The sequence below is a fragment of the Mucilaginibacter sp. Mucisp73 genome (genome assembly GCF_059491465.1).
In genome coordinates this window covers 3,114,259-3,229,601 of sequence record NZ_CP168507.1, presented here as the reverse complement: position 1 = coordinate 3,229,601, position 115,343 = coordinate 3,114,259, and the positions used below count along the sequence as shown (strand labels likewise).

98 protein-coding genes (2 of these 98 only partly in view) are annotated in these 115,343 nt (G+C 42.5%); 58 read left to right on the top strand and 40 right to left on the bottom strand.

The genetic code is table 11. The features are described from left to right. Nucleotides 1-1,015 carry the 3' portion of an arylsulfatase gene (locus tag ACEN82_RS13490; protein WP_413317494.1) on the top strand. It extends 593 nt beyond the left edge of the window, so 1,015 of the gene's 1,608 nt are visible here — the last part of the coding sequence; its start codon lies beyond the left edge, outside the window; the stop codon is at nucleotides 1,013-1,015. A gap of 109 nt (nucleotides 1,016-1,124) precedes the next feature. On the opposite strand, the gene ACEN82_RS13485 is transcribed toward ACEN82_RS13490, so the two are convergent. The 8 genes from ACEN82_RS13485 to ACEN82_RS13450 form a co-directional block, all read right to left on the bottom strand. Continuing rightward, nucleotides 1,125-1,463: a hypothetical protein gene (locus ACEN82_RS13485; protein ID WP_413317492.1), complete on the bottom strand. Its 339-nt coding sequence runs from the start codon at nucleotides 1,461-1,463 to the stop codon at nucleotides 1,125-1,127. Nucleotides 1,464-1,649: 186 nt separating this feature from the next. Then, complete coding sequence (locus ACEN82_RS13480) at nucleotides 1,650-3,578, bottom strand: PAS domain-containing sensor histidine kinase (protein ID WP_413317490.1); 1,929 nt, start codon at nucleotides 3,576-3,578, stop codon at nucleotides 1,650-1,652. A gap of 119 nt (nucleotides 3,579-3,697) precedes the next feature. Next, nucleotides 3,698-3,949 carry a hypothetical protein gene (locus ACEN82_RS13475; RefSeq protein WP_413317488.1) on the bottom strand — a complete coding sequence of 84 codons (252 nt, stop codon included), beginning with the start codon at nucleotides 3,947-3,949 and terminating at the stop codon, nucleotides 3,698-3,700. Nucleotides 3,950-4,062: 113 nt separating this feature from the next. Next, nucleotides 4,063-4,917, bottom strand: coding sequence for an SDR family oxidoreductase (locus ACEN82_RS13470; protein ID WP_354482402.1), 855 nt, complete (start codon nucleotides 4,915-4,917; stop codon nucleotides 4,063-4,065). Nucleotides 4,918-5,212: 295 nt separating this feature from the next. Further along, a complete protein-coding gene (locus tag ACEN82_RS13465; RefSeq protein ID WP_413317486.1) occupies nucleotides 5,213-6,163 on the bottom strand; it encodes a manganese catalase family protein in 951 nt (316 codons plus the stop codon). A 122-nt stretch (nucleotides 6,164-6,285) separates the two neighbouring features. Next, a complete protein-coding gene (locus ACEN82_RS13460; protein WP_413317484.1) occupies nucleotides 6,286-7,968 on the bottom strand; it encodes a glycoside hydrolase family 26 protein in 1,683 nt (560 codons plus the stop codon). Nucleotides 7,969-7,974: 6 nt separating this feature from the next. Further along, on the bottom strand, nucleotides 7,975-10,959 hold the full coding sequence (locus ACEN82_RS13455; protein WP_413317482.1) for a glycosyltransferase family 2 protein: 2,985 nt from the start codon (nucleotides 10,957-10,959) through the stop codon (nucleotides 7,975-7,977). After that, nucleotides 10,956-12,218: a glycoside hydrolase family 2 TIM barrel-domain containing protein gene (locus ACEN82_RS13450; RefSeq protein WP_495644136.1), complete on the bottom strand. Its 1,263-nt coding sequence runs from the start codon at nucleotides 12,216-12,218 to the stop codon at nucleotides 10,956-10,958. Before ACEN82_RS13450 ends, ACEN82_RS13455 begins: the two co-directional genes overlap by 4 nt. 441 nt (nucleotides 12,219-12,659) lie before the next feature. Between ACEN82_RS13450 and ACEN82_RS13445 the strand changes: the two genes are divergently transcribed. Then, on the top strand, nucleotides 12,660-14,105 hold the full coding sequence (locus ACEN82_RS13445) for a phytoene desaturase family protein (RefSeq protein WP_413317478.1): 1,446 nt from the start codon (nucleotides 12,660-12,662) through the stop codon (nucleotides 14,103-14,105). Between the two features lie 87 nt (nucleotides 14,106-14,192). On the opposite strand, the gene ACEN82_RS13440 is transcribed toward ACEN82_RS13445, so the two are convergent. Continuing rightward, nucleotides 14,193-14,777 carry an RNA polymerase sigma factor gene (locus tag ACEN82_RS13440; RefSeq protein WP_413317476.1) on the bottom strand — a complete coding sequence of 195 codons (585 nt, stop codon included), beginning with the start codon at nucleotides 14,775-14,777 and terminating at the stop codon, nucleotides 14,193-14,195. Between the two features lie 139 nt (nucleotides 14,778-14,916). Here ACEN82_RS13440 and ACEN82_RS13435 point away from each other — a divergent pair, with 139 nt between their 5' ends. The 3 genes from ACEN82_RS13435 (at nucleotide 14,917) to ACEN82_RS13425 (ending at nucleotide 21,178) form a co-directional block, all read left to right on the top strand. Further along, on the top strand, nucleotides 14,917-16,086 hold the full coding sequence (locus ACEN82_RS13435; protein ID WP_413317474.1) for a FecR family protein: 1,170 nt from the start codon (nucleotides 14,917-14,919) through the stop codon (nucleotides 16,084-16,086). 139 nt (nucleotides 16,087-16,225) lie between these two features. Beyond that, complete coding sequence (locus tag ACEN82_RS13430; protein ID WP_413317472.1) at nucleotides 16,226-19,648, top strand: TonB-dependent receptor; 3,423 nt, start codon at nucleotides 16,226-16,228, stop codon at nucleotides 19,646-19,648. Nucleotides 19,649-19,657: 9 nt separating this feature from the next. Then, nucleotides 19,658-21,178 (top strand): RagB/SusD family nutrient uptake outer membrane protein, encoded by a 1,521-nt coding sequence (locus tag ACEN82_RS13425; RefSeq protein WP_413317470.1) that lies wholly within the window; start codon nucleotides 19,658-19,660, stop codon nucleotides 21,176-21,178. A gap of 225 nt (nucleotides 21,179-21,403) precedes the next feature. Here the strand turns inward: ACEN82_RS13425 and ACEN82_RS13420 are convergent, their stop codons facing one another. Beyond that, nucleotides 21,404-21,856 carry a pyridoxamine 5'-phosphate oxidase family protein gene (locus tag ACEN82_RS13420; protein ID WP_413317468.1) on the bottom strand — a complete coding sequence of 151 codons (453 nt, stop codon included), beginning with the start codon at nucleotides 21,854-21,856 and terminating at the stop codon, nucleotides 21,404-21,406. 395 nt (nucleotides 21,857-22,251) lie between these two features. On the opposite strand from ACEN82_RS13420, the gene hemA reads away from it, so the two are divergent. Together hemA and ACEN82_RS13410 are read left to right on the top strand one after the other, a co-directional pair. Beyond that, nucleotides 22,252-23,523 (top strand): glutamyl-tRNA reductase, encoded by a 1,272-nt coding sequence (hemA, locus tag ACEN82_RS13415; protein ID WP_413317466.1) that lies wholly within the window; start codon nucleotides 22,252-22,254, stop codon nucleotides 23,521-23,523. 233 nt (nucleotides 23,524-23,756) lie between these two features. Further along, complete coding sequence (locus tag ACEN82_RS13410; RefSeq protein ID WP_413317464.1) at nucleotides 23,757-24,449, top strand: hemerythrin domain-containing protein; 693 nt, start codon at nucleotides 23,757-23,759, stop codon at nucleotides 24,447-24,449. Between the two features lie 14 nt (nucleotides 24,450-24,463). Here the strand turns inward: ACEN82_RS13410 and ACEN82_RS13405 are convergent, their stop codons facing one another. The 4 genes from ACEN82_RS13405 to ACEN82_RS13390 all read right to left on the bottom strand — a co-directional run bounded on the left by ACEN82_RS13405 (nucleotide 24,464) and on the right by ACEN82_RS13390 (nucleotide 29,833). After that, the gene (locus ACEN82_RS13405; protein WP_413317462.1) at nucleotides 24,464-26,527 is read right to left on the bottom strand and encodes a copper-translocating P-type ATPase; all 2,064 of its coding nucleotides are present in this window, start codon (nucleotides 26,525-26,527) and stop codon (nucleotides 24,464-24,466) included. 38 nt (nucleotides 26,528-26,565) lie between these two features. Further along, nucleotides 26,566-28,758 (bottom strand): multicopper oxidase domain-containing protein, encoded by a 2,193-nt coding sequence (locus ACEN82_RS13400; protein ID WP_413317460.1) that lies wholly within the window; start codon nucleotides 28,756-28,758, stop codon nucleotides 26,566-26,568. 44 nt (nucleotides 28,759-28,802) lie between these two features. Next, nucleotides 28,803-29,306 carry a DUF3347 domain-containing protein gene (locus tag ACEN82_RS13395; RefSeq protein ID WP_413317459.1) on the bottom strand — a complete coding sequence of 168 codons (504 nt, stop codon included), beginning with the start codon at nucleotides 29,304-29,306 and terminating at the stop codon, nucleotides 28,803-28,805. Between the two features lie 128 nt (nucleotides 29,307-29,434). Further along, nucleotides 29,435-29,833, bottom strand: a complete 399-nt coding sequence (locus tag ACEN82_RS13390; protein WP_413317457.1) for an HYC_CC_PP family protein — start codon at nucleotides 29,831-29,833, stop codon at nucleotides 29,435-29,437. Between the two features lie 195 nt (nucleotides 29,834-30,028). Between ACEN82_RS13390 and ACEN82_RS13385 the strand changes: the two genes are divergently transcribed. Next, a complete protein-coding gene (locus ACEN82_RS13385; RefSeq protein WP_413317455.1) occupies nucleotides 30,029-30,490 on the top strand; it encodes a DUF3659 domain-containing protein in 462 nt (153 codons plus the stop codon). Between the two features lie 52 nt (nucleotides 30,491-30,542). Here ACEN82_RS13385 and ACEN82_RS13380 read toward each other — a convergent pair whose 3' ends face one another. Then, nucleotides 30,543-30,668 carry a hypothetical protein gene (locus tag ACEN82_RS13380; RefSeq protein WP_413317453.1) on the bottom strand — a complete coding sequence of 42 codons (126 nt, stop codon included), beginning with the start codon at nucleotides 30,666-30,668 and terminating at the stop codon, nucleotides 30,543-30,545. A gap of 36 nt (nucleotides 30,669-30,704) precedes the next feature. On the opposite strand from ACEN82_RS13380, the gene ACEN82_RS13375 reads away from it, so the two are divergent. From ACEN82_RS13375 to ACEN82_RS13365, 3 genes are read left to right on the top strand one after another with little or no spacing between them, the layout of a single operon-like run. Next, nucleotides 30,705-31,079 carry a hypothetical protein gene (locus ACEN82_RS13375; protein ID WP_413317451.1) on the top strand — a complete coding sequence of 125 codons (375 nt, stop codon included), beginning with the start codon at nucleotides 30,705-30,707 and terminating at the stop codon, nucleotides 31,077-31,079. Nucleotides 31,080-31,109: 30 nt separating this feature from the next. After that, nucleotides 31,110-33,215: a phosphate acetyltransferase gene (pta, locus tag ACEN82_RS13370; RefSeq protein WP_413317449.1), complete on the top strand. Its 2,106-nt coding sequence runs from the start codon at nucleotides 31,110-31,112 to the stop codon at nucleotides 33,213-33,215. A gap of 8 nt (nucleotides 33,216-33,223) precedes the next feature. Further along, the gene (locus ACEN82_RS13365; RefSeq protein WP_413317447.1) at nucleotides 33,224-34,435 is read left to right on the top strand and encodes an acetate/propionate family kinase; all 1,212 of its coding nucleotides are present in this window, start codon (nucleotides 33,224-33,226) and stop codon (nucleotides 34,433-34,435) included. A gap of 48 nt (nucleotides 34,436-34,483) precedes the next feature. Here ACEN82_RS13365 and ACEN82_RS13360 read toward each other — a convergent pair whose 3' ends face one another. Beyond that, nucleotides 34,484-35,299 (bottom strand): universal stress protein, encoded by an 816-nt coding sequence (locus tag ACEN82_RS13360; protein ID WP_413317445.1) that lies wholly within the window; start codon nucleotides 35,297-35,299, stop codon nucleotides 34,484-34,486. A 489-nt stretch (nucleotides 35,300-35,788) separates the two neighbouring features. Here ACEN82_RS13360 and ACEN82_RS13355 point away from each other — a divergent pair, with 489 nt between their 5' ends. The 17 genes from ACEN82_RS13355 (at nucleotide 35,789) to ACEN82_RS13275 (ending at nucleotide 52,649) form a co-directional block, all read left to right on the top strand. Then, nucleotides 35,789-36,604 (top strand): DUF2249 domain-containing protein, encoded by an 816-nt coding sequence (locus ACEN82_RS13355; RefSeq protein ID WP_413317443.1) that lies wholly within the window; start codon nucleotides 35,789-35,791, stop codon nucleotides 36,602-36,604. A 2-nt stretch (nucleotides 36,605-36,606) separates the two neighbouring features. After that, the gene (locus ACEN82_RS13350; protein WP_413317441.1) at nucleotides 36,607-37,893 is read left to right on the top strand and encodes a hypothetical protein; all 1,287 of its coding nucleotides are present in this window, start codon (nucleotides 36,607-36,609) and stop codon (nucleotides 37,891-37,893) included. Then, nucleotides 37,886-38,218, top strand: a complete 333-nt coding sequence (locus ACEN82_RS13345; protein ID WP_413317439.1) for a metal-sulfur cluster assembly factor — start codon at nucleotides 37,886-37,888, stop codon at nucleotides 38,216-38,218. Before ACEN82_RS13350 ends, ACEN82_RS13345 begins: the two co-directional genes overlap by 8 nt. Then, nucleotides 38,218-39,429 carry a hypothetical protein gene (locus ACEN82_RS13340; protein WP_413317437.1) on the top strand — a complete coding sequence of 404 codons (1,212 nt, stop codon included), beginning with the start codon at nucleotides 38,218-38,220 and terminating at the stop codon, nucleotides 39,427-39,429. The genes ACEN82_RS13345 and ACEN82_RS13340 overlap by 1 nt, the downstream gene beginning before the upstream one ends. 41 nt (nucleotides 39,430-39,470) lie before the next feature. After that, a complete protein-coding gene (locus ACEN82_RS13335; RefSeq protein WP_413317435.1) occupies nucleotides 39,471-39,839 on the top strand; it encodes a response regulator in 369 nt (122 codons plus the stop codon). 232 nt (nucleotides 39,840-40,071) lie between these two features. Then, nucleotides 40,072-41,034 carry an iron-sulfur cluster repair di-iron protein gene (ric, locus tag ACEN82_RS13330; RefSeq protein WP_413317433.1) on the top strand — a complete coding sequence of 321 codons (963 nt, stop codon included), beginning with the start codon at nucleotides 40,072-40,074 and terminating at the stop codon, nucleotides 41,032-41,034. A 22-nt stretch (nucleotides 41,035-41,056) separates the two neighbouring features. Further along, nucleotides 41,057-41,485, top strand: a complete 429-nt coding sequence (locus tag ACEN82_RS13325) for an RrF2 family transcriptional regulator (protein ID WP_413317431.1) — start codon at nucleotides 41,057-41,059, stop codon at nucleotides 41,483-41,485. A 220-nt stretch (nucleotides 41,486-41,705) separates the two neighbouring features. Beyond that, nucleotides 41,706-42,212 (top strand): c-type cytochrome, encoded by a 507-nt coding sequence (locus tag ACEN82_RS13320; protein WP_413317429.1) that lies wholly within the window; start codon nucleotides 41,706-41,708, stop codon nucleotides 42,210-42,212. Between the two features lie 20 nt (nucleotides 42,213-42,232). Then, entirely contained in the window at nucleotides 42,233-44,209 is a 1,977-nt protein-coding gene (gene nosZ / locus ACEN82_RS13315) for a Sec-dependent nitrous-oxide reductase (protein ID WP_413317427.1), read from the top strand. Between the two features lie 53 nt (nucleotides 44,210-44,262). Next, a complete protein-coding gene (locus ACEN82_RS13310; RefSeq protein ID WP_413317425.1) occupies nucleotides 44,263-44,892 on the top strand; it encodes a hypothetical protein in 630 nt (209 codons plus the stop codon). Next, the gene (locus ACEN82_RS13305; protein ID WP_413317423.1) at nucleotides 44,828-45,253 is read left to right on the top strand and encodes a nitrous oxide reductase accessory protein NosL; all 426 of its coding nucleotides are present in this window, start codon (nucleotides 44,828-44,830) and stop codon (nucleotides 45,251-45,253) included. Before ACEN82_RS13310 ends, ACEN82_RS13305 begins: the two co-directional genes overlap by 65 nt. Before the next feature lie 8 nt (nucleotides 45,254-45,261). Beyond that, nucleotides 45,262-46,497, top strand: a complete 1,236-nt coding sequence (locus ACEN82_RS13300) for a nitrous oxide reductase family maturation protein NosD (protein ID WP_413317421.1) — start codon at nucleotides 45,262-45,264, stop codon at nucleotides 46,495-46,497. Beyond that, entirely contained in the window at nucleotides 46,485-47,204 is a 720-nt protein-coding gene (locus ACEN82_RS13295; protein ID WP_413317419.1) for an ABC transporter ATP-binding protein, read from the top strand. Before ACEN82_RS13300 ends, ACEN82_RS13295 begins: the two co-directional genes overlap by 13 nt. Further along, the gene (locus tag ACEN82_RS13290) at nucleotides 47,197-47,964 is read left to right on the top strand and encodes an ABC transporter permease subunit (RefSeq protein ID WP_413317417.1); all 768 of its coding nucleotides are present in this window, start codon (nucleotides 47,197-47,199) and stop codon (nucleotides 47,962-47,964) included. Before ACEN82_RS13295 ends, ACEN82_RS13290 begins: the two co-directional genes overlap by 8 nt. Nucleotide 47,965: 1 nt before the next feature. Next, nucleotides 47,966-48,361, top strand: coding sequence for a hypothetical protein (locus tag ACEN82_RS13285; RefSeq protein ID WP_413317415.1), 396 nt, complete (start codon nucleotides 47,966-47,968; stop codon nucleotides 48,359-48,361). A gap of 38 nt (nucleotides 48,362-48,399) precedes the next feature. Beyond that, nucleotides 48,400-50,715, top strand: a complete 2,316-nt coding sequence (locus tag ACEN82_RS13280) for a TonB-dependent receptor domain-containing protein (RefSeq protein ID WP_413317413.1) — start codon at nucleotides 48,400-48,402, stop codon at nucleotides 50,713-50,715. Nucleotides 50,716-50,909: 194 nt separating this feature from the next. Next, on the top strand, nucleotides 50,910-52,649 hold the full coding sequence (locus tag ACEN82_RS13275) for a thiamine pyrophosphate-dependent enzyme (RefSeq protein WP_413317411.1): 1,740 nt from the start codon (nucleotides 50,910-50,912) through the stop codon (nucleotides 52,647-52,649). A 104-nt stretch (nucleotides 52,650-52,753) separates the two neighbouring features. Here the strand turns inward: ACEN82_RS13275 and ACEN82_RS13270 are convergent, their stop codons facing one another. Beyond that, a complete protein-coding gene (locus ACEN82_RS13270) occupies nucleotides 52,754-53,755 on the bottom strand; it encodes a PorP/SprF family type IX secretion system membrane protein (RefSeq protein WP_413317410.1) in 1,002 nt (333 codons plus the stop codon). 4 nt (nucleotides 53,756-53,759) lie between these two features. Then, a complete protein-coding gene (locus ACEN82_RS13265) occupies nucleotides 53,760-59,720 on the bottom strand; it encodes a T9SS type B sorting domain-containing protein (RefSeq protein WP_413317408.1) in 5,961 nt (1,986 codons plus the stop codon). A 159-nt stretch (nucleotides 59,721-59,879) separates the two neighbouring features. Between ACEN82_RS13265 and ACEN82_RS13260 the strand changes: the two genes are divergently transcribed. From ACEN82_RS13260 to ACEN82_RS13235, 6 genes are all read left to right on the top strand, one after another. Continuing rightward, the gene (locus tag ACEN82_RS13260; protein ID WP_413317406.1) at nucleotides 59,880-61,208 is read left to right on the top strand and encodes an MFS transporter; all 1,329 of its coding nucleotides are present in this window, start codon (nucleotides 59,880-59,882) and stop codon (nucleotides 61,206-61,208) included. A gap of 47 nt (nucleotides 61,209-61,255) precedes the next feature. After that, a complete protein-coding gene (locus tag ACEN82_RS13255) occupies nucleotides 61,256-61,600 on the top strand; it encodes a hypothetical protein (RefSeq protein WP_090525244.1) in 345 nt (114 codons plus the stop codon). An 86-nt stretch (nucleotides 61,601-61,686) separates the two neighbouring features. Next, entirely contained in the window at nucleotides 61,687-62,211 is a 525-nt protein-coding gene (locus ACEN82_RS13250; RefSeq protein WP_413317404.1) for a DinB family protein, read from the top strand. A gap of 227 nt (nucleotides 62,212-62,438) precedes the next feature. Continuing rightward, nucleotides 62,439-62,699 (top strand): YnfA family protein, encoded by a 261-nt coding sequence (locus ACEN82_RS13245; RefSeq protein WP_413317402.1) that lies wholly within the window; start codon nucleotides 62,439-62,441, stop codon nucleotides 62,697-62,699. Nucleotides 62,700-62,758: 59 nt separating this feature from the next. Further along, entirely contained in the window at nucleotides 62,759-64,081 is a 1,323-nt protein-coding gene (locus ACEN82_RS13240) for an MFS transporter (protein WP_413317400.1), read from the top strand. Nucleotides 64,082-64,094: 13 nt separating this feature from the next. After that, a complete protein-coding gene (locus ACEN82_RS13235; RefSeq protein WP_413317398.1) occupies nucleotides 64,095-64,823 on the top strand; it encodes a (Fe-S)-binding protein in 729 nt (242 codons plus the stop codon). A 6-nt stretch (nucleotides 64,824-64,829) separates the two neighbouring features. Here ACEN82_RS13235 and ACEN82_RS13230 read toward each other — a convergent pair whose 3' ends face one another. Continuing rightward, the gene (locus tag ACEN82_RS13230; RefSeq protein ID WP_413317396.1) at nucleotides 64,830-65,936 is read right to left on the bottom strand and encodes a hypothetical protein; all 1,107 of its coding nucleotides are present in this window, start codon (nucleotides 65,934-65,936) and stop codon (nucleotides 64,830-64,832) included. Nucleotides 65,937-65,939: 3 nt separating this feature from the next. Beyond that, nucleotides 65,940-66,548: a hypothetical protein gene (locus ACEN82_RS13225; RefSeq protein WP_413317394.1), complete on the bottom strand. Its 609-nt coding sequence runs from the start codon at nucleotides 66,546-66,548 to the stop codon at nucleotides 65,940-65,942. Between the two features lie 503 nt (nucleotides 66,549-67,051). On the opposite strand from ACEN82_RS13225, the gene mtaB reads away from it, so the two are divergent. The 4 genes from mtaB to ACEN82_RS13205 are packed head-to-tail and all read left to right on the top strand — an operon-like array spanning nucleotide 67,052 to nucleotide 70,807. Further along, complete coding sequence (gene mtaB / locus ACEN82_RS13220; RefSeq protein ID WP_090525258.1) at nucleotides 67,052-68,371, top strand: tRNA (N(6)-L-threonylcarbamoyladenosine(37)-C(2))-methylthiotransferase MtaB; 1,320 nt, start codon at nucleotides 67,052-67,054, stop codon at nucleotides 68,369-68,371. Nucleotides 68,372-68,399: 28 nt separating this feature from the next. Continuing rightward, the gene (locus ACEN82_RS13215; protein WP_413317392.1) at nucleotides 68,400-69,569 is read left to right on the top strand and encodes a prolipoprotein diacylglyceryl transferase; all 1,170 of its coding nucleotides are present in this window, start codon (nucleotides 68,400-68,402) and stop codon (nucleotides 69,567-69,569) included. Continuing rightward, nucleotides 69,562-70,050, top strand: coding sequence for a GtrA family protein (locus tag ACEN82_RS13210; protein ID WP_413317390.1), 489 nt, complete (start codon nucleotides 69,562-69,564; stop codon nucleotides 70,048-70,050). The genes ACEN82_RS13215 and ACEN82_RS13210 overlap by 8 nt, the downstream gene beginning before the upstream one ends. Further along, nucleotides 70,016-70,807 (top strand): inositol monophosphatase family protein, encoded by a 792-nt coding sequence (locus ACEN82_RS13205; protein WP_413317388.1) that lies wholly within the window; start codon nucleotides 70,016-70,018, stop codon nucleotides 70,805-70,807. Before ACEN82_RS13210 ends, ACEN82_RS13205 begins: the two co-directional genes overlap by 35 nt. A gap of 13 nt (nucleotides 70,808-70,820) precedes the next feature. Here the strand turns inward: ACEN82_RS13205 and ACEN82_RS13200 are convergent, their stop codons facing one another. The 3 genes from ACEN82_RS13200 to purB form a co-directional block, all read right to left on the bottom strand. Beyond that, nucleotides 70,821-71,750, bottom strand: coding sequence for a hypothetical protein (locus ACEN82_RS13200; RefSeq protein WP_413317386.1), 930 nt, complete (start codon nucleotides 71,748-71,750; stop codon nucleotides 70,821-70,823). A 241-nt stretch (nucleotides 71,751-71,991) separates the two neighbouring features. After that, on the bottom strand, nucleotides 71,992-72,543 hold the full coding sequence (locus tag ACEN82_RS13195; RefSeq protein ID WP_090525267.1) for a NifU family protein: 552 nt from the start codon (nucleotides 72,541-72,543) through the stop codon (nucleotides 71,992-71,994). A gap of 201 nt (nucleotides 72,544-72,744) precedes the next feature. Beyond that, complete coding sequence (gene purB / locus ACEN82_RS13190) at nucleotides 72,745-74,088, bottom strand: adenylosuccinate lyase (RefSeq protein WP_413317384.1); 1,344 nt, start codon at nucleotides 74,086-74,088, stop codon at nucleotides 72,745-72,747. A gap of 204 nt (nucleotides 74,089-74,292) precedes the next feature. Here purB and ACEN82_RS13185 point away from each other — a divergent pair, with 204 nt between their 5' ends. The 5 genes from ACEN82_RS13185 (at nucleotide 74,293) to ACEN82_RS13165 (ending at nucleotide 81,544) form a co-directional block, all read left to right on the top strand. Then, nucleotides 74,293-74,904 (top strand): TetR/AcrR family transcriptional regulator, encoded by a 612-nt coding sequence (locus ACEN82_RS13185; RefSeq protein WP_413317382.1) that lies wholly within the window; start codon nucleotides 74,293-74,295, stop codon nucleotides 74,902-74,904. Nucleotides 74,905-74,984: 80 nt separating this feature from the next. Further along, nucleotides 74,985-76,334, top strand: a complete 1,350-nt coding sequence (locus ACEN82_RS13180) for a TolC family protein (protein WP_090525273.1) — start codon at nucleotides 74,985-74,987, stop codon at nucleotides 76,332-76,334. A 30-nt stretch (nucleotides 76,335-76,364) separates the two neighbouring features. Then, entirely contained in the window at nucleotides 76,365-77,468 is a 1,104-nt protein-coding gene (locus ACEN82_RS13175) for an efflux RND transporter periplasmic adaptor subunit (protein ID WP_413317380.1), read from the top strand. A gap of 25 nt (nucleotides 77,469-77,493) precedes the next feature. Next, nucleotides 77,494-80,916 (top strand): efflux RND transporter permease subunit, encoded by a 3,423-nt coding sequence (locus tag ACEN82_RS13170; RefSeq protein ID WP_413317378.1) that lies wholly within the window; start codon nucleotides 77,494-77,496, stop codon nucleotides 80,914-80,916. A gap of 124 nt (nucleotides 80,917-81,040) precedes the next feature. Continuing rightward, on the top strand, nucleotides 81,041-81,544 hold the full coding sequence (locus ACEN82_RS13165; protein ID WP_413317376.1) for a DUF4126 family protein: 504 nt from the start codon (nucleotides 81,041-81,043) through the stop codon (nucleotides 81,542-81,544). On the opposite strand, the gene ACEN82_RS13160 is transcribed toward ACEN82_RS13165, so the two are convergent. Then, nucleotides 81,523-82,650: a mechanosensitive ion channel family protein gene (locus tag ACEN82_RS13160; protein ID WP_354482529.1), complete on the bottom strand. Its 1,128-nt coding sequence runs from the start codon at nucleotides 82,648-82,650 to the stop codon at nucleotides 81,523-81,525. The two genes, ACEN82_RS13165 and ACEN82_RS13160, sit on opposite strands and share 22 nt — an antisense overlap. Before the next feature lie 178 nt (nucleotides 82,651-82,828). Here ACEN82_RS13160 and ACEN82_RS13155 point away from each other — a divergent pair, with 178 nt between their 5' ends. Then, nucleotides 82,829-83,446, top strand: a complete 618-nt coding sequence (locus ACEN82_RS13155) for a TetR/AcrR family transcriptional regulator (RefSeq protein ID WP_413317374.1) — start codon at nucleotides 82,829-82,831, stop codon at nucleotides 83,444-83,446. A gap of 220 nt (nucleotides 83,447-83,666) precedes the next feature. Here ACEN82_RS13155 and ACEN82_RS13150 read toward each other — a convergent pair whose 3' ends face one another. The 3 genes from ACEN82_RS13150 to ACEN82_RS13140 all read right to left on the bottom strand — a co-directional run bounded on the left by ACEN82_RS13150 (nucleotide 83,667) and on the right by ACEN82_RS13140 (nucleotide 85,942). Further along, nucleotides 83,667-84,080 carry an OsmC family protein gene (locus ACEN82_RS13150; protein ID WP_413317372.1) on the bottom strand — a complete coding sequence of 138 codons (414 nt, stop codon included), beginning with the start codon at nucleotides 84,078-84,080 and terminating at the stop codon, nucleotides 83,667-83,669. 125 nt (nucleotides 84,081-84,205) lie between these two features. After that, nucleotides 84,206-84,577, bottom strand: coding sequence for a hypothetical protein (locus ACEN82_RS13145; protein ID WP_495644135.1), 372 nt, complete (start codon nucleotides 84,575-84,577; stop codon nucleotides 84,206-84,208). Between the two features lie 117 nt (nucleotides 84,578-84,694). Continuing rightward, nucleotides 84,695-85,942: a nucleoside recognition domain-containing protein gene (locus tag ACEN82_RS13140; RefSeq protein WP_090525283.1), complete on the bottom strand. Its 1,248-nt coding sequence runs from the start codon at nucleotides 85,940-85,942 to the stop codon at nucleotides 84,695-84,697. 83 nt (nucleotides 85,943-86,025) lie between these two features. Between ACEN82_RS13140 and ACEN82_RS13135 the strand changes: the two genes are divergently transcribed. From ACEN82_RS13135 to ACEN82_RS13110, 6 genes are all read left to right on the top strand, one after another. Continuing rightward, nucleotides 86,026-86,460, top strand: a complete 435-nt coding sequence (locus ACEN82_RS13135; protein ID WP_413317368.1) for a DinB family protein — start codon at nucleotides 86,026-86,028, stop codon at nucleotides 86,458-86,460. Then, complete coding sequence (locus ACEN82_RS13130; protein ID WP_413317366.1) at nucleotides 86,460-86,876, top strand: DUF3052 family protein; 417 nt, start codon at nucleotides 86,460-86,462, stop codon at nucleotides 86,874-86,876. Before ACEN82_RS13135 ends, ACEN82_RS13130 begins: the two co-directional genes overlap by 1 nt. Before the next feature lie 91 nt (nucleotides 86,877-86,967). Beyond that, on the top strand, nucleotides 86,968-87,396 hold the full coding sequence (locus ACEN82_RS13125; protein ID WP_090525291.1) for an OsmC family protein: 429 nt from the start codon (nucleotides 86,968-86,970) through the stop codon (nucleotides 87,394-87,396). Nucleotides 87,397-87,424: 28 nt separating this feature from the next. Then, nucleotides 87,425-88,264 (top strand): maleylpyruvate isomerase N-terminal domain-containing protein, encoded by an 840-nt coding sequence (locus ACEN82_RS13120; RefSeq protein WP_413317364.1) that lies wholly within the window; start codon nucleotides 87,425-87,427, stop codon nucleotides 88,262-88,264. A gap of 310 nt (nucleotides 88,265-88,574) precedes the next feature. Then, nucleotides 88,575-89,951, top strand: a complete 1,377-nt coding sequence (locus tag ACEN82_RS13115) for an OmpA family protein (RefSeq protein ID WP_413317362.1) — start codon at nucleotides 88,575-88,577, stop codon at nucleotides 89,949-89,951. 510 nt (nucleotides 89,952-90,461) lie between these two features. Continuing rightward, nucleotides 90,462-91,229, top strand: a complete 768-nt coding sequence (locus ACEN82_RS13110) for an adenine nucleotide alpha hydrolase family protein (protein ID WP_413317360.1) — start codon at nucleotides 90,462-90,464, stop codon at nucleotides 91,227-91,229. 66 nt (nucleotides 91,230-91,295) lie between these two features. Here the strand turns inward: ACEN82_RS13110 and ACEN82_RS13105 are convergent, their stop codons facing one another. The 5 genes from ACEN82_RS13105 to ACEN82_RS13085 all read right to left on the bottom strand — a co-directional run bounded on the left by ACEN82_RS13105 (nucleotide 91,296) and on the right by ACEN82_RS13085 (nucleotide 96,389). Next, complete coding sequence (locus ACEN82_RS13105; RefSeq protein WP_413317358.1) at nucleotides 91,296-92,159, bottom strand: alpha/beta hydrolase; 864 nt, start codon at nucleotides 92,157-92,159, stop codon at nucleotides 91,296-91,298. Nucleotides 92,160-92,163: 4 nt separating this feature from the next. Then, on the bottom strand, nucleotides 92,164-93,780 hold the full coding sequence (locus ACEN82_RS13100) for a carboxylesterase/lipase family protein (RefSeq protein WP_413317356.1): 1,617 nt from the start codon (nucleotides 93,778-93,780) through the stop codon (nucleotides 92,164-92,166). 210 nt (nucleotides 93,781-93,990) lie between these two features. Then, nucleotides 93,991-94,794, bottom strand: a complete 804-nt coding sequence (locus ACEN82_RS13095; protein WP_413317354.1) for an MBL fold metallo-hydrolase — start codon at nucleotides 94,792-94,794, stop codon at nucleotides 93,991-93,993. A gap of 32 nt (nucleotides 94,795-94,826) precedes the next feature. Continuing rightward, nucleotides 94,827-95,870: an EamA family transporter gene (locus ACEN82_RS13090; protein ID WP_413317352.1), complete on the bottom strand. Its 1,044-nt coding sequence runs from the start codon at nucleotides 95,868-95,870 to the stop codon at nucleotides 94,827-94,829. Between the two features lie 33 nt (nucleotides 95,871-95,903). Further along, a complete protein-coding gene (locus ACEN82_RS13085; protein ID WP_413317350.1) occupies nucleotides 95,904-96,389 on the bottom strand; it encodes a TQO small subunit DoxD in 486 nt (161 codons plus the stop codon). A gap of 83 nt (nucleotides 96,390-96,472) precedes the next feature. On the opposite strand from ACEN82_RS13085, the gene pdxR reads away from it, so the two are divergent. The 5 genes from pdxR (at nucleotide 96,473) to ACEN82_RS13060 (ending at nucleotide 104,849) form a co-directional block, all read left to right on the top strand. Then, entirely contained in the window at nucleotides 96,473-97,966 is a 1,494-nt protein-coding gene (gene pdxR / locus ACEN82_RS13080; protein ID WP_413317348.1) for a MocR-like pyridoxine biosynthesis transcription factor PdxR, read from the top strand. 1,098 nt (nucleotides 97,967-99,064) lie between these two features. Beyond that, a complete protein-coding gene (locus ACEN82_RS13075) occupies nucleotides 99,065-100,324 on the top strand; it encodes a DUF5009 domain-containing protein (protein WP_413317346.1) in 1,260 nt (419 codons plus the stop codon). 745 nt (nucleotides 100,325-101,069) lie between these two features. Further along, a complete protein-coding gene (locus ACEN82_RS13070) occupies nucleotides 101,070-102,914 on the top strand; it encodes a glycoside hydrolase family 9 protein (protein WP_413317344.1) in 1,845 nt (614 codons plus the stop codon). Nucleotides 102,915-102,932: 18 nt separating this feature from the next. Beyond that, nucleotides 102,933-104,066 carry a redoxin family protein gene (locus ACEN82_RS13065; protein ID WP_413317342.1) on the top strand — a complete coding sequence of 378 codons (1,134 nt, stop codon included), beginning with the start codon at nucleotides 102,933-102,935 and terminating at the stop codon, nucleotides 104,064-104,066. Nucleotides 104,067-104,090: 24 nt separating this feature from the next. Then, nucleotides 104,091-104,849, top strand: a complete 759-nt coding sequence (locus ACEN82_RS13060) for a ThuA domain-containing protein (RefSeq protein ID WP_413317340.1) — start codon at nucleotides 104,091-104,093, stop codon at nucleotides 104,847-104,849. Nucleotides 104,850-104,963: 114 nt separating this feature from the next. Here the strand turns inward: ACEN82_RS13060 and ACEN82_RS13055 are convergent, their stop codons facing one another. From ACEN82_RS13055 to ACEN82_RS13035, 5 genes are all read right to left on the bottom strand, one after another. Then, a complete protein-coding gene (locus ACEN82_RS13055) occupies nucleotides 104,964-107,885 on the bottom strand; it encodes a ligand-binding sensor domain-containing protein (protein WP_413317338.1) in 2,922 nt (973 codons plus the stop codon). A gap of 266 nt (nucleotides 107,886-108,151) precedes the next feature. Next, the gene (locus tag ACEN82_RS13050) at nucleotides 108,152-109,126 is read right to left on the bottom strand and encodes a YeiH family protein (RefSeq protein ID WP_413317336.1); all 975 of its coding nucleotides are present in this window, start codon (nucleotides 109,124-109,126) and stop codon (nucleotides 108,152-108,154) included. Nucleotides 109,127-109,222: 96 nt separating this feature from the next. Further along, nucleotides 109,223-109,495, bottom strand: a complete 273-nt coding sequence (locus tag ACEN82_RS13045; protein ID WP_413317334.1) for a pirin-like C-terminal cupin domain-containing protein — start codon at nucleotides 109,493-109,495, stop codon at nucleotides 109,223-109,225. A gap of 19 nt (nucleotides 109,496-109,514) precedes the next feature. Continuing rightward, nucleotides 109,515-110,075 (bottom strand): pirin family protein, encoded by a 561-nt coding sequence (locus ACEN82_RS13040; RefSeq protein ID WP_413317332.1) that lies wholly within the window; start codon nucleotides 110,073-110,075, stop codon nucleotides 109,515-109,517. A 76-nt stretch (nucleotides 110,076-110,151) separates the two neighbouring features. Continuing rightward, a complete protein-coding gene (locus tag ACEN82_RS13035; RefSeq protein ID WP_413317330.1) occupies nucleotides 110,152-110,841 on the bottom strand; it encodes a class I SAM-dependent methyltransferase in 690 nt (229 codons plus the stop codon). A gap of 60 nt (nucleotides 110,842-110,901) precedes the next feature. Here ACEN82_RS13035 and ACEN82_RS13030 point away from each other — a divergent pair, with 60 nt between their 5' ends. Both ACEN82_RS13030 and ACEN82_RS13025 read left to right on the top strand, forming a co-directional pair. After that, nucleotides 110,902-111,606 (top strand): DUF92 domain-containing protein, encoded by a 705-nt coding sequence (locus tag ACEN82_RS13030; protein WP_413317328.1) that lies wholly within the window; start codon nucleotides 110,902-110,904, stop codon nucleotides 111,604-111,606. 18 nt (nucleotides 111,607-111,624) lie between these two features. Beyond that, the gene (locus tag ACEN82_RS13025) at nucleotides 111,625-112,407 is read left to right on the top strand and encodes a M90 family metallopeptidase (protein WP_413317326.1); all 783 of its coding nucleotides are present in this window, start codon (nucleotides 111,625-111,627) and stop codon (nucleotides 112,405-112,407) included. On the opposite strand, the gene ACEN82_RS13020 is transcribed toward ACEN82_RS13025, so the two are convergent. After that, on the bottom strand, nucleotides 112,408-113,217 hold the full coding sequence (locus ACEN82_RS13020; protein WP_413317324.1) for an MBL fold metallo-hydrolase: 810 nt from the start codon (nucleotides 113,215-113,217) through the stop codon (nucleotides 112,408-112,410). It abuts the gene before it with no gap. A gap of 110 nt (nucleotides 113,218-113,327) precedes the next feature. Between ACEN82_RS13020 and ACEN82_RS13015 the strand changes: the two genes are divergently transcribed. Next, nucleotides 113,328-113,987, top strand: coding sequence for a YceH family protein (locus ACEN82_RS13015; protein ID WP_413317322.1), 660 nt, complete (start codon nucleotides 113,328-113,330; stop codon nucleotides 113,985-113,987). A gap of 116 nt (nucleotides 113,988-114,103) precedes the next feature. Here the strand turns inward: ACEN82_RS13015 and ACEN82_RS13010 are convergent, their stop codons facing one another. After that, nucleotides 114,104-114,640, bottom strand: coding sequence for an NADPH-dependent FMN reductase (locus ACEN82_RS13010; RefSeq protein WP_413317320.1), 537 nt, complete (start codon nucleotides 114,638-114,640; stop codon nucleotides 114,104-114,106). A 110-nt stretch (nucleotides 114,641-114,750) separates the two neighbouring features. Continuing rightward, nucleotides 114,751-115,343: the final stretch of a sensor histidine kinase gene (locus ACEN82_RS13005; protein WP_090525332.1), read on the bottom strand. Its footprint extends 754 nt past the window's final position; the window shows 593 of its 1,347 coding nt (coding positions 755-1,347); its start codon lies beyond the right edge, outside the window; its stop codon occupies nucleotides 114,751-114,753.

Genomic DNA, 115,343 nt, shown 5'->3' with positions numbered 1-115,343 from the left:
TGCCCTTAAGTTTATTGAAGGTAATAAAGGCACGGGCAAGCCATTTTTCCTGTATATGGCTTTTACCAGTCCGCACTGGCCAATTCAGGCACTGCCCCAAGATATTGCTAAATACAAAGGCAAATACCTGAAAGGTTGGGATAAGCTCAGGCAGGAGCGGCTCGAACGTCAAAAGCAATTGGGGATCATCGCTAAGGATGAAAAACTTTCGCCAAGGGATAAGAGCGTACCGGAATGGGATAGCCTTACTCAGGAAGAAAAAGAGCAGTTTGATACCAAAATGGCTGTATATGCTGCAATGGTCGACCGGATGGATCAGAATATAGGCCTCATCAGGAAAAAACTTAAAGAGCTGGGTGAGGATAAAAATACGGTGATCATGTTCTTGTCAGATAATGGCGCCAGTAATGAAACTATCTCGGGGCCGGGTTTTACCCCCGAGGTGCTGGCTGCAAACAGTAAGCCTGCAAGTGACCCAACTTCTTTTACATCGTACGGGTCATTGGGGGCCAATGTAAGCGACACACCTTTCCGCTTATTTAAACACTGGGAATATGAAGGGGGGACAGCTACCCCTTTTATAGCTTATTACCCCGATGTGATTAAGCCGGGTTCTATAGTCAATAAGCCTGCCCACATTATAGATTTGATGGCTACCTGTCTTGATCTGGCTGGTGCAACTTATCCTAAAGTTTATCATGGCAATAACATTACACCTACAGAGGGTATAAGTCTTGTCCCCGTATTCAGGGGCCAAAATTGGAAAGGACATAACGGGCTGTTTTTTGAACACGAGGGCAATCGTGCTGTAAGGCAGGGCGACTGGAAACTGGTATCACAACGCCCCGAAAATAAATGGGAGCTTTACAATATCAGCACCGACCGCTCCGAATTAAACGACCTTAGCGCCAAATATCCTCAAAAGGTAGCTGAGCTTGAAGCAATGTACAAGCTATGGACCACCAGGGCAGGTGTGGTGGAGTTTGATAAATTAGCAAAAGCAAAAGGTGAATGATTAAATAATATTAATCATTTGCTTATGCAGCAACACTACAGCAGCTATAAATTAGCTTTTAAGCTTTGTGCATTCAGCTTCCACCTTTTACCAATGCCAATGTTTCAGGTCAGTTCCACATAGTGCCGTTAAGGCCCAATACAAGGGCCATCCAAAGGCCGATGAAATAACCCACAAAACTCAGCACAAGGAACAATCGCCCGAGCCAACCGTCAAGGTGGCGAAGCGGCTCTGTTAAATCGTAGCAGGCGCCAATCAACGCACCTAAAAAAGGAGTTAACAGCAGGGGTTTCACCCGCCAGTACTCATTCCAGGCAGGGTTGCCCTTACCGGCACTGATCACAAAAAAGCTGATCATCAATAAACCGATACCTGCGCCTGTTAACATACGCTTTCCCAAAGCATCGGTAAAAAAAGATCTTGTTGTAAATTGTCTCGTTTCTGTCATGGCTTATATTTATGCTTAAAAGTACTTTGTTATTCAAAGTTAAATTATAAACTTTATTTATGCAAGCCTTATTTTTCTGCATTTGAATAATCTTTTGTGAATCGACCCGCTTACCGAAATTGATGAGGTGCCGGTTCTGGCGTTAATACACTGGTGGAATGGGGATGGAGTTGGACAGGTCGAGACTTACAAGTTATCGGGTGATTCAGCCCGGGGAAGCGAAAAATAAAAAGTTGATCCCTTATCCAATTCACTTTCAGCCCAGATTTCACCGCCATGCCGTTTAATAATTTCGGCACTGAGATAAAGGCCGATCCCGAAACCGGAAATATGGCGTGTATGATTGGTTTCAACGCGGTAATACCGGTCGAAAATATAGCCGAGATCCTCGGGCTTTATGCCCATGCCTTCATCTTTTACACTCACTATTACCATATTGCCATTGAGTTTACAACTGATATCGATCTGGCGGCCTTTGGGCGAGTATTTTACGGCATTACTGATGAGGTTGGAAATAACGGAAATGATCTTATCCCGATCGGCATTAACCGTGAGGTTGCTACATTCTTTAAGGCTGAAAATATGGCTCGTTACGGTTAGCCGGGTTTCCTCCAGTATTTCCTGCAGTAATTGCCCCAGATCGAACGGCTGCTTCTCAATTAATAATTTACCGGCTTCGAGACGCGAAATATTAAGGAAACTGTTTATCATAGTAGCCATCCGCCTGGCTTGCTGGTTTGCCTTCTCCATCGCATCTGAAAGGAATTGATCGTCACTCTGCGCTAATTTCTTTTGCGCAACCTGTATAATGGCAGCTAATGAGGTCAGCGGCGTTTTCAGTTCATGGCTCACCATACCGATAAAGTCATTTTTGCGTTGTTCCTCCTGTTTTTTATCGGTGATATCGCGTGCGATCTTGGATAGGCCGATTATTTTCCCTTGCTTATCCATAATGGGAGAGATGGTTAGCGAAACATCCAGTAACCGCCCATCTTTGGTTAGTCTCCTGGTTTCAAAGTGATCAACTCTTTCGCCAGTGTTTAACCTGGAAAGAATGTGCGGTTCCTCGTTTTGCCGGTCTTCGGGAATGATCTTGTAAATTGTTTGCCCTATCATTTCCTCTGCTGTGTAGCCAAACATTCGTTCGGCCGCGGCATTCCAACTGGTGACCACACTGCCCAGCGTTTTGCTTACAATGGCGTCATCCGAAGTTTCGACGATCGCGGCAAGCTTTGCGCTTTTTTCTTCGGCCTGTTTGATCTCGGTAATATCCAGGGTTATGATAAGCCCAGATTCTACAATGTTGTCGTCATTTTTAAGCGGCACAAAATGAATAAGATAAAATTCTCCCGTTTCTGCCTTTCGCTCTATAGAAAACTTTTCGCCGGACAAAACCCTTTCATATAAATGCCTGGAGGCTTCGTAGCGTTCGGGCGAAATCTCTGACGGATGCTTGCCTTCATAATCGCGCCGGTCATAACCCATCCTTTCCATAATGTCGCCTTCAATAGCCATATACCGGTGGTTCCGGTCAACGACGAGGATCAGCGAACCTGGAATGTTCAGTGCAATGGAGCGGAAAAGTTTTTCACTCCGCCGGAGATTTTCCTGGGTTTTCAGCAGCTCCTCGTTGGTTGTAGCCAATTCTTCGTTGGCAGCTGCCAGCTCTTCGTTGGCAGCAGCATACTCTTCATTGGTAGCGGCCAACTCTTCGTTGATGGCTGCCAGTTCCTCATCCAGCGCCTGTTTGGTGTTTTCTAATATCCATATGGCTATGCGGGTAACCTCGCCCTTGTTGTTCTTTACGGGCTTATAAACAAAGGTAACGGGTACAATCTCTTTCTTCTCATTAAGCATTTGTATCATCGTTCCTTTATCATCCTGGTGCTGCCTGCCTTCTACTGCTATTTTCAGTGCCGACTCATCACCGGGTTTTGCAAGGGTAAAGATTTCCCGGTAAGATTTCCCTGCCAGGTCTTCAGCCTGTTTATTGATCAGCTTTAACAAATGAATATTAGCTGTTTCAATGGTCATACTTTCCGCATGAAGTATACAAATGCCCACAGGTGCGTGGAGCATGATCGAATATAAATCTTCCTCGCCGGCGATCTGCATATAAATAATAGGTAATTTCTTATGGATAAATATAAGTTAAATACAAATTAAGGAGATTAAAAAATATTTAATTTACAGGCAATAGGTATTGAATGCGGGGGAGCTTTACCGAAAGCGCCTTATTTTTTAGGCAGCTGGCCGCTCGGCGGCACATTGCCTTTCGATGTGGTATCTCCGGCTAAGGAATCTTGCAGGTGTTGTTTCCTTGTACTGTTTATGGTGCTTGTGTCGGAGATGGATGGCCCGCCGCCCCTGTTTACACTGCTGCTATCGGCAGAGCCGCCTATTTTTCTATTTCGATCGGCAGGATTACAGCCGGTGCTGACGTAGAGCAACAAGGCGACCGCAATAATTAGATTTGTTGTTTTCATGGTGATGCTATTATAACTTTTAAAAAAGGGTGATTGTCTTTTACCGCTAAACAGGCTTGTATGCCCGGAATAAGATAACTGATGACGCCGCCTGGATTTACTTTTAACCTACCTTATCCGTTTACTACTTCGCCGCCGTTCACATGGATTACCTGGCCTGTAATAAAGGAAGAGTCGTCTGAAGCCAGGAAAACATAGGCGGGTCCAAGCTCAGAAGGCTGTCCGGCACGTTTCATAGCCGTTTCACTGCCAAACTTTTTGATCTTTTCTTCGTCGAAGGTGGATACAATAAGCGGTGTCCAGACGGGTCCGGGCGCTACGGCGTTAACGCGGATCCCTTTTTCTGTCAGGTTGGTAGCCAGTGATCGCGTAAACGTGGTGATAGCGCCTTTGGTTGATGAGTAATCAATAAGCGAAGGCGAAGAGCGATAGGCCGTTACCGAGGTGGTATTGATAATGCAATCGCCTGCATGCATATGATCTAATGCAGCTTCTGCAAAATAAAAATAGGCAAATATATTGGTGCGGAAGGTAACATCCAGTTGCCCGGGGTCAATCGCCCTAACGTCTTTTTGCGGAAACTGCATACCTGCATTATTCACCAGGATATTCAGCTTGCCAAATTCTTTTATAGTTTGTTGTACCGCGTGTTTGCAAAAGGCGGGGTCTTTTACGTCTCCTTTAATGAGCAGGCATTGCTGACCTGTTAATTCAACCAGGTCCTTTGTTATTTTGGCATCTTCATCCTCATCCAGGTAAACAATGGCCACATTGGCACCTTCCTGCGCAAAATGTACACTTACCGCGCGGCCAATACCACTGTCGCCTCCGGTAATCAGGGCTATTTTTCCCTGCAATTTGCCGGCAGCTTTATAGTTGTCTTTAATGTATTCCGGAGCCGGATGCATCTTTGCTTCAATGCCTGGCTGCCTGTCCTGTTTTTGCGGTGTTTGTTCTTTGGTTATCATAGATTCTTTAAAAAAAGTGTTGTTGTTGAGTTGACTAAATAAAGCGGAACGCCGACTCTTATTGGAAGTTGTTTAATTAAATAATGATTTTTTTTCTTAAATGTTTATAATATTTAAAAAAATGGAAAATTTTGTGTAAGCACGGGAGTGCAGATCTAATAAACTTTCTTTAAAAACCGATCGATGTAAAGCTCTCGAAAAGGGGGGAAGCCAGCTGCATTAAATTGCTTGAGCAACTGTTTAGTAAAAGCCGTCATCAATAAGATGACGGCCGGTAGTATTTTTTTTAAGTATTTCAGGCCCTGTTATTATTATCAGGATAAGTACTCCATTGCGCCACGCCTTCGGGCTCAGAGTCCTTTACTTCGGTGCTTTTTTCCTGGCTCATTTGCTTGTTCAGCTTTTCGGCCTGTTTAAGTTCCCTCGCCTTATCGTCTTCCAGTTGGGTGAGGCCCTGTGTTTCCCTGACGTGCTTTACCGGGTCAGCTATGTAAATGAATTCTTTTTCCAAATCGGGCATTTCGCCTTCGTTCCACGGGCCGTAAACGTCGGCACCATTAGACATATTGAAATACTGCTGGGTAAAGCGTGGATCGGCTGCCAGTACCCCTGGTGGAAAGTTTGGCTGGATATCGTTTAAAGCCGCTTCGAACATCTTGTAATGCGCCACTTCACGGGTCATCAGGAAAGACAGTGTTTCGTGAATGTAAGGATCATTGGTAAACTTCATCAGGTGTTCATAAACCAGCTTGGCGCGTGACTCTGAGGCAAGGTTACTGCGAAGATCGACGGTCAGATCGCCATTTGAATGGATATAACTCGCACACCATGGTATGCCCTGGCTGTTGCGGGGCGTAACACCGCCGCCCGTAATAACGCCAAACTGCGGATTGGCGAATACTGCCTGGTGAATAATATCTTCTTTGGCAGCTTTACCATTCAAAACCTGCATGATCTCGGAACTGTCGGCAGCATTCTTGAGCTCGCCATTAACGCCTTTGAGGAGCATTTGAATAGTGGCGCCCACAATTTCAAGGTGACTGAATTCCTCCGTGGCGATATCCATCAGCATATCATACTTGTCGGGGTATGGCACCTTGGCACCAAAGGCCTGGGTGAAGTATTGCATGGCTGCGGCCAGTTCGCCGTTTTCTCCGCCAAATTGCTCCAGTAATAAATTGGCAAACTGTGGGTCGGGGCGCGATACGCGCGCGTTAAATTGTAGTTCTTTTACATGGTGAAACATAACATTTGATTTTGGTAGATAGTGTTATGATACAACCGTGGGTAGTGTTTAATGTTTTATAATTTAATAAATTTATTTAATATGAAAATTACATTTATCTATTTTATAAAGAGTTAATAGGGCTACTGTTTCAATAAACTGCAAAATTTGAGCATCGACTGCGGGGTAATGCTCCAGTTAGGGGCTTTAATATCCCCCCAGGCCTTGGGGTTGTCATATAAATTAAAGTAGCAAACACCAAAAATATGAGGGTTCGCATTTATTGTTTCAGCGGCATCGGCAAGCCATTTGTCCTGAAAGCTTTCTGATCCCTTTACACCGAATTCGGTTATGAACAAAGGCTTATCAAGAAACCTCATCCGAAAATATTTTCGGTTAAATATGGTGCTGAAGGCTTCCTGCTTATCCTGGTCAGTAATGTTTTTATCCGGCAAACCGTAAATGGCTATACTGATATAATCTACTACATCGCTTCCGGGCCAAAAATCCGCCGAGCCCCGGTCGCCGGCAGGCCCCCAAACCTTTCTGACATTTTTGCCCGGCCCTCCGTCAAACTGCATAAAATATCTGAAGGCATTGATGTAGTTAACCGGATCCTGACTTTGCCACTTGTACCGGTGGATAGGGATCTCCATTTCATGCATCCATCTGAGATAAACGATATTCTGTGTGGCAGAAATTATACTAAATAATTTTTTGATCTGCTTATTATAACGGCCGTTTAAAATACTTTCCGTAACAGCAGTATCCGGTATTCCACTGGTGTCACGCCATGGTTCCATGGTTACAATAACATCATGGTGACGGCTAATGACCTCTGAGAATTTTTTCTCAAAATCGCCTCTTTCAACTTCGCCCCAATCTGTAAAAAGATGTTCTACACTAATTCTCGGTTGATTGAGCAGTTTTTTATTTGGATCAAATACCCCAATCTTGAGCGAGGTCCTTACCGGCTTTTTAGCGGCACTATCCGCGTAGTTGTCGGCACTGTATACGGTATTCCGGTATTTTATAAAGTAGTCTTTTTGTTCGTTTAGCCAACTGTATTTAAAAGGTGTTTTTCCGGCATTATCAATGATCAATACAGGTTTGTCTATAAACCTTAAGCGATGAAGCTTATGTTTTAACATATCAGAAACCGTACTGTCTTTTGGATAAAAGTTAGTGCTATCTTCTGATTTGCTTCCAAGGGTTATACTTACATAATCAACGGTCTTATTTCCGGGCCAGTATTCGGTATCGCCGGGATAACCTGAGGGCCCCCAGATGATTTGTGCCTTTGGGGCAATCATTTTAATTTTTTTTGAAAAATAATTAAATGAAGTAATATAGTCTTTAGGCGATTTATATTGCCAGGGAAATACACTGGCCGGTACTTCCATGTCAGGGTTCCAGCGGAAAAAAACCTGATGGTGACTTTTTGCCGCCAAAACAGCCAGTTCATGGATCTGCTTATCAAAAACGCCGTTAAGCACTTCAGTTAAAACGTTGTTTTGATAATTTACGCCTTTAAGCCAGGTTTCCACGGTAATTAATACATCATTGTTAGCCAAAGCTGTTTCAACATTGCCCCGGCTTGATCTTATAGCTGTATTTTTAAACACTGCCGTGTAACAAATAATGGGTTTGGCCGGTAAAGTATCACTTAAATTCCTGCGGTTAAATATGCCAACCACCTGTTCGTTGCTGCGGTAGTAGTCATTTGTAAAATAATCACTGCGAAAAAGTTTAATTCCCCAAAAGGATATAACGAAGATTATACCTAAACTGATTGCCAAATAAATCTTTGCTGACTTTTTTTTCATTGACGATTAATTTTGAAGAGGGGTATTTAATGTTGCGTAGTCAACAGTTACATTATCGCCATCGGTTGCAACAAGGTACAGCCTGTATCTGTCATCATTTTTGGGGATTGTAACGTATACGTCCGGACTGCTTCCTACCTTTTTCATGCCGGTAGCATTACCCAAATTGTCTGTTTTGACAAGATACCATTCAAAGTTCAATCCGGTTTTTAAATAGGCGGCGATGTTCCAGTGGCCGTAGGAAAATACCAGGGCGTTATAGCGCAGGGATGCTCCGGGAGTAGTTGTTAATGCAGGTTTTAGTATTTTGACATCGGGCAAATTATAGACAGGTGTATTGCCATTCCAGTTCCTGCTTATTTTATAAAGGTAACGTTTATTTCTGCCCCATACATCTTTTAAACCGTCAAACGTGACAGCAGTGCCGCTTTGTTGATCCTGCCAGTTAGTGTAAAAAATTCCGCCGGAATGCTGTACACCTTCGAGTGCACCGGGATCAGTGCAACTGAAAAAATAAGGCGTTTTAAAATCACGGCTAACATATTTCAATGACCGTTTATTATCAACAATTACTCCGAAAGCATCAATTGCCGGTATTTGCCCCTTTAATATTTGCATAGCAGGGTTGAGTGTGGGGGAGGATAAAAGGTCGATGGTTAATGGCCTTGTTGGGTCCTCATGTTTAATTTCATTTACTAAACGTTTTAACAAATTGATATAATGCTGTTGCGCCCGGTACAACTGTGGCCCATGATAAAATTGGGATAGCTGCTGGTAGGTACTATTGCCTAAGTTCCAGGCACTGATGTTAGGGTTTGATTTATTTTTATTTATGGTGTTAAGGATGATATTGAATTGCTCGTGCAGGTAGGTGGTATCATTAATGAAGCTTGATGGGGCAGGCACCCAGAAACTATAATTAATTTTTAAGCCCTTTTGTGCCGCTGCTTCAAAAATTGAGTGATCGTAAATATTGGGCCCATATATTTTTATCGTATTTATTCCCGCTTTTCTAATGTCTTCAAAATCATTAACTATCATTTTTTTGGTCAGTGGAGCTATGTTCTTGTACCAGTAGTTTCCTTTAGAGTAGATTACGCCTTTTACTGAAGAAAAAAATGGAAGGTTTACTGATAAACGTTTTTGACCGGTGACTGGATCTTGTTCAATAATATTTTTCGAAGTATCTGAAAACTTTCTCGAAGTGCTATTGTAAAGTCGCGATTGCCTGATCAATTGGGATAACCCGGTGGTATCTGATGAGGAGATGAACTCGGTAAAAGACTTTTTGCTATTATCATTCTTTGCATCGAAACCACGCGCAACATTAAAGCTTGCATCTTCATCCGATTCCTGAGAAGCATATATGCAGATGCCAACCACTAATATGCTAAGTATCAGGCTAACTTTCCTTACACCAAAATATATCTTTCTTCTTAACAGCCAAAAAAATATTTTAACATGCTGTATTTTTGAAACAACCGTAAATAATGTTGCATGTTTATCAAGGTAGGCCTGAAACTTGAGTTCTGAACTTGCGATAAGCATAAATACCATGAACATACAGTTCAGACCAACGATGCCGGACATGAAAAGTGTATAGGGGTTCCAGTCGTTGTAAAGGCCGTAAATAATAGCTGCAATGGATACAACCAATACTATAATATTAGGTAAGTTGTTTTTTAAATTTTTTTCATCTTTGATATCCTTGGGGGTTGCTATGTAGGGAACATTCTTCCTGATAACAGTATAGACAAAACCTAATATAAAAACCCACCATGTACCTATGAGCAGTAATCCCCCCACCACATGAAACCCCCGCTCATTATCCTCCATTACCCATTGCTGAACAAAATGCCTGATTAGGACAACTGAAGTTATAAAAGGAACACTGATAACTAAAAATTCAGAAAAGTCCATCCTTAACGGGAAAGCATCTGTGAACAGGGATATGACCGGAATTGAAAAATTAATAAGAAATACAAAACCAGATAAGTAAAACAGAGGTAAAAGACCGTAATGAAGTTTCTGCCGCCAGTTGAATTTTCTAAAAAGTTTAACGTAGGAAGTCACAAGAAGCTCAAAAACCCCCCGCGACCATTTCAATTGTTGCTTATAATAAGCTGACAAAGTAGCCGGAACCAGGCCTCGGGTCAACACAGCGGGTACATAAACGGATTTCCAATTACGTGCATGGAGCTGCATTGCCGTATGCATATCTTCAGCCAGCCCGGCAGCATGTCCGCCAATGGATTCCAAAGCTGTTCGCCTGAAAGTACAATTGGCGCCTATAGCCTGCACAGTGCCATAACTGTTCATGCACATCATCATCGGGCCGTAAAACTGATAGGTTTGTTGTGCCGCGCCTTTAGCTATCCATCCAATGTCATGATTGTAATAAGCCTGCACAATTTGCACATAACCAATTTCGGGGTTATCAAAATGAGCTATTATCGGATCCAGAAATTCGGGTACGGGTATATGGTCAGGATCAAGAATTACACATAGTTCGCCTGATGACTGGGCTAACGCGTTATTAATATTGCCGGCTTTGGCGTTGATCTTTTTAGTTCTTGTTATGTGATGAACACCCAGTTCTTTACAAACTGATTTCAGGTAAGGATCATCGGCCTCGTCACATAAAAAGGTTTCGTGAGGATAACGTATAGCCTGAATTGCAGTAAGTGTTTCAACAATCATTTCATATGGTTCACCGGCGCAAAACGTGGTAAATATGTCTACCGTATATTGTTTCGTTATGGGTAAAACAGGCGGAACGCTTATTGACCAATAATGATACCACTCATATATTACCTTAAAAAAGGTATAAACAAAGGTTGATATTAATAGCCAATACAGTGGCTGGTAACCAATAACTGATTTTCTGAGCAGGCTATGTATTAAAAAAAACATACAAAGCAAACCGATGATAATCATCAGCCTTAAATAAAATAATTGCCGTTTGGAAGGTGGTTTTATAATATTGTTCATGGATTTTTTAATACGTAAAAGGGAGTGTTTGAGGTAGCAAAAGAGCCCTTTTGATCATATACATAAACCAACAAGCGATAAGGGCCTTCTTGATCCGGTACTTTAAACTTCAAGTCCGGTCCGCTATGCCCGATTATTAAATTTTTAATCTCCTTTGGTTTCTTTTGGTTAAAAGCGCCATTGGGTTTGAACCAATCCTCCGCAAATATTTGCCATTTGAATGTTAAGCCGGTGATATCAGGATCTTCAAGATACACTTTGCTGTTTATTGTTATACCTGGTTTAAACAAGATATTATCCCTGGCACCTTTTCCATCTACCAGCATGTATTTCAACACAGGGGCCTTCTTAGGCGCTTTTTGCCCCGTCCAGATATAATGCATCACCTGAACGGCCTCGGTTTCAGCGCCATTCTCGTCAAACAGACTGAACCAGGTTGGCGTTAGTTCCTGTTTTTGACCCCAATAAAACACCATCGACCCCAGAAACCTGGAGTTATTAACCGGCATATACTTTTTATAGGTATAAAGATATTGCTCAGCCTTTTTTGTACTGGTATTTTCAATATAAGCTCCCCAGGCATTTTGATTGTCTGCAACCCAGGGGCCTTCAATTCCCCATTCTGTTATCAGGAACGGGCCATCCCAAAACCAATTGAATTTTTGAAGATCTTCATTTAATGTTTGTATCGAGCCAAAAACATTAAACGAGATGAAGTCAATTTTTGTCCGTAGCTTAATATTGACAATGTTTTTCTTTTGAAAGGACATAATGGTTGTGGTAACCGGATGCTGCGGATCGTCCTGATGGATCATATCAACCACATCATTAAATATGGTATAAAACTGATTGTATTTCGGTTTGTAAGGGAATGCAAGCTCATTGCCCAGGCACCAACTCAAAAGCGCGGGGTGATGCTTAAACCTATTTACAATACCGGCAATAGTCTTCACATGGGCACTGGCTTTGGGTGTTTTATAAAAGTCATCCATACTTTCGCTCGAAGGCATTGGCAAACCTGCTATGACAGCTAAATGATGTGCCTGCGCCGAATCTAAAATATTTCCTAGATTTAAGGTGTCCCAAACCCTTATCGTATTGCCTCCGGCTTCGCTCAACCGTTTTAAATTTGTAAAACCGGAAGCCCCCTTTACAAAAAATGGTTTGCCATTACGATAAAGTGAATATTTGCCATTTTCGTTTTTGATGTAAACTCCATTTTTATTGACGTTAACAGGCTGTGATCGATTACAAGACAAAGAGAAAAGGCAAAGTATCAGACAGCTAATAATTAATCGTAAAAGAGGACATCTCATAAATAGTAGTTCGGTTCATTTAAAAATGCAAACGAAATTTTTGTAGTTATATATAAAACTCTTCGTCTTTTAATAAAAAGAAATTCCAACTGCAGGTTTTGGTTCATGTTGCGAATATTCAAAAAATCATGTAAATATTGACTGTATACGGAAAGTATAATTAATAGTTTATATGTAGATCAGGAATTAAGAGGAGGGGGCCAGGTGTTAGCAGATACACCGTACCGCCGGTATGATTTGGGGCCATTTGCAGGATAAATTACCCGAATTTATAGAACGTAAAGGTAAGGCGGCAAGAAATGATGTGTATATTGTGCCTGATAGGTCAGTGCGTGTTTTAGTAAGGGCAAATTAGTAGCGCGCAAATACCAAATACAGATACCTGTGAAACCGGAAAAACATGATTATGACGCAGTAATAGTAGGCTCGGGGCCAAATGGCCTTGCGGCAGCCATATTGTTGCAACAAAACGGACTTTCGGTGTTACTGCTTGAAGGAAAAAGTACTATTGGCGGCGGTTTACGTACTGAAGAACTAACCCTGCCTGGTTATAAGCATGATGTTTGCTCAGCTATTCATCCGCTGGCAATTGGTTCGCCATTTTTTGAAACCCTGCCACTGCATGAGCACGGCCTTGAATATATTTACCCCACAATATCTGCAGCGCATCCCTTTGATAATGGAACGGCTGCAGTACTTAAAAAATCCATTATTGAAACTGCCAATCTGTTGGGTGCCGACAGGGATACCTACATCAAACTGATGGCCCCCCTGGTAACTTCGTGGCCCGGTTTGGCGCCTGATGTTTTAGGCCCGCTTACTTTTCCCAAACACCCTGTCGACCTGGCTGCTTTTGGGCTGGCTGCTTTAACTTCAGTAAACTATTTGGCCAAGCGCTTCAGAACTGAGGAAGCCAAAGGGCTTTTAGCCGGGATGGCTGCTCATAGCATTCTGCCGCTAACAAATCTTACCACATCTGCAATTGCTTTAGTATTGATGGTTAACGGGCATTTAAAAGGCTGGCCTGTGCCTAAAGGCGGCTCGGTAAAAATAGCGGAGGCACTGGCATCATACTTTACATCAATAGGGGGCAGGATAGAAACCAATACCTACATCAATAATTTTGATCAGTTGCCATCGGCAAAGACAATTTTGTTTGATGTTACGCCAAAACAACTGCTGCAAATTGTCGGACATAAATTTTCATCATTGTATAAATGGCAACTGGAACGTTATCGTTACGGGATGGGTGTTTTTAAAGTTGACTGGGCGCTTGACGATGTTATTCCGTTTAAAGCAGGAGAGGCCCGGCAAGCAGGAACGGTACATATTGGCGGTACGCTGAAGGAAATTGCTGCGTGTGAACAGCAGATCTGGGGCGGTTTGCACCCCGAAAAACCATTTGTACTGCTGGCCCAGCAAAGCCTTTTTGACAATACCCGTGCGCCCCGGGGCAAGCATACCGCCTGGGCATACTGCCACGTTCCCAACGGATCAAACAAAGACATGACCGATATTATCGAAAAACAAGTAGAGCGTTTTGCCCCTGGTTTCCGCGAACGCATCATAGGCAGGCATACTTTTAATACAGGGCAACTGGAAAACTATAATCCCAATTATATCGGAGGTGATATTAACGGCGGGGTAATTGACATTGGCCAGTTGTTTACCCGGCCGGTATTGCGCCGCTCACCATACCGCACATCGGCAAAGGGGATTTATATCTGTTCATCATCCACACCGCCGGGAGGAGGGGTACATGGTATGTGCGGCTACCATTCGGCCAAACGTGCTTTAAAAGATGTGTTTAACATCAGCATTCAATCATAATTATTAATCAAAGCTCAGAAGTCCCAATAGCTCTTCATACCTAAAATGACGATAGGCTTCGCAAAGCCGTGCTCCACCTCCCCTGCATTATTTTAAAAACATATAGTACAGGCAAAGCATCGTTGAAACTTGCTTGAAACAGCCCCTTAGGTGTTTCAACGCCACGGTTATCTGGTTTTCAACCGTTCGTTTGGATATTCCTAAGCGGGCGGCAATTTCCTGGTTACTCAGGTTTTCCATGCGGCTCATATAAAATATTTCCCGACAGCGCTTGGGCAACTTCTCCAGGTAATAACTCAGTTCCTGTAACAGCTCCTGATTCTTGATCCGGAAATCACCCTGGTTGTAGTCGGGGAAATTGCCTGCTTCCAGATTATCCAACTCCACAATTACCGGGCGCTTTGCCGCACGCATGCGATTATAAACCTGGTAGCGGATGGCCGAGAGCAGAAAATTGGGGACAGATTCTATTTCCAGTTGACGCCGGCGATCCCAGATATTCAGGAAAACATCATGTACTGCTTCTTCACTATTTTCACGGTCTTTCAGGTATCGGAGGGCAGTCTTATATAACCTTACCCAGTACCGGTCAAAAAGTAGGGCGAACGCGTGCTCATCGTCATTACGTACGGCAAGCCACAGTTCCTGATCACTAATATGAGAATTGTACATACAATTGGTTAGATAAAAGTAGGAAAAGCCGATCAAAATTATTTAACCTTTAAGCCTGGGCGTAAAAAAAAATAAAAATGTATGTGTGTGCCGGCATAAAATTTACACTAACACCATATAAACCTGCAATTGCAACCTGATGATAACTAAGAACGAGTTCCTTGCGCTGTATGAAAAATATATGAGCGGCCAATGCACTGATGCTGAAAAACAGCTATTGGATACATATCGCGATGAAATGCAGTTAGCCGACGAGGCTTGGGATGATGAAGAGGTAAGTGAAGCCGATGTACATGCGCGGATTTGGAAAAAATTAAGTGAAAGCAGACAAAAGGCTGTTGTCATAAAACCTCTTAAACAAACGAGCTACAAATGGTTATGGGCGGCTGCTTCATTAGTTGCTATAGCTCTATTGGCTGGCTTGCTGTTTATGCCTGTTAAAAAGGATAATACCACAGGTACAATAGTTAAGAATACTAAAACAACCATATTGCCTGGAAGTAACAAGGCATATCTCACTTTGGCCAATGGCAATAAAATAGTACTTGATGACGCCAAAAATGGCCAGCTGGCAGCTGAGGCGGGCGTAAAAGTAAGTAAAGCAGCCAACGGTGTAGTGGTTTATAAATTTGACAGAAAGCCCGGGGAACAAGCGCATGAGGGCGTCCCGCGGATCAATACCATTACTACCCCCCGTGGCGGCCAATACGAGGTTATATTGGGCGATGGCAGCAGTGTAAAGCTCAATGCAGCCTCCTATATAAGATTCCCGGAGTATTTTACCGGGGCGAACCGTGAAATTGAATTAAACGGTGAGGCCTATTTTGAGGTAGCAAGGGATAAAGCTCATCCATTTATCGTTAAGGCCAACGGTACGCAGGTGCAGGTATTTGGTACCCATTTTAATATTAATGCTTATAGCGATAATGACGATATAACCACCACCTTGCTTGAAGGTTCGGTTAAAATGAGTAAAGGAACGGCCTCGGTGATGCTTTTACCTGGACAACAGGGAACTGTAAATCAAAACGGTTCATCAATAAAAGTACAAAAGGCCGATGTTGAAGCCAATATGGCCTGGATAAACGGGTTCTTTATATTTCATGATCAAAGCATTGTAAATATCATGAAGCAGGTAAGCCGCTGGTATGATGTAGATGTTGAATATCAGGATGCCCAGGTTCAGGAAAATGAATTTGGCGGTACCATCTCAAAATATAAAGACATTAAAGAATTGCTTGATAATATCAAGTTTACCGGTAGTATTCACTATAAAATTGAAGGAAGGAGGGTTATCATTATGAAGTAACCTAATACTTCCATAATGCTATCCCAGAAAGAAAGTAACCAGGAGCGTTCGCACCGCCCCTGGCTCAATGCTACGGATAGCAATCAGGTCAGTTAACGATCATTTTTTCTCACAACCAGTTATTTAACCTAACATTCAAATGTACAAAAATTCTACTGCATTAAAGCGCGGGCAGATACCCCGTGCCGTATCAAAATTATTTCTGATCATGAAATTGTCGTTCTTTTTGTGTCTGGTTTCGATACTTCAGGTAAGTGCCTCAACCACGTTTGCGCAAAGGATAAGTCTTAGTAAAAATAACGCTTCGCTTGTTGAAACGCTTAAAGACATCCACAGGCAAAGCGGATATAGTGTACTCTACAATTCCAAAATGTTAAAAAAGGCACTTCCTGTAAACGTCGACCTTAAAGATGCGGGATTGGAAGAAGCATTGCAGCAATGTTTCCGTGATCAGCCTTTTAGTTATGTAATTAATAACACTACCATTGTAGTTACCCCCAAACCCGCCGAAAAGAAACCGGCGCAGGTAATAACGATTACCGGTACGGTAAAAGATCAGAAAGGCGTGTCTTTACCGGGTGTTACAGTGAAGGTTAAAGGTACCAACACGGGTGTACAAACCAATATTGATGGCAATTATACTGTTACCGTGAATGACAATAGCGCAGTGTTGGTATTCAGCTTTGTGGGTTTTGTTACCCGGGAGGTACCGGTAGGCAATCAAACCAAAATTGACGTAACGCTTAAAGAGCAAACATCGGCACTAAACGAAATTGTAGTGGTTGGTTACGGTACGCAAAAGAAAGCAAACCTTACAGGTGCTGTTTCATCAGTATCCGGCGAGACATTGAATAAACGTCCTGTTGTTAACACTGCGTCTATGCTTGAAGGTCTTGCACCAGGTGTGCAGATCAACACAGGCTCAGGCGAGCCTGGAAATGAGGCGGTATCTATCCGGATCCGCGGTAACAGCACATTCAGTGGCGCCGGTTCTGATCCGTTGGTATTGATAGATGGTGTTCCCGGTAACTTCAGCGATCTTAACCCAACCGATATCGACAATGTATCTGTTTTGAAAGACGCTGCATCTGCATCAATATACGGTTCAAGGGCTGCCAACGGCGTGGTGCTTGTAACAACCAAGCAAGGCAAGGCCGGGCAAATGTCTGTTACTTACGATGGTAACTTAGGGTACAACAGCCCGACCAAGATGTTTAAACTGGTGACCAACTCTGCCCAATATATGGAGATGTTTAACCAGGCACGCATCAACAGCGGCACAACAGATCCTAACTCACTTTATCCGCAAGACCAGATCGATCTGTATCGTAACGCTACAGATAGGGTACGCTATCCTAATACCGATTGGCTGAGCCTGATATTCAGGACTGCCGTAACACAAAACCATAACCTGACATTTAACGGTGGCAGTGAAAAAACTACGTATAACGTGTCATTGGGATATGTTAACCAGGACGGTATTGAAAGGGGCTTTGATTATAAGCGATATAGCGCACGGATCAATCTGACTTCAAAGATTAACGATCATATAAAATTCGGCACCAACGTATTGTTAAAATCAGGCACCAGGGGTGCTGTAGCCGGTAATCCTTCATCACCAAGTCAGTGGGATGGTTCTTCGATGGATCTTTTCCTTTCGGCCATGTCGCAGGCGCCTACTTATGGTCCATATTTAGCTGATGGTAGCGGGCGGTACACCTACAAAGCTTATGACTTTGAGTATAACAATAAAAACCCGATAGCTGTACTTGATCAAAACTTCAGAAGGATCACCAATGATTACGCTGTAAACGCCCAGGGCTGGTTTGAAGTGCAGTTTACTAAAGACATTTCCTGGTATACTAAAGGTGCTGTGAACTTTAACATGGATAAGTACAAGGACTTTAAAGCCACGCTGGATGAGTATAATTTCCGCACTAATCAACTGGCAACATCTCTTGACCTGGGTAAAGGTTTAACAGATCAGGACGAGCAAACCGTATATACCAACCTGTTCAGTTACCTGAACTATGCACACAATTTTCATGGGCATAATATTAAAGCACAATTTGGTTATAGTATTGAGCAAAGTAAATATCAGTACTTATCAGGTTACCGTAAAAACTTTGCCGATCTGGACCTGCAGGAGTTAAACGCAGGTGGTTCTGATATTCAAAACGCAAACGGAACCAGTAACCAATGGGCCTTAATGTCTTATTTCGGTCGTGTAAATTACGACTATAAAGGGCGTTACCTTTTAGAGGGCAATATTCGTGATGACGGAAGTTCAAAATTCGCCGGTAAAAACAAATGGGGGGTGTTCCCATCGTTTTCAGCCGGCTGGAGGGTTACTGAAGAGCCTTTTGTAAAAGCCATGAATTTAACCTGGCTGGATAATTTCAAATTAAGAGGTTCATGGGGACAACTGGGTAATCAAAATATAGTAATGAACGGCTATGGTGCCAACTATCCATATCAGGCTTTATTGAACTTTACCGGCAATTATTCTTTTGATAATTCGACACTGTTAACTGGCGTAGCTCAGCAAAACCTCAACAATCCGGCCATTAAATGGGAAACCACTACTATGACCGATATTGGTTTGGATGTTACCATTTTCAAAAACTTTAATTTAACTGCCGATTGGTATAATAAAACAACGTCTGATATTTTGAGGCAGGCACAGGTTACCGCAGCTGTGGGCTTAAGTGCACCTACCATTAATGACGGATCGGTAAATAACAGGGGTATTGAGCTTGGTATATCGTACAATAATGTAATAACTGATGGCGCTTTAAAGGGCTTAGCCTTTAATGTAGGCGCAAACGTTGATCATAACCGTAACAGACTGGTGAAATTTGGTCAAACAGAAATTGGAGATTATACCATCAACCAAAACGGGCAGCCGTGGAACTCATTCTACATGCTGCAGGTTATCGGGATCTTCCAATCGGCGCAAGAAGTAGCTAATTCGCCCAAACAGTTTTCTGATTCTACCTTACCGGGCGACTTAAAATATAGAGACGTAAATGGCGATGGTAAAATTGATCAAAATGACCGTACAATTATTGCTGGTGTTTATCCAAAATTAAACTACTCATTTAACTTATCGGCCAGCTTTAAAGGCTTTGACTTATCAGCCATGATGCAGGGCGTTTACGGTGTTAAATCTTATGTATCAGGTTGGGGCACTATACCATTTGTACAGGGATCTTCACCAACTACCGATTGGTTAAACGCCTGGACTCCTGAGCATCCTTCAACCACTATGCCGCGTCTTTATTTCGGGCAAAGCGCGCCTGATAAAATAGGCCGCAGGTCATCGTATTTCCTGCAGGATGCATCGTATTTGAGGCTTAAAAACCTGGTGTTTGGTTATACCCTGCCGTCACAACTTACCAAAAAAGTGGGTATTAACCGGTTAAGGGTTTATTTCGCAGGCGATAACCTGTTAACCATAACCAAATTTAAAGGCCTTGATCCTGAGCGTTATGGCAGCGGAGACCAGGTGCAGTACCCGCAAAATAAAATCTACTCTTTTGGTTTGAACGTTTCCTTTTAATTAGCCCACATGAAAAATCGAATTATATTAACCATCATATTAATTACATCGCTGTTTTTAGGCGCATGTAAAAAGGCCCTTGATTTAAACCCCAACGATCAGATAGCCACTTCAACCTTCTATAAAACGAAAGCAGACTTTGACGCGGCTTTGGCAGCGGTTTATGCTTCCCTGCAACAAGAAGAATTTTCTTATGGCATGGGCTTCAGAGATGGCTTTACCGATAATGGATACAATCAGTTTAATTCGGGTGCCGCCAAGGATTTTGTACAGGGCAATTTTAACCCCACTACAGGTGGTTATGAAACTGCCATTTATAACGATAGTTATATAGGTATTACAAGGGTAAACCTGTTTCTCAAAAACTTAGGCACATATAAAGGTGCTGATATTTCTGATAGCCAGCGTAAAACCTATGAAGGCGAAGTAAGGTTTATCCGCGCTTTTCTTTACTTTCAGTTATATAGCATTTATGGAGATGTTCCATTGGTGACACAGCCACTTGATTTGAGTAATCAAAAGCAGCCTAAAGTGCCTGCGGCACAGGTGCTTGCTCAAATTACTGCCGATCTTGATTACGGCATTGCTAATTTGAGCACCAATGCTTATTACGCCAACGGTGGTCATGCGGCCGCGTCATCTGCAAAAGCATTAAAAGCAAGGGTTTTGTTATTTGCAGCATTTGGCAGCACCGGTACGCCTGATGCCGCCATGCTAACCCAGGTGCGGAACCTTTGTTTGGATTTAATGGGCCAGTATAAACTAAGCACCAATTTTGAGGATATTTTCAGGGATGCTACCCAGAAAAATAATACCGAGATCATGTTTTCGGTTAACTTCCTGGCTCCAAACAATACGGCTCCATGGGATATGTATTATGGTGATTGGGATGCCTGCGCACCGCTGCAAAATATGGTTGATGCCTTTGAATGCACAGATGGGCAGCCATATGGTATTTCGCCGTTAACTGATACCAAAAATCAGTTCAAAAACCGCGACCCCAGGCTGGCTAAAACCGTATACGCGGATTCTGTTTATTTTGGACCGGGTAAAGTTCATCATCCTTCAAACCTCAGGCCTACAGGTTATGGAACTATCAAGTTCCTGGAACCGAATAATATACCTTATGGTTTTTCAACCCTTAGCCAGCAGGATGCGGTTATATTGCGTTTAGGTGAGGTGATGCTGATGTATGCAGAAGCTCAAAATGAAATTGCCGGCCCTGATGCAACAGTTTATAAAGCTATGACCGATTTGCGCGCACGGGTAAATATGCCAGCTTTCCCGGCCGGGTACACCAAAGATCAGATGCGTGAACGGATCAGGCACGAACGCCGTGTGGAGCTTGCTTTCGAAGGCTTGCGCCACTACGATCTGTTAAGATGGCATATTGCCGGCCCGGTACTTAACGCGGTAAAAACCAGCCTTATCAATTATCATTTTGAGGATAAGTTTTACCATTGGCCGCTGCCTCAAACAGAAATTGACAAGAGCGGAGGTGTACTTATACAAAATCCGGATTACAAATAGCAACCGGATCTTAAAAGCCAGAGGCGGCCTGTCAATGAAGCGCATGCCAAAATCTGGACAACAGTCTTAATTAATCATGTGATGAGCCCGGTATTTTATCGGGCTCATTCCTTGTAGGTTGAGTCTTATCTATTCAAAAGCTTTTTGTCCATTATATAAAAGCTAAAAACAGAATGCACAAGGCCCAAAGTTTAATATGTTGATTATTAATATTATTTATGCAACTCAATGATGTTCAAACCTGCCGGTGACCTTGTCTATCCTGATCTTATAGACGATCAGGTCGATCTTGTCGCCAATATCATACTCATTTGCGGTTATACCATGGGAGGGATGGTCTGTAGCATGTTCCACCAGTGGCATAACCCGGTGGATTAGTGCCTGCATTGTCTGCTCTTGTTCCGCTATGTCTGTAATTTCTTCAAATGTACCCCAGGCTATGACACTTTTCCAGCTAAAGATGTTTTTTATATCATCAACTTCAAAACAAACTTTAGGGTTTTTTCGCATCATTTCAATTTTCTTTCCCGGTCCGGAATGCGCATAGATTACACCATTCTTGTATACATAGTTAATGGGTACAATATACGTGGTGCCCTGGGCATAACACCCTAAACGGCCGGTTACCTGCCTACTAAGCAACGCTTCAATTTCCGGTTGTTCCAATTTTCCTAACATAACGGCGAATATTAATTGACCAAAGCTAAGCTCATCACTGTTTAAACAAAATGCTGCCGGTCAGTTAAGGGCATGATCGCCGTCACATTTGTGTCAGTGTCTTTCGGGCTGTTGATGTTGTGATACATGCTATGCATCTCAATCTGCCGGCTGTTGTACCACTGCGCAATCACAAGTAAACATCCCTGTGACTGTTTTTTATGTTGCTTTATTAAGCAATTGAACCGGTTCCGGGTGTACGATCAATTGTATAAGTGACGGCCGTCACTATTTTAACCTGCCGAACATCGCAACTTTACCTCACAAAAATAATGTTATGAAAGTAGTTGAGGTAAGCTATGCCGCCAGTAAACGAACGGTCATTTCCCTGTTATACAATTTAAAGTTTGGAAGGCGTGAATAATAAGAGCAGCATAACTGGGATCGAAAATTTTTACGCGGTCGGAATTAATTATAAAAAATCGGATGCCCGGCTTAGAGGCCGTTTTGCAGTTTCAAACGAACAATATGAAGCCATATTGAAAGACGCCGGCAATTATGGCGTTAGTTCGTTATTTATCTTGTCGACATGTAACCGTACCGAAATCTACGGAGTAACCAATACGCCAGATGAACTGGTTAACCTGTTATGCAGTGTTACCAATGGCGAAATAAAAGAATTTAAGAGTCACTGCTATAAAAAGGAAGGCATCGGCGCGGTTGACCATATGTTTAATGTTGCAGCTGGTTTAGATTCACAGATACTTGGAGACTATGAAATTATCGGGCAGTTTAAACAGGCTGTAAGGTTTGCGAAAGACCGTGGTTTTATCAATACCTTTTTAGAAAAGCTATATAACACTGTTTTGCAAGCCTCAAAGCAGATCAAAAATCAAACGGGCCTCAGCAAAGGAACTACTTCCGTATCATTTGCAGCTCTGCAGTCCATTAAGCAATATCATGCTAATGCCGCAAATATTTTGATTGTAGGGGCAGGTAAAATGGGGCAGCGTGCATGTAAAAACATTAAAGATTACCTGGGGCAAAAGGTTCGTATTACTTTGGTTAACAGGACTGTTGATAAGGCAGAGCGGCTTGCCGAAGAAATGGACGTTAGTTATGGCCATATAGCAGATTTGCCAACACTCATTTCTGCTGCAGATGTTATCATTGTTGCCACCGCTTCCGCTACACCTGTAATTTTTAAAGCTGATCTTGAACATTGCAATGAAAAACTGATCATAGATTTGGCGATACCCAACAATGTTGAACCCGCAGCATCAGAATTACCGCACATTAAACTGGTTAATATTGACAAACTCTCGCTCGTTAACAGTGAAACTATTCAGAAAAGGCAAAGCCAGGTTATTGCCGCGCGAGAGATCAACAACCATTTCATCAACAGGTTTGTTGAATGGTGCGAACTGCGAAAAAGCTGCATAGTGGTGAATGCCATTAAAAAACAGTTAACCTCCATTTGTTTAAGCCAATCCAAATCCGCCGGCTGTGTTGCGGGCTTTGTGTCTTCTACGGATGAGCAAAGAATACAGCAAATATTAAACGGAACAGCAGGAAAAATGAAAGGCGTTAACAAAGCCGGCTGCCATTACCTGGAGGCTTTAAATGAATTTATGTCGCCCCCAGGTTTACCAACCAACATATTAAATCCTGAGCGAACGTTAATATAAATAACAATAGACAGCCAAGGCAGATGTTTGAGGTATCGGATAAACGGAAGTAATATCAATTTTGCCTGAATATAACCGGGGCATGAAAGAGATTATTAAATAGCGAATAAGAAAAAGAGGATTTCCAGCGTTCAAAATATCATAGTACCTTTATTACTAAACATATTTTGCAGTATTGCCTGATACAGTACGATTTTTGTTAGTCATTGATCATCATCTTATCTGACTTCGCTATGGAAACCGCAAATCAACACCGCAGGGATTTTATTAAGACAGCCGCCATTGGGTCACTAACCGGGCTGACATTGTTATCAGCTTGTAATGACAACGATGATGAGGAGGATCAAAAAGTATCGCCACCCGAGGATCTTATGCAGGAGCACGGTTTACTGAACCGGGTGCTGCTCATTTATGACTATTGCAAAGGCCTCCTAATAGATAAGCAGGGTTTCCCGATGGAAGCATTGTTAAACTCAGCTGGCATTATCCGCACCTTTGTTGAGGATTACCATGAAAAGCAGGAAGAAAACTACCTGTTCCCGCGTTTTCGAAAGGCCAACCAGTTAACTGATCTTGTACAAACGTTGCTGGCGCAGCATAAGGCTGGGCGTACTATCACGGATGAGCTCATGCAATTAACTAAGTCTCAAAACCTGACCGATACGGAAAAACAGCAGCTTATTACCTTGTTGAATAATTTCAACAGGATGTACCGCCCACATGAAGCGCGGGAAGATACCATTTTATTCCCAGCCTTCCGCAAGATCGTATCCCATCATGAATATGACTCGCTGGGTGAGGAATTTGAAAATAACGAACATAAACTGTTTGGCAAAAACGGATTTGAAGGCATGGTTGAGAAAGTAGCCGGTATCGAAAAGTCTTTAGGCATTTATGAGCTGGCCCGGTTCACGCCAGGCACCTAACTGCAAATTGCCAACTATTTTTTGTTACCTATCGATAACAGGCTGGCATTAATGGCCACCACTACCGTGCTCACTGTCATGAGTACCGCGCCAATTGCCGGGCTCACCATAATACCCTGGTTGTACAGAACGCCTGCTGCCAGTGGCAGGGTTATCACATTGTAACCTGTTGCCCAAGCCAGGTTCTGTGTCATTTTACGGTAGGTGGCTTTACCAAACAAGATCAGGTTAACGATGTCTTTAGGATTGCTGTTTACCAGCACAATGCCGGCGGTTTCGGCAGCAATGTCGCTGCCCGAGCCAACAGCAATGCCAACATCGGCCTGGGCAAGTGCAGGGGCGTCGTTTACACCATCACCTGTCATTGCTACAAACTCGCCCTGTTGCTGTAATTCTTTGATCTTTTCCAGTTTTTCATGCGGCAGTACTTCGGCAAAAAAACCATCCATTTTCAGCTGTGCGCTAACACTTTCGGCAACCCGCTTATTATCGCCGGTCAGGAGTATCGACTTGATACCGTTTTCGTGGAGGGTTGCTATCGCTCCCTTTGATTCCTCCCTGATGGCATCGGCAAGGGCAACAAACCCGGCAAGTTTTTCATCGATCAATACAAATACCACTGTTTCGTTACTGGCCACCTTGAAATTTGCCGGAAGGCTGATGCTATTTTCTTTCAGATAACCGGGACTGACTACTTTGAGGTGCTTTTGCTCTGCAACCGCTTCAACGCCTTTACCTGTGATCGCTTTAAATTGTGTTACTTCGGGAAGGGTTAGTTTTCTTTTTTTAACTTCACTTAAAATGCCTGTGGCTATCGGATGTTCTGAATTGCTTTCCAATGCCCCCGCCAGCCTAAGTAATTCATCTTCGCTTTTCAGTACTCCTTCGGTAAGCACCATTCTGGATACCTCAAATTTCCCTTTAGTTAAAGTGCCGGTTTTATCAAAAACAATAGAAGTGATCTTTCGTGCATTTTCAAAAGCAGTCCTGTTTTTGATCAGCAGGCCATGTTGCGCCGATAACGATGTTGATTTAGCTACCACGAGGGGAACAGCCAGGCCGAGCGCATGCGGGCAACAGATCACAATAACGGTCACCATTCGCTCCATGGCAAAAGCCAGGTCGTGCCCCAGGCTAATCCACACCACGAATGTAGTTATACCGGCTAAGAGCGCAATGATAGTTAGCCAACGGGCCGCTTTGTCTGCTAACAGCTGCGTGTTTGATTTGGCGTTTTGCGCATCGCGGACAAGATCGATGACTTTGAACAAATAGGAATCTTTACCGCTATGTGTAACACGAACTTTTAATGAACCGTTACCGTTCACCGATCCGGCAATCACTCGCTGGCCTTTTGTTTTTTGCACCGGGGCAGATTCCCCTGTCAGCATGGACTCATTCAGGTAGCTCTCGCCATCTTCCACCATACCGTCGGCGGGTACCTTTTCGCCCGGTTTAATTAAGATCAGGTCATTTTCTTTCAGGCTTTCCGTTTTTATGTCCTCTGTAATGTTTCCTTTAAGCACATGTGCGGCTGAAGGCATGAGCTGGACCAGCAATTCGAGCTCGCGCGAGGCGCCGGCTATCGATTTCATTTCGATCCAGTGTCCCAACAGCATAATGAGAATGAGCGTGTCCAATTCCCAGAAGAAATCCATGCCCTTAAGCCCGAATACGGTAGCCGCACTGTACAGGTAAGCAACGGATATGGCAAAACCAATCAGGGTCATCATTCCGGGATTTTTCGCCTTTAGTTCCGAAAGCCACCCGGTCAGAAACGGCCGGCCGCCATAAAGAAAAACTGCCGTCGACAGCGCAAAAAGTATATACCGGTCGCCCAGGAAACCAATTTGCAGGTGCAGCCAGTGCCGGATCATTGGCGACAGGGCCAATATGGGTAGGGTGAATGCCAGCACCACGTAAAAACGCTTACGGAAATCAGCGATCATGGCTCCGTGATCATGCCCGGCGTGGCTCATGTTTCCATGCCCCATACCATTCCTTTCCTGATGTTGTGCATGATCGTGACCTTTCATTTCAGGCATTTCGTGCTGGTGTTCATGATGCTGATGTTCCATAGTCGTTTGTATTAATTAGCTTTACTTACTGATAACTACTAATAGGTTAATGTTAATCCAGCGCCTAAGCCCATATCACTGTCATAGTGGCTGGAGAAAGAAAAATTCTTATTAACGATATAGCGCAGTCCGGTGCTATATTCTTTATCGGTATTGCCTGTTATAGAAAACCGGAGCCTGCTGGTCAATGCTATGTCCTCCCGGCCAAGTTGAAACCTGACTTTGCCATTGCCATCAATACGGGCGTCGGCCACAAACAGTAATGGTAAAGTGTAGGCCAAACCTGCAACTACCGTATGCCGGTTGTTTTTATTGCTGAGTTGACCGAACAGGTTTTTTTCCTGTTCGTTTGTTTTTTTATAATGATAATCAAATCCTGCATAAGCATACAGCCATTGCATACGGCCAAAGTACCTTCCAAACATGGTTTCACTCTCATATCCCTTGGTATTGTTTATTCCAAGGTGCCACATGGTAGAAAATTTCCAGCGGGTATTTGCTAAAGCCGCGTTGCCATCGCTGCCGTTTGTTTCCAGCCCCAGTTTGGCCGATGCATAGTATTTACGATCGTCGGCAGCTACTTTCTTAAATCCAGCTGCCGGGTCGGGTACTTCGGGGTTAGGCGGCGAGTTTTCGTAACTGAAGATCCGCCCCATACCGCTCATCATATGGTATAAAATATGGCAGTGAAAAAACCAGTCGCCGCTTTCGCTGGCACGGAATTCGATGGTGTCCCTTTCCATCGGCATAATATCCAGGGTGTTCTTCAGCGGCGAGTATTCTCCCTGTCCGTTTAACACCCTGAAATAATGCCCGTGAAGGTGCATAGGGTGACGCATCATGGTATTATTATAGAGAATGATACGAACATTTTCTCCCCGCTTAATCAGGATCTTGTCAGATTCCGAAACGGTTTTGTTGTTGATCGTCCACACATAGCGGTTCATATTACCGGTTAATTCAAAATTGAACACTTTGATTAGGCCGGTTGAAAGCGTTGTCGGTTGAAGGGCTTTCAGCATACCATAGTTCAGGGTAACCGGCGGCTTGCCTTTGTCAAGTTCGGGATACATCACGGTGTTCATGTCCATTACCTGGGTAGTCATCTTCATTCCTTCCATTTCCTTCATGTTACCGTGCATATCCATCATATCATTCATCATTTTCATGCCCTCAAAATATTTCAGCTTAGGCAGCTTTTTAGCGGCGTGTTTGGCACCGCTGCCCAGCCAAAGCGACGTATATTTGGTACGATCTTCAGGTGTCGCCAGGAACTCGTAACTGCCATCGGCAGGGATAGTAACTATCAGGTCATACGTTTCTGCAACGCCTACGATCATCCGGTCCACCTCAACAGGCTGAACATCTTCGCCGTCATTGGCAACAACTTTCAGTTTGCCGCCCGCCCAGCCGAGCCAGAAATAGGTAGAAGAACTTCCGTTAATTACCCGCAGTTTCACCTTGTCGCCGGCTTTAAATTCGGGAGCTTGGTTTTCGGGCTTGCCATTGCTAAAAAAACGGTCGTAGTAAACATCACTTACATCCATGGCAGTCATGCGTTTCCATTCATTAGCCAGCTTTGTTTTGAAATGTCCGGTTTGTATCGCCTGCAAATAATTCTGGGTACTGCCTTTACGGATGGCGTACCAGTCTGTGGCATTATGGAGCCGGCGCTGTACCTGTTCCGGGTTTTCATCGGTCCAGTCGCTTAGCAGCAGGGTATATTCCTTTAAAGGGGATGGTTGTTTTTCATGAATGATAAATGCCCCGTACAGCCCGCTTTGTTCCTGCGTCATGGTATGGGAGTGGTACCAGTAGGTTCCGTGCTGCACCAGCGGAAATTTAAACAGGTGCGTTTCACCGGCCTTGATGGGCGTGGTGGTGAGATAGGAAACACCATCATACCGGTTGGGCAGGATCAGCCCGTGCCAGTGGATAGAAGTTTCCATCATCATTTCATTGTGCACATAGATCTCAGCAGTATCGCCTTCGGTAAATTCCAGTTCGGGTGCAGGGATACTGCCATTTATAGCCATAGCCGGCCGCTGTTTGCCGGTATAGTTAACGGTGGTATCATTGATATATAAGTGGTAAATCTCCCGGTTACCTGTTTTGGTGAAAAACGGAAGATGCTTGCTCTGACCGGCAGACTCCATTTTCATCCCCGAATGTTGGGCAATGGAACTGACAACAGGCAGCAAAAAAAGGAACAATAAAATAAACTTCTTCATAGTATTAAAATATAAGGCCGGAGTATTTGCCCCGGCCTTTTTAATTACTTAGCTGCAGGTAAAGTTTCTTTTACAGCGCCACAGGTTAACATTTGATTGCCATAATAGGGATTTTGAATGGCGGCAGTTTCACTTAGCCAATATGATTTTTTCATCGGACAATAGTCGCGGTAAACAGGGGCATTGTTCAGTTTGATTGCCTGTACGGTGGCGAACATGTTTTCTGAAAGGCTGGCAAAATGTTCACGTTGATGCGTGACGTCATCGCTTTCCGAAATATGACGGGCATCGAACTGCAACTTAGCCGCATATTTTGTCCAGGTAGTTTTATCAGCTGCTGAAAGCTTGTCGACCGGAAATGAAGTGATTGCCGCCAGCAGCATTTTGGCTTTGGCATTGGTTGCGGACGCATCGCCGCCGATCAGGGCGTTTTTTACGCCATAATAGGCCAACAGTACATCAGCTTTGGATGAAGCGTTTTGTGCTTTAACCTGGTTAAAAGCAAATAGCATGATGATGGCGAAAACGAAAATTTGAATCTTTTTCATGATATAGAAATGATTAAGTAATGAATATCATTTCCCGCCGTAGCAGGAAACTATAGATTAAAGAAGTTTTAGGGTTGCAGGGTAACCATAAAAAAGCTACCGGGCTTCGGATTGAAGCAAAAGGAAAATCAAATGCGGAATGTGCAGTTGCGTAAAAAAACAGGTAGGGTAGTGACAAGCGGCGGTGACTGGCCAACCGGATGACTAATTTTCAGCGGCAGGTAATTGTAAGGCACTAACCCGAAAAGCGGTATAACCAGCAATGCGGGGCTGGTTCCCAGGCTAATCTGGCTGTATGTTAGTGAACTGCTCTTTTCCGATTTCAGTTGCTGGTGTTTATCTGTACAGCATTTTTTTGCAGCCTTGCCCTGGTAGTTCATACCGCAGGTATTGCATTTTTTGCCCTGCTCATCATGCCACAACGCAACCTTGACCAGCCTGCCCATGCAGTACTGATAATGCAATGTTGCACCCGAAGAAACCCCGAGGTACAGCACAGCTAAAAAAGTTACGAACAGTTTCTTCATCACGGTACAAATATCAGCAAATTAGTAAAGTGTTGTTTATAGAATTTCTTTTTCTTTTTATGTTTTTTTGGGATAGATCACCTTCCAAACATAGGATAAACCATTCTTGCAATAAATGATAACTATTACTTTTTTACATGCTGATGATCAGTGATTTGCTTTTTAAATGCCGGTACTTTGGCAAAAAAAACAATCATGAAAAAACTAATCACAGCTATTTTGTTTATTACAGCTGCGCTATTATGGAATAGCGTACCTGCATTTGCGCAAACAGAACCTAAGAGTGTTCCTGCCAGCGAAATTCATATTAATAAAAAAGGTGAAATCCATGATCACGGCGGTACGCTGCTCGGGTATATCAGCAAAGATGATATCGTAAAAGATGCCCAGGGCAACAAGGTTTATTTTATCGACCGGGACGGTAACGTGATCGATGCCAAGGGCAATAAACTGGGCAAAGCAAGGAAAGACGGTTTTTATTTTAATAATGAGGGTGAAACCGTACTTAAAGTTAAGGATGAAGACGCCGAAGAATGCGAGATCCTTGATCCCGCAGGACATAACCTTGGTACGACCCACAAAAATTATAAACTGCATGCGTGCGCAGCGCATTGTTTCTGGCTGAAAAAGAAAAATACGCCACATCCGGTGCATTAATTAAAGGGAGTATCAAAACATACTCCCTTTTCTGTTGGCTAATTCAACGTTGTTAATCATCGCTTTCATAGTTGTTGTTTTTAAGCCAGGGATATATCCCCACAGTCCTGCTCAGGCTGTAGTTAAATATGACGGAGATCATTTTTGTTTTTGATTGTTTACCCTTATCAGGTTTCATCCGGCAACGATATTTGTACTATAAAATATTCAAACGATGGAAGCACTTATCGAAGACACCGAACTGGAATTTGAACTTCAGGAAATTTACCTCACTGGTAAACAATGGCTGGCAGACCTGGCCTTCATGGATAATGAGCATGCCTTTTTAACAAAACTGCTGGCTGGCGAAAAAAGCCCGGCCAGGCATATGGAAGAAGGGCTGCACTCGGCTATGCTTGAGCAACATGATCTGCATAAAGATATTCTTCATTTCATAAACAAAATAGAACAATTGATCGTTGTTGCGGGAGCTGTGATCGGGTTATCGCTGATAGATGACTTTATCAGTTTACAGATCAGGGTAGGGGGTGCTTTATTGGCAATGAAGGACCTTAAATTGGCGTTTACAGGCATAAGGCGGGCTGCTTAGTTCCACAAGAAAACTTAATTTATAAAGGTTTTGACAAAAAGTATTTATATCACTTCGGCCGAACCCTATAGCGGCAAATCAGTTATTGTATTGGGCCTGGTGGCTATGCTGCTTGGCCGGGCACAAAAGATAGGTTATTTGAAACCCATTATACCGTTTGGCCCGGAAGAGCAGCCAGATACCCATATTGAAACGGTTTTGGCACATTTTCAACTACCGCAAACTTATCGGGATACCTATGTATTTACCCGGCAGGGGGCTATGCAGCAGATCAAAGATCAGCACCAGGGCGACATGATCGACGCGATTATCGCACGGTTTAAGGCCTTAGAAGCGACGTGCGATTTTACTGTAGTTGAAGGGAGTGATTTTGAAGGGCAGGGAACGGCATTTGAGTTTGAAACTAACCGGCTCATCGCCAAAAATCTGAACTCCCCCGTCTTACTCCTTGTATCGGGCGTGGGGAAAACCACTGCCGGAATTGTTCAGGATGCGCTGAATTTCAAGCAGGCTTACCAGGCGCAGGATATTCAGGTATTAGCGGTTGTTGTCAACAGGGTACAGGCCGATCAGGCTGCAGATGTACAACAATTGCTGCGTGCGCAATTGTCTGAAAATATACTTATCGCGGTTATACCCGCTGATCCGGGCCTGGAAAACCCAACTGTTCACGATATTTTTGAAAAGTTGGACGGCAGGTTGCTGTTTGGCAGTGAACACCTCGGAAACCAGGTTGATAACTTTGTGACCGGCGCCATGCAGGTGCCCAATTTTTTGAATTATCTGAAGGAGAATGTTTTGATCGTTACACCCGGCGACAGGGGAGATATTGTCATCAGTTCGTTGCAAGCCAATCAATCTGCCAGTTATCCCCGCGTGGCCGGCATTATACTTACGGCAGGTGCAATTCCGGAAGAACCGGTGATGAGGTTGATTGAAGGACTGCAGAACGTTGTCCCTATCCTTGCTGTCGGCGCAGGCACTTTTGAAACAACCAACCAGGTGGCAGCGGTTAAAGCCCGTATTACAGCGGATAATACTAAAAAAATCCGACTTGCTATAGAAACATTTAACCGTTATATAGATATCGCCGCCCTTGATAAAATGCTGGTAACATATCATTCCAATGTGATGACGCCGCACATGTTTCAATACCAGCTCACTCAATGGGCTAAGCGGCAGCGCAAAACAATTGTACTGCCCGAAGGGAATGACGACCGCATCCTGCAGGCGAGCGCAAGGCTGATTGCCCAGCAGTTGGTTAACATTATCCTGCTTGGCGATCCTGCAGAAATAGCCGCTTCGGTAAAGCGGTTGGGTATTGACCTTGATCTCAATAAGGTAACTGTTATACCCCCGGCCAGTTCGCCTCATTACGAAGATTATGTTCAAACATTGTATGAGCTGCGTAAAAGTAAAAACGTAACCCTCGAAATGGCGAGGGACCTCATGACGGATGTATCTTATTTTGGAACGATGATGGTTTATAAAGGGCACGCCGACGGAATGGTTTCCGGGGCTGTTCATACTACTCAGCATACCATACGCCCCGCTCTGCAGTTTATCAAAACAAAGCCCGGCATCTCTACGGTGTCATCTGTTTTTTTTATGTGCCTGGCCGACCGTGTTTCTGTATTTGGCGATTGCGCGGTAAATCCCGACCCTACTGCCGAAGAACTGGCCGAGATAGCTATCTCGTCGGCAGATAACAGCCTGCGTTTTGGCATTGAACCGCGTGTTGCAATGCTTTCATATTCATCGGGCACATCAGGTTCAGGTGCCGACGTGGAAAAGGTTAGGCGAGCTACCCAATTGGTGCGTGAAAGGAGGCCCGATATTAAAGTAGAAGGGCCCATACAATATGATGCCGCTGTAGATCCGGTAGTTGGCAGCCAGAAAATGCCCGGTTCAGAAGTTGCAGGCAAGGCAAGCGTATTGATCTTCCCTGATCTGAATACCGGAAATAACACTTACAAAGCGGTACAGCGGGAAACGGGAGCCCTGGCCATTGGGCCGATGCTGCAGGGGTTGAATAAACCGGTTAATGACCTTAGCCGCGGTTGCACTGTTGATGATGTTTTTAATACCGTTATTATCACTGCTATACAAAGTCAGGATAGCCCGGCCTCATTATAATTTTACATATGGAAATATTTGTTATCAATTCGGGCAGCAGCTCTATCAAATACCAGTTATTTTCTCAGGATTCAACCAGCCCGCTTTGCAGTGGCCTGGTTGAACGCATCGGTCAGCCAGATGCGCTGATCACTCATAAATACAGGCAGCATGACGAGGAAAAAGTGTTGTACATTCAACAACAGGTACCCGATCACGAAGCAGGCATGCAGGCTGTGGGCGAACTGCTCACCAGGGATGGTATCGCGGTGATCCGCGATTCGGGACAAGTGGGCGCGGTTGGCCATCGTGTAGTTCATGGCGGCGAAAAACTTACCGGTACCACAGTCATTACGCCCGGGGTAAAAGACAAAATCAAAGCACTGTACCCACTGGCGCCTTTGCATAATCCGGGGCATATAAAGGGTATCGAAGTGTCAGAAAAGATTTTCCCCCAGGCTGTACAGATTGCTGTATTTGATACCGCGTTTCATACATCGCTACCCGAAAAAGCTTTTAGGTATGCTATACCCGACTCTTTTTATAAAAACCACGGCATTCGTGTTTATGGCTTTCATGGCATAAGTCATCAGTACGTTAGTGGTGAAGCAATGAAATATCTTAAACATACAGACGCAAAACTTATTACCATTCACCTTGGTAATGGCTGTAGCATGGCCGCTGTTAACGGCGGAAAGAGCGTGGATACAAGTATGGGGCTTACCCCACTTGATGGGTTGATCATGGGAACAAGAAGCGGAAGCATTGATGCCTCGGTATTATTATACCTTGCAGAACAAGAAAATTACAGTACAGAACAACTTACTATCTTGCTAAACAAACAAAGCGGCATGCAAGGGCTTACCGGTCATAACGATATGCGGGATATCAGCGCGCTTTATAATAATGGGAATGCCCGGGCGGAGCTTGCTTATGAGATGTATGCCTACCGGATCAAAAAATTTATTGGCGCTTATGCCGCTGCAATGAACGGGCTTGATGCAATTGTGTTTACGGCTGGGGTTGGTGAAAATGATGCCCTGGCACGCGACCTTGTTTGCCGGGATATGGATTTTTTAGGCATTAAGCTGGATAACGCAAAAAATTCAGAAAAAGGCAATGGGATCCGTGATCTTAGTGCACCGGCTTCCCGTGCCAGAATATTGGTGGTGCCCACCAATGAAGAATTAGAAATTGCCCGGCAGTGCAGGCAATTGCTCGGTGAAACCACCGGGCGGTAACTGGATCCCAGGCAAATATTTTATAATTCTGGGGATCTTTACTTAAGTTCATGAACTCATCGGAACAGCAAGTAACGGTATGTTCAGCACGGTAGCCATTTGGCGGGTTTTACTTCGGTGAAGGAGTGAAGACCAGAAGCCGTGCTTTTTGGGGATCATGATCAACAACTCGGCGCCACAAGTTATAAGCTCTTTTTTTAATTCGGCAACGATTTTATTTGAATTAGTTTCTCTATAAACACAATCAATACCAGCTGCCTGGAAATTATGCGGTACTGTGCCCTGAACAGGTTTTATTTCAGCTGCTTCTTTATTAACATAAAAAATCTCCACCGGCGATTCGAAAGCAATAACTTCATTCCGAATCATGGAAAGTAACTGTACCGGCTGGTCATTAGCCACATCACATGCCAGCATGATTTTCCTTAGCCCTTTGAACCGGGCGCCAATGGGGACGACCAGCACAGGGAAAGCCAAATTTTTGATGGCAGTTGTAGTTGTATTGCCTAAAACCCATTGATCCTGACTTTCAGGGGCCATGCCAAGCACTACCAGCGAAGCATTGTGCTTTTTTACCAGGTTTTGTAATTCATCTGTAACCGGCGTATAACTGGTTTCACAACTGACAGTGATGTCGTGAATCAGTGCAGTTATTGCTGCTTGTTGTGCAAGCCGGTCTTGATTTTTTGCCTCCAGGTCGCTTACAGTTGAAGCTGGCAGGAGCGTATTCGATTCGTGCAGGGACAAGCTGAAGGCATTAAAAAGCAGGAGCCTGTAGTTGAAATGTTTGGCCAAAGCGGCGGCATAGGTTACCGCGTTTTCAGCAGCCGGCGAATAGTCTGTTGCAGCAATTATAGTTTTCATATGGGTGACTGGTTGTTTTGTTAATATTCATAAAACCATTAAATACGGGCTCGTAAAAGTAGAAGACCCTTTGTACCATAAATAGCTTAGTTAAACAGTGCGACCTGTTCTGCTTTTTTATCGGTGGTTTCTTAAAAACAAAGATCAAGAATGGCTTTAAACTTCAACATGACGTTGATCAGCTTAAAAAATGATCACAATTACTAACAAGTACAGGGAAATCATAAGGCGATCAGGGAGAAGATCAACTGCCATAGCGCCGGGCCATTTTGAAAAGTTTATTTTAGGAGATAGGGCTTTTTAAAAATAGCGTAGATAATGTAGGCAGAAAGAGAACAGGAAACCAATTGTTGGCAGCCATTTGATCGATGGGTGACTGACGCAAAAAATATCGCAGCAGGGTAAACGTAATCTTTACGTCACCTTTCTAAATAATAAAAGACAATTTTATCTTTTATTATTTACATTTGTCCATTAACTCATAAAAAAATGGAACCGTCAGAAATACACATTGTATTGAATGCTAATAGCCTAATAAGTGATCTGCTGAAGTATAACGAAGAGCTGATAATCCAAAAACTTACCGAACTCAATAAAAATTTTAACCGGCTGAAAAACCCTGTGCTCAGAAAGGTTTTAGCCAAACGGGTATCCGTTGCTCAGGCTTGCAGGATAGCAGGCTGCTCGCTGAATGAATTTTTTGACGTCCTTAAACCGCTTGGATTTAAAGCGGCGCACGAAGCTGTTGAAGTTGACAGGTCACCGCTTTCGCTTGCTGCTTCTTTTAATAAAATTATTGACCTCGATGTCAGACCGATTTTGGCGGCAGGAAATGACCCTTTAAAAATGATCCTTACTACGGCGGCCGGGCTTAAAAATGGCGAGGTGCTTAAAGTGATCAATACTTTTGAACCTGTGCCGTTAATCAACCTCCTGGAAAATAAGGGATACCGTTCGTTTATTGACATCGCGGGACCGGAACTTGTGAATACTTATTTCCTAAAGAAAGAGGCCCAACCTGATGAGCTTATAGTGAATATATCGGAATTATCGGTTGAAGCAGATGGGCTCACGGAACTTATGAAAGCCTACCAATTGCACATTATGGATGTCAGGCCTTTCCAAATGCCCAAGCCTATGACTATGATCCTTGACAAGCTGGAAACGCTGAAAACCACTGAAGCCTTGTATGTCCGGCATCGAAAAGTCCCAGTTCATCTGCTCCCGGTATTAAAAGAAAGAGGTTTTGACTTTCGCATCATGGAAACAGCGGAAGCAGTTATCCTGTTTATCTATAGGCCATGAATATGATCACTAAACAGCATCCCGAATTATACCCTATTGTAAGGGCTCACTACCTGGCTTCAGCGGTTTGTTTTGTGCTTATCGGCGTCTTGTTTTTCTTTGCGTCGGCAGACTTTGCCGGGCACTATTTCCAGCCGAAATTATTAGCCATTACCCATCTTGCCGCATTGGGCTGGGTTACCATGGTTATTTTCGGTGCAGCGTATCAACTGGTACCGGTCATACTTGAAACAGGGCTGTCAGGCTATCGTTTGCCCTGGCTATCATTCGTCGCTTTTTTGAGCGGGCTTGTCTTGTTGGTTTGTTCTTTTTGGCGTTTTGAACCAGGTGTATGTATGCAGGGAGGGGCTCTGCTGCTGCTAACCGGCATGCTTGGCTTTACCATTGTCATTTTTCTAACAGGAAAAAGATTAAAGAACAAAAAGGAGAACATTCATCAGGAAATGATTAATACTTCCTGTATCTGGTTGCTGGCCACCGGTGTTCTTGGGGTTCTGCTGGTGTTCAACCTCCGTTACGCCTTTTTGCCACAGGATCACCTTCAGTTTTTAAGGCTCCATGCGCATATGGGAATGGGAGGCTGGTTTTTATTGTTAGTGATAGGAGTAAGCAGTAAATTGGTGCCAATGTTCCTGGTGTCCCGCAAACAGAATTTGCGGCTGCTTGATTGGGTTTATTATCTGCTGAATGGCGGCCTGCTTGCATTTGTGATCGATACTTACCTGGAAGGTATCAACAACCGGACCTATCTCATCGCACTGCTTCCAGCTGCAGCGTTTATCATATATTTCATTTATTTAATCCAGTGTTACCGGTCAAGAATGAAAAGAAAGTTGGATTTGCCCATGATATACACTATGTTGTCTTTTATATTGCTGCTGGCTGCATTGCTGATACAGCCGCTCATTATTAACGCGCGTATTCAAAATGCCGCACAAGGCATTGCACTTACTAAACTATACGGGCTATTGGTGCTAATGGGCTGGCTTTCTTTACTGATCCTGGGGCAGGCGTTTAAAACTTTGCCTTTCCTGGTTTGGCTAAAAATTTATGGACCAGACACCGGCAAAGAACCTACACCTTTACCTTCGGATCTATACAGTCAAAAATTACTGATCATCCAGGGTATCGCCTTTACCGGTTTTATATTATCCATGATCACTATGGCGTTATCCGGCCTGGCTGCGCCTGCGCGTATTGCCTCAGGTTGCCTGCTGTTAACGGCGCTTTGCTATCTTTTAAATTTAACCAGGGTCCTTACCCACAAAAAAACAACCGGCCATGCATAGCTTTGACGTTACCAATCCTGATACCTACATAGAAATGGAAGCATGGGAGCGCTTACGATCCATTATTGACCCTGAACTTCATGTCAATATCATTGATTTGGGACTTGTTTATACTATCAGGGCAAATAGCACAGCGAGGATGCTGGTGGTGGTAATGACCTTATCGTCACCCAGTTGCCCGGTAGGTGAAGCCATTTTGCATGGGGTGGCCAATTGCCTCGAAGCCAGGTTTGTGGACTACAAGACAGATGTGCAACTCACCTGGGAGCCAGCATGGGGCTTTGACAATATTACCGAAGAAGGCAAAAAACAGTTGTGGGGATAATGGACTGGATAAGTAAAGGCAGGTATCATTATTGGGCAGGAGGCAGCTTTGTGGTGCTTGCTGTTTTTGGCGTGGTGCTCAGGCTGATGCATATTGCCTTTGTGCCTCATTTAAACTATATTTTTTTGCTGCATGCTCACTCGCATTTCGCTTTTGCCGGGTGGGCTTTTCTTGGATTGGCCATGCTATTGGCCGGACGGGTTTCGCCTGTTCTAAGACGCCGGAAGTTCCTGTATGCCCTTAATGCAACACTCGTAAGTGCTTATGGCATGCTGGTTAGTTTCTCCTTTCAGGGCTACAAAACAGTCTCTATCATTTTTTCGACGTTTTTTATTTTTAGTACTTATTATTTTACCCGGCAGTTCCTGAAAAGTTTAAAGGATACACGGCAACTTTCAAAAGGCGCGCGCCAATTGACCCTTGGCGCTCTGTTTTTTCTCTGCTTTTCCTCACTGGGCCCCTTAGCCCTGGGGCCGCTTATGGTTATGGGATTAAAAGGCACGGCAGTGTACCAGGATGCAATTTATGTTTACCTGCATTTTCAGTTGAATGGCTGGATGCAGTTGGCGGCCATTGCGTTGGTTGAAATCACCTATTTTAATATGTGCCCAACCAATCCGCAGCGTTGGGTATATCAACTATTAATCTGGTCGAACCTGCCGCTGTATTTAATTTTTACCTTGTGGAGCAACCCTACCGGTTGGGTTTTTCTGATAGCCGGAATTGCGGCTGCGGGTAATCTTACCGCGTGGTTTATGATATGCCGGGGTCGGAAAGCGCGGCTGCTGAAACTGCCTTTGCTGTTAAAAGTTGCATTTTTGGCCATCACCTTAAAAACCGTTTTCCAAACCCTGGTATGTATTCCCGTCATTGGCAGATGGGCTTTCAGTGACCGTAATATCATCATTGGCTATATTCATTTGCTGACATTGGGCATCGTGACACCAGTCATACTCGATCAATTTAAGCAAGCCGGCTTTTTCGGCGCCGGAAAAAAATTGCAGATCATAAACGGAAGTTATATAGTGTTGACTTTCGCATATCTCGTGATATTATTTGTTGAACCCGCCTTAAAACTTGTCGGAATAATAGTTCAGGATGTCGTGCCCCAATTATTGTTGCTATCCATACTGTTGCTGTTATGCGGGCTCGGCTATTTTGGGCTGCTAATTTTAGGCAGTTCAAAAAAAAGCGAGGCAGTTAGCGTGTAAAATCAGATTCAAATATTTATTTTTGGATTAACACGCCGGATATGAAAAACAAAGTTCTCCTAATCGAAGACAATCAGGACATTCGGGAAAACGCAGCAGAGTTGCTGGAGCTTTACGGTTTCGAAGTGCTGGTTGCCGACTGCGGCGAGGCAGGATTGAACCTGACTGATTTACACCCGGACTTGATTATTTCGGATGTAGTTATGCCGGGTATTAGTGGATACGATGTGTTCAATCAGCTTCAAGAGGATTCCCTTAAAAAAAACATCCCCTTTATCTTTACCACCGCACTTTCCGAAAAGAGGGACCAGGACATAGCAAAAGTGATGGGAATACAAAACTATCTCATTAAACCATATGACGAAGCTGAACTTATCAACTGTATCCGGAAGTGCCTGGACATAATCTGATTTCCCTTCGGTTGAACGCCCGGTAATTTGCCTCAAATATCGGGTTAACGTGCCATGACTATTTTTTTCTGAAATTACGGCAAGGCTTTTCAAAGTTTCAGCCGGAGCTAATGAGCGCGGTCACTTTTGCGCTTTAAAAATTGATTGTTATCACATTTACGAAAAAAGAACAGCCTAAAATATACAAGAACAATAATAAAGGATAAATTTGTCTTCTATTAATTAATAACAAATGGAAACACAAATTTTGGATGTAACGGTCATTGAACCAAAACTAAAACATCCCACTATTTTTAAGAGATTCGATGAACTGACCGGCGGTGAGGAATTGATCATTCACAATGATCATGACCCCAAACCGCTTTATTATCAGTTGCTGGCAGAGCGCGGACAGATCTTTAACTGGGAATATCTGATGAGCGGCCCGGAGGTTTGGAGGGTTCTGATTGGTAAAAAGAACCCGCATAACCAGGAAGAGACAATTGGTGAGATTGTTGCTAAAGACTATAGGAAGGCGATGGTTTTCAAAAAACTCGGCATTGATTTCTGCTGCGGCGGCAAAAAAACATTAACAGAAGCCTGCGTGAAAAAAGGGCTTGCCGTTGAAGAAGTGAAGCTCGCACTGCAGTCGGCGGATAACGGAGAATATGTAAATGCGCATAATTTTCAGGACTGGGCTCTTGATTTTTTAAGTGACTACGTAGTAAATGTCCATCATAAATATGTACGTGACAATATTCCCTTTATTGGTGAACTTGCAACAAAAGTGGCGCGTGTACATGGGGACAAACACCCCGAATTGATTGTGGTGGCTAACGTATTCGCTACGGTGGCACAGGAACTGAGCATGCACATGATTAAAGAGGAGCGCATCCTTTTTCCTTATATCAGGGATATGGTGACAGCCCGGGAATTAGGTACCGCTGTGTTGCCGGCACCGTTTGGAGGGGTTATGAATCCCATTCAAATGATGGAGATGGAGCACGAAGGAGCAGGAGAAGAACTCGAAGAGATCAGGCAAATGACAAATAACTATACGCTTCCGGAAGATGCCTGTACCTCGTATCGTATCCTTTTCCAAAAGTTGCAGGAGTTTGAAAATGACCTGCACACACATGTACACCTCGAAAATAATATTTTGTTTCCGAAGTCGGTTCAACTCGAACAGCAGTTAAAAGATAATTCTCAATTATAGGTTTTAAGTTGAAAGGATAGTAGTGTTATTATCTAAATCATGTGAATATGCCATCAGGGCGGCAGTATATGTTGGTTATAAGACCTTGACCAAAGAAAAGACCGGCATCTCAGAGGTCGCTGAAGCGATAGGTGCACCTGTCCATTTCACTGCCAGGATCCTGCAGGGGTTATCCCGAAAGCGCGTCATTTCCTCCAGCAAAGGTCCGCACGGTGGTTTTTATATTGAAAACTACGCCAAGGTTTACCTGATTGATATTATCCGGGCAATTGAAGGGGACGGGCTATTTAATGCCTGCATACTTGGGCTTAAAAACTGTTCCGACACGAAGCCTTGTCCGGTGCACGACGAAATTAAGACGGTACGGACACAACTGCTCCTCGAATTTAACAAAAAATCCCTTCGAGACCTGGTAAGCGATTACCAGCAAAATAAGTACGTTTTAAAATAAGCAAATTTTTATTGAGCAAACAGGAGGGGACAAGTTTAAAATAATAAAAGATAAAAATGTCTTTATTTATGAAATTGCTTTGAGGCGGAGGTTATATAAGTATATTATATATCGTATAAAATACTAATTAAATGAGATATATCACTGAAAAAACATGATTTAAATCATGAAATAGTCAAAAGTAATAAAGCAATTTCGAAGTGTTATAAATATGAAAACAATGAAAATTTCAACCAGCGTAATCCGGGCCGCCTTTATAGGAGGTATGGCCCTTTTGGCCGCTTGCGGCCCTTCCAATGGGGGTAATAAACAGGCGACGGAATCTGCTCCGGCTGCCAATGCCGAAAATAGTTCGGCCGCCTCTTCAGCAGACGTTGACCCGGCTGCCAAAAGTGACAGCAAGGGCGTAGGTAAATTCACAAGCGTGGAGATCGGCGCAATAGACAATGCAATGGCCGACAAAGGCAAAGGAGTTTTTACTGCCAAGTGCTCCGCCTGTCACCAGATCACCGATCAGAAGGTAGTTGGGCCTGGTCTGAAAGGGGTAACCAAACGCCGTACGCCGGAATGGATCATGAACCAGATCACCAATCCGGTAGAAATGGAACAAAAAGACCCTGTGGGTAAAGCGCTTTTAGCAAAATATCTGACTCAGATGAGTTTTCAGAATGTAAGTGACGATGAAACCCGACAGATACTTGAGTATTTGAGAAAAAACGATCAATAACCTCTTTATATGTTTAAACCATGAAACGAATTTCACAAACTACCCTGTTGTTAGCGGGACTGGGGGCGATTGCCATTGCCAGCGGTTGTAAAGCAGGTAAAACGGGGCAGGCGGCCACCGATGAAGATGCTGCCAAAAAAGTATACGTAGCGCCCGGCAAGCATGATGAATTGTACATGTTCGCTTCCGGTGGCTTCAGCGGCCAGATTGCAGCGTATGGCATTCCTTCCGGCAGGTTGCTTAAAGTGATACCTGTGTTTTCCCAGAACCCGGAAAATGGTTATGGCTACTCCGAAGAGACCAAACTAATGCTCAACACCTCGCACGGATTTGTGCCCTGGGACGACACGCACCATCCTGAATTTTCCAAAACCAATGGCGAAGATGATGGCCGCTGGCTTTTTATCAACGGTAATAACACGCCACGCATTGCCCGTCTCAACCTGGCAACTTTCAAAACGGAAGAAATTCTGGAATTACCAAACGTTGCCGGTAACCACGCCTCTCCATTTTGTACAGAAAATACCGAGTATATAGTAGGTAACACTCGTTTTAGCGTACCGCTTGACGGAGATAAGGATGTATCGATAGGTGATTTCAAAAAGAAGTTTAAAGGTGCCGCGACTTTTATCAAAGTAGATAAGAACACGGGCAGCATGAACATTGCTTTTCAATTGATTGTTCCTGGCTTTAATTATGACCTGGCACATGCCGGCAAAGGCCCCTCACATGATTGGATCTTCTTTACCTGTTATAATACGGAGCAAGCCAATACCTTGCTTGAAGTTAATGCCAGTCAACGCGACAAGGACTTTATCATGGCGGTGAACTGGAAAAAAGCAGAAGAGTTGGTGACCCAGGGCAAGGGGCATAAAGTGCCTGCTAAATACGCGCATAATCTCTATAACGAGCGCACCCACTCAGCTACTTCAACCATGGAAAACGACGTGACCATGCTGGATGTAAAAGATTATCCGGGACTAATCTATTATATTCCATGCCCAAAATCACCCCACGGTGTTGACGTGGAACCCAACGGCGAATACTTTGTAGCCAGCGGTAAACTGGCCGCGGTGATTCCTGTATTTTCGTTTAAGAAGATGCTTGGTGCTATTGACCAAAAACAATTTGAAGGGGACTTTGACGGTATTCCAGTATTGAAATATAATGCTGTATTGGAAGGTGAAGTGCAAAAACCGGGTTTAGGTCCGCTGCATACCGAATTTGACGGTAAAGGTTATGCTTATACGTCCATGTTTGTGTCTTCAGAGATTGTAAAATGGAAAGTGGACACACGTGAGATCATCGATCGTATTCCTACTTATTATTCTATCGGTCACCTTTCTGTACCGGGCGGTGATTCCAGGCATCCATATGGTAAATATGTGATTGCATTGAACAAGATCACCAAAGACCGTTATCTGCCCACCGGCCCTGAGCTAACGCAATCTGCCCAGTTGATTGACATTACCGGCAACAAGATGAAACTATTGCTTGACTTCCCGACCATTGGTGAGCCGCACTACGCGCAGACCATACCGGCGGAGAAAATAGAGAAAAATTCTGTGAAGTTTTTTAAACTGGAAGAGAATGATAATCCATACGCTGCCAAATCAGAGAAAGAAGCCCGCGTAGTAAGAAAAGGCAACCGGGTGGATGTATACATGACTGCTATCCGGTCTCACCTGGCCCCGGACAATATAGAAGGGATAAATCAGGGTGATGATGTGTATGTGCATGTGACCAACCTGGAGCAGGACTGGGACGTTCCGCACGGCTTTGCCATCAAAGGTTCCAATAATTCAGAATTGTTGATCATGCCGGGCGAGACCGCCACACTGAAATGGGCACCTGACCGGACTGGTATTTTCCCATTCTATTGTACTGACTTCTGCTCTGCATTGCACCAGGAGATGTCTGGTTACTTTAGGGTATCGCCTAAAGGCTCAAACGTACCACTTACTTTCCACCTGGGAGAAAACCTCGCGGCAAGGTAATCGATCTTTTATTCAACGGGAGGGCCCTGTGTCCTCTCATTAATACCAATAATATGAAAACCGGTTCAAGAATAGCAATAGCTACAGCCATGGTGCTGCTGCTAACAGCGTATTTTCTTCCTTTATGGGAGATTACCTTGTCCGCACCACAATACCCCGAGGGCCTGAGTATGGATATATGGTTGAATGGTATCACGGGAAACGTGCTGCAGATCAATGGGCTTAACCATTATATCGGCATGCAGCATATCGACCCGCAGAACTTCGCCGAATTTAAGATTGCCCCCTATGTGTTCGGGTTACTGATCCTGATCGGGTCGGTTGCTTCAGTAAAAGGCAGCAGAAAACTGCTGATTGGCTTGCTGGCACTGATGATCGTTTTTGCCGCCGCCGGATTTATTGATTTTTACTTATGGGAATACAACTATGGGCACAATCTTGATCCTCATGCAGCCATTAAAGTTGAAGGTATGTATTATCAACCTCCGCTGATTGGGTATAAACAACTTCTGAACTTCCTGGCAGGGTCTTTTCCTGCTACGGGGGGGATGCTGATCGGCCTGGCCGGAATAATTACCGCTGCTACATTATACATCGAAATAAGAAATGGTAAAAGAAATGAAAAACAGAGGAATGATCGTGCTGCTGGCACTTTGGATCACCGCCTGCAGCCAAAAGCCTGAGGCCCTGCAATATGGAAAAGATGCCTGCGTACACTGTATGATGACAATTATGGACCGTAAGTTCGGTGCAGAGATCGTAACTTCTAAAGGCAAGGTTTATAAGTTCGATTCTGCAGAGTGTATGCTGGGTTACATCAGCGAAAAACGCGGGCAGTTTGGCAATGCAGATACTTACCTTGTTGTAAACTACAAGTCAGGCGGTACACTTATGGATGCCCGCAAATGCACCTATATACATGACCAAAAGATCAGTTCTCCGATGGGCGGTAACCTCGCTGCCCTTGCTTCCGAACAAGAGGCCAAAACCTTTCTTGGTAACGGAAACGGGAAACTGCTAACCTGGAATGAACTTGTTAAATAAAAGATTGCATGAAAAGGATCTCGCTCATTTGTCTTTTTGCCCTGGCGGTAACTGTTGTTTCGCATGCACGTACACTTGTAGTGGCCGTGGATACTGCCCTGCCTGATTTAAAGGCAGCTGTTGCTGAGGCTGCCGACGGTGATACGATCAGGGTGAAGAAGGGGTATTATTATTCGTACAATACACTTATCACCAAAAGACTGACCATCATTGGCGATGGGTATCCTGTGCTGGACGCAAATTATAAAGAAGAGGTAGTGACTATCCTGACGAATGGTGTTACGTTCAGCGGCTTTGTGCTCAAAAACTCTAAAACCGGTTCGATGCGCGACTATGCCGGTATCCGCCTGCATAAGGTACACAATGTTACGATCAGTAATAACAGGTTAATCAATAACTTTTTTGGGATTTACCTGTCCGATTGCGATCATGTGTCTGTTATTGGTAATACAACCAGTGGCACTGGCACCGAGCTTACGGCCGGTAACGGCATTCATGCCTGGCAATGTCATGATGTTATCATTATGAACAATTATTCTACCCGCCACCGCGACGGTATCTACTTTGAATTTGTGAAAAAGAGCAGGATCATCAGTAATACCAGTGAACGGAACTTTAGATATGGGCTGCACTTCATGTTTTCGGACGATGATCTGTATCAAAAAAACACTTTTCGCAACAACGGATCAGGTGTCGCGGTGATGTATTCCAAACGGATACGAATGTTTGATAATTTGTTTATTGAAAACTGGGGAAGCTCTATTTATGGTTTGCTGCTGAAAGATATTACCCGGTCCCAAATTGTTGGCAACCGTTTCGTTAGGAATACGACGGGTATTTATATGGAGGGTTGCAACCTCATGACGGCTAACAATAATACCTTTATCAATAACGGTTGGGCTATGCGTATACTGGCTAATTGTGAAAACGGCACGTTTGAGCGGAATAATTTCGAGTCGAACTCTTTTGATGTGACAACCAACGGGGTGCTCAACCTTAATAAATTTGATCAGAACTACTGGGACAAGTATGAAGGTTATGATTTGAATAAAGATGGCACCGGTGATGTACCCTACCGGCCGGTTAGCCTCTATGCGCAGATAATGGAGCAAATTCCGCAAAGCGTGATGTTGATGCGGAGTTTTATGGTCAATCTTTTAGACAAGGTTGAACGGGCTATCCCATCTCTTACCCCTGAATCTGTTAAAGATATAAACCCTAAAATGAAACCATGGACACGTTAATTGAACTAAGCCACATTAAAAAGGCATTTGGCAAATTACAGGTGCTAAAAGATATTAGTTGTCATTTTGAAAGCGGCAACATTATATCTGTTTTGGGGCCAAACGCCTCCGGAAAAACAACCATGATCAAAAGTATACTGGGTATGGTTATACCCGACGAAGGCGACATCCGGTTTCGCGGGGCCAGAGTCAACAAGACTTTTGATTACAAAAAATATATCGGTTATATGCCGCAGATCGGGCATTACCCGGATAATATGAAGATTGGCCAGTTGTTTGACATGATGCTTGATATTCGTAACTGCAATAAAATACCTGATACAGACCTGATCGAGGCTTACCGGCTGAAAAGTATGTACCATAAGCCTATGAGGACACTTTCCGGAGGTACCAGGCAGAAAGTGAGCGCCGCCCTTGCTTTTATGTTTAATCCTGACGTGCTGATACTCGACGAACCCACAGCTGGTCTTGATCCCTTTGCCACCGAAATTTTAAAACAAAAGATCCTCGCCGAAAAAGCAAATAACAGGCTTGTGATCATTACCTCGCATATCCTTTCAGAATCGGAGGAGTTAGCCGATACCGTGATGTACCTTTATGAAGGCAAGATCAAATTTTATGAGCCGCTGGCTGCGCTGCAAATGGAGACAGGTGAACAGAGACTGGGTAAAATATTGACCCGATTATTAACTGAAGAACATGTTTAAGATAGCCAAATATATTATTCTCGACATCATACGCAGTAAGGTACTCATTGCCTACACGTTGTTGCTCGCTACCATTTGTACAGTGATCTTTCTGTCAGACAGCGATGTGATTAAAGAACTGGTAAGTATTACAACCATTGTGATGATCATTGTGCCGCTGGTCAGCATTATCTATGCAACCACCTATTATTTCAATGCAGCGGAGTTTACCGAATTGCTTGTTTCCCAGCCTATCAAACGCAGGGACATTTTATTGGGAGAATACCTCGGCATCAGCAGCTCTATCCTTGGCGCTTTTGTGCTCGGAGTTTGCCTGCCGGTTGCTTTGTTTGCACTCTCAGCTACGGGCATCACCCTAATGGTTGCCGGAGGTTTGGTAACCTTAAGTTTTACTTCACTCGCTTTCTGGGCTTCTACCAAAACCAGGGATAAATCAAAGGGGATTGGGCTTGCGCTAATGATTTGGTTCTATGCGGCCATTATTTATGATGCCCTGGTGCTGCTGTTCCTGTTCACTTTCAGCGATTATCCGTTGGAAAAAGCCATGATTGTGCTCACGGCCTTAAATCCCGTAGACCTGGCAAGGATCATGATCTTGTTAAAACTGGATATTTCTGCTCTGATGGGTTACACCGGCGCGCTTTACCGACAGTTTTTCGGAAGCGGTACAGGCATTGCCTTCAGTGTTTCGATGCTATTTATCTGGTCTGTTTTACCCGTACTACTGGCGCTTAAAATTTTCTCCAAAAAAGATCTGTAAGATGTTCCGCCGTTTCACCGCCATATTACTCCTGTTCTCGGTACTGGTTATGAACCTGAACTCGCTATGGCTTTATGCGGGGTTCCGGCTCAACCAGGATTATATTGCGGCAAAACTTTGCGCCAATAAGTCAAGGCCCATGCTACACTGCAACGGCAGGTGTTTCCTGAGCAAACAGCTTAAAAAGGCTAATAGTGAAGAGAAAAGCAACGAAAATCGAACCGCTAAAGAAATCATTTTTGAGGCTTATTATCACGGCGTTAATCAATTTACTGTACACATCAAACTGCTGGCCATTTTTACCTCCCTGGTAAGCTTCGCCCTGCTGCTTCGCCCGCTTGGAGCAATCTTCCGGCCGCCTGCTACGTCTTCAGTTCACCGCTACATGCTCTCCTGAGCAAATTCAATTTTGGTTTAACAAGAAGATGTTTAAAAATGAAATACTTTATCGTGTTCTGCTTTGCTATTGCCTTTACTTTACAGGCATCAGCGCAAAAAATACGGGGTGTTGTTGTCGACGCCCAAACCCAGGCACCCGTTGTCGGTGCCAGTATCCGTGTCAAAGGAAGCAAGCTGGGTACCTCAACGGATTTATCAGGCAAATTTATATTGGCGCATAAAAATAAAGCTGACTCCCTGATGGTTAGCTGTACCGGTTATGGTACTTGCTGTATCAGGTGCGATAGCTCGCTCACAGTTCAACTAAAACCGGTGATTGCCGGCCTGGAGGAGGTGGTGGTAACGGCGGGCCGCCAGGAGCAGCCCCGCAAGGATATACCGGCCGCAATCAGCAAGATAAGTTCAAATACCATCCGCGAAGCGCATGCAACTGCTCCTTATCAATTATTGAATAAAGTTGCGGGGGTATATATGGTTAACCTCGGTAATGAGCAACATACCATGGCCATCCGCCAACCGATTACTTACAACGCGCTTTACCTTTACATGGAAGATGGTATCCCGATCCGACCAACGGGCATATTCAATCATAACGCTTTATACGAGATCAATACCGATGGTATCCGGGATATTGAGGTGATTAAGGGGCCAGCCTCGTCTTTATATGGCAGTAACTCAATAGGTGCGGCTGTTAACTTCAATACGGCTAAAGAATCCGTAACCCCGGCAGGGCAAATCAATGTACAGGGAGATAAATACCATTACCTGCGGGCTGGTATTCAAGGGGGGCTCACTGCGGGAAAAGTTGGGTTTTATATGGCAGGTTATGCCACACACCAGGAAAAAGGCTGGCAGGATTATACTGATTTTGATAAGTATTCGCTTTCTGCTAAAGTTAGTTATCCGCTGGGGGCCGACAGTAAGCTAACAGTATACGGTACCTATAATTATCTTAACACACAAACACCCGGAAACCTTGACAGTGCACGTTTCTATAACCGATCCTACAGTAGTAATCAGCGTTTTGCCTACCGTAGGGTGAACGCATTCCGAGCCAGCAGCCGTCTTGATCATAATTGGAATGATGATAATCACACCTTTCTAACGCTTTTTTACAGAAACAATTCCACCGGGCAATTACCCAGCTATTACATTTCTGATGTCCGCAACAATAAGGGCCAATACTTAAAGTCAACAGGTCAAATAAATGAGCTGAGTTTTTACAGCTTTGGCTTGCTTGCCCAGCATACGGTAAAGTTAAATTTTATGCACTCACAATTGATCGCAGGCATTTACCTGGATAATAGCCCAAGTTCGTTTTATGCTAACTTCCTGAATATTAAAAAAGATATTGCTGCTCAATATTATACCGGTTATATCAACACTGATTCGCTGATTGATAATTATAAGATTCATCTTTTTAATGCCGCATCCTATGTACAGTATATGGCAGAGCCGGTTAAGCGGATAAAAATTACTGCCGGACTGCGTTATGACCTGCTCATTTACAATTTTGACAACCGGCTTCCTCCTTTAAAAACCAAGTACAAACAACAGGAGCATAATCGATATGATGTGTTGGCGCCCAAGCTTGGCGTAACTTATGACCTGCAGAAGGGGCGCGGCGTTTATGCCAATTTCAGTATGGGCTTTCAGCCGCCTGAAACTAATACCCTTTACAATTCCAGGCAATTAACACCGCTTAAACAGGCCACTTATAACAATTTTGAACTGGGCGGCTGGACATCATTGTTCTCTCAAAAGATCAGGTTTGAGCTAACTGCTTATTACCTGCAAGGGAAAGATGAGATCATCAGCTTGCTCCAGGCAGACAATACTACACAATATGCCAACGCTGCTGCTACTACCCACAAAGGCTTAGAGTATAACCTCCTGGTTGGCTCCGTAAAAAGCCTTGCCTTTCGCATCGGTGGAACGTTTGCGTCCCATACCTTTAATGAATACAGTGAAATTAGTGCCGGAAAATCCATCGGCTATAACGGTCATCAAATGACCAATGCGCCAAAATGGATTGCTAATTCGGAGATTACCTGGAAACCCGCTTTTATCGCTGGCTTCAGAACCGGTGTTGAATGGCAACATTTGGGTAAATACTTTACAAATGCAGCTAATACCAAAACCTACAGCGGTTATGATCTTTTTAATTTACGCACTGCCTATCGCATCAGCAGCGGCAGCGCGAAGGGACTGGAGGTTTGGTTCAATGTTATGAACCTGACCAATAAACTATATGCAACTACTGTTACTGGAAATAGCTATGGGGATACTTATACGGCGGCCCCTCCGCGCACCTTTTCATTAGGTATCAGTCATTCTATTTCAAAACTATGATCATGAAAAAAACATCCGTTGCGAATCCGGTTAGATTACGATATATCATTCATTATCGTGAAATCACGGTATATCAAAAAGCTTAAAAAAATATGTTAATTACAAATATTTGACTGTTAATTGCTTAACAAATGGCACGTGTTTGGTGTTATGGATAATAAATTACCACATCGCTAACGCTAAACAACCCAAACATGTCAAAAAAAGTAGCCGAGCAACTTGTAGAAATGCTGATACAGGCCGGCATCAAACGCATTTACGCCATTACCGGCGATAGTTTAAACGAACTTAATGATGCCGTACGCAGAACGCCCGAATTAAAATGGATCCACGTACGCAATGAAGAAGCAGGCGCTTTTGCAGCTTCGGCCGATGCGCAACTGAGCGGGCTTGCCTGTTGTGCAGGAAGCAGTGGTCCCGGGCATGTGCACCTGGTGAATGGCCTTTATGATGCTCACCGGTCAGGAGCACCTGTTTTAGCCATAGCATCTACCTGTGCTACTAAAGAGTTTGGCAGTAACTACTTCCAGGAAACCAATGTTATCAAGCTTTTTGATGACTGCAGTTACTATAACCAGGTGGCTGCCAACAACAAGCAAGTACCCCGTATGGCACAGGCGGCCATCCAAACCGCTATTCAGCGCAAAGGGGTTGGCGTATTGGGTTTACCAGGCGATGTGACAGGGGAGGATGCTGTTGAAATCGACTCGTCGGTAAATAACTTTTTTTGCAAGGCCAACATTACCCCGGTATGGGAAGAGTTAGTAAAACTGGCCGACCTGATTAACCGATACCCCAAAGTTTGCATTTTTGGCGGGATAGGCTGTGCCGGTGCTCATGATGAAGTGGTTGAACTGGCGGCACTGATCAAAGCGCCGGTTGGTTATTCGTTCCGTGGCAAAATGTTTTTAGAGCATGATAATCCCTATGAGGTAGGCATGACCGGCCTGCTTGGCTTGCCCGCTGCGTATCATAGCATGCATGAAAGCGATTTGGTTATCCTGCTTGGCACCGATTTTCCTTACACGCCTTTTTATCCCCAGGATAAAAAGATAGTGCAGATTGACATCAAGCCCGAAAACCTTGGTCGCCGGGCAAAATTAACGATGGGGCTTTATGGTGATATAAAATCTACAATTAAAGCATTGATCCCTTTAATTAAAGAAAAAACCGACAGCAGCTTTTTAGATGCGCAACTTCATATACACGCTAAAGTAAAAGAGCAACAGCAAGCCTATATTAAGGATTTTGGTGAACATGATGCTATTCATCCGGAAGCTTTAGCCGCTATTGTAGACGAATATGCATCTGCCGACGCCATTTTTACCTGCGATACCGGAATGTGTAATGTTTGGAGTGCCAGGCATATCAGCGCCAATGGACGGCGATCAATGATCGGGTCGTTTGTTCATGGATCTATGGCCAATGCTATGCCGCATGCTATCGGAGCGGCGCTGGCCTGTCCCGAAAGGCAGGTGGTAGCCATGTGCGGCGATGGCGGTATTTCTATGTTGTTAGGTGACTTAGCCACTATTAAACAATATGATCTGCCTATAAAGATCATTGTATTTAATAACAGGAGCCTTGGCATGGTAAAGCTGGAAATGGAAGTAATGGGCCTGCCCGATTTTGAAGTGGACATGCACAATCCTGATTTTACCATGGCCGCGGAGTCAATGGGTATAAAGGGGATCACTATTAATGACCCACAGGACCTTGAACAGGGCATAGCCGAAGCTTTTGCACACATAGGACCAGTTTTAGTAAATGTTTATACTGACGGAACCGCCCTTGCCATGCCGCCGCATATCGAACTTAAAATGGTTAAAGGAATGGCCGTTTCCATGACCAAAATGATGCTTGGCGGGAAATTTGATGAGGTTTTGGCTACCGTGAAAGGTAACTACAAGCATCTGCCCGAAATATTTGATTGATATACAAATGCTTGGATAGCATGCAATTAAATCGAATTGGCATTGATTGATGAGATATTGTTTTCTTTAATTTATCCTGTTAACAAAATATGGTATTAAAATGATTAAAATGTATGATGTGGCGAGGCAGTTTTGTCGTGGTTGTTAAGAAGTATTCCGACCACAATTTGATGCGAACCGTTACTTACGCTTTTAAGTGCCGAGTTCGTAAAATCATATGAATAACCAACGTTTACAAATGAGTTAAGGTTGAAACCTGTAAGTGCCGCAAATGAATCGTCCCGGCGATACGAACCTCCAATCCAAAACTTATCTTCAAATAATAGTTTCATATTTAAATCAAATGTGGTAGGTATGGGTTGTATCACTTTTACCAAAAACGAAGGTATTATTGCTATATTATCTGACAAAAAAAGCTTTGTACCAGCTGTAAAGAAATAATGGGGCGTTGTTTTGTATCGACTGGTATTTACAGATGTAGTTGTGTAGAAATTTTGTGATATAAGTTGTTGCACCGACAAGCCTATAAAGTAATTGGAAGAATAGGCCCACACGCCCAGACCCAAATCAGGCTTCCATTGGTTATTGTTGATGCTGTTAAGCACCATATCTCCATCATCAATTCCGCCGAAATGAAGCAGTGAGAAGTTAAGCGAATTATGTCTTAAACCGGCTGATACACCGACAGCCAAATTGAGTGTACTGGTAAGGCTTAGGTGATATGCATAAGTAGCATCGATATTGGTTTGAGTAATAGGACCTGTTTTGTCAGATACTATTGTTAAACCTATGCCATGATGCGGTTCGGCAGCCTTGTATTGCTGCATGTATTGCTTGCCCGATAGATTTGAGGCAGAGTCTGCCTTTAAAAATTTATTTCCAAATGGGGTATTTACGGTTAAATAGGCAGTTACAGGAGCCCCCTCAAGCCCTGTCCATTGACTGCGATAGCCTAATTTTACATCACTATAATTTTCAATGCCTGTTAAAGCAGGATTAAGGAGATAATTATTGAAAATGTATTGAGTGTATTGTGGGCGTTGCTGTGCGAATACAAGCTGTATACCCGCTGCAAGAAAGGCAATTGTATATAAAATTTTCTTCATTAATTTATCTAATGACAGTTACATATCCGGAAATAGCCTTACTTCCGTTTTTTAGATTTATTATATAGTAATAGGTTTCATACGGAAGTTCATTGCCCTTACTTTTTCCATCCCACGGAACATCATAACCTATTGAAGAATATAGCCTTTCTCCACGTCTGTTGTAAATATCAATCGTGCTATTGGGGTAGTTCTCAATATTTTTGATGATCCATGTGTCATTTTGTCCATCTCCATTGGGGCTAAACGCGTTTGGAACTATGATACTCAGGGCAGATTGTTCAACCGTTAATATGCCATCAGCGTATCCAATATCGTAATTTTGCGACATTGCAGCTTGCGGAGAAATAGGGTACTGGCCCAAACGGGAAGATATAATAGCAGGAGTAACAAATGTTGGCGGCACACTTAATGAAGTTGCATTCTCGCCATTTTTGAAACCGGTGTACGTGGCATCAAAAACAGGGTTAGGTTGACCAAATCCCCGCGTTTTATCATTTGCTTTTATTAGCAGTTTTACCTTATTTATAATTACCCGGCCTTTATTGTACTGTATATTATAATTTGATGCCTTAAAGCTACCGCCCGTTGCAGCCGACGGTACTACGGCGTTATCATAGGTATTCACCGCATCGGTGGGTAAATTTCCAGTATTGTATGTAACTGTTAAGCTGCCAATTGTTTCTGAGTTTTGTAAGCCTGTAACTGTAAAAGCAGTAAAACCAGGCCCACTTTTAAGCTCGTTTCCATATGCCTTTACTACATCGGCAATTGCGACAGATAACGGAGCGGCTTTTACCTCGCTGTTGGTTATTGAAACGTTGCCGCTAATTGCTCCCTGGCTGCTCAAAGTTATAACATCTGAATAGGTACCTACAGCTGCGTTAGCAGCCAGGCGTACATAAACAGTTGCGGTTGCTGATCCTGTTGTGCCTATGTTAATAGTTGGGCTAAAATTTAAGTTATTGGTGCTAACTTCAAAACCAGCTGGCGGGGTGACTAAAATACCAGATCGCAATTGAGCGCCGGACAATACAAAACTATTAACAGACGACGGAACTCCGTATGTGGAGCTTAATGATTGAACGGCTCCATTGGAAACTATCGCAGGTGCCTGTCCGGCATCAATTGTTAAATCTGCAGGTACATATGTAATTGTATAATTGTCTGCATTGAAATTTTTGGCACTAATGTTTTTTACAATTATTGAATTGGTATAAACACCAGGTATATCCGTTGCCAAAGCCCCCCCGGTGTAAGATAAACTTACACTATAAACATTATCGGAATTAAGTAATCCCGTGGCTCTGAAGGAGCCGGAATTAGGCGCGTCTATAAGCGTTTGCCCAAAAGATTTGTGAGTGGCGAGTGCACTTATCGTTACCGGAGCAGGCGTAACCGAACTTGGGGCTATGGGAACCGTTATATCGTTAACACCCTGGGCCGTAATTACTATATTGCCGGTGTAATTCCCCACATTGAGGCCTGAAGTCAGTCGGACGTACACCGTTTTCGGAGTGACAATTTCGCTTTGAGATAAACTGAGGGTGTGGGCAAATTTGACGTTATCTTCGCTTACATCAAAATCGGCAGTGGGGCTTATCAGAACCCCGCCAATAATATTGGCTCCGTTTACTGTGAAGCTTGTTGACTGTACAGACGGTGCCCCATAAACGGCTGTGAGTGCTTTAGGTATACCATTTGTCTTTAAAAATGCTCCGGTTGAAATTACTGATATAGTAAACGATGCAGATGGCCCTGAGCAGCCAATGCCATGATTTGTAAAGTTTTTATCGGCAAACGTTGCCCCCGAACTTAAATACTGTAGTATAGAATCCTTCTCGGTATTTATGACAGCTACTCCTGACGATCCAATTCTTCCGTCTGTAACATATGCTGTACTACCGTCAGCGCTTATAGCAATTCCGGACGCTCCATATACATTCTGGATCTTTTTAACATTATTTACGACGCCCGGGCCAATCACCGTTACTGTATTGTTACTTTGATTAGTTATGTAACGCCTGGAACCATCGGGAGTTACAGCAATGCTGGTAGCATAATCGTCTACAGAAAATTCGGACGAGTTGATTAAATCACTGTCGAAATTACGAACGGAATTTCGCGACAGCACATAAACGCTGCCCTGGTTACTGACCGCCACTTTTAAAAAAGGTATACCAATATTGTTCGTCGTAACAGAGCGAATCAATGAGTTGTTTTCAGTATTGTAAACACGAATGGTCGTTTGACTCAAAAGATATAATTTCTTTTCGTCTGGGCTAAGTGCAATATCAACTATGACTTCATACGCATTAAAAGGCAGTACCTGCATTGTTGTGTTAGTATTATTTATAGTATTAAAAACTCTGTATCCGTTCTCATATGAAACGTACAAACGACTTCCCTCATATGATGCCGCCATCGGGCCCAGAGCGGTAGCTGGTAAAGCTGTGATATCCGGAAGTTTTGTGTGATTTACGGTGTTGATAACTGATATTGTTGGCCCTGTCTGGTTTAAAACAAACACCCTGGTTCCATCGGCTGATGTAACTGCAGTTTTTGGGAAATCACCTACCTGAATAGTATCCACATATTTATTGGTTATTGTATTAAGCACGTTTACCGAATGCTGATTGTAGTTTGGTATATACGCAAACCCCGGGAGCTGTGGTGTTACTGTTATTGTTGCTTTTGCAGTATCAAGTGTTTTATTGACAGCAACAAATGAAGCTATATTCCCGGTACCAAACGCCGGTAAACCTATCGATGGGTTATTATTAGTCCAGGTGAAGATTTTTCCGTTGCCTGTGAATTTAATTGGAGCAGTACCTCGCCCTGCTATAAGTGTCTGGTTAGATACTGAGTTCACTGTTGCTGAAGGCAAACCGTCGACAGGGACATTTAAACTTGTAATTTCGGGCGAAGATAACACAATATTGCCGTGTACATCGCCTGTTGCAGATCTAACATAAACGAATTGATCGGTAATGGCGCCATCATAGGAGTGAGGTGTTATTGTTATGGCACTGCTGTATCCACTTTTTTCAGCAAGTGAAACTTCAAAATTAGGTGGTGCTGTAACGGTGACGTTATTTGTCAGATAACTGCCTGAAAACTGAAATAACTGAACTTTGGTATTATTAGCGCAGGATAGCGTACCCTTCATGTCATCAATCTTTACTGATGGAGGGGTTGCTTTTACTGTTATCGTAAACTTAATTGGGGCGCCGGAACAGCCCAGCGGATGTACAGTGAAGTTGTTGCCGGCATTGGCGAATTCTCCCACGGTAGTTTTTATTACCGAATCGTTAGCGGTATTTATTATAGTAATCCCCCCGCCACCGCCGGTCGCATCATTATAGATGACATAAACATATATACCATCTGAACTTACTCCCACCGACGTTGGGGAGCCATTTATTGGTATGGTTTTCAGTTGCACATTATTCACAACATCAATTACAGAAACTGAATTAAAAACACCATTTGCGACATAAACTTTATGTCCATCAGGAGTTACTGCCATACTGCTGTTGTTTCTACCGGCAAATGGTATTAATGCCAGCTTTGTTAAATTAGCATCAAACACGTATAGCCCGGCGGTTGAGTTCATATACACCCTGTTGCCATCATTGCTTGTTTTAACTAATGTGAAATTTTCATTTGGGGCGGCTGAAAAATAACCTGGTTTTGAACCAATGGCCAGAGAGCCCGTTGTTATATAACATATATACCCCCCAAACTTATCAGTACTATAGGAACTTGTATAGTAAGAAGTCTTGCCATCGGGGCTCACGTCGGCATCAAAAAGTTGTTGGTCTGACGACACCGTGTACTTGTTTGTTGAAAGGTCGTACTCAATAAAACCACCAGATTGGCTAACTCCATATAATTTATTTGAAGATGGAGCAAGCATCAATTTTTTGAAGGATATTCCATCTTTAACAGGCAGCACAGATGATATTGTATTAGTAATAGCATCAATTACAGAAATATTTTTAGAATTAGCTACATATACTTTTTTACTGTCATAGGACACTGTTATGGCTTGTGGTGTTCCCGCCAAATTAATGGTATCAACAATAGCATTTGTTGAGGTGTTTAATACATAAACTGCTGCTTTATTTTTAGCTGGTAAATAAGCAAATCCACCCGGTGCCTGAGGGGTAACTGTAATTGTTGCTTTTAAAGGAACATTACCAAAGTTTTTGTTCACAGCTTTAAATGAATTGATATTGCCAAAGCCATTTGCTGATAAACCTATGGCCGGCGTATCATTTGTCCATGTAAATGCTGTTTGTCCACCAGTAAAGGTAACCGGATCAGTAATCTCACCATTCGCTTTTATTTGGTCGGGTACCTGGTTAACTACGGGAAGGCTACCGGTAATTGTACTTACTTTTCCTGTTACAGGAACCGATACAGTGACGGCCCCTGCCGAACTTAATACAACCGATTGGCTATTGTAACCGGCGGGCGCGGTTGCGGCCAATCGTACATAGGTTATCGTACTATCAATTTTACCCGATACAGGGGGAATAATTATGCTTTGGCCAAATCCGCTATTTGCTGATAGTGATACTTCAAAGTTTGGGGGCGCAGTTACCCGGAGAGCTGTTGCCAGGTTTGATGCTGATACTGCAAACTGTTGTATATCAGGATTAATAGATGCGGTTCCAAGGCAGGCTAAGTTAGTACCTGTAACGCTTGTATTGGTAATTATGGGTGCCGTTGGTGATATAGGGTTAACGGCAATGGTATACGTTATGGTTTGATAATCAGGATGCGCGTTCCCAATAGATGCGGGCGTGTTACCAACCGGTATATTCTCCTGCGGATCACTATTATTGGTTGTAGTATTAATGATCGATATAGAACCACTGCTCCCTGTGTTTGCCACATAAATCCATTTACCGTCAGGGCTTTCTGATAAACCATACGGTAATGCTGCAACGGGTACTGTAGCAACAATAGCTCTGCTTGCAATATCTATAACTTTAACCGAACTATTTTGATCAGTTAAATATAATGTTTTCCCATCATGAGATAACAAGATACGATCCTGGGGCGCCGACATAAAACGGCCAACAACATATGTTGATGCATCAATAAAAGTTAAACCTTTATTTTCAGATGTTACATATAATGTTCCACCATCCGGGCTGATGGCGATATCCTGAGGTCTACCCGCTACATCAAAGGTCTTAATCACTTCGTTGGTAGCTGTACTTATTACAGAAATACTACCCGGATCCGGGCTGCTGCTTATGCCTGACGGAGGAAAGGAATTGGCTACATAAAGCTTGCCGCCATCAGGACTAATAGCTAATGCTCTTGGAGCCTTTCCTACAGTGATGGTCTTAATAATACTATAATCGGCAGTATTTACAACCGATACTTTGCCTGTTAATTCTCCTGAAGTATAATGGAGTATGTAAAGTCTTGAACTGTCAGGGCTTAATGTTAATTCTCTCGGGGTTATGGGTAATGGAATGCTATCTGTAATGGTATTAGCTGCAGGGTTAATGATTTTAATGTTCACGGCTTCCAGGTCAGAAACATATATTTTGCTGCCACCCTTAGTCGGCAATGCGAAAATTGGCCACTTAAATCCTGGGATAGTGGCAACTGCTTTATTTGTTATAGTGTTAATTACGCTAACAGTACCGGAGGCCGCGTTTGTTACATAAGCGAAACCTGGTATAACGGGTGTTACTTTAATAGTAGCGGTTTGTTTTATTTCGGTATTGTTTACTGCCGTAAAGGATGGAATACCTGTACTTGTACCACTGGCAGCTAAACCTATTGCAGGGTTGCTGTTTACCCAATTATATTGAAGACCTCCGGGGAAATTAATGGTTGTTGTGGTATCGCCATGGTTAACGGTTTGCTGCCCCCATGCATTTTTAAAAAGGCAAAACAAAGCAATAAAAAGAAATCGCGAAAAAAGTTTTAGTTTCATGGGCTTAGGCGCTTGTTATAAAAGTATGTAAAATTGCTTCCGTAATTGGTAAAAAAGATGTTACATTGAAATAATTAATAAGATTGTGGAGTTGCTTCGGATATTGGAATTTTAGTGAGTTCTTTATCTCCTCTAAATTTCCCTACTTTTAAGCCCGCAATGGAAGCAAAAAATAATAAGAAAACCATTTGGGCCTGGTGCATGTTTGACTGGGCCAATCAGTCATATAATATCGTTGTCACCTCTACCATATTCCCAGCATACTTTGTGGAGGTTACCAAGTTCAATTCAAAAAACACCCAAATGGTAACCTTTTTGGGGCACAGGTATGTTAATACGGTTTTATCAAATTATATATTGGGTTTGTCATATCTTGTGGTGGCAGCTATTTTACCAATCCTTACTTCTATAGCCGATTATCGGGGCAATAAAAAATCGTATCTGCAATTGTTTACCTGGCTGGGTAGTTTGGCTTGTGCAGGCTTGTTTTTCTTTAAGCCCGGCGGTGGATTGGAAATTCCGATGCTTTGCTTTGGTCTTGCTTCTATAGGTTATTGCGGTGGTTTTGTGTTTTATAATTCTTATCTCCCTCAAATAGCCACGCCCGATAAGCAGGACGCTGTAAGCGCCAAAGGGTTTATTTATGGTTATGTAGGCAGTATTGTAGTGCAGGTATTATGCTTTATCGTAGTGCTTCAGCCCAATTGGTTTGGCATTACCGACGACTGGCTGCCTGCGCGGATCTCATTCCTAATGGTTTTTGTATGGTGGATAGGTTTTTCCATTATCCCGTTCCGCATGTTGCCGAAAGGGCAGCCCAATGCGGGCAAGCATAGTTATAACGTGCTTACCGGCGGCTTTAAAGAACTGGCGAAGGTTTTTGGCAAAGTGCGCAAAATGCCGCTGCTCAAACGCTTCCTGGTGTCGTTTTTCCTTTACTCGGTTGGTGTACAAACCATTATGCTGGCTGCGGCTAACTTTGCTGCCAAAGAATTGCACATGCCCGATGCTGCCCTGATCTCTATTGTGCTCATCATCCAGGTGGTTGCTGTGCCGGGGGCATTGATCGCCTCCAAATCATCGGAGAAATTCGGGAATGTGCGTACGCTGGTAGGTTTGGTGGCAATCTGGTCGGCCATTTGTTTGTATGCTTACTTTATCACCAATTCTACCCAGTTTTATGTTGCCGCGGTGATCATTGGTATTGTAATGGGAGGGGTACAATCCTTGTCGCGTTCAACCTACTCCAAATATTTGCCCGAAAACATCCCGGATACAGCTTCGTATTTTAGCTTTTATGACGTCACCGAAAAGCTGTCGATTGTGGTAGGCCTGTTTTGTTTTGGCTTTGTGGAAGCTGTGACTAATGAGATGCGCGACTCGACACTTGCCCTTGATGGTTTTTTTGTGTTGGGCCTTATTATGCTCATCGTGCTGATGTTTAAAGAAAATAAACTTCGCAAACAGCGGGTTGAAGTGGAGGCTTAAACAATTTGGCGGCAGGCTTGTACTATCAATAAATAAAAACATAAGCCATGATCCACACAGTTAACCACAACGTTACCGGCGATAACGGCACGCAAAGAAATATCATTATTGAGCCGGTACTGCATCAATCAACAAATCATGAGTTAAATGCCACCGGCTTGTACAAACTTTATAAAGGTGGGGCCGATGGGGAAGCTACGCTTTTTGAAATTCAGGAGATAGCTCCCGAAATTGGTGAAAGCAAGCCGCTGCTGGATGATAACAAAAATCCGGATTATTTAGGACAGATCCGCTTTGAGGGTGATGTTACTTCTAAGTGGCATTATTCGGAAGGCACTTTATCGAATTATGAGCAGCAACAGGTGGTGGAGTTTATCCAAAATACAAATTAGTTAGTTTTTCTTTTTTCCTGCTGACATAGGGCTGTCACCATGGTTTGGTTACTTTGTATTGTAATCAAAAACAAAACATCAAAGCAATGGAAACTAACACAAATCAACAATCAACAGAAACTGCAGCAGCATCTGTTTATACACCCGATCAACTTTTACAAAGCTGGCTTGGCCAGCGCCGGGTAACCCGCAGGGTTATAGACGCTTTTCCGGAGGATGCCTTATTTAATTATTCGATAGGTGGTATGCGCCCCTTTGCCGATATGGTTAAAGAGTTTATTAGTATGGGGGGGCCTTGTGTAAGAGGCGTTGTAACAGATAACTGGACACCAATTGCGGGTCTGGATCATCATACAGGTAAAATAGCAGCGACTACAAAGGCGGAACTGCTGCAACTTTGGGATGAGGCCACTGAGGAAATCAAAACCTATTGGCCCCAGATTACGCCCGAGCGTTTCCAGGAAACAGTACTGGCATTTGGCCAATACGAAGGATTAGTCAATTATATTTTACAGTACGTTATTGATAACGAGATCCATCACCGCGGCCAGGGCTATGTTTACCTTCGCAATTTAGGTATTGAACCGCCTGCGTTTTATGACAGGAGTTAAATAACGCTTTATAACGATATTGGAAGGCTTCCCGTCAGGGAGGCCTTTTTTAATATGGAAATCGCGTTTAAAATAATTCGATCGGTTTTACTAATCTCATACCGAAAAATTTTTACACAAATGCTTTGCAAGCGCTCCACAATTAATCGAATTATACGAATCTTAAATTGATTCAATTCGTGTAATTCGATTAATACGTAAAAATTAGTGTCAAAATTTTTCATTTATTGTTTTTCAATCCGCATGTGGTTAAAGGTGATTTCGGAACAGCGGGCGGAGTTATCCTGGCGCTTTACGGCATCGTAGCAACCTGGCAAACCGCCAATTTCGGCAGGGTGTATGCAGCTTATATGGGTATTTTTATTGTAATGGCCTTGTTATGGGCCTGGAAAGCTGATGGCTTTAAGCCCGACCGTTATGATATTATTGGTGCTTTGATTGCATTGGTAGGCGCTTGTATTATTGTTTATGCACCGCGCGGGCATTGATAAGTACTATTGTTGGACTTTTTTGCAGTTTCTAAAATTTGCATACATTTAGTGAGCAAATGGAAAATAAAAACAACAAAAAAACCATCCGCGCCTGGGCTTTCTTTGATTGGGCCAACTCAGCGTATAACCTTGTCATCACTTCAACCATTTTTCCGGCATACTATGTAGCTATAACAACTAACCATGCCAACGGCGATAGGGTCAACTTTTTTGGAAAAAGCTTTGTAAATACTGCTCTTTCAGATTATGCTTTATCGGCCGCTTACCTGGTAATGGTTTTGCTGCTGCCTATATTATCATCCATCGCCGACTATAAAGGCAATAAAAAGATCTTCATGATGTTTTTTACCCTGCTTGGTTCGGCCGCCTGTTGTGCGCTCTTCAACTTTGATAAAGACCATCTGGAGTTAGGTATCATTTGCTTTGCGCTGGCGGCTATAGGTTATAGTGGTGGCTTTGTGTTTTACAATTCATACCTGCCCGAAATCGCCACTGTTGATATGCAGGATAATGTGAGTGCCAAAGGTTTCACCTATGGCTACATCGGCAGTGTACTGCTTCAGCTTATTTGCTTTTTGTTTGTGCTGAAAGGGGAGTGGTTTGGTATTGTTGACAAAACCTCCGCGCCCCGATTGTCGTTTTTGCTGGTAGGCTTATGGTGGATAGGTTTTGCTATGATCCCGTTCAGCGTATTGCCTAAGGGCAGCCCAAATGCGCAAAGCCACAACCATCATATTATAAAAGGCGGTTTTATTGAATTAGGGCACGTTTGGAGAAAGGTTAAGGAAATGCCGTTGTTAAAAAGGTTTTTACCGTCGTTCTTTTTCTATTCGATGGGTGTGCAAACCATTATGCTGGTGGCAACCGGTTTTGCTGCAAAAGAGCTTAAAATGGAAACTCCGCAGTTGATCACTATCATTTTAATTATTCAATTGGTTGCTATTTTGGGTGCTACGCTGATGTCGCGCCTGTCGGGTAAATATGGTAACGTAAGGATTTTAATTAGTGTAGTGATCCTGTGGATCGCGGTTTGTATAGCTGCTTACTTTACCTATACGCAAACACAGTTTTACATCATAGCAGTGGTGGTTGGTTTGGTGATGGGAGGGATCCAGTCCATGTCGCGCTCAACCTATTCAAAATATCTGCCCGAAAATATCCCCGATACGGCATCTTTCTTCAGTTTTTATGATGTTACCGAAAAGCTGGCCATAGTAGGCGGGGTATTTAGCTTTGGCTTTTTTGAAGAAATAACCGGCAGCCCCCGCAATTCTGTTTTAGTATTGGGCGTATTTTTCATTATCGGCCTAATTTTATTGTTTTCTTTATTGAAGGCCGAACGAAACGTCAATAAAAATTTGGATTTTAGCGCCCGTTAACTAATTTGTGCCGATGAAGGTTGAGTTGTTTGTACCGTGTTTTATAGATCAGTTGTTTCCGGCAACTGCTTTTAATACTGTAAAAGTGTTGGAGAAAGCAGGCTGCAAGGTTAGTTATAACCCTGCGCAAACCTGCTGCGGTCAGCCGGCCTTTAATGCCGGTTTTTGGGACGATGCCAAAGAGGTTGGCAGTAAATTTCTAAGCGATTTTTCGGAAGACAGCGTTATTGTTTCACCTTCAGCATCTTGTGCCGGAATGGTAAAGAATTACTATAACGATCTGTTTACCAATACAGCTGTTCACAATAAATGCAGGGCGATACAGGGAAATATCTATGAACTATCCGATTTTTTAGTAAATATCCTGGAGTTCGACTATTTCGGTGCCGAGCTTGATGGCAAGGCTGTGTATCACGATAGCTGTGCCGGTCTGCGCGAATGCAAAATAAAGGATGAGCCGCGCCAGTTGCTCTCCAAAGTACTTGGCCTCGAACTGCTTGACCTGAAAGACGGTGAAACCTGCTGCGGTTTCGGCGGTACCTTTGCCGTTAAGTTTGATGGCATTTCAACCGCCATGGCGCAGCAAAAAGTAAATAACGCCCTTGATGCCGGTGCGGAATACATCATATCTACTGATGCCTCATGTTTAATGCACATGCAGGGGTATATCGACAAAAATAACCTGCCTATCCAAACCATGCACATTGCTGATGTTTTGGCTTTGGGCTGGGGGAATGTGTAATTTCTGTCATTCTTTAATCAGTTTCAACTTCAAGGTATCATCATATACTTTGGTATCCCATTGCATTTGCTTACCGTTGTAGTTGCTGATCTTTACCTTTGTTGTATCTCGTTTTGTACCTCCGTCAAAAACAATGTCGAACGTTTTTTTGCCTGTCAGATATATGTATTGACCAAACCATGCGCGGTTAGCCTCAAAAACATAAGGGTTGGCACAAAATGCAATCCGGCCGCCGTCTTCTATATAAACGTAGCACCAGTTTTGCGCACCATTCATCCATTCGTTTTTACCCACGGGTTTGCCGTTCCTGATAAGCTCATCTATTTTCCATTTTCCTGCAAAGGCCGATGGGGGGACGGCTGCTACATAACGGTAAATACTATAAAACGCAAGACCGATTACTAAAAGTTTTAAAACTGGTTTTGCAAAACTTAGCCTTAAGGGCGGTATTGCTACGTCTTTAAATAAAACAGGTTTAATATCCGGCCATCGTAGTAGTAAAAGGTATAACAATCCGGTAGTTATAATGATTGAGTTCATAAATGCCCCTGCGGCTATATCATAAAATGCATTGATCAGTACAATGTTTAACATTATGGGCAGTAACATGCAGGTGCCCAGTAAGGTAGTACGCCTGAATAAAAGCATAACGCTGCCGCCAATCTGAAGCAAACCCAGGATAACCGCGAAAGTATATGAATGTCCAAAATAATTCCATGTGAGGTCAAAGCCGCTTAACTTACCTACAGGAGTATTATCCCTCATATAAACGTGTGCAAATTGAGTTTTCAGGATCTTGGCAAAGCCATAAGCCGACACTTGAAAGGCAAGAAAGTACCGCATAACGCCACGCATAAATGCGTGCCTTATCCCCGAATTAAAACCTTCCTTGTTGCTTTTTTGATGCCAATAAATGGAATACATCATCGAAAAGATACACATCCCGATGATAATCCAGGTAAAAATAACTGCGAAGGATAACTCACCAGAAGAACTAAACAGCTTGTAAAGTAATGTGCCCCACATCATCATTAAGCAATCGTAGATAGCTACGAGCAGATACAGGCATTCAAGGAACTTGGCAAACCAATAGGAGCGGGGTGTGGTATTCATAGCTTATTTGCGTTCAATATCCAGGATAGATCCTTCTTTGGCCATCTCTACAAGAAATGGTTTGGCAATACCTTGCTGGGCGTTATCATAGGCGGTATCACCCTTTGCCGCGATATCATCAAGGCCCTCTTCACGGTCCGATTCATATTTGTTTAAGGCCAGGTAAACAGAATCGCCGGAAACCTTATTTACCCTGTAAAGGGTATAGTGATCGTTTTTAAGTTTGACATGAAATACATCGTTCTTTTGTGGCGATAAAACCCATTGGTTTACTTTTTTTGCTTTCTGCTTTTCGCTGATATAAAAAAATATCGAACCGATAACGAGCAGGAAACAGCCTGCAAATGTCCACACAGGTATTGTAGTTTGAGACTTTATATTATCATAGCTTAATTTGAGCGAGGCGGGCATTTCCTTAAGCTTCAAAACCTGCCTGCAATGGAGGCATTGGGATACGCCTGTTTTACCTATCGGGAAAAACGGGATCCAGAAAATATGCGCCCAGCGTTGAAATACATTCATCTGGATACTGTTGGCAGTATTGCAGTTAGGGCAGGTGTCGCTTGTTATTTCAGCTTTTAATAGTTTCGCTTTGATGCCGTATATGATCATGATATGGGCGGTTTAGGGTTTACATTTATCCGCACTGAAAATAGGCAAATTACCAGGATTATGAAAATACCAGGCCTATAAAGAGGCTCTTGTTTATAGAAAAACTAAAGCAACGATGGTGGCACTGTTTTGTCAGCGGGTATTGGCAATAGGCCCTGCAGGTTCAAAAAAACTCAAAAAAAAGCCAAAAAAAGCCGAAAATAGATGTACGTCCTTAAGTGATGAATTTATACTCCATAAAGTTTTAGTGGTTGATAATCAAATATTTATCGATGTTTCGGGCGAAATATTAAAGCTTTGATTATCAATGTGTTTCATAAAAATCATGTTTTGCGTTTCACTCTCAAAAAATGGAACATTTTAAAAAATGCCCGAAAGCAGGAAATATTTTTTTTGGAGAATGGCGATTTTGAGACACCCATATTTTTTGAATTACTTTTACCGTGCTGTGAAAAATGCCCCGGACCAACATTTTATAAAAAACTGTATCTTTGCCGTTTGAAATGAACAAGAAAGTCGCTTTTTACACTTTAGGCTGCAAGCTGAATTATTCAGAAACCTCATCCATTGGTCGGCTGTTTAACCAGGCCGGTTATGATACGGTAAATTTTACCGAAACACCGGATGTTTTTGTGATCAATACCTGCTCGGTAACTGACAATGCCGATAAAAAGTGTAAGAAGATCGTTAAAGAGGCCCTTAAGATTTCGCCTAACGCCTATGTAACTATAGTAGGTTGTTACGCGCAGCTAAAACCACAGGAAATTGCCGAAATTCCGGGTGTTGACATGGTGCTTGGCGCTGCCGAAAAATTTCAGATAGTTGACCATATTACCGACTTAACCAAAAGGCCAAAGGCGCTGGTGCTTAATCAGCCGGTTTCTGAAGCTAATGAGTTTGTTCCCGCATATTCTTTTGGCGACCGTACCCGTACTTTCCTGAAAGTGCAGGACGGTTGCGATTACTCTTGCACCTTTTGTACCATCCCTTTGGCCCGCGGCACAAGCAGGAGCGATACTATTGAAAACGTTGTTGCTCAGGCAAAACAAATTGCTGAGTCGGGCGTAAAAGAAATTGTGCTTACCGGCGTAAACCTTGGCGATTTCGGGATCCGGAACGGTAAACGCGAAGACAAGTTTTTTGATTTGGTTAAGGCCCTTGATGAGGTAGAAGGGATCGACCGTTTCAGGATCTCATCCATAGAACCTAACCTGCTTACCGACGAGATCATCGCTTTTGTAGCTGCTTCAAAACGTTTCGTACCGCATTTTCATATCCCGCTGCAATCGGGTTCGGATAAGATCCTGGGCTTGATGCGCCGCCGTTACAAACGCGATTTGTATGTTAACCGTGTTGCCAGGATAAAAGAGCTGATGCCCGATTGCTGCATTGGCGTGGATGTTATTGTTGGTTTCCCCGGCGAAACAAGGGAGGATTTTATCGATACCTATAACTTCCTCAACGAACTTAATATATCGTACCTGCACGTATTTACTTATTCGGAAAGGGAAAATACTTTGGCCGCTCAGATGACGGGCGCGGTACCCGGCTCGGCAAGGGGCGAGCGGAGTAAAATGTTGCATATCCTGTCGGATAAAAAACGCCGTGCTTTTTATGAAAGCCAACTCGGTAAAAACCAGGAAGTTTTGTTTGAGGGTGATATCAAAGATGGCTTCATGCACGGCTTTACCCGTAACTATGTAAAGGTACGTACCAAGTATGATCCTGTACTGGTTAACGAATTGAAAACGGTGCACCTAACAAATATTTCACCTGATGGTGATGTTGAAATAACAGAAGGCGAAGAAATATTAGTGCATTAAATTCTATATTCGCCTTAAAATATAACCTATGTTTCCAACGCTTACATCGTTACTGAAATACCTTTTTGGTTTTAATCTTCCTTTGCCTATACAAACCTTCGGCTTTTTTGTGGCGATAGCTTTTGTTGGCGCTTATTGGGCATTTGGCCAGGAGTTTAAACGTAAAGAAGCGTTAGGCGTAATCCATACTTTTAAAAAACGTGTTACTATCGGGTTGCCGGCTTCAAATGCCGAGCTTGCGGGAAATGGTATTTTTGGCTTCATATTAGGCTATAAAATTGTTGACTGTATCCTTAATTACCAGGCTCTTATAGATAACCCGCAGGAGTTTTTGTTATCCCTGCGAGGCAACTGGATAGGTGGGATCCTTGGAGCTGCAGCGTTCGCGTACTGGGCATGGCATGAAGCTCAAAAACAAAAGCTTGATAAACCGGTGACCAAAGATGTAGATGTACATCCCAATGAATTGATGGGTAGTATATTGTTATGGGCAGCCGTGTTCGGCTTTGCGGGTGCCAAGCTGTTTAATGCGTTGGAAAACTGGGGCGACTTTATGAAAGACCCGGTTGGCATGCTGATAGGCTTTAGTGGTTTAACCTTTTATGGCGGTCTGATCTGCGGTGGCGCGGCAGTACTCTATATTGCTAACAAACACGGCATTAAACCGCTGGATATGCTTGATATCGGTGGCCCGGGCATGATGCTGGCTTATGCTTTAGGCCGTATCGGATGCCAGATGAGCGGCGATGGTGATTGGGGTATAGTTAACCTGGCGCCAAAGCCTCATTGGTTAAGCTGGGCACCTGATTGGATGTGGAGCTTTAAATTTCCGCACAACGTGAACGACGAAGGTGTGCAGATGATGGATTGCGTGGGTAAATTTTGCCATGAACTTCAATATCCGGTTTATCCAACTTCATTTTATGAATCTGTAATTTGTTTATTACTGTTCTTTGTATTGTGGAAAATAAGGCACATTTTTAAAGCTCCGGGCGTTTTGTTTGGTATATACATGATATTAGCAGGCGTTGAGCGTTTCTTTATTGAGCTCATCAGGGTTAATACAAAGTATGTTGTTGCGGGTGTTTCATTTACCCAGGCCGAAATGATCTCTGTGATCATGGTTTTAGGTGGTATTACACTTATTGTAACCGGATTAAACAAAGAAAAGAAAGCGCTGGGCACAACAAATGGCTGATAACAAATCAAAAGGCAGTTTAATCCATAACCAGGTATTCAGATTTGTAGTTTCGGCCGGTGCCGGCTTTTTGGTGGATGTTTCGGCGTTTTATCTTTTTTACCACAACCTGCTAATACAGCACACTTACCGGATATTCGGGCTTACCGTTCGTAACTATACCGTATCATTGGCATTATCGTTTTTTATGGGCGTGGTAGTTAATTTTTTAATTACCCGTTACATGGTGTTCAATGAATCTAAATCCGCGCCGCGCAAGCAGTTTTTTCGCTTTGTAACGGTGGCTATAATCGGTTTCTTCGCCAACTTATCAGTTGTAAAAATATTGATCCAAACTTGCAGCTTTAACCCTACAGTAGCACGGATCTCGGCTGCATTAAGCTTGTTCTTCGCCAGCTTTTTTATCCATAAAGTTTTTTCATTTAGCTTATCATTAAAACATAACCATGCAAACAGCGAACATCATAAACCAGGTAATTGAAGTTTCAAAACAGGCAGGTGATTTCATCAGGCAGGAACGTAAAGCATTTGATCCTGATAAAATAGAATATAAAGGCCTCAACGATATGGTATCATATGTTGATAAAACCGCCGAAGAAACCATTGTAAAAGGCCTGAGCAAAATTTTGCCTGAGGCCGGTTTCATTACCGAAGAAAAGACAACAACCAAAATAGGCGAGCGTTACAACTGGATCATTGACCCTCTGGATGGTACTACCAATTTCATTCATGGAGTACCCGCGTTTTCGGTAAGTATTGCTTTGAAAGAATATGATGAACTGATAGCCGGTGTTATATATGAAATAAACCTTGATGAATGCTTTTACGCCTGGAAAGATGCGCCCGCATATCTGAATGGCAAAGAAATCAGTGTAAGTAAAAACGAAACAATAGGCACCAGCTTATTGGCAACCGGGTTCCCATATTACGATTTTACCAAGCAGGCCGCCTATATCGAATTGTTTACGGAACTGATGCGCAGCAGCCATGGCTTACGCCGTTTAGGTTCTGCAGCAGTAGACCTGGCTTATACCGCCTGTGGCCGTTTTGATGCTTTTTATGAGTATAACCTTAACGCCTGGGATGTGGCCGCCGGTATTGTGATTGTAAAACAAGCAGGAGGCGAAGTGGTGAACTTTAAAGGCGGCTCTGAGGTATTGGATACCCGGGAACTGTTAGCTACCAATGGGAAGATCACGGGGGAGATGTTGGGGGCGATACAGAAGTATTTCAGGTAATACTTTTACACCTTTATTCCTTAGCATATCCCAAAAGCAATCCTTTATAAAGTTGCAATTGCCTCTTAAGCGCATGTTGCTGATCTTTTGGTAATATTATTTGAGCGTGGCCTTTGTTATCGTTAAAACGAACAATGACCTTATCTGCTGTTACAAGTTTTAATAATATTGAGATTTTGTCGTCGTAAATCGTCTCCTCGCTGTATTCGTTTATCCAATGCTGTAAAGAGTCTGTCGCAAAATCGGGTTTGTACAGGAGACGTTTACCATTTATAACAAATGTCAAACTCTGTAATCCTAAAGGTTTTTTATTTATATGTTGACAACCAAAATAAATGTTGCAGCCTGTTATGTCATAACAATTTATATAGGCGTATAAACCGGTGACTGGCTTACCGACTATTGAATTTTTATCTCTGAAATACGTTGCCTGAACCGCAGACTCTCTTGTGATATTGCTTGAATCTTTAATTAACTTTTTAAAGAGTTTCTTATCCACATTGATTGCGGCTAATTTTTTGAGACTCGCTTGCGCTGTTTCTGACAATTCAACAGATTGAGTTGGAGTGTTTAATATTGAGGTGTCAATAACCATGCTACCACTATAAGTAGTCTTCTGCTCCGATCCAATCATTTTAGCTATGAATATTACCACCATGATGGCGACCGAAGCTATCAGAGCGATACTACATCCAAGATTTGTATTTTGCTTATCGGTAGGAAAATCATCTGACTGGAGTGTTTCATTGGCATCACCATTTTCCATGCCTTCCAATTGATTTTCTGCATATTCTATTACGATTTCTGTAGATGATAACGTATTATTTGTCTGCGGTTTTTGATGGTAAGTTGTTCCGCAGTATGCGCATTGAATTGTTTGATTTGCGCTTGCAGTTAATATTGCACCGCAATTCTTACAATTTAGTAATTCATTAACTTTCATAATTTAGAAAGTTAGAGTAAACCAAGCATTATCGACTGAAATTAAAATGTGGCAGTTGGGAATATCAATCAAATTAGGCATTGTGATAACGTTTAAAGATTGGGTAGCTAAAATAAAAACTTATAGACAGATAACCTCATTTAATTATAAACAGGATTAGGGGTAAAAAAGCAAAAAGCCTCTCATTTTCATGAAAGGCTTTCGGGTAAGCAATGGGGCTCGAACCCCAAAATCAATATCATTATAACGCTTCAGAAACCACCTCGGTAACTTCAGGCACCATTCGTTTAAGCAAGTTTTCGATACCGGCTTTAAGGGTTACGGTTGATGATGGGCAGCCGCTGCACGAACCGCGAAGTTCAACAGTTACAACACCCTCGTTAAATGAGCGGTAAGAGATAGCGCCGCCATCCTGCTCAACAGCCGGGCGAACGTAATCATGCAGGATCTGCTGAATTTTAACCTCGGTTTCAGTGCCTTCAAAGTTTCCGGCTTCGGCTTCTTCCTCTAACTGGATCTTTAATTCTGACTCGATTGCACCTTTAACAAACTCTTTCATTATCGGTTCAACATCTGCCCATTCGCTGCCTTCAGTTTTGGTAATGGTAACAAAATTGCTGGCAAAGAAAACGCCGTTTACAAATGAGAACTTATACAGTTCCTTTGCAAAAGGTGAATGTTCGGCACTTTCCTTAGTAGGAAAGTCAACACTGCCATTAATAAGCAGTTTATTAACTATGAATTTCATAGTTGCCGGGTTAGGCGTTAATTCGGTATATACGTTGATATTCATCGTTTCGTGTTTTTATTCAATCTAATTAACAAATTTAACTACCTTTTTTATTAAAAACTACCCTAAACTTTGTTATGACATGCGGATGATTTTCGATTTCAGATGTGCAGATTTCAGATGTGCAAATTGATGTATAATTAAAGCATCAAAAAATCATAATAAAATTTGTACATCTGCACATTTGAAATTTGAGCATCCAACTCAAATTCCCGTATAGTTCAATGGTGTTATCTTTTTAATTTCCTCCTTGATAGCATCACTTATATCTAACGTATCAACAAACTCGGCTATTGTGTTGGCGTTGATCTGCTGATTGGTGCGGGTAAGATCTTTCAGGGCTTCATATGGATTAGGGTAGCCCTCACGCCTTAATATGGTTTGGATGGCTTCAGCAACAACCGGCCAGTTAGCTTCCAGGTCGGCATTAATGGCATCGGTATTCAATAGCAGCTTGTTTAATCCTCTTACGGTTGATTTAATGGCGATCAGTGTATGCGCAAATGGTACACCGATATTCCTCAACACGGTTGAGTCGGTTAAATCGCGCTGTAGCCTTGAAATTGGCAATTTGGCCGCAAGGTGCTCAAACAAAGCATTAGCGATGCCCAGGTTACCTTCCGAATTTTCAAAATCGATAGGGTTAACCTTATGCGGCATGGCCGATGAACCAACTTCGCCCGCTTTGATCTTTTGTTTAAAGTAATTCATGGATATGTAGGTCCACATATCACGGTCGAGATCAATCAGGATATTGTTAACGCGTTTCAACGCATCGCATTGAGCAGCAAAGTTATCATAGTGCTCAATTTGGGTGGTAAACTGTGAACGCTTTAATCCTAAAATATTGTTCACGAAGTTATTACCAAATGCCTTCCAGTCGATAGCCGGGTAAGCAATATTATGCGCATTAAAGTTACCGGTAGCGCCGCCAAATTTGGCCGAATTTGGAATAGGTTTTAGCAGCTCAAGCTGGTTTTCCAAACGCTCAACAAAAACCAGGATCTCTTTGCCTAAACGGGTTGGCGAAGCAGGCTGGCCATGCGTATGTGCCAATAACGGAACATTTTCCCACTCGGCAGCAAATGCTTTCAGGATACCAATCAGGTTATTAATGGCAGGGTAGTAGCTGTTATTCAGAGCAAGCTTAAAGGTATATGGAATAGCAGTGTTGTTGATATCCTGAGAAGTAAGGCCAAAGTGAATAAACTCTTTGTAAGGCTCCAAACCTAATTTATCAAACTCTTTTTTAATGAAATATTCAACCGCTTTAACATCATGATTTGTCGTTTTTTCAATCACTTTGATACTCTCAGCGTCATCTTCCGAAAAATTCCTGTAAATATCGCGTAACTTTTCTGATAGATTTTTATCAAATGATTGTAACTGAGGTAGTGGATATTCGGCAAGTGCTATGAAATATTCTATCTCAACAAATACACGGTACTTGATAAGGGCATATTCTGAAAAGTATCCGGCAAGTTCGGCGGTGGTGTTTCTATAACGGCCATCAATAGGCGAGATCGCTGAAAGTGGAGTAAGCGTCATATTAAAAGAGTGGTATAATTTTTTGCAAAGGTAATCATTTTTGGGGTGCCAGCGGCAGATTAAAAGCTTCACAATTAAACCACAGGATAAAAAGCATAAATTAAATGGATTTTAAAAATAAACAAGTATCTGTAATGAAAAAGTAAAAATGAATGGAAACTTTTTATTCAAAAAATGTTTCCTTAGTTTTGACCCGGAAAGTCAATGAGTCAAACAGAAAGAATTATAAAAGGCGCTGAAGACCTGTTTTTAACGGCGGGGATTAAAAGTATCACGATGGATGATATAGCCAGGCACCTTGGCATGTCAAAAAAAACGATCTATCAATTTTTCAAGGACAAAAACGAATTAGTTGTTGCCCTTACAAAAAAGAAATTGAAGGAAGATGAGGATCAAATGAATGAGATTATCAGTAAATCAGCTAATGTGATTGAGGAGATGATCAACATGACCAAATGCTCAGAAGAGATATTTTCAAGGATCAACCCGATTGTTATTCATGATTTGCAAAAATATCATGCTGAAGCCTGGGAAGACTTTCAAAGATTCAAGGCCGGGGTACTGATCCAAAAAATGGAAGAACTTTTAACTAAAGGCATGGGTCAGGGTTACATTCGTAAGGATATTGACGTAAAGATAATGGCACGGATGCGGGTTAACCAGGTGGAGTTGGGTTTTAACACTTCAATATTCCCGGTAACTGAATTTAGCCCCTGGAAGGTACAAGTTCAGTTTTTAGATCATTTTAACTATGGCATTTGTACGCTTGACGGTTACAAGCTGCTTAACGAATATAAAAATATTAATAATGAATAACCGGCTGCTGACACAAGGTTGTCAATAGCTAAAAGAAATTTGTATCAGTTTAAGTAAATCACTCAACCACAATATATATAATGAAATATCTATTTTTTACGGCAACTGTATTTTGTGCCGTAGCCTTTAAAAGCTACGCGCAGGAGGCAACGTCAAATGGACAAACCTATAACTTTACAGTTCAGGATTGTGTCAATTATGCTTACGAGCACCAAAGCGCAGTTGTGAACTCGGGTCTTGATATCAAAAGTGCGGAGTATAAGGTTAAAGAAACAACCGGCATTGGCTTACCACAAATCAGCGGCTCAGCCTCATTCCAGGATTATCTTAAAATACCAACCACGTTATTACCGGGTGAGTTTTTTGGAGCCCCTGGTACCTTTGTGCCGGTTAAATTTGGCGTAAAGTACCAATCAAACCTTGGTGTTAGTTTAAACCAGATCCTTTTTAACGGGAGTTATCTTGTTGGTTTAAAGGCTTCAAGAACATATCGTGAGCTTTCACAGCGTAATTATACCCGCTCAAAAATTGAAGCCAACGTTGCTGTCACCAAAGCATATTATCAGGTTTTGGTTAGCGACGAACAAATTAAACTATACGATGCTAATATAACCCAGTTAAAACAGCAGGTTGACCAAACCGTAGCACAAAATAAGCAAGGCTTTGTTGAAAAAATTGATGTAGACCGCATTACTGTGCAATACAATAATTTAATAACTAACCGCGAAAACGTTGTACGTTCATTGGCTTTGAACTATCAAATGCTGAAGTTTCAGATGGGAATGCCTGTTGATGAAAACCTTGTGTTGAAAGATAAGCTAAGCGACGTTAGTCTTGATAATAACGTTGCAGAAATGTCGGTAGATACAGGCTTTTACCATAATCGTATAGAGTACTCCTTGCAGGAAACTCAGAAAAAGCTAAATGAGCTTGATCTGCAAAACAAAAAAACAACTTATTTGCCAACATTAAGCGCGAATGGCAGCTATGCGGCATCATATCAGAATAATAATTTTAGTAAGCTTTACAGCCAGGTTTTTCCTTCAAGTTATATCGGTTTAACGCTCAACGTTCCTATTTTCAGTGGCGGGCAAAGACTAAACCAGGTAAGACAGGCAAAAATTGAGGTGCAAAAATCAACAAACGACCTCGTAAACCTTAAAAATACGATAAACCTTGATGCAAAGGTGGCAACTGTGTCATACATTAATGGCTTACAATCACTTAATAATCAAAAACGTAACCAGGAGCTTGCACAGGAAGTACTGCGTGTATCAAAAGTAAAATATCAGCAGGGGGTAGGCTCAAGCATTGAGGTTACACAGGCCCAAACCAGCCTTGAAGATGCTGACAATAAATATATCCAGGGCCTTTATGATGCCCTGGTTAGTAAAGTTGACCTTGACAAAGCTTACGGACGAATTAAATAACAACACTAAACTCACTATATAACAATGAAAATGAAAAAATTCATATACATACCTTTCCTGGTTTTACTGGCTGCATGCTCAAGTAAGCCCAAAGATAAAAAGGCCGAACTGGCCGATCTGCAAAAGCAACAATCGGATATCAATTCAAAAATAGCGAAGCTGCAGGCTGAAATGGGTACTACCGATTCGGCTAAAACAACTGATGTAAGTGTTACAGAAGTGAAAAACGGCAGTTTTACTAACTATGTACAGATCCAGGGTAAAATAGATGCGCAAGATAACGTTACTGCTTATCCGCAGGCATCTGCCGTTATTACTGCTATTTACGTAAAACCAGGCCAGCATGTAACTAAAGGCCAGGTGTTAGCACAGCTGGATAATAGTGTTATGCAACAAAATATAGCACAAGCCGAAGCGCAGGTTAGCTTAAGCCAACAGTTGTTTGATCGTCAAAAAAACCTTTGGGATCAGAAAATTGGTACCGAAGTACAATATCTGCAAGCTCAAACCGCATTGCAAAGTAATCAGAAAGCTTTGGCTTCCTTAAAAAGGCAATCGGGTTTATACCGCATCATATCGCCAATTTCTGGTACCGTAGATCAAATGGACCTGAAACTGGGACAGGGTGCCACGCCGGGGCAAACAGGGATCCGTATTGTGAATGCCGATGTTTTAAAAGTTAAGGCCGACGTCCCCGAATCATATGCAAGTAGCGTAAATACCGGTAACGATGTCAAAATATTAATTCCGGATGCTAAGGACTCGTTGGTTACCAAGGTCACTTTTGCTGCTAAAGCTATCGACCCAACATCGCGCAGTTTTGGTGTGGAAGTCAGATTACCTCAGCGCAGTACACTTCGCCCTAATATGACTGCAATTTTAAAAATTGCTGATTATTCAAAAACAAATACCATAGCAGTACCGGTTAAAGCTATACAGAAATCAGAGAATGGCGACCATGTTTTTGTTAATCAAAATGGTATTGCCAAACAGGTGAATGTAAAATCGGGTGTTACCTATGGTGGCCAAACAGAGATATTATCAGGCTTAAAAGCCGGCGACCAGCTGGTTGTTGAAGGTGCAACTGAAATTGAGGATGGCGATAAGATCAAAGTTGTTCAGTCGGCCAATTAGTTATTAATCAATTGATCTGTTCATTATGAAAGATGTAAAAAAAGAATTTGGCCCTTCAAGCTGGGCCATTGATAACAAGACAGCCATTTATGTGCTCATGTTCCTGATCACAGCGCTTGGCCTGATAAGTTATAATCGCTTGCCTAAGGAAAACTTTCCGGACATAGCACAATCAAAGGTGTTTATAACTACAACCTTTGCTGGTCAGTCTCCCCAAAATATTGAGAACCTGGTAACACGCCAGATTGAAAAGCAACTGAAATCTTTAAAGGGATTAAAGAAAGTAACCTCAAACTCGGTTCAGAACGTTTCTATTATCACAGCTGAGTTTCAAGCCAATATTGATATCAAGGATGCAAAAATAGATGTAAAGGACAAGATTGACCAAGCTAAGAAGGATCTCCCGCAAAATGATAATAATTATACCGATCCCGTTGTTTCGGATATCAATGTTGCGGATCTTCCTATTTTATATATCAATATATCTGGTAATTATGACCTGAAAAAGCTAAAGGAATATGCTGATATATTAAAAGATGAAATTGAAAGTTACAAGGAGATTTCAAAAGTTGATGAAGTTGGCGCTTTAACACCTGAAATTCAGGTTAATGTTGATATGAACAAGATGGCTGCCGCACAACTCAGCTTGCCAGATATTAGTACGGCTATTGGTTACGAAAATATTTTATCGTCAACGGGTACCGCTAAAACTGATGGCGTTCGCAGGACTATCGACATTAAGCAGGATTTCAAAAATGCCGATGAGGTAGCTGCCATGGTGATCCGTAACCCAAAAGGGCAGGCTGTTTATTTGAGGGATATTGCCGAGGTTAAAGATTCATTTTTAGAACAGGAAAGTTATGCAAGATTGAAAACCAATGATAATCCTAACTTCAAAAATGTAATTACCCTCAACGTTAGTAAGAGGGCCGGAGAAAACCTGATTGAGGCTTCTGATAAAATCAATGAGCTGATTAAACTAAAACAGAGAACAGTATTCCCTAAAGGCCTGGATATTGTTGTTACAGGTGATCAATCAGATAAAACGCGTACAACGCTTAACGACTTGATTAACACCATCGTTATTGGCTTCTTGCTGGTTACCGTTATCCTGATGTTCTTTATGGGCACAACCAATGCCATTTTCGTAGCATTGTCGGTACCATTGTCGTGTTTTATCGCGTTTCTTGTGATGCCTGCAATTGGCTTCACATTAAATATGATCGTGTTATTCTCGTTTCTACTGGCACTTGGTATTGTGGTGGATGATGCCATTGTAGTTATAGAAAACACGCACCGTATTTTTGCTAACGGAAAGGTACCTATTAAGGAGGCAGCTAAAATAGCCGCGGGTGAAGTATTCCTGCCTGTATTTTCAGGTACTATGACCACTTTGGCTCCGTTTGTGCCTTTGGCTTTCTGGAATAGTTTAATCGGGCATTTCATGTTCTTCCTGCCAATCACATTGATCATTACCTTACTGGCATCGCTGGTAGTTGCTTATATCATTAATCCGGTATTCGCGGTTGATTTTATGAGGCCTCACCATGATGGTGAACATGATAACCCGAAGTTTGACAGACCGACAAAACGCGCCATGATATTTTTGGCGATTGCTACAGTTATTGGTTATTTGATTAACGTGGGCTTTGGTAACCTGATGGTATTGATCATGGTATTATACCTGATTAACCATTTCTTTCTGTTGCGTGTAATCGATAGGTTTCAGAAAAATGCCTGGCCTAAATTTCAAAACTGGTATGCCAAATGGCTTGAACGTGCCGTACGCCGGCCAATAACCGTTTTGGCGGGTACTATAGGCTTATTTATTTTTGCAATTTTTCTGATGGCCGTACGGGGTAAAACACCAGAGTTTTTCCCATCGGGCGATCCTAACTTTGCTTACGTGTACATTACTTTACCTATCGGTACCGATCAGGCTTATACCAATGAAGTAACTAAACAGATAGAAAAGCGCGTTGCCCAGGTAGTTGAACCCGACAAAGATATTGTGTCGTCAGTTATTTCAAACGTAACAAAAGGCGTTACCGATCCTACTGATGAAGATCAGGGCGATTATGAAAATAAAGGTAAGGTTACTGTAGCGTTTGTAGAGTTTGGTAAGCGTAACGGTAAGGATACAAAAAAAGTATTGGCCAATATTCGCGCGGCGGTACAGGGAATTCCAGGGGCCAAAATAGCTGTTACGCAGGAAAATAGCGGTCCGCCGGTACAAAAGGACATTAGCATTGAAATTGTAGGTGACAACCTGGATACACTGGTGGCTACCGGTAACAGACTTAAAAGCTACCTGGCTAAACAAAACATTGCAGGTATTGAAAACCTGATTGCCGACGTACAAAGTGATAAGCCGGAAATTGTGTTTGACGTAGATCGTGAACGTGCCAACCGAGAGGGGGTATCTTCTCAGCAAATCAATCAAAACCTGTTTACCGCTATTTATGGTTGGAAAGCTGCCGACTTTCGTAATACACGCGAAGATGATTATAAAATTATGGTAAGAACATTGCCAAGTCAGCGTAGTAATATTGACGAGATCAAAAACCTGAAGATCACCTACCGTGATATGGCGATGAATGGTGCTATACGCCAGGTGCCGATTTCTGCCTTTACTGATGTTCGCTATACAACAACGTATAGCAATATCAAACGTAAGCAGCAACGCCGGGTATTAACACTTGGCTCAAATGTTATCAAGCCTAATAATCCAAACGAGGTTAACGCTAATATTTTAAAGGCGATAAACAATTTCAAAAAACCGGATAATGTAATTATACGCCAGGGTGGTGGCCAGGAAGACCAAATGGAAGCCATGACTTTCCTGCTTTCTGCACTTGGTGTGTCATTCGGGCTTATTCTCATTATTTTAATGATCCAATTTAATTCAATTGGCAAAACGCTTATTATCATCAGCGAGATCCTCTTTAGTATTATTGGTGTATTGCTGGGCGTTACCGTATTCGGCATGACAATGTCTATTGTAATGACAGGTATCGGTATCATCGCGTTGGCAGGTGTGGTTGTTCGTAACGGGATCTTATTGGTTGAGTTTACCGATATGCTGTTGGAGCAGGGGGTAAGCATCCACGATGCGGTGGTTGAAGCCGGGCATACCCGTATGACGCCTGTGTTGTTAACCGCAACCGCAGCTATTTTGGGTCTGATACCTTTGGCTGTTGGTTTCAATATTGATTTCGTTGGCTTGTTTAACCATTTTGAACCGCATATCCACTTTGGTGGTGATAACGTTGCTTTCTGGGGCCCGCTGGCCTGGACAATGATCTTCGGTTTAGGTTTCGCTACTATTATTACCCTGATCCTTGTACCGTGTTTATACCTGATCCGCTATAACCTGAAAGCAAGGTTGTTCGGCAAAAAATCGGTTGAAGCTAAACATGTTGAGGTATTAGAAACTGAAACAGTTTAAAATAAAGAGCCCTTAGTAACAAACAGCCGCTGTCGAAAGATTGCGGCTGTTTGTTACTAATGATCGTTCTAAATGAAACATAATAATGTATTTATGGTTCTTTAGGCAAACGTTTATCACAGCCATGAAACTTAAAATATCAAAACCGCTTTGGCCGGTAATAGGCCTTGGTACGTTAGCCGGTATGCGTACCTTATCTGCCCCTGTTGTAACCACGCATGTATTAAGTCATCGTCCATCAAAGCAACTGGAAACATCACCGTTAAGGCTCATGCAATCAACAACGGTGGCTGCTGTTTTAAAGATCGTATCCGTTACTGAACTCATTGCAGATAAATTACCCTCCACTCCAAACCGTATAGAACCCGCAGGGGTAGCGGCAAGGTGTTTATCTGGTGCCCTGGCCGGCGCCAGTATTTATAAAGCGGTTGGCGGCAAAGCATTAACCGGAGCGTTGATAGGAGGGGCAGCGGCAATAGCAGCAACCTACGGAAGCTACTTTTTACGAAAAAATACGGTTAAGGCAAATCATATCGCCGACCCGGTAATTGGCGCAATTGAAGATGCTTTGGTAATAGGATCGGGCTTTGGCTTAAGTAAGCTAACCTATGCCCCGGTTGCAGGCTGAACATATTTTTCAAGTTCGCCCAGGTTGCTGATCTCATTACGCGACCGGGGCAGGCTGTCGGGATAGTTCTTTTGAATAAAGGTTACCAGGTTTTCGCGGATATAGCAGCGCAAGTCAAAAGCATCTGATGAGGTTCGGGAGCTCATTAACACCCTGATCTCAATGGTATGTTCTTTAACATCAGTTACCTGTACTACTTTAACCCGTTTATCCCATAAGTTTGATTTAACTATGAGACGTTCAAATTCTTCGCGTATAGCATCAATAGGGGCGGTATGGTCCATGTATAAAAATACGGTGCCCAAAATGTCGGCAGATGTCCTTGTCCAGTTCTGAAAGGGTTTTTGAATAAAGTAATTGATGGGGAGTATCAGCCTACGTTCGTCCCAGATCTTTAAAACCACATAAGTAAGCGTGATCTCTTCTACGCGTCCCCATTCGCCCTCTACAACCAAAACATCATCAATACGAATAGGCTGAGTAAACGCTATCTGGAAGCCGGCCAGCAAATTACCTAATGAGCTCTGTGCTGCAAACCCAACTATGATACCGCCTATACCAACGCCGGTAAGTAAACCGGTACCTATTTTGCGCATACTTTCAAAACTGAGCAAGATAATGGCAATTGTTAAAAAGATGATGGTCACTACAATGATCTTACGGATAAACTGGATTTGGGTGCGTACCTTACGTTCCTTCAGGTTATCCACTTTATTAAGGTCGTAAGTGTGATAGATGTAATCTTCCAGGATCCTTACCGAACGTACAAGCAGGCCCGCGAAAGATATGGTAAGTAAAATCTCAAAAGTTTTGTCAAGAGGTTTGTAATAAACCGGATTCATTCGCATTAATGGCGAAAGGATATTGAATAGAAACAGTGGGATGAAATAAGCTACAGCCGGCCCAAGGTTAACCAGTATCGATCTTAAGATTGAGTAGGATGTATCTGCTTTTTTTGCATAAAATTTAAATAGACGGGTTATTATGAATTTTATAATAAGGCCAACAAGTACGGCTACCAGCGCGATGATCAGGTTCCAGGCAAATGACGGTATGCGCTGTGAAAATGTAAGCAGGTCGGGGGGTAAGCTGTTTTCGATATTCATAGCAAGGCAAATGTTTTCTACAGTAAAATAGTTGGAATGTAAAATTGTTTTAGCAAATGCCGCGGTACCGGGTGTTGTTACATATGTTTAATGAATTTTTGATAGTTTTGTTAAAAAAGTCAGGAAATCGATTGTCTTAACTTTTTGTTTACCTGTTTAAATAAAACTTAACGAGCACATGGCAGCAGTGAATGACCAGCAGGATATTAAAAGAGAGAAAATTTTAGAAGCCTCGCACCAGCGCTTTTTACATTACGGTTATTCAAAAACTACCATGAACGAAATAGCCGGCGACCTCTCTATGTCAAAGGCCCTGCTTTATTATTATTTCCCGGATAAAAGCCAGTTGTACATTGCTGTAATGCGTAAGCTTGCTACTGATTATCTTAAAACACTTGAAAACAGGCTAAATACATTTACCAATTTAAAAGAAGCTTTCACCTTCCAGGTAAATACCCATCATGAGTTTATAGTAAACAATTATAACTTTTTTGATTTTTTCAGGCTTAACGAACAAAACCTCCCCGAAACCATTTGGCAAATAGTTAGCGAAGTTCACAGTGCCGAGCTAAACTTGTTAAGCAATGCTATTAAATCGGAAGTTGAAAAAGGAGCCATTAAGCCTGTAGAAAATCCTGACGAAGTTGTTGATGTATTGATGGACGCTTTGCACGGCGTCAGGGTGGGGGCGATATCTCAAAAGAAAACTAACTTTCCGCGCAAGGAACACCTGGAAGAAATTCATCATAAAAAACTACTCCTGCTTGATATTTTTATCAAAGGATTGATGTACTAAAGTCATCTTAAGGTATAAATACTCCATACTGTCAGTTAGCCGTCAAATGAATTGGCTGTTAAATATTATGGCTATTATTTATGGGTACATTTGTACTTACAAATAATTTAATAGCCAGGTAATTACCTCCCTGTTTAGTTATTTATAAAATACTTCTTTTTTAAGAGGTGATTGTTTTAGAGTGATTTAGCCTGCATAGCTTTTTGCCGTGCGGGCTTTTTTATGGGTTGATATTTGTACGGATAGCAATATTGCCGGTCAATATTTTATGTACCGGGCATGCATTTGCTATTTTCAATAACCGGGCTCTTTGTTCGTCATTTACTTCACCTTTAAAGCTAATTTTAGTTTCAATGCGTGTACCACTTAAAGTCTTAAACATTTCAACATCGGCTTTAATTTCCTCTATAGGCCACATTTTACGGTTAATGTACATGCGCAGGGTGATTACAGTGCAGCTTGCGAGGCTCGCCAGTAACAAACTAAATGGGTTCATGCCTGTATTGCTGCCTTCAGCCTCAAGGGGTTCATCGGTTATAAGGCCATGCCCACCGCTGTTAATTACTGTTTGATATTGAGTGAGTCCTATAAGTGCAGTAGCTGTTTCTATCAACTCAATTCCGGTTTCTTCCATAAGGCGTTTAAATAGAGTATTGTTATTAATAAATTAAGCTTAGTCCTAAGGCATGAGTTCTAAGTATAGGAAAGCAAAAAAACAGATTGGCGACTTCCGACTCAATACTATCGACTTAACTTTCTTTATTCGGATGTTTCGTTAATATCAACCAGGTTCCAGTTCTTTTTCAGAAATTTGGGGCCGCCATTATATTTCAGGATCACTTCAAAATTGGTACGGTTTGTTTCACCCTGGCTCTCTGTTGAAAGAACATACGATTTGATAATAAAAACAGAGTCGGCCCTTTTGCCAAATTGATATCTGTCATCAGGAAAAGAGATATTTCCCGAACGTATGGTTGGGATTACAAATTCCTTCGCAATTTTATAAGCATCATCGGCATTAGGCATTTTGCTAAATGAAAGCACCTCCGTAACACCGCCGGATGTGGCAAACTTTACCATAATAAAAATAAATACTACACCAGCGATGATAATGGCGTAGACGCCTTTCATAGCGCGCTTTTTTTTTAGCTGCTTTTCTTTAAGATAAGTTTGAGTCATTAGTTTATAAAGGGTGCGATAAAATTAGCAATTAATTTGATGAATAAACACCCCTTTGTTAAGCGGTAATTATGGCTGATGGCCGAAGAACAAATAAGCAATAAAAATAGCCGCAATAACGCCGGCCAAATCGGCAATAAGTCCTGCCGGAATAGCATAACGCGATTTTTTAATACCCACCGAACCAAAGTATAAAGCAACGATGTAAAAAGTAGTATCGGCCGAACCGTTAAAGATCCCGGCAAGCCGCCCCGCAAATTTATCGACACCAAAATTTTGCATTACCGTTATCATCATACCTTTTGAGCCCGAACCGCTAAGTGGTTTTAAGTAAGCCACGGGCATAGCATCTACAAAGCGTGTATCTAAATTAAACTGAACACAAACCCAGCGTAAGCCTTCATTCATATAATCCAACGCACCGCAATTCCTGAACACGCTGATCCCAACCAGCATAGCCACCAGGTAGGGAATTATCTTTACTGAGGTTTCAAAGCCGCCTTTAGCGCCCTCTACAAAAACTTCAAATACGTTTACCTTTTTTATAAGGCCGCCCACGATAAATATTACCGGTATGGTAAACAACATCACATTGCTTATAACTGATGATACCGTACTGATCTGCTCTTTGGTTAGCTGCGTGGTAAAGTACCATACCACCAATGTAATGAAAGCGGTAACGCCGCCAAGCCAGCCAATAATAACCCTGTCAAAAAGATTGATTTTTTGCTTAATGGCCACCGCTATTAAGCCAACTACCGTGGCTACATAGGTAGCAATGATACAAGGTAAAAATACTTCGGCCGGATCTTTTGAATTAAGGATGGCCCTTTGTGCGATGATGGTAACGGGTAATAACTGCAAGCCGGATGTATGCAGCACCAGGAACATGATCTGGGCATTTGAAGCTGTTTCTTTATCTGGATTCAGCTCCTGCAGGCTGCCCATCGCTTTTAAGCCAAGCGGTGTAGCTGCGTTATCGAGGCCCATTAAATTGGCCGAAAAGTTCATCATCATCTGGCCCGTAGCGGGGTGATCTTTAGGTACATCGGGAAACAATCGGCTAAAGAAAGGTCTTACTATCCGTGATAAAAAATTAATAGCTCCAGCTTTTTCGCCAATGTTCAGAATGCCGAGCCAGAATGCCATAGAGCCAATCAGCGGCAAAGCGATATCCATTACCGACGATTTTGACGAATTAAATAATCCTTCAACCAATAATTTGAAAGCTTCTGTATCGCCAAAAAAAACTAATTTTATGAGTGAAACTACAAATGCAATTACAAAAAAAGCTATCCAGATATAGTTAAGCGCCATAGTAATGTTTAAGGCTTTGAAGTTAGTGCTTTTGCTGTTTAATATGAAATACTGATACTTTTATACTACCGATAAACCAATAAATGAACGACACTATCCATAAACTCAACGGAATTATAGATAATGTAAGGCAACTAAAAGGCCGCGATATTGACTGGGCCTGTAAGGCATCGTCCGCTAAATGGTCAAAAAAAGAAGTGATTGGCCATTTGATTGACAGTGCTCAAATTAACCGGCAGCGTTTTGTGCGTTGTACCTATGAAGAAAACTTCAGGCTTACCTACCAACAGGTAGAATGGGTTGCTGCCGCACGTTACCAGGATGCTGACATTAACGAATTGATTGAACTTTGGGCCTTGCTGAACCTACAGATTGTACGGGTTTTAGAGAATTACCCTGCCGACAGATGGAGTGCCCGCTGTGACAACAGCAAACACGAACCAAACCTGCAAACTGTAGAATGGCTTGCCGCCGACTATGTTGATCATATGCTGCATCACCTAAAAGATATATTGTAATGGCTGGCTATTCAGCTACGCCCATGGCAAAAAAACTCGGCATAAAAGCAGGCGGGAAGCTGTTGCTTGTTAATGCCCCTGATCATTACCTTGATCTGTTTAGCGACATGCCTCCTGATGTTTATTTTACAGATGATATTTCATTTGAAATTGATGTAATTCATTTCTTTAGCAAAAGTGCAGATGAATACCGGGTTAAGCTGCCCGAACTGATGAAGCAAATAAAACAGGATGGCATGATTTGGGTATCCTGGCCCAAAAAGGCTTCAAAAGTAGTTACTGATATTACAGAAGATTTGATCAGGAACTTTGCTGTGCAAATGGGGTTGGTTGATATCAAGGTTTGCGCGGTTGATGAAGTGTGGTCGGGTTTAAAGCTGGTGATCCCCGTTAAAAACAGGAAATATGTGGTATAGGTCATTTTTGGTTAAAACCAGTTAAACAAACGGCACTGCGTTTTAGCATAAGCACTTAATTGTATAACTTAGCGCAATAATACCCGATAATATGGCTCAGATTGAATTAAAACGTGTACATGGCGATTTTGGCTTTGAAGCTGTTGACGCTAACGGTCACACCGTAAAAATGGACAGCAGTCCGGAAAGTGGCGGCCAGGATTTTGGCATCCGCCCAATGCAAATGCTTTTAATGGGCCTGGCTGGTTGCTCGGCAATTGACGTGATCAGTATCCTGAAAAAACAGCGCCAGGAAATTACCGACTATAAAATGGTGGTTAATGGCGAGCGGGAAGCCGGTAAAGAACCTTCATTATGGGAGGATGTGGATATTGAATTTCATATTTACGGCAATGTTGATGAGGATAAAGCTGTACGGGCTGCCGAGCTTTCTATTAATAAATACTGCTCAGTTGCTGCAACACTTGCAAAAGCTGGTGCTGAAATTAACTGGAAAGTAATTGTTCACCCTGCTCAATAACATAGTTATTACTCGTTGAAAATACCAGATGGCGGAACAGGAAGTACCTATTAAAACAGTTCACCTGTTCCCCCTGTTGGACCAAAAGCTAATAGAACTGCTTAGATCCTTATCAACCGACGACTGGAACAGGCCTACATTAGCAAAGCTTTGGACTGTAAAGGATATTGCCGCTCATTTACTTGATGGTAACATGCGCGTTATTTCTTCCGCTCACCAGTTTGCCGGCGACCCTCCTTCAAATCCCATTAATAACTATAGTGATTTAGTTGATTTTTTGAACGGATTAAACGCCACCTGGGTAAACGCTATGAAGCGTGTAAGCCCGCAGTTGCTTACCAATCTTTTAGAAACTACAGGCAAACAATACAGCGAAATAATGATTGCTGCTGATTTGTTTGCGCCTGCACCATTCTCAGTAGCCTGGGCAGGTGAAGATGAATCTGTTAACTGGTTTCACATAGCCCGCGAATACACCGAAAAGTTTCATCACCAACAACAGATCCGTGAAGCGGTAGGCAAACAAGGTATCCTAACTGCCGAATTATTTTATCCCTGCATCGATACCTTTATGTGCGGACTGCCGCATGCATATCGTAAGGTCAGCGCAAACACTGGTACGCTAATTCAAATTACTGTAACTGGCGAAGCCGGCGGTAACTGGTACCTGTTTAAAATGGCTGATGGCTGGGCACTCAAAAAAAATGCCGGATCTGTGCCGGATACTATAGTAACTTTATCGCCTGATATTGTCTGGAAGGTTTTCACCAAAGGCATCGATCCGCAAACAGCATTGGGGGCATCTAATATCAGCGGCAATATTAACCTTGGCGAAAACTTGTTTAATATGGTTGCCGTGATGGCTTAACAACTATTTTGTTTAATTACTCTTTAACTGTACAAAACTGTATTCTTTTTAACTCATTAATCAGTTTGTACAAAAGGTCAAAAATTTGGCTGTTATTGCTTGTTTAAAGCAACCTTAATCGCATTATAAAAACATAAGCGCTTGACTTAGTTAATCAGCATTTTATCTCAAATTTCATATGCTTTTTTTGTTTGATTAGCCTGCCTTTTGGCCATGGGCTTTCTGGATTAACAAATATTGATGGCATCAATGTTGGATTAACCAGTGTACGTTTTACTTGAATGTTAAACGTATAATTAAATATATAAATATGAAAACAAATTTAAAAAAAGCCTCATTGCTTCTAACCGGAGTTATGATTGGCAGTAAATTATTCGCTCAGTCAACAGATACCTCAGCTACAGCAAAAGATTACGTGAGGCCCTTTTCGGGTGGTGGTGAACTGCGCACCTGGTCAATAGGTGTACATGGTGGTTTGTTAACCCCTTTTACCATATTTGGACGCAATAACAGGCAGGATTTTACCAGCCCAACCGAACAGTTTGGTTACGGCGGATACATTAAAAAACAAATATTGCCATCCTTGGGCTTACAGGCCGACTTCCTTCGCGGTAAATTAACTTCATCAAACAGTCAACCTAACGCAGCAGGTACTTCTCCCTATGATTCATACTCTACTAAATTAAACTGGTCGGCAGCTTTAAGTGCTAATATTACGCTGGCTAACATCAATTGGCGCCATGAAAAGCCGTTTATTCAGCCTTATTTAACCGCAGGTGTTGGTAATTTGAACTACACACCAAGGATTACCCCGGTTGGCGGGCAACAGGAAAACTTTAAGAAAACCGATAACGGCCATATCAACGAATTGTTTATCCCCATTGGCTTAGGTTTGAAATTTGACCTCGCTCCGGGCATAAACCTTGATTTAGGTTACCAGGTTAACTTTGTACAGGCCGATAACCTTGACGGATACAAGTATGGGGCGGGTGATGACAGGTTTTCATACGCGCATATTGGTTTAGAATTTGCCCTTGGCAATAAGAAAAAACACCAGATGGCAACCCATAATCCCGTATCGTCAATGCGTACAGAATACCAGTGGGAAAACCAGCGTACCCGCGCCGAACTACAGCAACAGATTGATGCTGAAAAAGCAAAAAACGCGCAACTGGCCAGCGATCTTGCAACAACCAATGCCAACCTCGCCAAATTAACTACCGACAGCGACGGTGACGGTGTTGTGGACGTAAACGATAAATGCCCTAACACACCAGCCGGCCAAAAAGTTGATGGCTCAGGTTGTCCTTTGGCTAAACCGGTAGTTTATGTTACTGAAGAAGATAAAAAAGTAGTTAAAGACGCCATTAAAAACCTTGAGTTTGATTTGGGTAAAGCTACCATTCGTGCGCATTCATATCCAAGTTTGGATAGGGTAGCACAGTTATTGATTGATAAAAACTTTAGCCTGAAACTTGCTGGCCATACTGACAATACAGGTTCGGCTGATTTAAACATGCGTTTATCAAAAGATCGTGCTGAATCGGTTAAATCATACCTCGTAAGCAAAGGCGCAAATCCATCACGTATTGAAGCAACCGGCTATGGTCAAACACAGCCAATCGCTACAAACAAAACAGCTGCAGGCCGTCAGGCAAACCGCAGGGTTGAATTTACCTTGTATTAACAAAGGTTGTTAAATCTTATATAAATAAAAAGCTGCTCAATTGAGTGGCTTTTTTGCTTTCATATTTAGCAATCAAACCACGTGATTGTTTGAATAGGCAGGATTTTAATCAGTTCGCCAATACCATCATCCTGTTTAATTTCCTGTAGCAGGAGCAGGTAATGGTTGTGCTACCAGGAAATCGTCAACACTGATCAAGTGTTTAGCATGTGCGGTCATTTTTATTGCAAATTGATGTGTTTTTATTTATCTGTGACATCAATAAGCAACCTTATTTAATATCAGTGTAAATTAAAACACAGCCATTTTAAAGATTGCCTAACATGACCGTTTATTGCAACAGGTGGTGAATAATATCCGCTTTTCAGTTAAAGGTTAAAGTTTATACACTGCCAACAATTCATGAGTGTATCAAACTGACTTTTTTATGACTTTTTTAATTGCAAATTAAGAAACAGCTCTTGTTATCACTTGTTCAAATCATACATCTCATTATTATATAAATTAGCTATGAAAGCAATCCTGGTAGTTCACAATCTCAAAAAAGAAAGCAATTATGCACTTACTTACGCCGGTAATTTAGGTGATAAATTAAAAACCAAAGTAATTGTTATGAACACGGTACCCGAGCCGATGAGTGTTCAGTTATCTGATACTACCAAGCAGGATATGTTTGATAATGAGGATTTCAGTTTTAAAGATCAAAATAAAGGCACCGAAAAGATAGTTTTCCTTAACTATCTGGATACTTTGGGGATGTCGCTCCACGCAATTATAGCTAAATATGATATAGGTTTAATTATCAAGGGGGTTAGCGGAACAGCGAAAGAAATTAATGAACAGCTTGTGCCTGTTTTAAATCATTCATGCTGCCCCTTACTGGCCGTTCCGGAAGGTGCCTCATTCAATATTACCAATATGGGATACCTCGCCGATCTTCGTTATGCCAAAAAGGATATCGTAAGCCTTTTAAGTAAAATAAGTGAAGCAATGGATGTAAAGGCATCACTTTTTAATATAACTGAATCGGGATTACCCCATATGCATAATGATTATGCTGATGCTGTGTTCAGGCAATTGTTCTCCGGTTCAACGCTGAACCTGGTGAATATCAAGGAGCGGGATATCATGAAAACAGTTGATGTACTGGCCAATATAATGCGGGTTGATTTTTTTGTATTGAGCAACCGCAGCTCGCAATTAAATGGGTTATGGGATTGGGAGAATATGGAGAATGAAGAACATGCCCATCTACCGGCGCTTATCTTTCCATGCTGAAAATAGCGTAAATATAAAGGGATGATACCGTCATCGATCTTCCCTTTATATATTCAATTTGGCCGTTTATAAAACGTAAACACCATTTGCTTTCAGAATTTTACTGAAAAACAACAAATGCCCCGGCAAGGCGTTTTGCCAAAACTCCCAGGTATGGCCTCCTGGTTGTTCGGAATAATCATGTGGAGTATGGTTATAAACTAATCTGCGGTGTAATTCACGGTTGGGCTCAAGCAAAAAGTCATCAACTCCTATATTAATAACCAATGGCAGCCCGTTTTTACGGATCTGATCAGCCATGTTCACAACCGAATATTGCAGGTAAGTATCCGGCGTCATAGGCCCCCAAATTTTATCAAGCATTTTGGTAAGCATCTCAAACCTATCGGGGGGGAGCTTCCAGGTGGTCATGTTTGGGTCAAGGGCTCCGCTCATACTCCCTGCTGCTGCAAAAAGTTCCGGATGCCTGGTTGAAAGATACAACGCGCCAAATCCTCCCATAGATAAGCCGGTGATAAGCCTGCCTTTTTTATCATTAACAGTGCGGTATTTGCTATCGATAAAAGGAATCACTTCCTTAATAATATAAGTTTCAAACTTGCTGTTAGGATCAATAGGGCTATCAACATAATAACTAAAGATTTCACCTTCGGGCATTACAACAATGATGTTGTATTGATCGGCAAGGTCTTTTACCAGTGATTTATCCGGTGTTTTCAGCAGCCAGTCATCAAAATGGCCATAGCCTCCGTGTAGCAAGTACAACACTGGAAAATTGGCTTTGCTTTTTCCATATGTTTTAGGGAATGCAATAGCCGCTTTATAAGTTTTGTTCATTGCCACGCTTGGGATCTGCACCGTGTCAACTTTAGCTGCAAAAACGCAGGCACTGCAAAATAGCAGGGTAAATATTAAAACTACTCTTCTCATTTACTTATGGTTTTGGTGCTGCGGCTACTATTTTTAATAATTCATCATCGGGGTGGTTTTTAACTGTGCATTGGTTATCCAGTATCATAGTTGCACCATTTTCGGCAGTGTACGCAGGCCATTTAGGTAACGACGATGCATTGGGGTTGCCGGTTTTGGCAAAATTTATCCATGCGCTGCTTATTTTATCGGCAAGGGCATATGCTTCCTTACCGCCGCCGGTCATTTCCTGGCAACGGGCTATGTTATTAAACTGAAAAGCAATATCCATACAGTGCATGGCTTTGTACATACCTCCATTTACGGGCGATTGCCAGGTAAATAAGTACATATATACAGGAGCCGCACCGCTAACAGCTTTTTCATTGGCTTGTTTAATAGCTAATGAACGAAAATTAAATTCAATATCTGTATATTCTGATGGTTTTGAAATTGTAGGATACGCTTTTTGCGCGGCAGCGATGTAAGCATCGGTTTTATCGCCATATTTTTTTTGGAGGGCAGCTTTTAACTCATCCATAGTTTGGCTTTTAGGGCCGGGTATAAATGGCGCGAATTCGTTTTTGGTTGTACCTACCAGTAGCGGGATATTTTTCGATAGTTCTTTAGCTGCCGGATCTGATGGTTGGTAAGGAAGAAAATCGCCGTCTAAAGCAGGGCCCCAGCCGTTCATGGTTCTGCCTTCTTTCTTTAAATCGGCTGAAACCTTGCGCATTGCTTTTTTACCTGCTTCGTTCAGTACATCATAAGGCAGTTTTTGAAGAGAATCAACCTGTGAAGGCTGCAGGTGAAGTTCTTCCAATAATGCAGCGGCAACTTTTTGGGTAACCGGTTTTTCGTTAAAATTGGTGATATAGCTGCCGCTTTCAACAATGGCATTTTTAAATAAACCTTTTACTGATGGCGCGTTCATTAAACAGGTAACCTTGCCGCCGCCGCCCGATTGCCCAAAGATGGTCACATTATCAGGATCGCCGCCAAACTGGGTTATATTTTGTTTTACCCATTCCAGGGCCAATTTCAAATCGAGCAGGCCCGCGTTTGCAGAGCCCTTATATTTATCACCATAGGCTGAAAGATCAAGAAAGCCCAAAATGTTTAACCGGTGATTTACCGACACCAGTACCACATCTCCCTTTTTAGCCAGGTTTTCACCATCATACGATGGAAGCTCAATTGATGAACCGGCAGTAAAGCCGCCGCCATGCAGCCAAACCATTACCGGACGTTTTTTGCCATCGTTCAGTTTCTGTGTCCATACATTGAGCGACTGGCAGTGTTCATTTGAATAACCCAAATCATGCTGAAAGGCAAATTCAAATTCGTCGTTAACAGTTGTAGTTGGATCGGTAGGACAAACCGGACCGTAAGTTTTTGAACTGCGTACATCTGTCCATGGCGCAGGTTTTTCGGGCGCCATAAAGCGTTCGGCTTTAGCATAGGGGATACCTTTAAATGTAAAAATGCCATTGTGAAGATAGCCTTTTACTTTTCCGCTTTCGGTTGATGTTACAGCCACATCGTTCCCGGCGACAACTGGTTCGTTGTTGCTTTGGCAAAACGCCGTTACGGGTAAAAAGCAAATGAGTAAAAGCAGCATGAGGGTACTGTTTTTTTTCATAATTGTATTTGGTTAAATTGGTTTAAACTTCGTGATCCGAAACTGGCTTCCGGAATTGAAAGATAGTTAATTACCAATAATTGGCGAGGATCTTTATCCACTGGTAATAGCTATTGTGTAAATATAACACAATGGATTAGCCAAATACAACTATATCATACTTTTTACTTTAAAAAAAATTCAGCTGAAAACGTAGTTAATTTAATATAATTATAATCCATAGCTATCCTTATACCGCTGCATCGAAGTTTCAAATATTTCAATCGCATTACCCTCAATATCCTGGTTTTCAAATGCTCCATACACAGTATCAAAATTAAGCATGGATGCTTTTTGATATGCTTTGACAAATTCTTCCTTGGCGAGTAATATAATATTAGGATAGCTGTACATAATAGCCATATGCCGTTTGTTTCTGGCTATATTAAATGTATCACCACAAAGCATAGTTCCATTAGGTGTAAAGCCTGCAATGTGCAACACACAGCTGCCCGCAAAATGACCGCCGATATGTACTACGCTTATGCCATCCCAAAGTTGTGTGGTGTTACCACCCCATAAGTAGATATACGGAGAATTAAAAGGTATCCATTCGGCGTCATTTTGGTGTATATAGATTGGGCAGCCAAATTCGGCGGCCCAGTCATTCATATTACTATAATAATGCGGATGTGAAAACACGATAGCTTTTAATCCGCCTTTAGCCCGGATAAATTCAATTGTAACATCATCCAGGTACGGAATACAATCCCACAAAATGTTACCTCCCGGAGAGATAAGGAGCAGGGCCCTTTGGGCAATTGCAAAGTCTGGTTGTATTTTGAGTGCATACAGATGTTCACTTAACTGTGTTATTTTGATGGTGCGGTTCTTAAGTTCGGCTGGCGTATTCCATTGCTGTCCACTCTCCGGAACGTATTGTCGATCATCGGTACAAATTGGACAAAATTGGGGTGTTACCGGCCCGGCTAAAAACTGGGTGCCGCATGTGCAGCATATGATGGTTTTGTTCATAGTTTTATAAAGTGTTATTTAGGGAGATGGTTTTAGATCCGGTAAGCTATTTTAGCCAATGCTTTGATCTGTTCCAAATCAGAACCAGGGTTGAGTTGGTTGCAGTTACCTGCTTGTTCAACTGTTTCGGTCACAGGTTTTTTAAACTTAAGTTTCCCATACTTTGAAAGATTTACAAGCAATACGCTGAGCAAGATCACAATTAACCCCAAAAACTGCATTAACGAAATACTTTCATGTGCAAAGCAAACCCCAAGTAATACGGCGATAACCGGATTTACATACGAATGGGTGCTCACCTGCGTTGCAGGCCTTACCTGCAGCAGCCATACATAAGCGCTGAATGCCCCAATTGATCCGAATATGATAAGGTAAACGATAGCCATCCATGACTGAGCCGGAACGGTAGCGAGATCAAATCCGTTAAATTCCTGGTGAATAATAGCAGCCGGTACAAAAGCCAAACCGGCAATGATCATTTGCCAGGATGTATTTACCCTTGCCGGTGCTGTACCGCCTCTCTTTTTTGAATATAATGACCCTGCCGACCATGCAACGGGACCTGCCAGTAACAATAGTAATCCTGTTAATTTAGCATGGTCCATAGTACCGGTAACCGATTTCAGGAAAGCTTCGCCAAAAAGGAGCAGGATTCCTGCAAAGCCGATGATGAGGCCGAATATGGTTGATTTATTTTTTAGGTTTACCCGCCAGTTAGCTTTATCTAATATGATGAACCATAGCGGGTTCACGGAAACCATAATGGCAACCATGGCACTGGGGATATTGCGCTCGACCCAGATCACTATACCTGTAGCTATGAATAGGGTAAGCAGCCCGCAGATACCGGAGGTGATGATATCGCGCATAACAAATATGTTGTCGCCCTTAATGTAGCACCAGCCAAGTAATAAAATACCCGCGGTAAAAAAACGCAATGCACCCATCAGCATGGGAGGGAAGCCCTGAATTGCCATTTGTATAAAGAAATAGGTTGACCCCCATACTATATAAACAGTAGCAAAGGCTATGATCACTAAAAGGGGTGATGCTTTTGTATTTGCTGTAATTGCCATGATTATTTTATTGGTTAAAGATGTTTGCCGATTTTAATTGGTTTGCAATGATTGGTAAGCCGTAAGCTTTTTGTTCACAATACGTGAGGCGAACCGTTTATCTAAGCTCCATGAATATTGGGAGGTCCCGGCCAGCAGAAAGCTTGCGGCGCTCAAAGTAAACACTGAATAACCTAAAGGCGATTCGACGCCGAAGGAAATTGCCATTGCGATAGCAAAACATAAACTAAGGATACCGCTGCCGATAGCTGCCATGCGGGTAAATAAGCCAAGGATGAGTAATAAGCCAAAACCGCCTTCGCCAATGGTTGCAATAGTTGCCAGCGGATTTATGATTCCATTGGGTAGGAAACTCATTACCTGTTTGGCATAGGCAATAAAATGTTTCCAGTCGCCCCAGCCAACGTGTGCGTGACCGTTTGGGCCAAATAAGCCGAGGCGGTCGGCTACTTCCCACAGGTAGCTTACTCCAATGGCTAACCTTAGGTATATGGATGATATTTTTTGATTGAGTTGCATAAGTTTTATTTTTTTGATGATCAAAAATACCATGCTTTTGGACTATACTTGTAGTCCAGAAAATAGATTAAAGATAGTCCAGGATGATGCTCATTGAAAGTTTATTAAGTGTAGATAAAAGCAGCCAGGTGCCCGTGTATTTGCAAATTAGCAACGGTATTATCAATTATATCAGGCAGGGGACCTTAAAACCAGGCTCTGCGCTTCCTGCCAGTCGTGTGTTTGCAGCATCGTTAAACGTACATCGTAAAACAGTAGTAGCTGCTTATGACGAACTTTATGCGCAAAGCTGGGTTGATGTTATAGCGCGTAAGGGAATTTACATAGCTAAAAACCTGCCCGATGTTGCACCCCGGCCTATCGAAAAAGCTGTTCTGAAACATAGCCTGGCAAATAAAACATCGTTCAACGTTGATGACAACAGGATCAACCCTCAGCGCATGTTTGTGGAAATGCCTGATGGCAATATTACATTTACCGAAGGGTTTCCCGATACCCGCATTGCGCCTGTCGACCTGATGGTGCGCGAATACAGACGGATGGCAGGTTATCATTTTACGCATAAATACCTGATGTACGGGCTGGAGCAGGGTTCCGAAAATTTAAGGAACGAACTTGCCCGTTTTTTGGGTGAAACCCGTGGCCTGCATGTAACACCTAATGATATTTTAATAACCAAAGGCGTTCAAATGGCACTTTACCTGTGCGCTCAGGTACTGATTAATAAAAATGATATTGTAATTGTAGGTAACCCAGGCTACAGTGGTGCAAATGAGGTGTTTGAGCAAGCCGGTGCCAGGTTGGAATTTGTCCCTGTAGATGAACATGGTATTGATATTAATGCTGTTGAGACTATTTGTAAAGCACAAAAGGTACGTATGCTTTATGTGGTGCCGCATCATCATCAGCCTACAACAGTAACGCTGAGTTCGGAGAGGCGTATGCATTTACTCGAACTGGCAGCAAAATACCAGTTTGCCATTATTGAAGATGATTATGACTTTGACTTTCACTATACAAGCGGCCCTATTTTACCGCTGGCCAGTGCCGATTATTATGGAAACGTAATATATGTAGGTTCATTTTGCAAAACCATTGCGCCGGGCATCCGCATTGGTTTTATGGTTGCGCCGGCAAATTTTTTACGCCAGGCCACCCGCTTACGCAGACTGATTGACCGCCAGGGGGAGCACCTGTTAGAAGAAGCTATGGCAAGTTTATTAAAGAATGGAGACATTAGCAGGCACCTGAAAAAAGCCAATAAGCTGTATCACGAACGGCGGGACATTCTTTGCAAATTACTGCAGGAGCAATTGGGCGATTATATTTCCTTTAAAATACCATGTGGTGGTTTTGCCATATGGGTTAAATACCTCCATGATCTGGACACTGCCGTTGTTTCAGAAAAAGCTAATGAACTGGGGCTGTCTATAGGTGCGGGACATGATTATTATTATGATAAAACATTTAAACACGGCTTTGTACGGATAGGGTTTGCCTCATTAAACGAAAAAGAAATGCATGAAGCAGTAAATATCTGGAAAAAGGCCATTCTTAAATGTCTTCCAAAAGTTTAAAAGTTTGGCATAGGGGATTAAACGCCATAATAGGATGAATTTGTTGATATCATGTCATGCTTTGGCAGTTACTGTCATGCTTTTAAGTTAGAGATTTTCTGCCAAAATTTGCGTTTGTCATGCCGGTGACAAATTGTCGGTTAATTTTTTTAAAAAAGCTAAGACCTCTAATATGTAAAAATCAGGGAATAGTTTTTTTACAAAAAAAAGTTTGGCGATGAGTTTTTATAGCCGCAAAGCAGGCTAAGAAATTAATGAGCGAAATAATTTTCTCCAAAAATAAATTTGTGCTTGTTTGCCCGCTTTTTTTTAAATAATTCGGCATAAAACAATTTTTCGGCTTTTTTTGCCTCGATTTAAGCCCATTTTTTTTCGTTATGCGCAAAACTCTGGGTTAAATTTAATAAACACCAATTTTTTAAGGTAGTTTCAAAGAAAAAATCCATTTTGAAAATGACGTTTTTGAGCTTAAAGTATTGATTTATAGGGCTTATTTTTTAATGGCATGTTTTTAGCCGAACCGGTGACAGGAATGATACAATTGTTCTTGCATCCCTGCCACAGCATACCTGTAGGAACGGTTGTATTTCCTGAAAACATTGTTAGTTCAGTAATTAAAACATTAAAAAAATTAAAGTTATGTTAACCGTATTAGAAGTTGCCCTTTTCTTAGCTGTTATTATCGTTCCATTAATCCCTGCAAGAAAAACTGCAAAATAATTGGACATTAAAACCAGTTAATGAATGGGCGGCCTTTGGTTGCCCATTTTCGTTTTTATAACATTTGTGATCAGTCGTACTCATTGCTAACCAATCCGCTCCGCGTTTTTTCCGTCGCTTCCAAAACCCCCTTCTTTCCCAATTTGCTGAATTTTTTATTTATATATAATGTTACCTGTGGTAGTAGTGATGTAGTGCTGTAATAAAAGCATCAGATCATGCTATCGGATAGATTTGTGCATCAATGATCCATTGGATTTATACCAGTGCCTTATAAACGAGGTTGGCATTTGGCATGTACGGCGATAATATTTTATATATCGCAAGCCATAATTCACTATTTTCCGTAAAAATTAAATGAAAACCCTCATATAAAATATGCAGCAATTACCCAAACGCCTTTTATCAATAGATGTATTGCGTGCGATTACTATGCTCCTGATGATATTTGTTAACGATGCGGGCGGTGTACAGCATATTCCCGAATGGATAGACCACGCCAAAGGTATTGAAGACAGGATGGGTTTTGCTGATACTATTTTCCCGGCGTTTTTGTTCATTGTGGGCTTGTCGTTACCATTTGCCATTAATAACAGGATCAAAAAGAGTGATAGTACGAGACAGGTGTTATTTTATATCCTGGTGCGCAGTGCGGCGCTGCTCATTATGGGTTTTTACCATGTAAACCTTGAAGAATATAATTCATCAGCGGCATTAATTCCGAAGGCTGCATGGGCACTGGTTATTACTATGGCATTCTTCCTGATCTGGCTTGACTATCCGGAATCTATGGCAAAGACTAAAAGATATGCCTTGCAGACATTGGGAATTGCTATACTGATAGGCATGGCGGTGATTTATAAAGGTGGCGAAGATGGCGAGGTACGGGGTATGGAGCCTTCATGGTGGGGGATATTGGGTTTGATAGGATGGGCATATTTGGTTTGTGCTTTGATATTTTTCGCAGTTAAAGGCAAATTGAACAGCCTTATCGCAGTATGGATAACGCTTGCCGCCATTAACATTTTGGCGCACTCCATATTAAAGATAAACGTGTTGCACGACGAAACTATAGTGACCATTGCAGGAAAAGATGTTACGGACAGTTTCCTCGGCAATGCTATTATCTTTTTAAAACCGTTTTGGATAATCAACGATGCATCGACCATGACTTTAACCATGGGAGGCGTGGTGATATCAGGTATTTATGCCAAATTGGTTGAACAAGGGAAAACACAACGCATTTGGGCCACACTAACTGTCGTCGGTATCTTGTTCCTGGTAGCGGGTTTTGCTTTAAGGCCTTATACCGAAGGTATTTCCAAAATTCGTTCAACACCTGCATGGGTATTCATTTGTTCCGGAGTTACCACGTTAGTTTTTTTGATGCTGATATACATGGTAGACGTTAAAGGAAAAATAGATGCCTTTAACTGGATCAAACCGGCAGGTACCAGCACACTAACCTGCTATCTGATCCCGTATTTTCAGGTGTTTACTCTGGAGCTGTTCCAAATTAACTATCCCGGCGTTATCAATAACGGGTTTCCAGGGCTATTGCGCTCTTTTCTGACGGCTGTGATCATCGTTTTACTTGTTGGATTACTTGAAAAGAAAAGATTACGCTTAAAAATTTAGTCACACCTAAAATCTCATGGCAACAATTTTATCATTATTGTAACCATGGCTGGTGAAATATGCCGGGAGATGTTGGTGAAAAAATGAGTGCTTACTTGATGCGGCTATCAGAAACTTGGATTAAAAGAACCTTGAAAGCATCTTCAAAAGAGGCCCCCTGAAATCAGGCGGCCTCTTTTAGGTTTAGGCTGATTATAATAAAAGCTACTAATTATAATTGCGTTCTTTGGCATAATCGGCAATCAATGTGCCCGCATTGGCGTCAGGCAAAACCTCGCAATTAGGATGTAGCTATACTAATGATGTAGGGATGTCCGTACTTACACGGCCAGGAATAGCCTGTTTAACAATTTTAACTTTACGGCAGTCCCGTAGACTATATTTCATGTTGGATTTATATAAGAGATGAAATTTTATATTCTGCAATTATCAGCCAAACTTTACTCAATTGCTATTTTGAAGCCACTACAATACCACTACTATTATGTTATCGATAAAGTGCTACGTGGTCATTAGCCCAAAGTCGTAGTTTCTAAGCACAGAATTTTAAAAACGACTTTTCACACCCCACTTATCACTTGCCGGGTAATCGGCGAAGGTAACTTTGTAACAAATTGAGGTGTTTAATCACGGTAGAGCTAATGTAGTGGCATAAAAATATCCGGTCGAAACTTAATCTTTTAGCTTTGACCTACATTGCAAAACCATGATGCTTAAACCGCAGGGCAATTCCTTAACTTTATATATGAGTCGGAAAAAACACATCAATATCCTGTTTAAGGCCACTGCCTTGTTTTGGTTCGGTCTGCCGATTTTTGTACAGGCACAAAATATTAAAGTGGTAACCAATCACGTTGGTTATGAAGATAACAAGGCAAAACATGCCGTTATAGTTGCCGACAGCCGTCTTACATTTACATCATTTAACCTCATTGATGCAGATAAAGGTAAAGCTGTATTTACCGGAAATATCTCTTACAGCGGCCCGGTTGGCAAATGGAAAAATTTTGAGTTTTGGACTCTTAATTTCAGCAGTTTTACCGTGCCGGGGACTTATAAAATTCAATTCACTTCACCTAAAGGAATAATTTCATCATACCCTTTTACCATTGGCAAAAATGTACTCGAAAAAGCCACTATATCCGATGTAGTATATTATTTTAAAGGGCAGCGCAGTTCGGGCCTGCTGGATAAGGCCGATCATCATCTGGTATTACCGGGCACAACGGATACTATTGACGCGCACGGTGGCTGGTATGATGCCACCGGCGATTATGGCAAGCATTTGTCGCATTTATCATTTTCCAATTATTTTAACCCGCAGCAGATCTGTTTAACAGCGTTTAGCCTGTTTAAAACATATGAGCTGCTAAACGCCCGCCCGGGAACTGATTTTCGCCAGGTTAACCGCAGGATTTTGGATGAAGCCATGTATGGCGCTGATTATTTAGTGCGGATGCAGGCTAAAAACGGTTCATTTTATCGCTCTGTGTCATCGCCTGGCCCCGGCAAATTGCCAAAGGATAGGGTGATCCAGACAGATGAAGGCAATTACCGGATTAAACAAACCAAAGACCAATCATTTACCAAAACCAACACGGGCAAAAACTGGCGTGCTTATCAGGTCAGTTACCGATCGGGCGGGGGGATTGCTATTGCGGCGCTGGCTATGGCTTCGGCTTATCAAACATCGGGTGAGTTTAGTAATGCGGATTACCTGAAAGCTGCCGAAAATGCCTTTGCTTTTCTGGAAAAGGAAAATCCACAAATGGACTATGATAAAAAAGAGAATATCCTTGATGACTATTGTGCGCTGAGTGCCGCTACCGAATTATACAAAGCAACTCATAAGGATATATATAAAGCTGCTGCCGAAATGCGTGCTAACAACTTGCTTAACCGCCTAAGCTTGTGGAGTAAATACCAAAATTTTTGGCGCGCTGACGATAGCGACAGGCCTTTTTTTCATCCATCAGATGCTGGCTTGCCTGTAGTAAGCCTGTTGTATTATTATCCCTATGCTTCTGCAGATCTGCGGGCAAAGATCAAAACAGCAGTAAGAAAGTCAATGGAATTTGAATTGGCTATTACCCACGAAGTAAACAATCCCTTTGGTTACAGCCGCGAACTGGTGCAGGATACATTGGGCAACCGGCACAGCGCTTTCTTTTTTCCGCATGGCAGTGATGCTTCACCCTGGTGGCAGGGCGAAAACGCGAGATTAGGTTCAGTAGCCACTGCTGCACGAATGGCTGCCAGCCTGTTTAAAGATGATAAGACTTTCCATGACCAGCTCTCCGGCTTTGCGATAGATCAGTTGAACTGGATCCTGGGCCTGAACCCCTTTGATGCCAGTATGCTGCAGGGCACAGGACATAACAATCCGGCGTATGGCTTTTTTGGCACGTTTGAATATACCAACGCACCGGGCGGTATTGTAAATGGCATTACTTCAGGGTTTGATAATGAGGATGATATTGATTTCAATATCCCTTATGCTGTGTCAGGTAAAGATTCCGACTGGCGCTGGGCCGAGCAATGGCTTCCGCATACAGCCTGGTACCTGCTGGCAGTATCAACGAGTGATTAATTGTAAACCATAACTACTATGAAGGAGTTTAAGATCAGTTTGTGTTTCATCTTCGGGTTACTGTTGGTTTTGCCGATGTTTTCTTTTGCCTTTGATGAACATAAAACACTGGCGATAGGAGCAGCGGCGCCCGATTTTAGTCTGCCCGGTATTGATGGCAAAACTTACACTTTGCAATCGTTCAGAAATGCTAAAGTGTTAGTTGTGGTTTTTATGTGCAACCATTGCCCTACCTCGCAGGCTTATGAAGACAAGGTAATAAAACTAACCAGCGACTATGCACCAAAGGGAGTTGGTGTGGTAGCAATCAATCCTAATAATCCTGCCTCATTGCGCTATGATGAATTGGGCTACAGTGATTTAGGCGATTCATTTGAAGAGATGAAAATACGTGCGAAAGATAAAGGCTTTAACTTCCCATACCTGTATGATGGCGAAACCGAAGTAGCTTCCAATAAATATGGCCCGGTTGCTACCCCTCATATTTTTGTTTTTGATAAAGACAGAAAGCTGCGTTACAATGGCCGAATAGATGATATGGAAAACCCTGCCAAAACACCTAAATCTTTGGATGCTCGTAACGCTATTGATGCGGTACTTGGAGGCAAAGAAATAGCAGTACCGGTTACCAAAACTTTTGGCTGTTCGGTTAAATGGGGCGAGAAAAAGGATTGGATAGATAAGGCGCAAATTCAATGGGCAAAGGAGCCGGTGAAACTTGATACCATTAACGCCAGCGGAATTGCAACAGTGGTAAAAAATCATTCGGACAGGTTAAGGCTTATTAACCTATGGGCTACCTGGTGCGGTCCCTGCGTTGCGGAGTTTGACGATCTGGTTACCCTAAACAGGCTTTACCGCAACAGGGGCCTTGAATTTGTAAGCATCAGCGCTGATGACACGGCTAATAAAGATAAAGCTTTGAAGTTTTTACAACGCAAGCAGTCATCAGGTATCAACTACATTTACACAGGCGATGATAAATATAAAATGATAGAGGCAGTAGACCCTAAATGGGATGGAGCTTTACCTTATACCATGCTGATTGACCCGGATGGGAAGGTTGTATACAGCCACCAGGGCGCTATTGATCTGGAGGAAGTTAAGAAAGTGATCTGGAATAACCCGATGATGGGCAGGATCTATAAATAAACCATCAACGCAAAAATCATCGATATGAAAAAAATAGCCCTGATCTTCAATTTTTGCCTGTTAACCGTTATCAGCGCGTGGGCACAAAACGCCCCGCGTTTTAAAGTAATAGCCCTTTATGAAAACGGGGGGCATCATATTGAGTATTCAAAAGTGGCAAAAGTATGGCTGGATAAGCTGGCTGCTGACAGTAATTTTTTTGTCGATTATATTCAAAGTACTGATGGAATTGATGATGCTTTTTTGTCTAATTATCAATTATTTATTCAGCTGGACTACCCGCCGTATGCCTGGAAGGAAAAAGCCGTAAAAGCCTTTGAAAAATATATTGATGAGGGTAAAGGAGGCTGGATAGGTTTTCATCACGCAACCCTACTGGGCGAGTTTGATGGTTACCCGATGTGGAACTGGTTCTGGAATTTTATGGGGGGGATCCGCTATAAAAACTACATAGCTACATTTGCCAAAGGTACTGTCAATATTGAAGATCAACGCCATCCGGTAATGCAAGGCGTTTCACCGTCTTTCCTGATTCAGAAAGAAGAGTGGTACATTTATGACAAAGATCCAAGGCCCAATGTGCATGTGTTAGCCTCGGTAGATGAATCAACTTATGAACCCAAAGATGGCATTACTATGGGTGACCATCCTGTTGTGTGGATTAACCCCGGGAAAAAAGCCCGTAACGTTTACATCTTTATGGGACACTCGCCTGTGCTTTTTGATAGTAAGGATTATACCAGGCTTTTCAGCAATGCTATATTCTGGGCCGCCGGAAAATAAATACAGAGTTAGCCGGGATTGAATAAAAGCATTTTTAAAACAAGATGCCTATGGGGGCAGCACTTTGTTCGATGTTTGATAGTAGCTGGAAAGTAGTGAAATCTGGAAGCAATTTTACCCGGATTGTTTAGTAACCTCCATCAAAAAGTCGTATAGATTAGTTTCGGTACTTAATTGCAGCTTTTTGCGTACCCGATAACGGCTGATTTCCACGCCTTTCAGCGAAATATTAAGTAACTGCGCTATCTCCTTTGATGAAAGGTTTAACCGCAGGTAAGCGCACAGCTTCAAATCGGTCGAGCTTAAACCGGGGAATTTGGCTTTCATGGTGGCTAAAAAGTTATTATGCACCTGATCAAAATATATAGAAAAGTTGTCCCAGTCATCATCACTTTTCCCGGTATCGCTCAATAATTTAAACACACTCCTGAATTGGTATGATGCATCAGGGATGTTAAGTTTTTTGATTAATACCATCAGCTCGTTCTTAATATTGAGCAATAGTTTTCCCCTGTCAACCATTTGCATGGTTAAGGTAGCCAGCTCCTTATTTTTATAAGATAGTTCGGCTTCAAGTTTTTCGTTTTTAAGAGCTATGATCTCTTTATCATTTCTGTCAAGTTCAAGACTATGGAGGTAGCTTAACCTTTTTTGCTCCTCTTCATGGCGTTGCTGATGCAAAGCGAAACGTTTTTGCTGCGCCTTTATGCCGATATACACAGTACAGGCAATGATCAGGAAATAAGCCAGGTAGGCCCAAATAGTTTGGTACCAGGCCGGCTCAACAATAAAAGTATAATTTACAGGAGCAGATGCTGTGCCCAAATTATTACGGGCCTTTACCGAAAACATGTATTTGCCATAAGGAAGGTTGGTGTAATCCTTCTCTGTTTTAGCCGACCATTGCGACCAATCTTTATCAAAGCCTATTAATTTATAGCTAAACTCCTCGTTGCTTTTTTGTGCAAACAGGGTAGAGGTATATTCAAAATGAAAAGAATTCCAGTGATTGGACAGCGAGGCAATAAGTTGCGTGTTTTGTGCTGATGCGATCCGGTTGTTTTTAACAAAATATCCACCGAAAATCAGGCTATCTTTTTCGGCTATGGCTTTTACCGTAGTAAGTAATACATTGAGTTTGTTCTCCGATGAAACGTATTGGCGATAATTTAAATGGAAAACACCATTGTTTGAGCCGATAAAGATGTTCTCCAAATCGTGCGGATAAATATACTCTGCCCCCTTTACCGTTTGCCCGGCCAGTTCAGGGAAATAGATCACTTTATAAGATGCGTTAGATGATCTTTTGCCAAAATCAATTACGCCAACCCGCTGGTTGCTGATAAACCATATATTGCCCTTACCGTCTTCTGTAAGGAACTCGATTTTTGCTTTGCCAAATATAGGTTCGTAAAAAACAGACCGGGTAAAGTCACCTTCGGTGGCATTATACTCATAAACACCTTTTTCGGTGGCAGCTATTACTTTGTTTTTAATAGAATATACACGATTATTCAGCGCCGATGGCAAACCACTTTTTTCGGTATATTGCGTATAACTAACTATCTTTTTTCTATCAGCGGATAGCTGCACTTTAAAAATACCCCTGTAGGGGTGCGTTGCCCACACAAAATTACTCTTATCTACCGCGAGGTTTCCTAATGATTCATAAATACCATTTATTTTTCCTTCAAAGCTAAATCCGGCACCATTGTATTTTAAGAGCTGAAAGCCGGTGTAAGTCCCCGCTATCACATCCTGCGAAGCACGGAAAGCTTTCATCATCCACGCCCCCGGGCCGGGAGTAATCAGTTTAGCCTGGTTATCGTCTACCTGTAAAACACCATCCTGATGACCGGCCAATAAATGCCCATTAATTTGCGTTAGGCTTAAAACCTGTCCTTTAGTGTTTGGCACTTCTGTAAAAGTACCTGTGGCCGTGCTGATATCTTTTTGCTGCGCGCCTATCGATACAGTGTATAAGCCGTTTGATGTTCCGATATACAACTTGTTGTTAAAAATGCTTACCGAATTACTTTTTACCAGGTTTTCGCGATTAGGATAAATGTTTTTAACTGAAGTGTTATAACTGATAAAATCGAGCCCATTTTCCAGTCCGAGCCATAAATTACGATCTCTGTCTAACAATATACCATGAACATTATTGTTTTGTAAGCCCTGGTTATTGGAGAACTGGTCTATTGGCTTGCCTTTACCATCAATAATAATCAGCCCCTTTGCTGATGTGCCGATGGCGTACCTGTCGGTGCCAATTTTTTGAATGAAGTTTATAAGATCAGCAAGCAGGATTCCATCAATAGCCGTGTTTTTTTTAACCAGCGACGAGCCAGCAATGATAAAGAGGCCATTTTTGCGGGTACTTAGCAGTAAGGTATCTTTATTAAACTCCGTGATGCCGGTGACACTCAGCGCCGTTGTGGGTTGTTGAACGAAGGCTTGCCAGTGCGAATCTTTAAAAATAACCAGTCCGATAGCTTTATCATAAGCAAACAATTTACCGCCGGCCCGGTTTAGCAGCATCCAGCCCCCGGGTGCATCAAAGGTGTGCATGGTATTGTTCTTCAGCTCAAAGATACACTCTATGGTTCTGAAGAATACCTCATTATTATGGATAGCAATATCCCAGATATCGGCAAACTGCCTTGCTTTTTTGGGCAGGAGTTGTTTAAGCGAATGAAATTTGAGAATGCCTGCATTGTTAGGAAAAAAATAGCCTACTTCATCCTGGCCTCCAACATAAATACGTCCCCAGGCATCAATAGCTACAGATTTTATGGCGCTTTTGTTAGGAAGCGGATATGTTTTCCAATAACTCCCGTCGAATGTCAGCAGGCCTTCATCATTGGCAAAATAAAGAATCCCATTCTTGTCTTGTTTAATATTCCAAATCTCGCTCCCTGCATTATATTCATTATGCGTGTAGCTTTTGATAGCGGGTGTCCCAATGGTTGTTTGAGCAGAAGATGTGTAGATCAACATGCGCAGAACAATAACAAATAGAATGCTTTTTTTCATTAACGATTTCCTGGCAAGGGTTTAAAACCCATTGATAATTAGTATTGCCCAGCAAATGCGAGCCTAATTAACAGCCGTAAATTAATCAACATTTTACATATAGTATGTAGTTCGCTAATATTGCTAAGCGAAAAAAACGCATATGTGGTAAACCTGCAATAGATTGCGTAGTGGTATTGTAGAGGCATAAACTATCTATAAAACCAAAATAGCAATGCTCCATTATGTAGCCGTCAACCATCTGCAGCAGCATAGAATAGCATGACCTATGCTAAATGCATAACTGCATACAATGCTGCTCCTGATATCGCAATCCAAAGCGCTACTCCCTGCAGAAGTGGTTTCAACCCAACCGATGCCAATACCATGCGTGAAAGGCCCGCACCTATTAAAAATAAGGTAAGTGTTAAACCAGCCTTTGCTATGTTGATTATAAACGGGCTTACAAACTTTATAACAGGCACGTAAGTATTAGCAATCATTGCCAATATAAACAAACCGATAAAATAAGGGATGCTTACTTTTTTCGACCGGTTCCTGAACAGAATGGTAGATAGAAATGCTACCGGGATGATCCACAGGGCCCGGGCCAGCTTGACAGTAGTTGCTACTTCCAACGCATGAGCACCATATTTACTTGCTGCACCCACTACTGAGCTGGTATCATGTATGGCAATCGCGCACCATAAACCAAACTGAGTTTGTGATAAATTTAAATAATGACCTATCAGCGGGAAAATAAATAACGCTATAGAGTTGAGGATAAATACACAACCTAAGGCTACAGAGATCTGCTTTTCTTCAGCTTTGATAACCGGTGATATGGCTGCAATTGCGCTTCCTCCACAAATAGCAGTTCCTGATGAGATCAAAAATGAAGTCTTTTTTTCGATGCTCAACCATCTGCCCATCAGCGTGCCAAATAGCAGTGTTCCGGTGATGGAAGCAATGGTAAACAGGACACCTTCTTTGCCGGCTTGCAATGCGCTGTGCACATTCATGCCAAAGCCTAAGCCTACCACTGAAACCTGTAATAAAATATGGGTTGCCCTATGATTAAGGTGCAGATAGGGATGACCGGAACATTGCGCTACTATTAAGCCTAATAATAAGGCAACGGCCGGGCTCATGAAGGGCATTAAACATAGCACTATGCAAATTGCGAATATAACCTTGCGGGCGTTTTCATTGATGTTTAATAAAAGGCCACCGGTATTGTTTAGTTGATGTTGGGTGTTCATTTTTCCTTTGTTTTAATGATACAAAGGTGTGGAGAATTACCGCCGGTTTTTCATCATAAAGCGCAATCTGTGATAACCAAAAGTTATTACGGTCTGTTAATAGTTTAATGTGCCGAACACACCGTTTTGATAATCGGATAATGCCTGCTCAATTTCTTCGGGCGTGTTCATTACAAAATTATCCTTAGCTGATACGGGTTCGTCAATAGGTTCTGCTGAGAGAAATAATACCTGCGAATCTTCGGTAGCTGTCACTATGATCTCTTCATTATCTTTTTCAAACACAATGAGATTGTGTTGACCGATAGCTTGCTCATTTATATTAACGCTGCCTTTTATAATATAAAGTAATGTCCAGTAGCTGTGCATTGCTTTGAAATTTACCTCTTTACCTTCGGCTATTTACCAACGACAGAAATAACAGGGGTGAAGTTTTTAATTGGTCCGGTTTTGCCTTCATAATCTCCGCTGGCAAGGTTAAAATCGAGGCCTTCGCCAATGAGTACTTTGGGTAACTGGTTGGCACTGGCCGACTGGTAAAAAGGCTCATCCCACTTTTTACTTTTAGGCGCATTGATCCAAAGTGAATAAGTTCCTGAACGCCACCTTTCTGCAGTAATTCGGCAGTGGGGCCCTCGCTGTGCATAATACCTTTGCCTGCAAACATCCATTGTACATCGCCGGCTTTGATGATCTCATCGTTACCCGCATTGTCTTTATGGTAACCTTCGCCTTGCAGCATAATAGTGTAAGGGCTAAAGCCTCGATGCGGGTGTGGATGGATGCGCAAGGTTTGACCGGGCGTTATTATCTCCGGCCCCATGTGATGTAATACAATGAACGGGTTTGCAAACCTAAAATCTTTATGGGGCAACGGTTGACGAACGGTTTCTTCGGCAGTAATTTTCTTTTCGCGACCGGCGAGAATATGAGTGATGACTTTTTTCATTAGGATGATGTTATCGGAATAAAAATAGTTTATTCAGCACATAATACAGCCTGCCAACAAGAAAATTACTGTTGTTTTACTTGCTCAATGTTAACCGCACCAGATACTGCTTAAATTCATCCTCCAATAACACCTCCATATCAAATCCTGCTTCTGCAACGATGGGCTCAAGTGTTTTTTCATCAACATATAACCAATGGAACCAGTCAGTTTTTTGGCGATTGTATTCATATTGATAAAGTAGCTCACCGTAATAACCTTTTTCCGGCAGGCCATCTTCATATAAATAAGTGATATCTGACGAATCAAATAAGATTTGCCCACCTGGATTGAGCAGCAGTTTAATGTGTTGTAAAAATACCTTCAGGTTTTCAAGTGTCCCGGTGAGGCCAATCCCGTTCATGAGCAGGAGCAGGGTATCGTATTTTTGCTCATCGTAAGCAAAAATGTCACCTTTGACCACATTGTTTACGCCGCGCTCTTTCATTACTTCACATGCCAATGGTGATATATCCAGCGCAACGCAATCAAAACCGCGTTCCTGCAGTACTAATGCGTGGCTGCCCGCACCGGCACCGATGTCTAATATTGTTCCTCGGCATTCGTTCATAGCCAGCCATTCAATATCGGGCATATCATCCTCATCCCTGAAATAAACGTCAATTGGCATTTCTTCTTTTGGGCCATATTGATTATTGATCCAGAGCTTGTGATTAGCTGATTTATGATAATGATCATGTATGGCCTGGCCCAGTATGTCTTTCATGTGCCCAAAAGTATGAATTGAAAGTTTAATTTAGCGCTACATTAATCCCTTTGATCGACTATGTGGTTAAGTTATGGTTTGCTGGCACTTATTTTAGTAGCTGGTGTAGCATACAGTATATCGGCCCGTAAGCTAACTGTTATAGCAGCATTAACCGGTGCCGCAGTTGCCATCCTGGTATTTGCCGGTGCCGGCTTCACAGGTTTAGCCATGATGACTACCTTTTTTATTTTAGGTTCGGCAGCTACCTCGGTACAAAGCAAAACAAAGAAGGATTTAAACGCAGATCAAAAAGGAGGGAGAACAGCCGGGCAGGTTTTAGCGAATGCCGGTACGGCTGCCTTATGCGGAATTTTGATCCTCGTTTTTCCGGCCCAAACTCAAGTTTTACGATTGATGATTGCCGCCATCTTCGCTTCGGCAACAGCCGATACACTGTCATCAGAGTTAGGGACGGTTTACGGAAAACGTTTCTTCAATATTATAACCCTAAAGCCGGATTTGCGCGGGCTTGATGGAGTGATCAGCTTAGAGGGTACTTTAATTGGCGTAATTGGCTCGGTTATCATTGCTGTTGTTTATGCCATAGGAATGGGTTGGACAACAAATCTCATCTGGATTATTGTTGCAGGTACACTCGGTAATCTAACAGATTCCGTTTTAGGGGCCGTGTTGGAAAGAAAAAATCTGATCAACAACAATACCGTTAATTTCTTAAATACCCTGATAGCCGCTTTGTTTATGTTGTTGTACTTTGTTTTATAATTTAATCTGTAAATAAAAATGGTTCCTATCCTGATATTGATCGTTGTTGCGTTGGTGGTGTTCGTTTTCCTCAATAAAAAGAAAGTGGTAAATGAAACGCCTGCTGCCACATTGAATTATAAAGCGCTTTTAGAATTGCACATTCCATATTATCAGCACCTTGATGCTGATCGAAAACTGTTGTTTGAAAGAAAGGTTGCCAGACTTTTAGCGGATATTACTATCGAGGGTGTTGGTACAACGGTAAGCGATGCTGATAAAGTAATGATAGCTGCCAGTGCCGTGATCCCGATATTTGGCTTTAACGATTGGAAATACCGTAACCTCACCAATGTGATCCTTTACCCGGATACTTTCGACAGCGAGTTTCAGTTTGAAGGAGAAAACAGGAGCATTTTAGGAATGGTAGGTTCAGGTTATATGAACGGGCAGATGATCCTGTCGAGAGCTGCTTTAACCAAAGGTTTCAGTAAATCGGCAGGGAAAGAGAACACGGCTATTCATGAGTTTGTACACCTGCTTGATAAATCTGATGGGGCTACAGATGGTGTACCCGAAAATCTGCTGGCGCAAGAATATGTGATGCCATGGCTTAAAATGATCCACCAGGAAATTCACAAAATTGAAGCCGGTCGTTCCGATATTAATCCATATGCAATAACCAATGAAGCCGAGTTTTTAGCCGTTGTTTCCGAGTACTTTTTCCAAAAGCCACATGAGTTGAAACATAAACACCCCGAACTGTATGATATGCTAAGTACCATCTTCTTGCAGGATCTGGCTGATAATGATGTTGCCTGATCAAAAGCCCAGGCCAAGCTGCCCTAACGGCTCATGCTGAACAACCGTATTGCTGATATAATAAACCGGCGTTTCCTCGTGCCTCGAAGCTACGATGATATTGATACCATCGGCACAATTGGTAAACAAATCTTTCACCAGTTTAGGGTCGTTGTTATTTTTAGATAGGTGTGAAAGCAGCAAGTGGGTCATGTGCGGTGGGCGGTGTGTTGTAAATAACCCCAGGGCCTGCTTGTTTGATAAATGTCCTTTTCCCCCGCGGATGCGTTGTTTTAAATAATAAGGGTAACCGCCTTTATCCAGCATGTCATCATCGTAATTGGCTTCCAAAAAAGCGGCGTGGCACTGGCTAAAGTAGCGGATGAGTTGGTCGCACACTATTCCCAGATCGGTAAACACGCCAACCTTAACATTGCGACAGCTTACAATAAAGCTATGCGGCTCAGACGCATCATGCATTTTGGGGAAGGATGTTACTTCGAGGTCACCAATAACAATTGTTTGAAATGCGGTAAGGTGATGGACTTTAAAATGATCAACACCGCTAAGGTGCATCAACGTGCCGGGGGTGATGTAAACCGGCAGCTGATATTTTTTGGCTAACACCGGTATACCACGAATATGATCAGAATGTTCATGCGATACAAAAATGGCTTTTACCTTTTGCATGGACAAGCCCAGCCGGGTCATGCGTTTTTCAGTCTCGCGACATGAAATACCCACATCAACCAATATAGCCTCCTGATCGTTCCCTACGTAATAGCAATTGCCATTACTTCCCGAATTTAATGATGTAATGAATAAAGACATTGCAATGCAAAGTAAACTATTTTGGTGTTATTATTTTAATCCTAATGATTTTAGCATTCAGAAAATCAGCATTTTTTTTTGACGCTATAAAAACCTGCTTATATTTAGCCATGGATTCACCGCAAACTTTACCCGTACTTGATGCAGAAGAACTACGTGTGCTTGGTACTTTAATGGAAAAGGCCAAAACCACGCCCGATTATTATCCTATGACCCTTAACGGATTGGTGGCCGCCTGTAACCAGAAAACATCGCGCAAACCTGTTGTTAATTATGATGATGATACGGTTGTCAATGCCCTAAATTCCTTGAAAAGGCGCGGTTTGATCTCTACCGCTACCGGTGGTTCTATTCGTAATATTAAATACAAGCATAATTTCGCCATAGTTTTCCCGGTAATACCTTCGGAAGTAGCTTTGATTTGCCTTTTGATCCTTCGTGGGCCTCAAACGCCAGGTGAATTGAATACCAACAGCGGTCGCATGTACGAATTTGATTCGATAGAAGATGTACAGGAGATCCTGGATAAACTGGCCGCAGGTGAAATGCCTTACATTTTACAACTACCTAAGCGCCCCGGCCAAAAAGAAGTTAGATATGCCCATCTATTAAGCGGAACACCCGAAATTAACGATGATGATTTTGCAGATGAGCCAAGTAGTCGCCCATCTTCATCAGTAATGGAGGCCCGTTTAACAAAAGCCGAACAGGAAATTGCCGAATTGAAAGAAACCGTGGGCAGGTTGATGAGGGAATTGGGAGTGGAGTGAAAATTATGGTCTATGGAACTTGTTTCAACACCTCATTTGCTAAGCCGCCTGCTAATCTAGGCGTCTACCTGTCCTGTGTGGTGCTGAAATAAATTCAGCATGACGTGCTGCTTTTTTCACGACGGAATCTCCGTTAAAAACACATTCATCACCTCCCGCAAAGCCCTTTCAGTTTCCTGATCGGTAATATTTCCATCTGCGTCTATTTTGCTCCTGATAAAAGGAATAAGCAAAGTTGCTCCTTCAGTTACTTTTGCCGAAAGCGCCCCAAGTGTCAGGAGCAATGCCTCATGCGCATGACTGCCAACTGATGACGCGGTAACTAAAGCTACAGGTTTATCAACCAACGAACCGCTCGAAACCATCCAATCCAACATATTTTTAAGCTGACCGGGAACTCCAAATGCATACTCAGGTGTACAAATGATAATGCCTGATGCATTTTTAATTAATTCTCGCAATTCTGCAATTGCTTCTGGTGGATGTTCATGATCCAATCCCGGATCAAATGGCGGGATATCTGCCAGTTTGCCGTACACAAAAAAGCTTATATCAGTTGGAACCAATCCGCTTAAAAATTGAAGAATTTTATGATTAGATGATCCCGACCTTAAACTGCCGGAAATGGCGAGGATATTACCTTTATAATTCATGAAGCAGACGTTATTAAACCAAACTTACGAAGTTTTGGAAACTTCGTAAGTTTTCGGAATGTCATATAAAGGATGCTAATCAAAAGCTCCCCCTTCAGGGGGCTGGGGGGTTATACGAATGACAAAATAAACGCCGAACCTTTACCTTCGGTTGATTGTACCTGGATATTGCCCTTGTGCAACAGCATGATCTGTTTACACAGGCTTAGGCCAATACCGCTGCCTGTTTTACGGGTACTGAAGAAAGGGATAAAGATTTTGTCGAGCAGTTCGGGTGGCATGCCTAATCCGTTATCGATAACTTTTACAAAGGTTTTTCCACCCTGAATCTCAGCTGTAAGCGTTATGCGCGGTGTTTCGCGGTCTTTTACAGCTTCAATAGCGTTGACCAGCAAATTGATCATCACCTGTTCGATGAGGTTAATATCGGCTTCAATGGCAAGTGTCGGATCGCGCAGGATGATCTCCAGTTCTATCTTCTTTTTCTCCAGTGTAGGCGTCATCAAGCTGTTGAGGTTTTCAAAGATATTACGCACCATGATCTTGTTCAGATCAAGTTTGGTGATCTTATTGAGGCTGCGGTAGCTTTCGGTAAACTTAAGCAGGCCTTCGCTGCGGCGCTTGATGGTATCGATACCGAGCTCAATATCTTCCAAATCGCTATGAGGCAGGCTTTCGGCAATATCAGGGCTTTGCAGGCGGT

Bases quoted from the DNA above. Each gene is read 5' to 3' on its own strand.
- ACEN82_RS13485 (WP_413317492.1), bottom strand. From the start codon at position 1,463: ATGACAGAAACGAGACAATTTACAACAAGATCTTTTTTTACCGATGCT.
- ACEN82_RS13480 (WP_413317490.1), bottom strand. From the start codon at position 3,578: ATGCAGATCGCCGGCGAGGAAGATTTATATTCGATCATGCTCCACGCA.
- ACEN82_RS13475 (WP_413317488.1), bottom strand. From the start codon at position 3,949: ATGAAAACAACAAATCTAATTATTGCGGTCGCCTTGTTGCTCTACGTC.
- ACEN82_RS13470 (WP_354482402.1), bottom strand. From the start codon at position 4,917: ATGATAACCAAAGAACAAACACCGCAAAAACAGGACAGGCAGCCAGGC.
- ACEN82_RS13465 (WP_413317486.1), bottom strand. From the start codon at position 6,163: ATGTTTCACCATGTAAAAGAACTACAATTTAACGCGCGCGTATCGCGC.
- ACEN82_RS13460 (WP_413317484.1), bottom strand. From the start codon at position 7,968: ATGAAAAAAAAGTCAGCAAAGATTTATTTGGCAATCAGTTTAGGTATA.
- ACEN82_RS13455 (WP_413317482.1), bottom strand. From the start codon at position 10,959: ATGAACAATATTATAAAACCACCTTCCAAACGGCAATTATTTTATTTA.
- ACEN82_RS13440 (WP_413317476.1), bottom strand. From the start codon at position 14,777: ATGTACAATTCTCATATTAGTGATCAGGAACTGTGGCTTGCCGTACGT.
- ACEN82_RS13435 (WP_413317474.1), top strand. From the start codon at position 14,917: ATGATAACTAAGAACGAGTTCCTTGCGCTGTATGAAAAATATATGAGC.
- ACEN82_RS13430 (WP_413317472.1), top strand. From the start codon at position 16,226: ATGTACAAAAATTCTACTGCATTAAAGCGCGGGCAGATACCCCGTGCC.
- ACEN82_RS13425 (WP_413317470.1), top strand. From the start codon at position 19,658: ATGAAAAATCGAATTATATTAACCATCATATTAATTACATCGCTGTTT.
- ACEN82_RS13420 (WP_413317468.1), bottom strand. From the start codon at position 21,856: ATGTTAGGAAAATTGGAACAACCGGAAATTGAAGCGTTGCTTAGTAGG.
- ACEN82_RS13410 (WP_413317464.1), top strand. From the start codon at position 23,757: ATGGAAACCGCAAATCAACACCGCAGGGATTTTATTAAGACAGCCGCC.
- ACEN82_RS13405 (WP_413317462.1), bottom strand. From the start codon at position 26,527: ATGGAACATCAGCATCATGAACACCAGCACGAAATGCCTGAAATGAAA.
- ACEN82_RS13400 (WP_413317460.1), bottom strand. From the start codon at position 28,758: ATGAAGAAGTTTATTTTATTGTTCCTTTTTTTGCTGCCTGTTGTCAGT.
- ACEN82_RS13395 (WP_413317459.1), bottom strand. From the start codon at position 29,306: ATGAAAAAGATTCAAATTTTCGTTTTCGCCATCATCATGCTATTTGCT.
- ACEN82_RS13390 (WP_413317457.1), bottom strand. From the start codon at position 29,833: ATGAAGAAACTGTTCGTAACTTTTTTAGCTGTGCTGTACCTCGGGGTT.
- ACEN82_RS13385 (WP_413317455.1), top strand. From the start codon at position 30,029: ATGAAAAAACTAATCACAGCTATTTTGTTTATTACAGCTGCGCTATTA.
- ACEN82_RS13380 (WP_413317453.1), bottom strand. From the start codon at position 30,668: ATGAAACCTGATAAGGGTAAACAATCAAAAACAAAAATGATCTCCGTC.
- ACEN82_RS13375 (WP_413317451.1), top strand. From the start codon at position 30,705: ATGGAAGCACTTATCGAAGACACCGAACTGGAATTTGAACTTCAGGAA.
- ACEN82_RS13365 (WP_413317447.1), top strand. From the start codon at position 33,224: ATGGAAATATTTGTTATCAATTCGGGCAGCAGCTCTATCAAATACCAG.
- ACEN82_RS13360 (WP_413317445.1), bottom strand. From the start codon at position 35,299: ATGAAAACTATAATTGCTGCAACAGACTATTCGCCGGCTGCTGAAAAC.
- ACEN82_RS13355 (WP_413317443.1), top strand. From the start codon at position 35,789: ATGGAACCGTCAGAAATACACATTGTATTGAATGCTAATAGCCTAATA.
- ACEN82_RS13350 (WP_413317441.1), top strand. From the start codon at position 36,607: ATGATCACTAAACAGCATCCCGAATTATACCCTATTGTAAGGGCTCAC.
- ACEN82_RS13345 (WP_413317439.1), top strand. From the start codon at position 37,886: ATGCATAGCTTTGACGTTACCAATCCTGATACCTACATAGAAATGGAA.
- ACEN82_RS13340 (WP_413317437.1), top strand. From the start codon at position 38,218: ATGGACTGGATAAGTAAAGGCAGGTATCATTATTGGGCAGGAGGCAGC.
- ACEN82_RS13335 (WP_413317435.1), top strand. From the start codon at position 39,471: ATGAAAAACAAAGTTCTCCTAATCGAAGACAATCAGGACATTCGGGAA.
- ric (WP_413317433.1), top strand. From the start codon at position 40,072: ATGGAAACACAAATTTTGGATGTAACGGTCATTGAACCAAAACTAAAA.
- ACEN82_RS13320 (WP_413317429.1), top strand. From the start codon at position 41,706: ATGAAAATTTCAACCAGCGTAATCCGGGCCGCCTTTATAGGAGGTATG.
- nosZ (WP_413317427.1), top strand. From the start codon at position 42,233: ATGAAACGAATTTCACAAACTACCCTGTTGTTAGCGGGACTGGGGGCG.
- ACEN82_RS13310 (WP_413317425.1), top strand. From the start codon at position 44,263: ATGAAAACCGGTTCAAGAATAGCAATAGCTACAGCCATGGTGCTGCTG.
- ACEN82_RS13305 (WP_413317423.1), top strand. From the start codon at position 44,828: ATGAAAAACAGAGGAATGATCGTGCTGCTGGCACTTTGGATCACCGCC.
- ACEN82_RS13300 (WP_413317421.1), top strand. From the start codon at position 45,262: ATGAAAAGGATCTCGCTCATTTGTCTTTTTGCCCTGGCGGTAACTGTT.
- ACEN82_RS13295 (WP_413317419.1), top strand. From the start codon at position 46,485: ATGGACACGTTAATTGAACTAAGCCACATTAAAAAGGCATTTGGCAAA.
- ACEN82_RS13290 (WP_413317417.1), top strand. From the start codon at position 47,197: ATGTTTAAGATAGCCAAATATATTATTCTCGACATCATACGCAGTAAG.
- ACEN82_RS13285 (WP_413317415.1), top strand. From the start codon at position 47,966: ATGTTCCGCCGTTTCACCGCCATATTACTCCTGTTCTCGGTACTGGTT.
- ACEN82_RS13280 (WP_413317413.1), top strand. From the start codon at position 48,400: ATGAAATACTTTATCGTGTTCTGCTTTGCTATTGCCTTTACTTTACAG.
- ACEN82_RS13275 (WP_413317411.1), top strand. From the start codon at position 50,910: ATGTCAAAAAAAGTAGCCGAGCAACTTGTAGAAATGCTGATACAGGCC.
- ACEN82_RS13270 (WP_413317410.1), bottom strand. From the start codon at position 53,755: ATGAAGAAAATTTTATATACAATTGCCTTTCTTGCAGCGGGTATACAG.
- ACEN82_RS13265 (WP_413317408.1), bottom strand. From the start codon at position 59,720: ATGAAACTAAAACTTTTTTCGCGATTTCTTTTTATTGCTTTGTTTTGC.
- ACEN82_RS13260 (WP_413317406.1), top strand. From the start codon at position 59,880: ATGGAAGCAAAAAATAATAAGAAAACCATTTGGGCCTGGTGCATGTTT.
- ACEN82_RS13255 (WP_090525244.1), top strand. From the start codon at position 61,256: ATGATCCACACAGTTAACCACAACGTTACCGGCGATAACGGCACGCAA.
- ACEN82_RS13250 (WP_413317404.1), top strand. From the start codon at position 61,687: ATGGAAACTAACACAAATCAACAATCAACAGAAACTGCAGCAGCATCT.
- ACEN82_RS13240 (WP_413317400.1), top strand. From the start codon at position 62,759: ATGGAAAATAAAAACAACAAAAAAACCATCCGCGCCTGGGCTTTCTTT.
- ACEN82_RS13235 (WP_413317398.1), top strand. From the start codon at position 64,095: ATGAAGGTTGAGTTGTTTGTACCGTGTTTTATAGATCAGTTGTTTCCG.
- ACEN82_RS13230 (WP_413317396.1), bottom strand. From the start codon at position 65,936: ATGAATACCACACCCCGCTCCTATTGGTTTGCCAAGTTCCTTGAATGC.
- ACEN82_RS13225 (WP_413317394.1), bottom strand. From the start codon at position 66,548: ATGATCATATACGGCATCAAAGCGAAACTATTAAAAGCTGAAATAACA.
- mtaB (WP_090525258.1), top strand. From the start codon at position 67,052: ATGAACAAGAAAGTCGCTTTTTACACTTTAGGCTGCAAGCTGAATTAT.
- ACEN82_RS13215 (WP_413317392.1), top strand. From the start codon at position 68,400: ATGTTTCCAACGCTTACATCGTTACTGAAATACCTTTTTGGTTTTAAT.
- ACEN82_RS13210 (WP_413317390.1), top strand. From the start codon at position 69,562: ATGGCTGATAACAAATCAAAAGGCAGTTTAATCCATAACCAGGTATTC.
- ACEN82_RS13205 (WP_413317388.1), top strand. From the start codon at position 70,016: ATGCAAACAGCGAACATCATAAACCAGGTAATTGAAGTTTCAAAACAG.
- ACEN82_RS13200 (WP_413317386.1), bottom strand. From the start codon at position 71,750: ATGAAAGTTAATGAATTACTAAATTGTAAGAATTGCGGTGCAATATTA.
- ACEN82_RS13195 (WP_090525267.1), bottom strand. From the start codon at position 72,543: ATGAATATCAACGTATATACCGAATTAACGCCTAACCCGGCAACTATG.
- purB (WP_413317384.1), bottom strand. From the start codon at position 74,088: ATGACGCTTACTCCACTTTCAGCGATCTCGCCTATTGATGGCCGTTAT.
- ACEN82_RS13185 (WP_413317382.1), top strand. From the start codon at position 74,293: ATGAGTCAAACAGAAAGAATTATAAAAGGCGCTGAAGACCTGTTTTTA.
- ACEN82_RS13180 (WP_090525273.1), top strand. From the start codon at position 74,985: ATGAAATATCTATTTTTTACGGCAACTGTATTTTGTGCCGTAGCCTTT.
- ACEN82_RS13175 (WP_413317380.1), top strand. From the start codon at position 76,365: ATGAAAAAATTCATATACATACCTTTCCTGGTTTTACTGGCTGCATGC.
- ACEN82_RS13170 (WP_413317378.1), top strand. From the start codon at position 77,494: ATGAAAGATGTAAAAAAAGAATTTGGCCCTTCAAGCTGGGCCATTGAT.
- ACEN82_RS13165 (WP_413317376.1), top strand. From the start codon at position 81,041: ATGAAACTTAAAATATCAAAACCGCTTTGGCCGGTAATAGGCCTTGGT.
- ACEN82_RS13160 (WP_354482529.1), bottom strand. From the start codon at position 82,650: ATGAATATCGAAAACAGCTTACCCCCCGACCTGCTTACATTTTCACAG.
- ACEN82_RS13155 (WP_413317374.1), top strand. From the start codon at position 82,829: ATGGCAGCAGTGAATGACCAGCAGGATATTAAAAGAGAGAAAATTTTA.
- ACEN82_RS13150 (WP_413317372.1), bottom strand. From the start codon at position 84,080: ATGGAAGAAACCGGAATTGAGTTGATAGAAACAGCTACTGCACTTATA.
- ACEN82_RS13145 (WP_495644135.1), bottom strand. From the start codon at position 84,577: ATGAAAGGCGTCTACGCCATTATCATCGCTGGTGTAGTATTTATTTTT.
- ACEN82_RS13140 (WP_090525283.1), bottom strand. From the start codon at position 85,942: ATGGCGCTTAACTATATCTGGATAGCTTTTTTTGTAATTGCATTTGTA.
- ACEN82_RS13135 (WP_413317368.1), top strand. From the start codon at position 86,026: ATGAACGACACTATCCATAAACTCAACGGAATTATAGATAATGTAAGG.
- ACEN82_RS13130 (WP_413317366.1), top strand. From the start codon at position 86,460: ATGGCTGGCTATTCAGCTACGCCCATGGCAAAAAAACTCGGCATAAAA.
- ACEN82_RS13125 (WP_090525291.1), top strand. From the start codon at position 86,968: ATGGCTCAGATTGAATTAAAACGTGTACATGGCGATTTTGGCTTTGAA.
- ACEN82_RS13120 (WP_413317364.1), top strand. From the start codon at position 87,425: ATGGCGGAACAGGAAGTACCTATTAAAACAGTTCACCTGTTCCCCCTG.
- ACEN82_RS13115 (WP_413317362.1), top strand. From the start codon at position 88,575: ATGAAAACAAATTTAAAAAAAGCCTCATTGCTTCTAACCGGAGTTATG.
- ACEN82_RS13110 (WP_413317360.1), top strand. From the start codon at position 90,462: ATGAAAGCAATCCTGGTAGTTCACAATCTCAAAAAAGAAAGCAATTAT.
- ACEN82_RS13105 (WP_413317358.1), bottom strand. From the start codon at position 92,159: ATGAGAAGAGTAGTTTTAATATTTACCCTGCTATTTTGCAGTGCCTGC.
- ACEN82_RS13100 (WP_413317356.1), bottom strand. From the start codon at position 93,780: ATGAAAAAAAACAGTACCCTCATGCTGCTTTTACTCATTTGCTTTTTA.
- ACEN82_RS13095 (WP_413317354.1), bottom strand. From the start codon at position 94,794: ATGAACAAAACCATCATATGCTGCACATGCGGCACCCAGTTTTTAGCC.
- ACEN82_RS13090 (WP_413317352.1), bottom strand. From the start codon at position 95,870: ATGGCAATTACAGCAAATACAAAAGCATCACCCCTTTTAGTGATCATA.
- ACEN82_RS13085 (WP_413317350.1), bottom strand. From the start codon at position 96,389: ATGCAACTCAATCAAAAAATATCATCCATATACCTAAGGTTAGCCATT.
- pdxR (WP_413317348.1), top strand. From the start codon at position 96,473: ATGATGCTCATTGAAAGTTTATTAAGTGTAGATAAAAGCAGCCAGGTG.
- ACEN82_RS13075 (WP_413317346.1), top strand. From the start codon at position 99,065: ATGCAGCAATTACCCAAACGCCTTTTATCAATAGATGTATTGCGTGCG.
- ACEN82_RS13070 (WP_413317344.1), top strand. From the start codon at position 101,070: ATGAGTCGGAAAAAACACATCAATATCCTGTTTAAGGCCACTGCCTTG.
- ACEN82_RS13065 (WP_413317342.1), top strand. From the start codon at position 102,933: ATGAAGGAGTTTAAGATCAGTTTGTGTTTCATCTTCGGGTTACTGTTG.
- ACEN82_RS13060 (WP_413317340.1), top strand. From the start codon at position 104,091: ATGAAAAAAATAGCCCTGATCTTCAATTTTTGCCTGTTAACCGTTATC.
- ACEN82_RS13055 (WP_413317338.1), bottom strand. From the start codon at position 107,885: ATGAAAAAAAGCATTCTATTTGTTATTGTTCTGCGCATGTTGATCTAC.
- ACEN82_RS13050 (WP_413317336.1), bottom strand. From the start codon at position 109,126: ATGAACACCCAACATCAACTAAACAATACCGGTGGCCTTTTATTAAAC.
- ACEN82_RS13045 (WP_413317334.1), bottom strand. From the start codon at position 109,495: ATGCACAGCTACTGGACATTACTTTATATTATAAAAGGCAGCGTTAAT.
- ACEN82_RS13040 (WP_413317332.1), bottom strand. From the start codon at position 110,075: ATGAAAAAAGTCATCACTCATATTCTCGCCGGTCGCGAAAAGAAAATT.
- ACEN82_RS13035 (WP_413317330.1), bottom strand. From the start codon at position 110,841: ATGAAAGACATACTGGGCCAGGCCATACATGATCATTATCATAAATCA.
- ACEN82_RS13030 (WP_413317328.1), top strand. From the start codon at position 110,902: ATGTGGTTAAGTTATGGTTTGCTGGCACTTATTTTAGTAGCTGGTGTA.
- ACEN82_RS13025 (WP_413317326.1), top strand. From the start codon at position 111,625: ATGGTTCCTATCCTGATATTGATCGTTGTTGCGTTGGTGGTGTTCGTT.
- ACEN82_RS13020 (WP_413317324.1), bottom strand. From the start codon at position 113,217: ATGTCTTTATTCATTACATCATTAAATTCGGGAAGTAATGGCAATTGC.
- ACEN82_RS13015 (WP_413317322.1), top strand. From the start codon at position 113,328: ATGGATTCACCGCAAACTTTACCCGTACTTGATGCAGAAGAACTACGT.
- ACEN82_RS13010 (WP_413317320.1), bottom strand. From the start codon at position 114,640: ATGAATTATAAAGGTAATATCCTCGCCATTTCCGGCAGTTTAAGGTCG.